Source organism: Hyphomicrobium sp. MC8b (assembly GCF_905067615.1).
Taxonomy (GTDB): Bacteria; Pseudomonadota; Alphaproteobacteria; order Rhizobiales; family Hyphomicrobiaceae; genus Hyphomicrobium_B.
The window spans coordinates 1,639,153-1,750,391 of record NZ_LR898465.1 but is presented as its reverse complement, the minus strand read 5'-3'; the positions used below and the strand labels follow the sequence as shown (position 1 = coordinate 1,750,391).

At 60.4% G+C, this 111,239-nt stretch carries 110 protein-coding genes, 1 tRNA gene and 1 riboswitch (2 of these 112 only partly in view); of the genes, 59 read left to right on the top strand and 52 right to left on the bottom strand.

The window, feature by feature from the left end; genetic code table 11:
- Positions 1-681 carry the 5' portion of a carbohydrate porin gene (locus ACLB1Z_RS08530; protein ID WP_409562918.1) on the bottom strand. It extends 615 nt beyond the left edge of the window, so 681 of the gene's 1,296 nt are visible here — the first part of the coding sequence; the start codon lies at positions 679-681; its stop codon lies off the left edge, out of view.
- 268 nt (positions 682-949) lie between these two features.
- On the bottom strand, positions 950-1,645 hold the full coding sequence (locus ACLB1Z_RS08525; protein ID WP_409562917.1) for a hypothetical protein: 696 nt from the start codon (positions 1,643-1,645) through the stop codon (positions 950-952).
- 254 nt (positions 1,646-1,899) lie between these two features.
- Here ACLB1Z_RS08525 and ACLB1Z_RS08520 point away from each other — a divergent pair, with 254 nt between their 5' ends.
- The 3 genes from ACLB1Z_RS08520 to ACLB1Z_RS08510 all read left to right on the top strand — a co-directional run bounded on the left by ACLB1Z_RS08520 (position 1,900) and on the right by ACLB1Z_RS08510 (position 4,108).
- Positions 1,900-2,352, top strand: a complete 453-nt coding sequence (locus tag ACLB1Z_RS08520) for a pseudoazurin (RefSeq protein WP_409562916.1) — start codon at positions 1,900-1,902, stop codon at positions 2,350-2,352.
- A gap of 193 nt (positions 2,353-2,545) precedes the next feature.
- The gene (locus ACLB1Z_RS08515; protein WP_409562915.1) at positions 2,546-2,731 is read left to right on the top strand and encodes a hypothetical protein; all 186 of its coding nucleotides are present in this window, start codon (positions 2,546-2,548) and stop codon (positions 2,729-2,731) included.
- 153 nt (positions 2,732-2,884) lie between these two features.
- Positions 2,885-4,108: a hypothetical protein gene (locus tag ACLB1Z_RS08510; RefSeq protein ID WP_409562914.1), complete on the top strand. Its 1,224-nt coding sequence runs from the start codon at positions 2,885-2,887 to the stop codon at positions 4,106-4,108.
- Between the two features lie 61 nt (positions 4,109-4,169).
- Here ACLB1Z_RS08510 and ACLB1Z_RS08505 read toward each other — a convergent pair whose 3' ends face one another.
- Positions 4,170-6,125, bottom strand: coding sequence for an ABCB family ABC transporter ATP-binding protein/permease (locus ACLB1Z_RS08505; protein WP_409562913.1), 1,956 nt, complete (start codon positions 6,123-6,125; stop codon positions 4,170-4,172).
- A gap of 36 nt (positions 6,126-6,161) precedes the next feature.
- Entirely contained in the window at positions 6,162-8,003 is a 1,842-nt protein-coding gene (locus tag ACLB1Z_RS08500) for a LysM peptidoglycan-binding domain-containing protein (protein ID WP_409562912.1), read from the bottom strand.
- Between the two features lie 248 nt (positions 8,004-8,251).
- Here ACLB1Z_RS08500 and ACLB1Z_RS08495 point away from each other — a divergent pair, with 248 nt between their 5' ends.
- Positions 8,252-8,929, top strand: a complete 678-nt coding sequence (locus ACLB1Z_RS08495) for a TIGR00730 family Rossman fold protein (protein WP_409562911.1) — start codon at positions 8,252-8,254, stop codon at positions 8,927-8,929.
- A 9-nt stretch (positions 8,930-8,938) separates the two neighbouring features.
- Here the strand turns inward: ACLB1Z_RS08495 and ACLB1Z_RS08490 are convergent, their stop codons facing one another.
- Positions 8,939-10,957 carry an acyltransferase family protein gene (locus ACLB1Z_RS08490; RefSeq protein WP_409562910.1) on the bottom strand — a complete coding sequence of 673 codons (2,019 nt, stop codon included), beginning with the start codon at positions 10,955-10,957 and terminating at the stop codon, positions 8,939-8,941.
- A gap of 137 nt (positions 10,958-11,094) precedes the next feature.
- On the opposite strand from ACLB1Z_RS08490, the gene meaB reads away from it, so the two are divergent.
- Positions 11,095-12,072, top strand: coding sequence for a methylmalonyl Co-A mutase-associated GTPase MeaB (gene meaB / locus ACLB1Z_RS08485; RefSeq protein ID WP_409562909.1), 978 nt, complete (start codon positions 11,095-11,097; stop codon positions 12,070-12,072).
- 265 nt (positions 12,073-12,337) lie between these two features.
- Here meaB and corA read toward each other — a convergent pair whose 3' ends face one another.
- Together corA and ACLB1Z_RS08475 are read right to left on the bottom strand one after the other, a co-directional pair.
- A complete protein-coding gene (gene corA, locus ACLB1Z_RS08480) occupies positions 12,338-13,339 on the bottom strand; it encodes a magnesium/cobalt transporter CorA (protein WP_409562908.1) in 1,002 nt (333 codons plus the stop codon).
- A gap of 265 nt (positions 13,340-13,604) precedes the next feature.
- Positions 13,605-15,002: an APC family permease gene (locus ACLB1Z_RS08475; protein ID WP_409562907.1), complete on the bottom strand. Its 1,398-nt coding sequence runs from the start codon at positions 15,000-15,002 to the stop codon at positions 13,605-13,607.
- A 361-nt stretch (positions 15,003-15,363) separates the two neighbouring features.
- Here ACLB1Z_RS08475 and ACLB1Z_RS08470 point away from each other — a divergent pair, with 361 nt between their 5' ends.
- On the top strand, positions 15,364-15,606 hold the full coding sequence (locus ACLB1Z_RS08470) for a CDGSH iron-sulfur domain-containing protein (protein ID WP_013947083.1): 243 nt from the start codon (positions 15,364-15,366) through the stop codon (positions 15,604-15,606).
- An 81-nt stretch (positions 15,607-15,687) separates the two neighbouring features.
- Complete coding sequence (locus tag ACLB1Z_RS08465) at positions 15,688-16,260, top strand: AAA family ATPase (protein ID WP_409562906.1); 573 nt, start codon at positions 15,688-15,690, stop codon at positions 16,258-16,260.
- 113 nt (positions 16,261-16,373) lie between these two features.
- Here ACLB1Z_RS08465 and ACLB1Z_RS08460 read toward each other — a convergent pair whose 3' ends face one another.
- Entirely contained in the window at positions 16,374-16,577 is a 204-nt protein-coding gene (locus ACLB1Z_RS08460; RefSeq protein ID WP_013947081.1) for a hypothetical protein, read from the bottom strand.
- A gap of 435 nt (positions 16,578-17,012) precedes the next feature.
- Between ACLB1Z_RS08460 and purB the strand changes: the two genes are divergently transcribed.
- The 6 genes from purB to ACLB1Z_RS08430 all read left to right on the top strand — a co-directional run bounded on the left by purB (position 17,013) and on the right by ACLB1Z_RS08430 (position 23,245).
- On the top strand, positions 17,013-18,320 hold the full coding sequence (gene purB, locus ACLB1Z_RS08455; protein WP_409562905.1) for an adenylosuccinate lyase: 1,308 nt from the start codon (positions 17,013-17,015) through the stop codon (positions 18,318-18,320).
- A 163-nt stretch (positions 18,321-18,483) separates the two neighbouring features.
- Positions 18,484-19,257: a phosphatase PAP2 family protein gene (locus ACLB1Z_RS08450; protein ID WP_409562904.1), complete on the top strand. Its 774-nt coding sequence runs from the start codon at positions 18,484-18,486 to the stop codon at positions 19,255-19,257.
- A 93-nt stretch (positions 19,258-19,350) separates the two neighbouring features.
- A complete protein-coding gene (locus ACLB1Z_RS08445; protein ID WP_409562903.1) occupies positions 19,351-20,151 on the top strand; it encodes a phosphatase PAP2 family protein in 801 nt (266 codons plus the stop codon).
- Positions 20,151-21,284, top strand: a complete 1,134-nt coding sequence (locus tag ACLB1Z_RS08440; protein WP_409562902.1) for a glycosyltransferase family 2 protein — start codon at positions 20,151-20,153, stop codon at positions 21,282-21,284. Before ACLB1Z_RS08445 ends, ACLB1Z_RS08440 begins: the two co-directional genes overlap by 1 nt.
- A complete protein-coding gene (locus ACLB1Z_RS08435) occupies positions 21,284-22,801 on the top strand; it encodes an ArnT family glycosyltransferase (RefSeq protein ID WP_409562901.1) in 1,518 nt (505 codons plus the stop codon). The genes ACLB1Z_RS08440 and ACLB1Z_RS08435 overlap by 1 nt, the downstream gene beginning before the upstream one ends.
- A gap of 60 nt (positions 22,802-22,861) precedes the next feature.
- Positions 22,862-23,245, top strand: a complete 384-nt coding sequence (locus ACLB1Z_RS08430) for a nuclear transport factor 2 family protein (RefSeq protein ID WP_409562900.1) — start codon at positions 22,862-22,864, stop codon at positions 23,243-23,245.
- A gap of 101 nt (positions 23,246-23,346) precedes the next feature.
- Here ACLB1Z_RS08430 and ACLB1Z_RS08425 read toward each other — a convergent pair whose 3' ends face one another.
- Positions 23,347-23,835, bottom strand: a complete 489-nt coding sequence (locus ACLB1Z_RS08425; RefSeq protein ID WP_409562899.1) for a ferritin-like domain-containing protein — start codon at positions 23,833-23,835, stop codon at positions 23,347-23,349.
- 198 nt (positions 23,836-24,033) lie between these two features.
- On the opposite strand from ACLB1Z_RS08425, the gene ACLB1Z_RS08420 reads away from it, so the two are divergent.
- Positions 24,034-24,618, top strand: coding sequence for an RBBP9/YdeN family alpha/beta hydrolase (locus ACLB1Z_RS08420; protein ID WP_409562898.1), 585 nt, complete (start codon positions 24,034-24,036; stop codon positions 24,616-24,618).
- A 57-nt stretch (positions 24,619-24,675) separates the two neighbouring features.
- Here ACLB1Z_RS08420 and ACLB1Z_RS08415 read toward each other — a convergent pair whose 3' ends face one another.
- Positions 24,676-25,002, bottom strand: a complete 327-nt coding sequence (locus ACLB1Z_RS08415; protein ID WP_013947072.1) for a DUF1476 domain-containing protein — start codon at positions 25,000-25,002, stop codon at positions 24,676-24,678.
- 386 nt (positions 25,003-25,388) lie between these two features.
- Between ACLB1Z_RS08415 and purC the strand changes: the two genes are divergently transcribed.
- The 4 genes from purC (at position 25,389) to purQ (ending at position 27,833) form a co-directional block, all read left to right on the top strand.
- Positions 25,389-26,204: a phosphoribosylaminoimidazolesuccinocarboxamide synthase gene (gene purC, locus ACLB1Z_RS08410; protein WP_013947070.1), complete on the top strand. Its 816-nt coding sequence runs from the start codon at positions 25,389-25,391 to the stop codon at positions 26,202-26,204.
- A gap of 126 nt (positions 26,205-26,330) precedes the next feature.
- Complete coding sequence (purS, locus tag ACLB1Z_RS08405; protein WP_024275646.1) at positions 26,331-26,570, top strand: phosphoribosylformylglycinamidine synthase subunit PurS; 240 nt, start codon at positions 26,331-26,333, stop codon at positions 26,568-26,570.
- Positions 26,571-26,572: 2 nt separating this feature from the next.
- On the top strand, positions 26,573-27,013 hold the full coding sequence (locus ACLB1Z_RS08400; RefSeq protein WP_409562897.1) for a hypothetical protein: 441 nt from the start codon (positions 26,573-26,575) through the stop codon (positions 27,011-27,013).
- A 118-nt stretch (positions 27,014-27,131) separates the two neighbouring features.
- Entirely contained in the window at positions 27,132-27,833 is a 702-nt protein-coding gene (purQ, locus tag ACLB1Z_RS08395) for a phosphoribosylformylglycinamidine synthase subunit PurQ (protein WP_409562896.1), read from the top strand.
- A gap of 269 nt (positions 27,834-28,102) precedes the next feature.
- Here the strand turns inward: purQ and ACLB1Z_RS08390 are convergent, their stop codons facing one another.
- Positions 28,103-28,390, bottom strand: coding sequence for a hypothetical protein (locus ACLB1Z_RS08390; RefSeq protein WP_409562895.1), 288 nt, complete (start codon positions 28,388-28,390; stop codon positions 28,103-28,105).
- A gap of 156 nt (positions 28,391-28,546) precedes the next feature.
- Positions 28,547-29,482, bottom strand: coding sequence for an AEC family transporter (locus ACLB1Z_RS08385; RefSeq protein WP_409562894.1), 936 nt, complete (start codon positions 29,480-29,482; stop codon positions 28,547-28,549).
- Positions 29,483-29,787: 305 nt separating this feature from the next.
- Here ACLB1Z_RS08385 and ACLB1Z_RS08380 point away from each other — a divergent pair, with 305 nt between their 5' ends.
- The 5 genes from ACLB1Z_RS08380 (at position 29,788) to ACLB1Z_RS08360 (ending at position 35,452) form a co-directional block, all read left to right on the top strand.
- On the top strand, positions 29,788-30,039 hold the full coding sequence (locus tag ACLB1Z_RS08380) for a hypothetical protein (RefSeq protein ID WP_409562893.1): 252 nt from the start codon (positions 29,788-29,790) through the stop codon (positions 30,037-30,039).
- A 1,621-nt stretch (positions 30,040-31,660) separates the two neighbouring features.
- A complete protein-coding gene (locus tag ACLB1Z_RS08375) occupies positions 31,661-32,014 on the top strand; it encodes a DUF305 domain-containing protein (protein ID WP_409563244.1) in 354 nt (117 codons plus the stop codon).
- A 265-nt stretch (positions 32,015-32,279) separates the two neighbouring features.
- Positions 32,280-34,532, top strand: a complete 2,253-nt coding sequence (gene purL, locus ACLB1Z_RS08370; protein ID WP_409562892.1) for a phosphoribosylformylglycinamidine synthase subunit PurL — start codon at positions 32,280-32,282, stop codon at positions 34,530-34,532.
- A 21-nt stretch (positions 34,533-34,553) separates the two neighbouring features.
- Complete coding sequence (locus ACLB1Z_RS08365) at positions 34,554-34,781, top strand: hypothetical protein (protein ID WP_409562891.1); 228 nt, start codon at positions 34,554-34,556, stop codon at positions 34,779-34,781.
- 236 nt (positions 34,782-35,017) lie between these two features.
- A complete protein-coding gene (locus ACLB1Z_RS08360; RefSeq protein WP_409563243.1) occupies positions 35,018-35,452 on the top strand; it encodes an FKBP-type peptidyl-prolyl cis-trans isomerase in 435 nt (144 codons plus the stop codon).
- A 2-nt stretch (positions 35,453-35,454) separates the two neighbouring features.
- Here ACLB1Z_RS08360 and ACLB1Z_RS08355 read toward each other — a convergent pair whose 3' ends face one another.
- From ACLB1Z_RS08355 to ACLB1Z_RS08340, 4 genes are all read right to left on the bottom strand, one after another.
- Complete coding sequence (locus tag ACLB1Z_RS08355) at positions 35,455-36,261, bottom strand: glycosyltransferase family 2 protein (RefSeq protein WP_409562890.1); 807 nt, start codon at positions 36,259-36,261, stop codon at positions 35,455-35,457.
- A gap of 139 nt (positions 36,262-36,400) precedes the next feature.
- A complete protein-coding gene (locus ACLB1Z_RS08350) occupies positions 36,401-36,700 on the bottom strand; it encodes a hypothetical protein (RefSeq protein WP_409562889.1) in 300 nt (99 codons plus the stop codon).
- Positions 36,701-36,717: 17 nt separating this feature from the next.
- On the bottom strand, positions 36,718-36,933 hold the full coding sequence (locus ACLB1Z_RS08345) for a hypothetical protein (RefSeq protein WP_409562888.1): 216 nt from the start codon (positions 36,931-36,933) through the stop codon (positions 36,718-36,720).
- A 451-nt stretch (positions 36,934-37,384) separates the two neighbouring features.
- Positions 37,385-37,678, bottom strand: coding sequence for a hypothetical protein (locus ACLB1Z_RS08340; RefSeq protein WP_409562887.1), 294 nt, complete (start codon positions 37,676-37,678; stop codon positions 37,385-37,387).
- 354 nt (positions 37,679-38,032) lie between these two features.
- Between ACLB1Z_RS08340 and ACLB1Z_RS08335 the strand changes: the two genes are divergently transcribed.
- Positions 38,033-38,833: a DUF2147 domain-containing protein gene (locus ACLB1Z_RS08335; RefSeq protein WP_409562886.1), complete on the top strand. Its 801-nt coding sequence runs from the start codon at positions 38,033-38,035 to the stop codon at positions 38,831-38,833.
- 177 nt (positions 38,834-39,010) lie between these two features.
- On the opposite strand, the gene pqqA is transcribed toward ACLB1Z_RS08335, so the two are convergent.
- The gene (pqqA, locus tag ACLB1Z_RS08330) at positions 39,011-39,100 is read right to left on the bottom strand and encodes a pyrroloquinoline quinone precursor peptide PqqA (protein ID WP_013947273.1); all 90 of its coding nucleotides are present in this window, start codon (positions 39,098-39,100) and stop codon (positions 39,011-39,013) included.
- A gap of 198 nt (positions 39,101-39,298) precedes the next feature.
- Here pqqA and ACLB1Z_RS08325 point away from each other — a divergent pair, with 198 nt between their 5' ends.
- Positions 39,299-39,535, top strand: a complete 237-nt coding sequence (locus tag ACLB1Z_RS08325; RefSeq protein WP_013947050.1) for a BolA family protein — start codon at positions 39,299-39,301, stop codon at positions 39,533-39,535.
- Positions 39,536-39,644: 109 nt separating this feature from the next.
- Positions 39,645-39,995 carry a Grx4 family monothiol glutaredoxin gene (grxD, locus tag ACLB1Z_RS08320; protein WP_013947049.1) on the top strand — a complete coding sequence of 117 codons (351 nt, stop codon included), beginning with the start codon at positions 39,645-39,647 and terminating at the stop codon, positions 39,993-39,995.
- A 261-nt stretch (positions 39,996-40,256) separates the two neighbouring features.
- Here grxD and ACLB1Z_RS08315 read toward each other — a convergent pair whose 3' ends face one another.
- Positions 40,257-40,706, bottom strand: a complete 450-nt coding sequence (locus ACLB1Z_RS08315; protein ID WP_409562885.1) for an MEKHLA domain-containing protein — start codon at positions 40,704-40,706, stop codon at positions 40,257-40,259.
- Positions 40,703-41,800 carry a P1 family peptidase gene (locus ACLB1Z_RS08310; RefSeq protein WP_409562884.1) on the bottom strand — a complete coding sequence of 366 codons (1,098 nt, stop codon included), beginning with the start codon at positions 41,798-41,800 and terminating at the stop codon, positions 40,703-40,705. The genes ACLB1Z_RS08315 and ACLB1Z_RS08310 overlap by 4 nt, the downstream gene beginning before the upstream one ends.
- Positions 41,801-41,901: 101 nt before the next feature.
- Between ACLB1Z_RS08310 and ACLB1Z_RS08305 the strand changes: the two genes are divergently transcribed.
- Positions 41,902-43,053 carry a paraquat-inducible protein A gene (locus ACLB1Z_RS08305; RefSeq protein ID WP_409562883.1) on the top strand — a complete coding sequence of 384 codons (1,152 nt, stop codon included), beginning with the start codon at positions 41,902-41,904 and terminating at the stop codon, positions 43,051-43,053.
- A 239-nt stretch (positions 43,054-43,292) separates the two neighbouring features.
- Here ACLB1Z_RS08305 and rpsD read toward each other — a convergent pair whose 3' ends face one another.
- The 3 genes from rpsD to ACLB1Z_RS08290 form a co-directional block, all read right to left on the bottom strand.
- Positions 43,293-43,910: a 30S ribosomal protein S4 gene (rpsD, locus tag ACLB1Z_RS08300; protein ID WP_409562882.1), complete on the bottom strand. Its 618-nt coding sequence runs from the start codon at positions 43,908-43,910 to the stop codon at positions 43,293-43,295.
- A gap of 214 nt (positions 43,911-44,124) precedes the next feature.
- The gene (locus tag ACLB1Z_RS08295) at positions 44,125-44,778 is read right to left on the bottom strand and encodes a hypothetical protein (protein WP_409562881.1); all 654 of its coding nucleotides are present in this window, start codon (positions 44,776-44,778) and stop codon (positions 44,125-44,127) included.
- A 146-nt stretch (positions 44,779-44,924) separates the two neighbouring features.
- On the bottom strand, positions 44,925-46,202 hold the full coding sequence (locus ACLB1Z_RS08290) for an RNA methyltransferase (protein WP_409562880.1): 1,278 nt from the start codon (positions 46,200-46,202) through the stop codon (positions 44,925-44,927).
- A gap of 325 nt (positions 46,203-46,527) precedes the next feature.
- Between ACLB1Z_RS08290 and ACLB1Z_RS08285 the strand changes: the two genes are divergently transcribed.
- From ACLB1Z_RS08285 to ACLB1Z_RS08275, 3 genes are read left to right on the top strand one after another with little or no spacing between them, the layout of a single operon-like run.
- Complete coding sequence (locus tag ACLB1Z_RS08285; RefSeq protein WP_013947041.1) at positions 46,528-47,748, top strand: NADP-dependent isocitrate dehydrogenase; 1,221 nt, start codon at positions 46,528-46,530, stop codon at positions 47,746-47,748.
- 47 nt (positions 47,749-47,795) lie between these two features.
- Positions 47,796-48,551, top strand: a complete 756-nt coding sequence (locus ACLB1Z_RS08280; protein WP_409562879.1) for a DUF4241 domain-containing protein — start codon at positions 47,796-47,798, stop codon at positions 48,549-48,551.
- Positions 48,552-48,579: 28 nt separating this feature from the next.
- Positions 48,580-49,182: a class I SAM-dependent DNA methyltransferase gene (locus ACLB1Z_RS08275; protein WP_409562878.1), complete on the top strand. Its 603-nt coding sequence runs from the start codon at positions 48,580-48,582 to the stop codon at positions 49,180-49,182.
- Between the two features lie 104 nt (positions 49,183-49,286).
- Here ACLB1Z_RS08275 and ACLB1Z_RS08270 read toward each other — a convergent pair whose 3' ends face one another.
- The 3 genes from ACLB1Z_RS08270 to recA form a co-directional block, all read right to left on the bottom strand.
- A complete protein-coding gene (locus tag ACLB1Z_RS08270) occupies positions 49,287-49,760 on the bottom strand; it encodes a hypothetical protein (RefSeq protein WP_409562877.1) in 474 nt (157 codons plus the stop codon).
- A 239-nt stretch (positions 49,761-49,999) separates the two neighbouring features.
- Positions 50,000-52,693: an alanine--tRNA ligase gene (gene alaS / locus ACLB1Z_RS08265; RefSeq protein WP_409562876.1), complete on the bottom strand. Its 2,694-nt coding sequence runs from the start codon at positions 52,691-52,693 to the stop codon at positions 50,000-50,002.
- A gap of 220 nt (positions 52,694-52,913) precedes the next feature.
- Positions 52,914-54,047 carry a recombinase RecA gene (recA, locus tag ACLB1Z_RS08260; protein ID WP_024275633.1) on the bottom strand — a complete coding sequence of 378 codons (1,134 nt, stop codon included), beginning with the start codon at positions 54,045-54,047 and terminating at the stop codon, positions 52,914-52,916.
- Positions 54,048-54,260: 213 nt separating this feature from the next.
- On the opposite strand from recA, the gene ACLB1Z_RS08255 reads away from it, so the two are divergent.
- From ACLB1Z_RS08255 to ACLB1Z_RS08245, 3 genes are all read left to right on the top strand, one after another.
- Positions 54,261-54,818, top strand: coding sequence for a hypothetical protein (locus ACLB1Z_RS08255; RefSeq protein WP_409562875.1), 558 nt, complete (start codon positions 54,261-54,263; stop codon positions 54,816-54,818).
- Between the two features lie 165 nt (positions 54,819-54,983).
- Positions 54,984-55,493, top strand: coding sequence for a hypothetical protein (locus tag ACLB1Z_RS08250; protein ID WP_409562874.1), 510 nt, complete (start codon positions 54,984-54,986; stop codon positions 55,491-55,493).
- 145 nt (positions 55,494-55,638) lie between these two features.
- The gene (locus ACLB1Z_RS08245) at positions 55,639-56,205 is read left to right on the top strand and encodes a formaldehyde-activating enzyme (RefSeq protein ID WP_013947033.1); all 567 of its coding nucleotides are present in this window, start codon (positions 55,639-55,641) and stop codon (positions 56,203-56,205) included.
- Positions 56,206-56,265: 60 nt separating this feature from the next.
- Here the strand turns inward: ACLB1Z_RS08245 and ACLB1Z_RS08240 are convergent, their stop codons facing one another.
- Entirely contained in the window at positions 56,266-58,824 is a 2,559-nt protein-coding gene (locus ACLB1Z_RS08240; protein WP_409562873.1) for a response regulator, read from the bottom strand.
- Positions 58,825-59,041: 217 nt separating this feature from the next.
- Here ACLB1Z_RS08240 and ACLB1Z_RS08235 point away from each other — a divergent pair, with 217 nt between their 5' ends.
- Complete coding sequence (locus tag ACLB1Z_RS08235; RefSeq protein ID WP_409562872.1) at positions 59,042-59,431, top strand: hypothetical protein; 390 nt, start codon at positions 59,042-59,044, stop codon at positions 59,429-59,431.
- A gap of 73 nt (positions 59,432-59,504) precedes the next feature.
- Here the strand turns inward: ACLB1Z_RS08235 and ACLB1Z_RS08230 are convergent, their stop codons facing one another.
- Positions 59,505-59,768 (bottom strand): hypothetical protein, encoded by a 264-nt coding sequence (locus ACLB1Z_RS08230; protein ID WP_409562871.1) that lies wholly within the window; start codon positions 59,766-59,768, stop codon positions 59,505-59,507.
- Between the two features lie 128 nt (positions 59,769-59,896).
- Positions 59,897-60,334 (bottom strand): RNA polymerase-binding protein DksA, encoded by a 438-nt coding sequence (gene dksA, locus ACLB1Z_RS08225; RefSeq protein ID WP_050976864.1) that lies wholly within the window; start codon positions 60,332-60,334, stop codon positions 59,897-59,899.
- Between the two features lie 637 nt (positions 60,335-60,971).
- On the opposite strand from dksA, the gene ACLB1Z_RS08220 reads away from it, so the two are divergent.
- Positions 60,972-61,817: an AAA family ATPase gene (locus tag ACLB1Z_RS08220; protein ID WP_409562870.1), complete on the top strand. Its 846-nt coding sequence runs from the start codon at positions 60,972-60,974 to the stop codon at positions 61,815-61,817.
- Positions 61,818-62,272: 455 nt separating this feature from the next.
- Positions 62,273-64,315, top strand: coding sequence for an asparagine synthase (glutamine-hydrolyzing) (gene asnB / locus ACLB1Z_RS08215; protein ID WP_409562869.1), 2,043 nt, complete (start codon positions 62,273-62,275; stop codon positions 64,313-64,315).
- A 47-nt stretch (positions 64,316-64,362) separates the two neighbouring features.
- Here asnB and ACLB1Z_RS08210 read toward each other — a convergent pair whose 3' ends face one another.
- Positions 64,363-65,046, bottom strand: coding sequence for a TetR/AcrR family transcriptional regulator (locus tag ACLB1Z_RS08210; protein WP_409562868.1), 684 nt, complete (start codon positions 65,044-65,046; stop codon positions 64,363-64,365).
- A gap of 165 nt (positions 65,047-65,211) precedes the next feature.
- On the opposite strand from ACLB1Z_RS08210, the gene ACLB1Z_RS08205 reads away from it, so the two are divergent.
- The 5 genes from ACLB1Z_RS08205 to ACLB1Z_RS08185 all read left to right on the top strand — a co-directional run bounded on the left by ACLB1Z_RS08205 (position 65,212) and on the right by ACLB1Z_RS08185 (position 71,013).
- On the top strand, positions 65,212-66,513 hold the full coding sequence (locus tag ACLB1Z_RS08205; protein ID WP_409562867.1) for an efflux RND transporter periplasmic adaptor subunit: 1,302 nt from the start codon (positions 65,212-65,214) through the stop codon (positions 66,511-66,513).
- A 42-nt stretch (positions 66,514-66,555) separates the two neighbouring features.
- Positions 66,556-68,142, top strand: coding sequence for a DHA2 family efflux MFS transporter permease subunit (locus tag ACLB1Z_RS08200; protein ID WP_409562866.1), 1,587 nt, complete (start codon positions 66,556-66,558; stop codon positions 68,140-68,142).
- Between the two features lie 180 nt (positions 68,143-68,322).
- Positions 68,323-69,483, top strand: a complete 1,161-nt coding sequence (locus ACLB1Z_RS08195; protein ID WP_409562865.1) for a DUF3734 domain-containing protein — start codon at positions 68,323-68,325, stop codon at positions 69,481-69,483.
- Positions 69,480-70,223 (top strand): acetoacetate decarboxylase, encoded by a 744-nt coding sequence (locus tag ACLB1Z_RS08190; RefSeq protein WP_409562864.1) that lies wholly within the window; start codon positions 69,480-69,482, stop codon positions 70,221-70,223. The genes ACLB1Z_RS08195 and ACLB1Z_RS08190 overlap by 4 nt, the downstream gene beginning before the upstream one ends.
- A 13-nt stretch (positions 70,224-70,236) precedes the next feature.
- Positions 70,237-71,013, top strand: a complete 777-nt coding sequence (locus ACLB1Z_RS08185; protein ID WP_409562863.1) for a 3-hydroxybutyrate dehydrogenase — start codon at positions 70,237-70,239, stop codon at positions 71,011-71,013.
- A gap of 120 nt (positions 71,014-71,133) precedes the next feature.
- On the opposite strand, the gene ACLB1Z_RS08180 is transcribed toward ACLB1Z_RS08185, so the two are convergent.
- On the bottom strand, positions 71,134-72,387 hold the full coding sequence (locus ACLB1Z_RS08180; RefSeq protein ID WP_409562862.1) for an MFS transporter: 1,254 nt from the start codon (positions 72,385-72,387) through the stop codon (positions 71,134-71,136).
- A 316-nt stretch (positions 72,388-72,703) separates the two neighbouring features.
- Here ACLB1Z_RS08180 and ACLB1Z_RS08175 point away from each other — a divergent pair, with 316 nt between their 5' ends.
- The 5 genes from ACLB1Z_RS08175 (at position 72,704) to ACLB1Z_RS08155 (ending at position 79,255) form a co-directional block, all read left to right on the top strand.
- Positions 72,704-72,832 (top strand): hypothetical protein, encoded by a 129-nt coding sequence (locus ACLB1Z_RS08175; protein ID WP_409562861.1) that lies wholly within the window; start codon positions 72,704-72,706, stop codon positions 72,830-72,832.
- 13 nt (positions 72,833-72,845) lie between these two features.
- Positions 72,846-73,970 (top strand): type III polyketide synthase, encoded by a 1,125-nt coding sequence (locus tag ACLB1Z_RS08170; RefSeq protein WP_409562860.1) that lies wholly within the window; start codon positions 72,846-72,848, stop codon positions 73,968-73,970.
- 23 nt (positions 73,971-73,993) lie between these two features.
- Positions 73,994-74,590, top strand: coding sequence for an isoprenylcysteine carboxyl methyltransferase family protein (locus tag ACLB1Z_RS08165; RefSeq protein WP_409562859.1), 597 nt, complete (start codon positions 73,994-73,996; stop codon positions 74,588-74,590).
- 300 nt (positions 74,591-74,890) lie between these two features.
- Positions 74,891-77,896 carry an EAL domain-containing protein gene (locus ACLB1Z_RS08160; protein ID WP_409562858.1) on the top strand — a complete coding sequence of 1,002 codons (3,006 nt, stop codon included), beginning with the start codon at positions 74,891-74,893 and terminating at the stop codon, positions 77,894-77,896.
- A 219-nt stretch (positions 77,897-78,115) separates the two neighbouring features.
- On the top strand, positions 78,116-79,255 hold the full coding sequence (locus ACLB1Z_RS08155) for a hypothetical protein (protein WP_409562857.1): 1,140 nt from the start codon (positions 78,116-78,118) through the stop codon (positions 79,253-79,255).
- Between the two features lie 17 nt (positions 79,256-79,272).
- On the opposite strand, the gene ACLB1Z_RS08150 is transcribed toward ACLB1Z_RS08155, so the two are convergent.
- The 5 genes from ACLB1Z_RS08150 to ACLB1Z_RS08130 form a co-directional block, all read right to left on the bottom strand.
- Positions 79,273-79,626, bottom strand: a complete 354-nt coding sequence (locus ACLB1Z_RS08150; protein ID WP_409562856.1) for a hypothetical protein — start codon at positions 79,624-79,626, stop codon at positions 79,273-79,275.
- 220 nt (positions 79,627-79,846) lie between these two features.
- On the bottom strand, positions 79,847-80,131 hold the full coding sequence (locus tag ACLB1Z_RS08145; protein ID WP_409562855.1) for a hypothetical protein: 285 nt from the start codon (positions 80,129-80,131) through the stop codon (positions 79,847-79,849).
- Between the two features lie 343 nt (positions 80,132-80,474).
- On the bottom strand, positions 80,475-80,900 hold the full coding sequence (locus ACLB1Z_RS08140) for a GFA family protein (RefSeq protein WP_409562854.1): 426 nt from the start codon (positions 80,898-80,900) through the stop codon (positions 80,475-80,477).
- A gap of 213 nt (positions 80,901-81,113) precedes the next feature.
- Positions 81,114-81,323, bottom strand: a complete 210-nt coding sequence (locus tag ACLB1Z_RS08135; RefSeq protein ID WP_409562853.1) for a ChaB family protein — start codon at positions 81,321-81,323, stop codon at positions 81,114-81,116.
- A 173-nt stretch (positions 81,324-81,496) separates the two neighbouring features.
- Positions 81,497-81,742, bottom strand: a complete 246-nt coding sequence (locus ACLB1Z_RS08130) for an EF-hand domain-containing protein (RefSeq protein ID WP_409562852.1) — start codon at positions 81,740-81,742, stop codon at positions 81,497-81,499.
- 260 nt (positions 81,743-82,002) lie between these two features.
- Between ACLB1Z_RS08130 and ACLB1Z_RS08125 the strand changes: the two genes are divergently transcribed.
- The gene (locus ACLB1Z_RS08125; protein WP_409562851.1) at positions 82,003-82,260 is read left to right on the top strand and encodes a hypothetical protein; all 258 of its coding nucleotides are present in this window, start codon (positions 82,003-82,005) and stop codon (positions 82,258-82,260) included.
- Between the two features lie 92 nt (positions 82,261-82,352).
- Here ACLB1Z_RS08125 and ACLB1Z_RS08120 read toward each other — a convergent pair whose 3' ends face one another.
- The gene (locus ACLB1Z_RS08120) at positions 82,353-82,547 is read right to left on the bottom strand and encodes a hypothetical protein (RefSeq protein ID WP_024275625.1); all 195 of its coding nucleotides are present in this window, start codon (positions 82,545-82,547) and stop codon (positions 82,353-82,355) included.
- A gap of 487 nt (positions 82,548-83,034) precedes the next feature.
- Here ACLB1Z_RS08120 and ACLB1Z_RS08115 point away from each other — a divergent pair, with 487 nt between their 5' ends.
- Both ACLB1Z_RS08115 and ACLB1Z_RS08110 read left to right on the top strand, forming a co-directional pair.
- A complete protein-coding gene (locus tag ACLB1Z_RS08115) occupies positions 83,035-83,442 on the top strand; it encodes a hypothetical protein (protein ID WP_013947007.1) in 408 nt (135 codons plus the stop codon).
- 12 nt (positions 83,443-83,454) lie between these two features.
- A complete protein-coding gene (locus ACLB1Z_RS08110; protein ID WP_013947006.1) occupies positions 83,455-83,982 on the top strand; it encodes a hypothetical protein in 528 nt (175 codons plus the stop codon).
- 57 nt (positions 83,983-84,039) lie between these two features.
- On the opposite strand, the gene ACLB1Z_RS08105 is transcribed toward ACLB1Z_RS08110, so the two are convergent.
- The 3 genes from ACLB1Z_RS08105 to ACLB1Z_RS08095 all read right to left on the bottom strand — a co-directional run bounded on the left by ACLB1Z_RS08105 (position 84,040) and on the right by ACLB1Z_RS08095 (position 86,566).
- On the bottom strand, positions 84,040-84,402 hold the full coding sequence (locus ACLB1Z_RS08105; RefSeq protein ID WP_409562850.1) for a hypothetical protein: 363 nt from the start codon (positions 84,400-84,402) through the stop codon (positions 84,040-84,042).
- A 390-nt stretch (positions 84,403-84,792) separates the two neighbouring features.
- Positions 84,793-86,340 (bottom strand): murein biosynthesis integral membrane protein MurJ, encoded by a 1,548-nt coding sequence (gene murJ, locus ACLB1Z_RS08100; RefSeq protein WP_409562849.1) that lies wholly within the window; start codon positions 86,338-86,340, stop codon positions 84,793-84,795.
- A gap of 151 nt (positions 86,341-86,491) precedes the next feature.
- A tRNA-Lys gene (locus ACLB1Z_RS08095) sits at positions 86,492-86,566 on the bottom strand.
- A 279-nt stretch (positions 86,567-86,845) separates the two neighbouring features.
- Between ACLB1Z_RS08095 and ACLB1Z_RS08090 the strand changes: the two genes are divergently transcribed.
- Positions 86,846-87,040, top strand: coding sequence for a hypothetical protein (locus ACLB1Z_RS08090; protein WP_409562848.1), 195 nt, complete (start codon positions 86,846-86,848; stop codon positions 87,038-87,040).
- 140 nt (positions 87,041-87,180) lie between these two features.
- A complete protein-coding gene (locus ACLB1Z_RS08085; protein WP_409562847.1) occupies positions 87,181-88,086 on the top strand; it encodes a DMT family transporter in 906 nt (301 codons plus the stop codon).
- Here ACLB1Z_RS08085 and tgt read toward each other — a convergent pair.
- The 10 genes from tgt to ACLB1Z_RS08035 form a co-directional block, all read right to left on the bottom strand.
- Positions 88,052-89,254, bottom strand: coding sequence for a tRNA guanosine(34) transglycosylase Tgt (tgt, locus tag ACLB1Z_RS08080; RefSeq protein WP_409562846.1), 1,203 nt, complete (start codon positions 89,252-89,254; stop codon positions 88,052-88,054). The two genes, ACLB1Z_RS08085 and tgt, sit on opposite strands and share 35 nt — an antisense overlap.
- Before the next feature lie 38 nt (positions 89,255-89,292).
- Positions 89,293-90,459, bottom strand: coding sequence for an alpha/beta fold hydrolase (locus ACLB1Z_RS08075; protein ID WP_409562845.1), 1,167 nt, complete (start codon positions 90,457-90,459; stop codon positions 89,293-89,295).
- 106 nt (positions 90,460-90,565) lie between these two features.
- The gene (queA, locus tag ACLB1Z_RS08070) at positions 90,566-91,669 is read right to left on the bottom strand and encodes a tRNA preQ1(34) S-adenosylmethionine ribosyltransferase-isomerase QueA (RefSeq protein WP_409562844.1); all 1,104 of its coding nucleotides are present in this window, start codon (positions 91,667-91,669) and stop codon (positions 90,566-90,568) included.
- 318 nt (positions 91,670-91,987) lie between these two features.
- Complete coding sequence (locus ACLB1Z_RS08065) at positions 91,988-92,392, bottom strand: DUF423 domain-containing protein (protein ID WP_409562843.1); 405 nt, start codon at positions 92,390-92,392, stop codon at positions 91,988-91,990.
- On the bottom strand, positions 92,392-92,868 hold the full coding sequence (locus ACLB1Z_RS08060; protein WP_409562842.1) for a peptidylprolyl isomerase: 477 nt from the start codon (positions 92,866-92,868) through the stop codon (positions 92,392-92,394). Before ACLB1Z_RS08060 ends, ACLB1Z_RS08065 begins: the two co-directional genes overlap by 1 nt.
- 134 nt (positions 92,869-93,002) lie before the next feature.
- Positions 93,003-93,542 carry a peptidylprolyl isomerase gene (locus tag ACLB1Z_RS08055; protein WP_409562841.1) on the bottom strand — a complete coding sequence of 180 codons (540 nt, stop codon included), beginning with the start codon at positions 93,540-93,542 and terminating at the stop codon, positions 93,003-93,005.
- Between the two features lie 396 nt (positions 93,543-93,938).
- Positions 93,939-94,328, bottom strand: a complete 390-nt coding sequence (locus ACLB1Z_RS08050) for an MGMT family protein (RefSeq protein WP_409562840.1) — start codon at positions 94,326-94,328, stop codon at positions 93,939-93,941.
- 9 nt (positions 94,329-94,337) lie between these two features.
- Positions 94,338-94,841 carry a pantetheine-phosphate adenylyltransferase gene (gene coaD, locus ACLB1Z_RS08045; protein WP_409563242.1) on the bottom strand — a complete coding sequence of 168 codons (504 nt, stop codon included), beginning with the start codon at positions 94,839-94,841 and terminating at the stop codon, positions 94,338-94,340.
- Positions 94,842-95,081: 240 nt separating this feature from the next.
- Complete coding sequence (locus ACLB1Z_RS08040; protein WP_409562839.1) at positions 95,082-96,902, bottom strand: methanol/ethanol family PQQ-dependent dehydrogenase; 1,821 nt, start codon at positions 96,900-96,902, stop codon at positions 95,082-95,084.
- A 231-nt stretch (positions 96,903-97,133) separates the two neighbouring features.
- Positions 97,134-97,196: riboswitch (Fluoride riboswitch) on the bottom strand.
- Between the two features lie 189 nt (positions 97,197-97,385).
- Entirely contained in the window at positions 97,386-97,760 is a 375-nt protein-coding gene (locus ACLB1Z_RS08035; protein WP_409562838.1) for a c-type cytochrome, read from the bottom strand.
- A 421-nt stretch (positions 97,761-98,181) separates the two neighbouring features.
- Here ACLB1Z_RS08035 and gyrA point away from each other — a divergent pair, with 421 nt between their 5' ends.
- Positions 98,182-100,932 carry a DNA gyrase subunit A gene (gene gyrA / locus ACLB1Z_RS08030; RefSeq protein ID WP_409562837.1) on the top strand — a complete coding sequence of 917 codons (2,751 nt, stop codon included), beginning with the start codon at positions 98,182-98,184 and terminating at the stop codon, positions 100,930-100,932.
- Positions 100,933-101,146: 214 nt separating this feature from the next.
- On the opposite strand, the gene ACLB1Z_RS08025 is transcribed toward gyrA, so the two are convergent.
- The gene (locus tag ACLB1Z_RS08025; RefSeq protein ID WP_409562836.1) at positions 101,147-101,731 is read right to left on the bottom strand and encodes a Crp/Fnr family transcriptional regulator; all 585 of its coding nucleotides are present in this window, start codon (positions 101,729-101,731) and stop codon (positions 101,147-101,149) included.
- 430 nt (positions 101,732-102,161) lie between these two features.
- Here ACLB1Z_RS08025 and ACLB1Z_RS08020 point away from each other — a divergent pair, with 430 nt between their 5' ends.
- The 3 genes from ACLB1Z_RS08020 (at position 102,162) to ACLB1Z_RS08010 (ending at position 105,152) form a co-directional block, all read left to right on the top strand.
- A complete protein-coding gene (locus tag ACLB1Z_RS08020; protein ID WP_409562835.1) occupies positions 102,162-102,854 on the top strand; it encodes an OmpW/AlkL family protein in 693 nt (230 codons plus the stop codon).
- A 158-nt stretch (positions 102,855-103,012) separates the two neighbouring features.
- Positions 103,013-104,056: a phosphatase PAP2 family protein gene (locus ACLB1Z_RS08015; RefSeq protein ID WP_409562834.1), complete on the top strand. Its 1,044-nt coding sequence runs from the start codon at positions 103,013-103,015 to the stop codon at positions 104,054-104,056.
- Between the two features lie 118 nt (positions 104,057-104,174).
- Positions 104,175-105,152, top strand: a complete 978-nt coding sequence (locus tag ACLB1Z_RS08010; protein ID WP_409562833.1) for a cation diffusion facilitator family transporter — start codon at positions 104,175-104,177, stop codon at positions 105,150-105,152.
- A 486-nt stretch (positions 105,153-105,638) separates the two neighbouring features.
- Here ACLB1Z_RS08010 and ACLB1Z_RS08005 read toward each other — a convergent pair whose 3' ends face one another.
- On the bottom strand, positions 105,639-106,160 hold the full coding sequence (locus ACLB1Z_RS08005) for a single-stranded DNA-binding protein (protein WP_409562832.1): 522 nt from the start codon (positions 106,158-106,160) through the stop codon (positions 105,639-105,641).
- A 394-nt stretch (positions 106,161-106,554) separates the two neighbouring features.
- Between ACLB1Z_RS08005 and ACLB1Z_RS08000 the strand changes: the two genes are divergently transcribed.
- The 3 genes from ACLB1Z_RS08000 (at position 106,555) to ACLB1Z_RS07990 (ending at position 108,428) form a co-directional block, all read left to right on the top strand.
- Positions 106,555-106,923, top strand: coding sequence for a YkgJ family cysteine cluster protein (locus tag ACLB1Z_RS08000; protein ID WP_013946982.1), 369 nt, complete (start codon positions 106,555-106,557; stop codon positions 106,921-106,923).
- A gap of 52 nt (positions 106,924-106,975) precedes the next feature.
- Positions 106,976-107,392, top strand: coding sequence for a VOC family protein (locus ACLB1Z_RS07995; RefSeq protein WP_409562831.1), 417 nt, complete (start codon positions 106,976-106,978; stop codon positions 107,390-107,392).
- A 643-nt stretch (positions 107,393-108,035) separates the two neighbouring features.
- Positions 108,036-108,428, top strand: a complete 393-nt coding sequence (locus ACLB1Z_RS07990) for a GFA family protein (protein ID WP_409562830.1) — start codon at positions 108,036-108,038, stop codon at positions 108,426-108,428.
- Between the two features lie 159 nt (positions 108,429-108,587).
- On the opposite strand, the gene ACLB1Z_RS07985 is transcribed toward ACLB1Z_RS07990, so the two are convergent.
- Positions 108,588-109,202: a hypothetical protein gene (locus ACLB1Z_RS07985; protein ID WP_409562829.1), complete on the bottom strand. Its 615-nt coding sequence runs from the start codon at positions 109,200-109,202 to the stop codon at positions 108,588-108,590.
- 472 nt (positions 109,203-109,674) lie between these two features.
- Between ACLB1Z_RS07985 and ACLB1Z_RS07980 the strand changes: the two genes are divergently transcribed.
- Positions 109,675-111,239: the 5' portion of a cation:proton antiporter gene (locus tag ACLB1Z_RS07980; RefSeq protein WP_409562828.1), read on the top strand. Its footprint extends 244 nt past the window's final position; 1,565 of the gene's 1,809 nt are visible here — the first part of the coding sequence; its start codon is at positions 109,675-109,677; its stop codon lies off the right edge, out of view.

The following is a 111,239-nucleotide window of genomic DNA, read 5'->3' as shown; positions in this document are numbered from 1 at the left end:
AAACGGATCCGCCGGGCTGCCGTTGAACACCGCAGCGAGAATGTTGAGATTATCCGTCGGCTGATACTGAACACGCACGCCGAGCGACGCCAGCGGATATCCTGGACCACCGGCAGCCATGTTGTTGGCTGTCGCGGCCGACCAGCCGAACGTGCTGTTGAGAAATACAGCAGCCGTATCGCTGATAAAGAATTCGCTATCGGCTGCCAGCGAACCGATACGCACCTTCACCTTGTCATCCAGCAGCGACTGCTCGAACCACAACTCGAACAAGCGCAACCGCTCGTCGCCTTCGATGTTGCTCGGTGGGAAAATGTTGCCGATGCGCTGCGTCGCCGGACCGACACCGTTCAGGTAATAGGCGCTGGCGTGAATAGCCCCGCCCTTCCAGCCGAACATCTTATCGAGATCGAAATCCGTAAACGCGGAAACCAAGCCGTCGTAGTTCGAGCCCTGCGAGTTGCCGCCCTTGGCGACATTCCAGTACTCGCCGATGTACCCCACACCGTAGAGGATGCCCTGCTTCGCCAATGAGGCCCGCATCGGATCATCCCAATCGCGAGCAATCGAATCCTCCGGCACGCCGTTGGCAGAAGCGTCGTCAGCCTTTGCGGCGACGGTGGACACGAGAGTGCCCAGCGCAAAGACCGGCAAGATGCCGGCCACGAGTTTCGATCCCATCGTCATTCCCCCAAACGCCGGACACCGCACCTCGACGTCCCGGCCATTGAACCCGTTGCCTCCCGGCCCAATGAAATGAACAGAAGATACTTGACGCGACCAGTCAACATTGGAGTTCAAAAACGCTATCCTTCCCCCATTGCCTGCTGGGGGCTGTTGCCATTTTGCAATCATTGGCGACGCCGATCAGGTTCGACATGTCGCAGAGCGGGACCATTTCGATCCGTCAGTGGGCGTTTCATCTCCCGGCGGGCAGGCGAGGCCCGAATCACTTCGAAGAAAGATCAGCGCTCCTGCGCGCCGCATCAGAAAAGGGCAGCTCCCGCCCCGTCCATCGCCGCCAGACTGCCGCAACGCGCGGACGTGCCGCGGCCCAGACCTTCCGAACCTCCGCCATCGTCCGCGCTTTGACGACGCGACCGTAGCGCCAGACCCACGATGCCCGGATCTGCGCATAAAGGGCATCCTTCCACGGCACGAACCAGTTGAAGAGCGCAGCAAACCAGCCGATCCGCATCAGCGCGGGTTTCACCAACAGAAAGACGCGCGCGATAAGCGCCGTCGACGCGATCTTGGCCCCGACCAACAGCAAGGTCGCCGACAGAAAATGCTCATTCGCAAGCAACCAGATCGCCACGAACTTCAGCGGCAGCAACAGCGAGGTTGGCAAGGCCAGCGCAATGAGCGCCGCATAAGGCGGCAGACGTGCCAGCAACCGCTCGATCGCCGCAATCGGCGCGAACGCTGCCAGCCGCCCGAGCAGGTTCGAAAGCGGCCGCCATCCCCACTCTTCGAAAAGGATGATCAGCGCTGCAGTAATATTAAGCGCCGTTATCAGCGGCCCGCGCACGATGCTCCAGGCTGTCCGCAGAAGCTCGCGAAGCGTCCAGATCGCAATGACCGCACCGCGCCAGAGTGCGCCGAGAACCGTTTTAACCGTCTGACGAAATCGATCCGTACTCAACCGCTTCTCGCTCTTTCAAAACCATGCTGCCGACCGAAGCGGATTGTATCATCCGCTGCTGAACCGGGGATAAGTGTTTCCGAACTGCGAGTCCCGCGCGCCGTCTCTTAGACAACACCCAACGCACCTTCCGGCCGGCTCCGCGCCGCGGAGGCGGAAGGCGCAACACAAAAGCGCGGCAAAACGGCGCTTGAGAAGCCGGCGATCCTATTCTATACGTTTTTCGTAAACAAAAAGCCGGGGTGAGGAAACACATGAAGCTGACCCATCAAATTTTGATGGCGGGAGCCATTACCCTGGTTACCGTCTCCGCTCCGCATGTCGCCAGCGCTGCCGAGCACATCATCGAAATGCGCAACAAGGACGACGCCGGCAATCTCATGGTCTTCGTTCCAGGCTTTGTGAAGGCCGAAGTCGGCGACACCATTAAGTTCGTCCCGACCGACAAGGGCCACAACGCTCAGAGCGTGCCGAACATCTGGCCGGCAGACGTACCGGAAGTGAAAGGCCCGTTTAGCAAGGAAGTCGTCTTCAAGGCCGAGAAAGATGGCCTCTACATTTTTAAATGCCTGCCCCACTACGGCATGGGCATGGTCGCCCTCGTCCAGGTCGGCAAGCCCGTCAACCTCGACGCGGTGAAGTCATTCGTCGCAACGGGCAAGGCGAAACAGCGTCTCGACGCCGAAGTCGCGAAGGTAACGCCGTAACGGAATCGAGTAGAGCCCGAGGTTGTCCTGGAAGGGCCGAAGGCTAAGCTCGTGCTAACCCCGAGATGGGTCTCCCGGCCCCAGATCTCGGGGTTAGCTTTTTCATTTCAGGGTCTCGCAATGATCAAACGCAACGCGACTTTTGCAGGCTTTGCGTTATTCTGCCTCTGCTGAAACGCGAGGATGATTGTCCATGGCTTATTTGCTTGAAGAGAAGCGGCGCGACTTGGTCGCGTCGGGCAATCGCCACACCTATCTCGGGAACGGCGACGTCTTCGTTGGCCGCCCGCTCGCCATCCGTTTCGCAACCCGCGACGAAGCCGAAACGAAACGCGCCAAACTCCCCAACCCCGACAACTGGATCATCGTCGAAGACTGATGATGCTTGCGCCGGGATGCCAGTTCGCAGTCCGCAGTATTTAGAACACTGATCAGAATTCATCATGCCGCAAACCGATCGGATTGGATGGTTGCAGATTGCAAACATCTCTGCACAAATTAATTGTGCTCAACCGTGCGTATCGGGGCCGTCGTGAAAATTGTCCTTGGTTTCTTGGCTATTCTCGCTTCCTGCGGCATTTGCGATGCCGGTCCTGTTTGCACGCCCAAAGACAGCAACGCGCGTATTCTTAGTGCGCCATCGCCGATGGCAATCGATCCGCAATGGACAGGGGAAAGCCACATTGGCACCGGCTGGTCTTTTGACGTGACCGAACGAGTTAACTCCGCAACCGGTGCTTTCGCTAAGGGCAATTTGCATGGAACGCGAGGCGGCATCGCACAAAGGGATGTCTACGTTTTACTTTCCGAGTGGGCCTGCAATGAAGCGCACCCTGATTTCGTCGAGCGCGTAGATGGCGATGTTCCGCTCGACCCTCTCCCCAAAACTTTCTGGGTGCGAACGGAGAGCGGAAGGCTTGTCAAGCTCGTCATTACGAGTCACGGGCGGATTGTGCCCATGAGCAAAAATTTCACCGGAGTAAAAACAAAAGACACTGAGAACCAGAACGTTCGCAGCTATCACCTCAACTACAAAATAGTGCCAGTCGATAAAGTTGTGAAAGAAGATGGCCTTATCGTCGGATATGAACTGCTTATTCCGCCGCTGCGGCGAAGGGAGGCTCTCATAGTCACCTACGCGACGCAAAGGCCGTTCGAAGTTGCCGAAGGAGGTACGGGCTACGAAGACATAACATTTACCTGGAAATACAATCACGCCGATTCTGGCCGGACACGCGTGCTCTTTTCCGAGTTCAACGGTCCGCAGGAGATGAATCACCTGGGCACATGGCAGACGGATCTAGTGGTGAACGGCAATGTTCTCGTTTCTCGCCACTTCACACTGCTCGACGCTACTGGCAAAGACCATTCGAAGGACGGGCTGGAGAACACCTCCGCAAACGCAAATCCCTTCGAAGATTTTATCGGCACCTGGGCGCACACAGTCGACGATTGCAAAATTCAGTCTGCTGAAGGTCTAGATAATGTCACACGGCGCCAATCCGGAATGGTCGGAATTTGTGGCAACGAGGTCGACCTGCTTTACGAGGCCTTTCGCTGTACGGCTGAAAATATCAATAACAATGGACAGCTCATGGATGTGGACTTCTCCTGCCAAACCAAGGACTACGATCCAGAGAAACAGCACGTTCAGCTGAAGGCCAGCAACACAAACGCGCTACAATTCATGACCGCAAATTTCGGCATTGTTGGCAATTATGTGCGTTGCGCGCAGACTTACTCATGCGATCGGTGAAGGTACCTGAACTTCCAGCGCCCGGCATCGACTTGAAGGCGGCCATCCAAGGAACGAGCGACTACTCCTGCTCGGCGCGCTCCAGCAGCGACGCGTCGCTCGAGCCAATCCGCGGCGGCAGCTCGCCGGCTTCTTCCAGCGCATGCGCGAGATCCTCGCGCGCCTTCTCCGCTTGCCGCTGACGCGCCCAGAGGCTCGCGTAAAGCCCATTCTTCGCAATCAGCTCAGCGTGCGTCCCCTGCTCGGCGACGCGCCCATCTTCGAACACCAAAATCATGTCCGCATGCACGATGGTCGATAGCCGGTGCGCGATGACGACCGTCGTCCGATCCTTCGACACACGGTCGAGCGCGTCCTGAATTTCCTTTTCCGTATGACTATCGAGCGCGCTCGTTGCCTCGTCCAGCAGCAGGATCGGCGGCGACTTCAGAATCGTCCGCGCAATCGCAACGCGCTGCTTCTCGCCGCCCGAGAGCTTCAGCCCGCGCTCGCCGACCATCGTGTCGTAGCCGTCGGGAAGCGCCCGCACGAAATCGTCGATCTGCGCTAGCTTCGCCGCTGCGTAAACTCCTTCGTCCGTGGCGTCGGCACGGCCATACTTGATGTTGTAGAAAATCGTATCGTTGAACAACACCGTATCCTGCGGCACGACGCCGATGGCCGATCGCAGCGAGGCTTGCGTAACGTCGCGCAAATCCTGCCCGTCGATCAGAATGCGACCACTCGTGACATCATAAAATCGCAGCAAGAGGCGCCCGACCGTCGACTTGCCCGCACCCGACGGTCCGACGATAGCGACCATCTTTCCCGCCGGCACTTCGAACGACACGTCCTTCAGAATAACGCGCTCAGGATCGTAGCCGAAGCGAACGTGATCGAACCGGATGGCACCGCCCGAGACATCGAGCCGCTTCGCGCCCGGTCGATCCGCGACTTCCGGATTCTGTTCCAGCACCTCCATCATGCGCTCGATGTCGGTCAGACCCTGCTTGATCTCGCGATAGACCATGCCCATGAAGTTCAGCGGCATGAAGAGCTGCAGCATCAGCAGGTTCACCATCGCGAAATGCCCGACGGTGTCTTTGCCCGCCACGACATCATTCGCCGCCATCACGAGACAGATCGTCAGCGCAATCGTGAAGATGACCGCCTGCCCCGAGTTCAAGACCGCAAGCGACGTATAGGTCTTGATGCTCGCCTTCTCGTAAGACGCCATCGACTTATCGTAGCGCGCGGCTTCCCGGCCCTCGGCGCCGAAATATTTGACGGTCTCATAATTCAGCAGACTGTCGATCGCCTTGGTGTTGGCATCGGTGTCGCTTTCGTTCATCGCGCGCCGGATCGACAGCCGCCAGTCGGTCGCCCGGATCGTGAACCAGAGATACGCCGCGATCATGCCGACGATGGTCACGATGTAGCGCCAGTCGAACTCGTAGGCGCACACGGCGATGATCATGAGAAACTCGACAATGGTCGGGATCAGCGTCATCAGCGCCATGCGGCTGATGTTCTCGATGCCCGTCCGCCCGCGTTCCAGAACGCGCGTCAGTCCGCCGGTCTTGCGTTCGAGATGAAACCGCAGCGACAGCCGGTGCATGTGCTCGAATGTCGACAAGGCGAGCTTGCGTACCGCGTGCATTGCGACGCGCGCGAACATGCCTTCACGGACCTGCACCAACAGCGCCATCACGATACGGGCGATGCCGTAGAACAGCACAGCCAGCACCGGCGCGCCGACGAGCCACGGCAGCGTCTGGCTCGATGCGACATGGCCGCCGGACGCAGCGACCAGAGCGTCCGTCGCCCATTTCAACGTAAACGGTACGCCGACCGTCACCGCTTTTGCGATAACGACGATGACGAACGACCACACCACCGTGCGCCGCAGATCCGGGCGGTCCTGCGGCCAGACATAGGGCCACAAGGCCCTCAAAACCCGAGATGTTTCGGTGGACGGAATAAGGCGCGCCAAAAGCCCGCTTCTGGGCGCGCGCATGCTGACGGAAGTTCTTTGCATTCGGCCTGAAATAGGATCAACCGGCCGGAAAGTCCATCACCCCCGCTTTCGCGGCAGATAAATGGTCTGGCACGGATAGATCCGGTTCGGATTGCGAATCGTGTCGCGATTGGCGCGATAGACGCGGATGTAATAGAGGCCGTTGCGGTAATGGCGGAGCGCGATCCGCCACAGCGTATCGCCGCGCGCGACGACGTAACGGCCCGGCACGAACGCCTTGCGCCCGGCATATCGGCATTGGCCCGGCGCTGCACGGCGGACGTGCGCACGACGCACCCAGCGCTTGACGACCGGACCATGCGCAACGTGCGTATTGCGGGCCTCGCGAATGACATGCGCCTTGGACGTCTTCGTCTGGACGGCCGGTTTTTGACGATCAGCAACCGGCGGCTCCGCCACAGCGGCCTTCTGCTCGGCAGCTTTTGCTGCGGCCACTTTCGCGGCCTCCTCTTCAGCGATGCGCTGACGGTCCGCCGCTTCCTTTGCCGCAGTCTCTTGCTCGGCCTTGTCCTCGGCACCCTTGGCAGCAGCAGCTTTTGCAGCCTCTTCCTCAGCGAGACGCTGCTGTTCCGCAGCCGCTTTGGCAGCAGCCGCCTTGGCCGCTTCTTCGTCAGCGAGCCGTTGCTTTTCCATCTCGGCTTCCTGCCGAGCCTTGTCTTCAGCCGCTTTTGCTGCGGCCTCCTGTTGAGCCTTTTCTTCTGCCGCTTTTGCGGCAGCAGCTTTGGCCGCAGCTTCTTCTTGGGCGAGGCGCTGCTTCTCGGCGGCTTCCTTTGCGGCAGCTTCCGCCTGAGCTTTTTCCTCGGCCTCTTTCGCGATGCGCGCTTTCTGCGCTTCCTCTTCCGCAACGCGCTGCCTTTCGGCGGCGGCACGGGCGGCGGCTTCCTGCTTGGCTTTCTCCTCCGCAGCCTTCGCAGACGCGGCCTCGGCCAAAGCACGCTGATGCTCTTCTTCCTCACGACGGCGCTGCTCGTCGGCGAGTTCGCGGGCTTTCGCTTCCTGAGCCTGACGCTCAGCTTCGGCTTTCGCAGCCGCCTCGCGCGCCGCAGCTTCGTCGGCGGCCTTCTTCTCGGCGGCCTTCTTCTCGGCGGCGGCTTTTTCCTCGGCGTCATGCTGCGCCTGCGCCGCCAGACGCGCCGCTTCGAGACGCTTCTGCTCGTCGGCCTTGCGCTGCTCTTCCGCCTGTCGCTGTTGGTCCTCGATACGTTTTGCTTCGGCCTCGAGACGCTCGCTCTCGCGACGCCGCTCCTCGGCCTGCGCCGCCGCTTTGCGTTTCGCTGCCTCGTCCTCGGCCTTCAGTTCAGCCTCGGCTGCGTCAGCCTTGCGTTTCGCTTCGTCCGCCAGCTCCTGGCTATGCTTGATGTCGGCTGCCCGCTTCGCCTGTGCCGCGAGGATGGCCTCCTCTGCATGCTGCCGCGCCGTTTCGGCGTCTTCCTCTTTTACCTGTTCCAGCTTGCGCGCGATGTCGTCGCCGCCCCCGCCCGGAGGCGCGACCGACAATCGCCGGATGATGACGCCCTGAAACTCACGATTGGCACGCGCCAGCCAATCCTGCAGGCGATCGACCAATCCTAGCTCGCGCGTTTGCCACGGCGTTTGCTTGTCGCTCGGATCAGGCTGCGCCGGAGTGTCCGCCTGGGCCTGAGCCTCATCCGGAGCATCCTGCGACACCACGCGCTGCGCGGCCTGCGCCGCCTCCAGCGTGTCCTCGTCATTAAGAGCGACCACAGCGCGAAAATTTCGGTCGATAATCGGCAGCGATAGCCCCCGCTCCGCGTCGGGCCGGTCACTGGCAGCATCGAGCGGCAACGCCAGCAGCGCCGCCGAGACGAGAAGGCCCGCAGCAGCGCCAGTTCGAGCGTAACGAAACGCCGTTTTCACTGCCGTTTCTGAAGGTTCCCCGTCCTTCATAACATCGCCTTGTAGCCCCTATATTAAGGGACCTAAGCACACGTCTTGTAGCGGCGCCATGCTTCCCGGCTTAAAGACCGTGGATTGATTCGGAAGCGTGACCGGATGCTCACAACGGTCACATGAGACATCTGAGGGTGACACCTTCCGGCGCACCTGGGCAGGGCCGTGCGGCGACACTAAATAATGCAGACAGATCGTCTGAGATCGGAATACTTATGAACGAAATGACAAAAATGCCGGTCACGAAACCGGCCGGCGGCAAGACCAACCAAAATTCAACTCTGAAATCTGAAACGCCCGCCAGGATTGAAGGCGTTTGCGTCTACTGCGGCTCGGGCAAGGGCCTCGATCCCGCCTACACCATCGCAGCGCGAAAGCTCGGCAAGACGCTCGCCGATAACGGCATCCGCTTGATCTATGGCGGCGGCAGTCTCGGCCTGATGGGCGAAGTCGCGCGCGCCGCGCTCGGAGCGGGCGGCAAGGTGACGGGCATCATCCCGGAATTTCTCGGCAACCGCGAACACATGCTGAAGGACATCGACGAATTGATAGTCGTCGAAAACATGCACGTCCGTAAGCAGCTGATGTTCGACCGCGCCGACGCGTTCGTCGCGCTCCCCGGCGGCGTCGGCACGCTTGAAGAACTCGTCGAGCAATTGACCTGGTCGCAGCTCGGACGCCATTCCAAGCCCATCGTCGTTGCCAACATCAACGGCTTCTGGAACCCATTCCTAAACCTGCTCGATCACATGAAGGCCGAAACCTTCATTCGCGCCGGATTGGATGTCCATTTCTCCGTCGTCGATACGGCGGAAGAGATCTTGCCCACCATCTTCGGCAAGGCCGCCCCGACGTCCGAGAGCAAAGAGCAGGAGGTGATCCATAGGTTTTGAATACGCACTCTACGAGTGAGCACCATCCGAGAATATTTCATTGAATAGAGGTGCCAGCTCCGCCACTCCAGTGGGCGAAAGATGCGCGTCGTCGGAGTACATCGGTTTGCCATCAACGCGATACGGGCAGGTCGTGCCGTGACACAAAATCGTATGGGGATAGACGACCCGGACTTTCGGAATAGCGTCCAAGCGTGAGAGCAGCGATAAGACCTGTCGCTGCTCCTCCGTGAAATCGTGAAACGTCAGTGGAGAGGGCAGCGGTACGCCCCACGCGATGTGTTTTGCAACCGCGGGCGCGACCTCGAATGATTGGGCTGGTATCGGCCCGATGATGACGACTTCCCGGCCCTGCGTCACCAATTGATGCACGACAGCGTCGAGAGCTGATTCCAGACCGGAGCCATCGCCGCCCTCGCTATTACCGTAAACGGTGGGACGTCCATGGGCATCCCGGACAACAGTCTTCGCGAAAACGGACCAGCGAGCGACAAGAACGACACGACGAATTTTCGACTCGCCAATGTGTTTCAGAATATTCGTGTTACGTGACGTACAGACTTCGCCGCCGCCGCGCTCATGGAACGTCACCCCGGCGAGCGGCGGACAGCCGGCCAGTGCCGATATAATCACGTCATGCCCCGTCTTTTGGTCGTAATCGACGAAGCCTGGAGCCAGCGCTTCGGCAAAACTATCTCCCCACAGGATCGTATCCGGAACACCGCCCGACTGCCCCGTTGAATACGTCCCGGATGCCCATCCTGCAGCGCGCGAGAGCCCGAGAGCTTTCACGGGGATCGCCCGCTTGAATTGCATGGCGTCGATCTCCGGCGCCCAGTTCTGCAACCAACTCGGACGGACAATCGAGACGGAAGCCACCGCGGCGATTGCCAGGGTTACGGTCGCTCCCGCCGCAAACACGGTTTTCTGGCTTACGGCCTTCGCACGGCGGAAAGGCCTCTCGATGAAAGCCCATGATAACGCGCCGATGCACAGGCTCGCGGCTGCGAGCAAAATGTGCGCTGTCTTCGCGTGGGCAGCACCCGCTCCGAAAATATCCGTAAAGCGATAAACGCTGAGCACAAGCAGCGGCCAGTGCCAAAGGTAGACGGAATACGAGATCAGTCCGACGGCTACCATCGGCGAGACCGATAAAACACGCGCTACGATCGTCCGGTCAGGCCCCGTTCCGGAATGAATAATCATTGCGGCCCCAAGGCAGAGGGGCAACGCGGCAAGTCCCGGAAATGGCGTTGCATCGCTATAGAATGCATAAGCGTATGCAATTAGCAGAAGGCCTATTGCCGCTTCGATCTCACGGCCCCAACGTTTCGAAATGGTTGGCAAGATTCCGAACGCAACCAACACGCCGATGCCAAGTTCCCACGCCCGGCCGATCGTCGAGAAGAACGCTTTTTCCGGCGCATGATTGACGGAATAGCAACCGTAGACAAATGACAGGATCGCGACCGCTCCCAACACATAGAGCACGCTTCCCCGCCAGAACCGGAACAAAAGCATCAGTGTTAGCGGGAAGACGACGTAGAACTGCTCCTCGACGCCTAACGACCATGTGTGCAGCAGCGGCTTCTCTATCGCTGCATCGTCAAAGTACCCGGTTCGGTGCATGAAAAAGAAATTCGACGTCGATGTTGCCGCGGCGAGGACCGTCCGTCCGAAATTCTGGAAGTCGCGTGGAAACAAAATAACCGACGCCGCTGCCGTCGTGACCAACAGACACGCCGCCAGCGCCGGCAAGATCCTGCGGATCCGCCGGACATAAAAATTCGCGAGCGAAAAAGTGCCGGCCTCAAGCTCGGCTTTGATGATGCCTGCGATCAGAAAGCCCGAGATTACGAAGAAGACGTCGACGCCACCGTAGCCGCCAGGAACACCCAGGCCGAAATGGTAGGCAAGCACGCCCAAGACGGCGACAGCGCGCAATCCGTCGATATCGGCACGATACTGAGATGCCGACCCCGCATGTGCCGGTGCGGCTGCCCGGCTGACGTTTAACACCCGTCTCACTCCCCCATTCCCCGTTGGAAGCGAACGTTGCATAGGACGTCCGGGAATGCACGCCCCGGCCTGTGGAGGAAGCGCACTACCGCCCGCCAAAACATCCTAACCGTTGCCTTCCGGCCGCTTCCCTCTTATCAGCGCTTATGGCCAAGACGACCGCAGAACCACCTCCCCCAGCCGCCCGCATCAGCGACGCCGATATCGCCGGTTACGTTAACCGCATGCGGGCCGGCGAGCGTCGCGCCATTGCGACCGTAATCACCGAGCTCGAACGCCTGTCGGCAGCCGCGCCGGGCCTGCTTCAGGCTTTGCAGCCGCACCTCGGCCACGCCCTCGTCGTCGGCTTCACCGGACCGCCGGGCGCCGGCAAATCGACCCTGGTCAACGCCGTCATCGCCCACCTGAGACAGCAGGGCCGCAGCGTCGGCGTCATCGCCGTCGATCCGTCGAGCCCGATCTCGGGTGGCGCCATTCTCGGCGACCGCATCCGCATGACCGCTGCGCTCGACGACGACGGCGTCTTCGTGCGCTCGCTCGCCTCACGCGGCTATCTCGGCGGCCTGTCGCCGGCCGCGGTCCGTATCGTCGACGCCCTCGACGGCGCTGGCTTCGACATCGTACTTCTTGAAACCGTCGGCACCGGCCAGAACGAAATCGACGTCGCGGAGGTCGCCGACATTCGCGTCGTCATCGCAGCGCCAGGCCTGGGCGACGATATCCAGGCGATGAAGTCGGGCCTGCTCGAAATCGCCGACATCATCGTCGTCAACAAGGCCGACCGCCCAGGCGCCGAACAGACGATGCAGCAGTTGATCGGCGCGTTGTCGATCCGCGCGATGCCAAACGAGAAGGTGCCGGTGCTGAAAACGAGCGCCATCAACGGCGACGGAGTCGGCCAGCTTGTCGACGCCTTCGATACCATCGGCAAGCGCGTCGTTGCGGGTGGCGCGCTGCATCGCCGCCGCCGCCGCGCGCGTTACCTCATCGCCCGCGCCGCTGCCGACATCGTCGCGGCCCGTATCAAGTCCGGCGGCAAGGACGGCCTAGACCCGCTCGCTGATGCCGTACTCTCCGGCACCATGTCCCCCGACAAAGCCGCTCGGCGCTTGCTCGAGTCCTAGCTCACGCTGCCAGCACACCTGTTGCTCACAAGTCTACAAACACTCCGTCATCCCGGCGCAGTCCTGGATCCAGCCAACTCTCGACAATGAAAATTTGGATGCTTGTCTGGTGCCGACCTGCGTCGGCATGACGGTGTTGATAATGCTGTGCCCCGATAGGCGGCTCGCGCGCGGACGCGTATCGCCGCTGTCCATGCTTAAGGACGACGCAACACACCCGGCGCTTCCGGCCGGCTCCGCGAAGCGTACTGGGAAGCGCCAATCATTAAAGCCACCTGCGCCGCTTGAAGTAGAGGTACGGCAGGATCGCTGAGACGACCATCATCGCCAGCGCCCACGGATACCCGAACAGCCACTTCAATTCCGGCATATCCTCGAAGTTCATGCCGTAGATTGACGCGACGAGCGTCGGCGGCAGGAACACGACAGCCGCGACCGAGAAAATCTTGATAATCTGGTTCTGCTGCAGGTTGATCAGCCCGAGCGTCGCATCGAGCAGGAAGTTCACCTTGCTCGACAGAAACGTGGCCTGATCGGTCAACGCGACGACGTCGCGATACAGCACTTTAGTGCGTGCCTTCGCTTCCTTCGTCACCTTCTTGTCGACCTGCTGATCGACATTGGTGTGATACGTCAGCACGCGGTTGATGCTGACGAGACTTTCGCGAACCTTCGTCAGCAGGTCGCCGTCCTGGCCGATGCGCTCGATCGCGAGCTGCAGATCGTCGCTCGACGGCGCCGCCTTCATCTTGCCTTTGCGGAAGACCTGCCGCGAAACCTGATCGATATTCGTGCCGACCCGTTCCAGCGCGTCGGCCATGCGGTCGAGCAGCGCCTCAATCAGGCCCATCATGATCTGCTCACCGCTGGCAACCGGCACGTTGTTGGGACGCTGTGCGCGCGTCACGAAATTGGCGAACGCCTTGGGCTCGGCGTAGCGCATCGTCACCAGCGTGCTGCCCTTCAGCACGAACGTGATCGGCGACGTCATCGGCTCGTCGGTTTCGAGCTGCGACGCGGCCGTCAGCGTCATGAACTCCGCGCCGTCCTCCTGATAGAGACGCGCCGAAACCTCGATCTCCTGCATCTCCTCGCGCGTCGGCAGATCGATCGACAAAAGCTGCTCGACGAAGCGATTGTCCTGCGGTGCGGGATTGTAAAGATCGATCCAGACCGCTTGCCCTGGAATAGGAGCCACGTCATCGGCCGGAATACCTTCGTGCTGCAGGACGATGTGTGAGTTTTCGCGGCGATAGCTGCGCAGCATCGGGCTCTCTTTCGGTTGACGGCCACCGCGCAGCCGACCGAGCCACCTATGCCATCAGGTGCGCCTGGAGGATGCTGGCGAAAGCGAAGCGTCACTGCGACTGTCGCAGTCCATTGTCGATTGTCCTTGATATCGGCCCGGGCGGCACGAAACGGCCTCCCGGCAGCCGAGTCGGCGCGACCCTAACCCCGGCGCCGACGTTTTTCCAGTCGGCGCCGCCTGCGGCGGAAGGGTTTTTATATGACTATTCGATGACGCCTTAACCCTATGCTGCCGCGAGGCGGCTGTGCTTGATCGAATAGACGAAGTAGATGATCAGACCCAGCGCCAGCCAAACGATAAAGCGTAGGTGCGTTTCAAATGGCAGGAACGCGATCAGCGCTCCGCATGACAGCACGCCCATGACCGGCAGAATAATGCCGCCCGGCATCTTGAACGGACGATGCAAATCCGGATGCGTCTTTCGCAGCGCGATCACGCCGGCGCATACCAGTACGAAGGCCGCGAGTGTGCCGATATTTACAAGTTCGGCCAAGACACCGAGCGGAATGAAGCCCGACATGATGGCCATGCCCAAGCCTGTAATGACCGTCGTCCGCACGGGCGTGTGGGTCTTCTCGTTGACGACCGAAAAATACGGCGGCAGTAGACCGTCACGCGACACCCCCACAATGATGCGGGTCAGCGCGTAGTAGAGCACCAGCATCACCGTCGTCAGGCCCGCGATCACACCGGCCGCGACCAGCGCCGACGCCCAGTTGAAACCGATCTTCTGCAGCGCGAACGCCACCGGCGAAGACACATTGAGCTCAGTATAGTTGACGATGCCCGTCAGCACGCCCGACACCACGATGTAGATGATGGTGCAGAAGATCAGCGATCCAATCAGCCCGCGTGGGACGTCGCGTTGCGGGTCTCGCGCTTCTTCCACCGCTGTCGATACGGCGTCGAAGCCGACGTAAGCGAAAAACACGAGCGACGCGCCCGCGAGAATGCCGACCGGCTTGCCATCCACATGCTCAAACCAGCCGAACGGCGCAAACGGCGTCCAGTTCGCAGGGTGAATGTTGAACAGCCCAACGGCTAGAAAAATCGCGATCGTCGCGAGCTTCACTGCCACCATGGCGGCGTTGATACGCGCCGTCTCCCGCACGCCCATGATCAGCAGCAGCATCAGAATGATGACGATCCCGAATGCCGGCAGATTGACGATCCCGCCCGCGAATGGCCCCTTCGTTAATTCTTCCGGCAGCCCCAGCCCGATCGCCGTCAGCGCGTTGTTGAAATAGCCCGACCAGCCGTTGGCGACTGCCGCGACCGAGACGCCGTATTCCAGGATCAGGTCCCAGGCGATGATCCAGGCAATCAATTCGCCGAACGCCGCATAGCTGTAGCCGTATGCGCTACCGCAGCCGCCGACGCTCGAGGCCAGCTCGGCATAGGACAGCGCCGCAAACCCGCATGCAAAACCCGCGACGACGAAGGACAGAACGACCGCAGGCCCCGATTGAGTTGCCGCAGCAACGCCCGTCAGCACGAAAATACCGGTGCCGATGATCGCACCAATGCCGAGCAGCGTCAGATCGAGCGCGCTCAAGACGCGCTTCAGGCCGAACTCGGCGTCGTCGTAGCCGACAGCTTTCTTCCGGAAGAGATCGGACATGCGAAATGGTCCCCTCATGTGAACGTCCCCCGCGCCAGTCGAGGTCCGGGCTGCAATTGCGTTGCTCCCATCGTGAAAACCCCTCGCCGCCCGCCAAGCTGCCAAGCCGCCCCGCTTGTCCGGTCGAATGAGATCTCCCCGCCGGCGCCGAGCTTCGCCCAGCCATTGACTGTTGTCCACCGCCGGGCTGCCGAATAATTTTGCCCGCCCAGATGATAGGCAGCGCCGACGACCGATGTCAGAAATTCAGCCTATTCCGCGTCCAGCTGTAGCCTTGCCCCGCACGCCCAAACCTTATAGCGAGTCTAAACTTCGAACGAGCCAGGGGGCTTGAGCCCCCGAGCCAATAATGGAGCATGCCATGTCCGACGAGGCCGTCGTCGCCCAAACGAGTCCTTTCCAAGTCGAGCTGACGGAAGGGCAGGAATATTGGTATTGCCGTTGCGGCCGCTCGAAGACGCAGCCGTTCTGCGACGGCTCGCACGAGGGGACGTCTTTCGAGCCCTTGCGTTTCGTCCCGGACCGGACCGGCACATTCAATCTCTGCGGCTGCAAGGCCACCGACGACGAACCCTATTGCGACGGCACGCATAACGTCCTGTGATCTCAGCATCTTTTAGCTGACGGGCCGTCTTCTTGCAGGCGCAGACCGCTGCGGTATCACCGCAATCACGGAGGCCTGGTAGTGACGCTCGACGATCTCGGACCCCGCATCTGCATCATGGGTCCGTCCAACAGCGGCAAGTCCTCCCTCACGGCCGCGATCGCGCGAGCGCGCGGCCTTGTCCCCGTCCATCTGGATCAGCTTCGCCATCTGCCCCAAACGGATTGGCAGGAGCGGCCCGACGAGGAATTCAAAGTCCTGCATGACGCCGCCATCCTGCAGGAGCGTTGGGTCGTCGATGGCAACTATTCCCGCTTGCTGCCGCAGCGCCTCGCGCGGGCGACAGGCGTCATCCAGCTCGACGCCTCCACCCTCACGAGCCTGTTTCGCTACTTGCGCCGCTCATGGTTCGAGCGCGAACGCGTGGGAGCGCTGGAGGGCAGCCAGGACAGCGTGAAATGGGAGATGATCCGCCATATCGCGGTCACCACCCGAAAGAACCGCCAACGCAACCGCGCGACGTTCGATGCTATCGACCTGCCGAAGATCAGGCTGGCATCGCCCGAGGGCCTTGCCCACTTTTATCGAACGGAAGGGCTCGGCCACCGTCGGGACCGCGCCGCGGCCAAGGTCAGCCCGCAAAAGGAGCCATAAGAAAAGAGGCCGCCTCACGCGAACACTCGCGCCAGTCAGCCTCGATCATTTCCAAATGTATTGACCAAATGAAATTGAGAGCAGGTTCTCTCGGACCTGCGATGCGACGTCCCTCACCGGCCTTGCGAGGCCAGCATGCATTCCGTCATGAAGCGCCTTTCGAGCTTCTTCAATTCGTCCGGAACGGCACGACCTGAATCCCGGAATTCGCTAATTCTCTCTTTGACAAGCGCATAGCACTGGCGCGGATCGTCTTCCGATTGCTCCATCTGATGGACCAATTCAGCAAGATCCCCGCTGCCCATCTGTTCCGACATATCCGTTTAGTCTCCCGCTTTTGATTCTTTCCGAAGCGCATGGGGCTTTTCCAATCCGCCTGAAAACGCCTCGACTCATTACTTCCTTGGGCCTTCGAATGTAGGCGCACCCATCTGCGAAAAGAACGGCAGATTCGAACGTGCACCGACGATTTCAGCGAGTGTGACTAATCTGCCCTGAATACAGCCTGAACAAGAAACAGAATTGCCACCCTCGTAATCCGTCGATTAGCCCAGCAATTCGTGGCGGCACGCAGGCGACTTTTGGATAACTCTTCACGAATTGTTGCAAAGCGTTAGCTGCGAAGCAGCACGCGAGATCTCAGCATGAATCGCGCGGCCCTCACCCCCAGACGGGGGCATTGGGCAGCCTTGAGATTGATGCGCCGTTGCACGTCTGCTACGCCTCCCGCGTTGCATCAAGGATTTAGCTCAATGATTCCCCGCTACTCCCGCCCCGAGATGACCCGCATCTGGGAGCCCGAAACCCGTTTCCGTATCTGGTTCGAAATCGAGGCCCACGCCGCGACCGCCAGCGCCAAGCTCGGCATCATTCCCGAGGCCGCGGCAAAAAAAATCTGGGAAAAAGGTTCGGCCGCCGTCTTCGACGTGAAGCGCATCGACGAAATCGAAGCGGTCACGAAACATGACGTGATCGCCTTCCTGACCCATCTCGCCGAGCACGTCGGCCCGGAAGCCCGGTTTGTGCACCAGGGCATGACGTCGTCGGACGTCCTCGACACCTGCCTCAACGTGCAATTGGTCCGCGCCGCCGATCTGCTGCTCGCCGATCTCGACCGGCTGCTCGCTGCGCTGAAGACCCGCGCCTTCGAACACAAGAACACGATCACGATCGGCCGCAGCCACGGCATCCACGCCGAGCCGACCACATTCGGCATCAAGCTCGCCTTCGCCTATGCGGAATTTCAGCGCGCGCGCGAACGCCTCGTCGGCGCCCGGAAGGAAGTCGCGACCTGCGCCATCTCCGGCGCCGTCGGTACCTTCGCCAACGTCGATCCGCGCATCGAGGAATACGTGGCCGAGCAGATGGGCCTCGTTCCAGAGCCCGTCTCGACGCAGATCATCCCGCGCGACCGCCACGCGATGTATTTCGCCACCCTCGGCGTCATTGCCTCCAGCATGGAGCGCCTCGCTATCGAAATCCGGCATCTGCAGCGCACCGAGGTGCTGGAAGCCGAAGAATATTTCTCGCCGGGCCAGAAGGGCTCGTCGGCCATGCCCCACAAGCGCAATCCGGTGTTGTCGGAAAATCTGACGGGTCTTGCCCGCATGGTCCGCGCCTACGCCATTCCGGCAATGGAGAACGTCGCCCTCTGGCACGAGCGCGACATCTCGCATTCGAGCGTCGAACGTATGATTGGCCCCGACGCAACGGTGACGCTCGACTTCGCGCTCGCCCGTTTGGCCGGCGTCATCGAGAAGCTCGTCGTCTATCCCGAGAACATGAAGAAGAATCTCGACAAGCTCGGCGGCCTACACAATTCGCAGCGCGTGCTGCTGGCCCTGACGCAGGCTGGCCTCAGCCGAGAAGACTCCTACGCCCTCGTTCAGCGCAACGCCATGAAGACCTGGGAGCAGGGCAAGGACTTCCTGGCCGAGTTGAAGGCGGACAAGGACGTGACGGCGAAAATCCCGCCCGCCGACCTCGATGCCATGTTCGACCTCGACTACCACACCGCCCACGTCGACACGATCTTCAAGCGCGTGTTCGGATCGGCTTGAAGTGGCAAGAAAAGCACCTCTCCCTAATAGGGGAGAGGTGATCTGAGATACGGCGAGCCGCGCATTTGCCATTGTCACCAATCCGTAATCAAACCGACATGCCTCTGACACGCCGACTGATAACGGTACCCGCAGTTTTGGGGGAACGTCAGGACCGTCGGGGATGTGGGCGCCAAATTTTGCGTTCGATTGGCATGAGCGTGGCGATGATAGTGACGAAACCGTTGCCCGGCCGCCCGTAACGGCAACGGCTATGCTCCGCGGCGCGCTGACGATCGGCGCACTCGCGATGATACTGTTCGTATTCGCACCCGATATCGATCTCGTCGTCGCTCGCTTATTCTACGTCGGCGATCGCCACTTCATCGGCAATGAGCTCGACGTGTTTCTGCTACTCCGCATGGGGTTTCAGATCTTCTTCTATCTGGTTTGCACACTGACGGTCGTCGGCCTGGTGATGGCCGCTCGCTATGCCAGACCGTGGCTTGACCTTTCAATGCGGAACTGGCTGTTCGTCGCGCTCTGCCTGGTCACCGGACCGCTTGTCGTCACCAATCTGGGCTTCAAGGATCATTGGGGCCGCGCCCGCCCGCGCCAGATCATTGAGTTTGCCGGCTCGAAGGCCTTCACGCCGCCGTTCCCGTCCTCTGGTCAATGTGACTATAACTGCTCGTTCGTCTCGGGAGAGGCCTCCGCGATCTACATCGTCATGTTCGCTGCCGCCCTTCTGTTCAAATCGCGTTCGCGAAAATTTGTCACGTTGGGCATCGTCTTTGGCAGTCTCTCCGGCCTGACGCGAATGGCACAAGGCGGCCATTTCCTGTCCGACGTCGTCTTCGCCGGCGTTCTAATGGCGATCACAGCCGCCTGTGTTCAAATCGTTTTCGAGGCGCTCGACGCTGAACGCCTACGACCGATCGAGCAAGGCACGGCCTAGGCCAATTCGCCTTTGAAACGCTTCTGCGTGACATCTTGAGACCGAAAGTCTAAGCGAACCTCTGACGGAGGGGCGGGGAACCCGATGAGGACCATGACAGCACAATCCGGATTAGGACGACAGGAGCGAGACGCCCACGGCAATATCGTCTCCATCCTGTTCTGGGGTGCGCTGATCGTCGCCACCGTAGCGGGTCTGCTGTTTTGCCTGTACCCGCAGCTCGATCTCGCGACATCCGGATATTTTTACCTCGGCAACGGCGTCTTTTCCGGCAAGGGCGGCGGTGTCTTCGCCGGTGGCGCACCCAGGACTTTGGCCGACTACGTCCGCCTCACCCTCTATTTTTCCTTTATCGCCGTCTGCGTCGTGAACGTGATCGGCTTGATCGCCTCCTCCGTTCTGAAGTCTGACGTGTTTGGCCTCGGCTTCGTGCGATGGCTTTTCCTCGCCGCCTGCCTCGCGCTCGGACCGGGCCTCGTCGGCAATGTAATGCTGAAGGATGGCTGGGGCCGCGCTCGCCCCGTTCAAATCAAAGAGTTCGGCGGCTCGAAAAAGTATTCCCTGCCGATCGTTCGGTCGGATCAATGCCGCCGCAATTGCTCGTTCGTCGCGGGCGAAGCATCGATGATGTACGCAACATTCTTCGCTTCCGCCTTTCTTTTTCCTGCTATCGGCGGTGCCCTCGTCGCAGCCGGCGTCGGTTTCGGACTGCTTGCGGGCTTCATTCGCATCTCGCAAGGCGCACATTTTCTGTCCGACGTGATCTTCGCCGGCGTAACGATGGCGCTGACGGTAGCAGCCATTTATCTTGTCTTTCGGACGATCGCACGAAAGCGCGACGCCCGGCGCGGCGAGAAAATACCAGATCCTTTGACGGGACAGCGCCTGTGGTGATGACTGAAGCGCAGACAGAACGCCCACTCCGCGCAGCGAATTTGCCCGCGCGCCTACAGCTGTCGGTCGTTGTGCCGACATACTGCGAAGCCGGCAATATCGCGTCGATGATTTCGGCGCTCGATGCCGCGCTCGCCGGCATCAACTGGGAAGTCATCTTCGTCGACGATGACAGTCCCGACGGTACGATGAGCACCATCCGCTCAATCGGCGCCCACGATGGCCGCGTCCGCGCGCTGCGTCGCGTCGGCCGCCGAGGACTGGCGGGTGCGGTGATCGAAGGCATGCTGGCGTCCGGCGCCGACATCGTAGCCGTGGTCGATGCCGACCTTCAACATGACGAAAAGCTCCTGCCTGAGATGCTGCGCGATATCGAGACGGGCAAATCCGACATCGTCATCGGCACACGCTATGATCAGACCGGCGATGCCAGCGAAGGCTTCTCGGCGACGCGTCGCGTATCGAGCATGCTCGCGACGACGCTGACAAACATGCTGCTCAAGACCAACGTCAGCGACCCGATGAGCGGCTTCTTCATGTTGAAGCGGAGCCTTATCGATACCATCGCCCCTAAACTCTCTCCCGGCGGCTTCAAGCTGCTGCTCGATATTCTGGCGTCCGCTCCCTCAGGCGTGCGCGTCTCCGAAAAGCCCTACGTGTTCCGTCCGCGCAAGGTCGGCCAGTCGAAGCTCGATGGTCTCGTCATCGCCGACTTCCTTGGTCTTCTGCTCACGAAAACGACCGGCAACCTCGTTCCCCCGCGCTTCTTCCTGTTCGCGCTGGTCGGCGCAACGGGCCTCATCATTCATCTCGCGGCGCTGCGCAGCGCTATCGTCTTGGCCCATGCCTCATTCAATGAGGCGCAGATCTTCGCCGCGTTCGTTGCCATGACCTTCAACTTCTTCTTGAACAATGCCCTGACGTTCCGTGATCGCCGCCTTTCAGGTGTCGACATAATAAGCGGCCTGCTGACGTTCTATGTCGTTTGCAGCGTCGGCACGCTGGCGAACATTGGCGTCGCCGATCTCGTCTACAATCACGATCCGAACTGGTGGCGCGCAGGCATCGCCGGTGCACTGATGGCCGCCGTCTTCAATTACGCAGCAAGCTCAGCGCTTACGTGGCGGCGCTGATGGACGTCGCGGCCTCGCCAGCGCCGAGCAGAATTCATCCGGCCGCAGGACCGCGCAACGGTCTCGCCGCGAACAATGTCCTGCTGGCCGTCCTGCTCAGCTTGACGGCGGTGCGCTTCGCTATCGCAAGCTTCACGGGCCTCGTCGACGATGAGGCCTACTATCGGATCTGGTCGCTCGCCCCGTCGCTCTCTTATCTCGATCACCCGCCGATGATCGCCTGGGTCATCGGGGCAGGACGCGCCATCGCAGGCGACAGCACGTTGGGTGTCCGCCTGCTCGCACCGATCATCCTGCTTCTGGGCACCGCGGTTCTCTGGCGAACGGCCTATCTTCTCTACGGCCCCGACATCGCCCGCCGCGCCGTCTGGTTCCTGCTCGCGATGCCCCTGCTCGCCGTCGGCGGCATCATCGTCACGCCGGATTTGCCCAGCGTCCTTTTCGCCGGTCTCGTCGTCTGGGGGTTAGCCGAACTCGACCGCAGTCGTAACGCCAGGTGGTGGCTTGCCATCGGCCTGTTCGCCGGACTTGGCCTTGTCTCGAAATACACCAACCTCTTTCTCGGCGCGACGATCCTGCTCTGGCTTCTCGTTACGCCCGACAATCGGAAATGGTTTCGTGCGCCCGAACTTTGGATCGGCGGCATCATCGCGGCACTGATCGCGAGCCCGGTCGTGGTCTGGAACGCCGAGCACGGCTGGGTCTCCTTCATCAAGCAGTTCGGCCGCGTCGGCCGCGAAGGTAAAGCGGGTGTCGGCTACCTCGTCGAACTGATCGGCGGATTCGCGCTGCTGGAAAGCCCGCTGATCGCTCTCCTCGCTCTCGTCGGCTTCGTCGGCGTCATGCGCCGAGCGATATCGGAACGCGGCCGAAGCGATGTTCTGCTGGCCGCGGCCATCGTGCCGATGCTCCTTTATTTTTGCATTCACGCGCTGCACGACCGTGTGCAGGGCAATTGGCCCGGACCGCTCTATCCATCATTCGCCATCTGCGCGGCGCTCGGTGTGGCGGCGCTTCCCGTCGCGTGGCGCCGCACCGCGTTTGTCTCAGCACTCGCGCTCGGTTTTGCGATGACCGCCGTGATCTACGTGCACGCGCTGCACCCGTTATTCAGTTCTCCGAAAGACCCGACGGAACAGATGCGCGGCTGGCCCGCGCTCGCTGAAGCCATCGAAAAGAAACGCGAGGAAACCGGCGCAGCGTGGCTGGCAACATCCAGCTACGCCACGACAGGCCAACTCATGTCCGCCATCAAGAGCCGCAGTCCCGTCGCGCAGCTCGACGAGCGCATCCGCTACGCCTTTCTACCTTCGCTACCCGAAACCGTCGTCAACCGGCCCGCGCTCTACGTCGAGCTTGAACGCCGCGTCGATCTTCCGCTGCTCAAGAGCAAGTTCGGTAAGATCGAGAAGATCGGCACGCTGACCCGCCACAACGGCAGCGGCGGCGCGACCTACGTTCTCTATCTCGTCTCCGACCCCATCGCGCCGCCGCTCGCCATGGACGATAAGTTCTGACCTCTCGCGTTCCATCGCGGTTGGGGTAACGCTATCGCTCCCGTCACGTCAGGAGCACAAATGACCGATCCCCGACAAAACAAGGCAACCGCGATTGCGTTCTATGAATTGATGTTCAACGCGTGCGAGCCGCGCGAAGCGATCGCGCGTTTTTCCGGCGCCGAATACATCCAGCACAATCCGCATGTGACTACGGGCAAGCAGGGCTTCATTGATTATTTCGAACGCATGGCGCACGAATGGCCCGGGAAGCACGTTGAGATAAAACGCGCCGTGGCTGAAGGTGATCTCGTCGTCTTGCATTGCTTCCAGCACTGGCCAGGAAGCGCCGACTACGCGGGCATCGACATCTTCCGCTTCGACGCCGACGGTAAAATCGTCGAGCACTGGGACGTGCTCCAGGTCATGCCCGAATTGTCCGCCAATTCCAACGGCATGTTTTGAACTTCGACATCAGCGCCTACGCTTTCGTCTCCGCTCGGGGAACATAAGAAAAGCCTCTCCCCGAAGAGAGAGGCTGATCCAGTACGACGTCGGAAAAGAATTTACGCCGCTTCCTTGTTGAGTTTGCTTTCGGCAAGCTTCGTCAGCTTGTCGTCGGCTGCATATTCTTCCTTCAGCGTTTTTTCGAGAATGGTTGCGAGATCTTTGTGGCCGAGCAGCTTCGCCCACGACACGAGCGTGCCATAGCGCGTGATCTCGTAATGCTCCGCCGCCTGCCCCGCCGCGATCATCGCCGCGTCGCGCGTATCGGCATCCTTGATCTCCGACATCAGCTCCTCGCCCTCCGCCAGAATACCCTTGATCGCCGGACACTCCGTCGCCTTCGGCTTGCGGCCGAGCTTCGTGAACACCTCTTCCAGACGCGTGACATGCTCTTTCGTCTCTTCGAGATGTCCCATGAAGGCTTTGGCAAGCTGCGCCGAATCCGCTGCCTTGGCCATCTTCGGCAGCGCCTTCACCAGCTTCGTTTCGGCGAAGTAAATGTCTTCGAGCGTATGATTGAATAGGTCTTCGAGGTTTTCGACTTTCATGGGGGCGTCTCCTCACGGTACGGATTATGTGTCCCCGGGCAACGTCATGCCTGCCGTCCGGTTCCCAGCGCGAGTGCCTTCCGATTGCCCGATCACGCGGAAAAAATTCCGCGCATTCCCGCTGCACCGCGGGAACCCGTTTTCGGCCTCTCCGCCACTCTTCCCTCCGGCGGCGCTCTCGGTTAATCAGAGCCGCCCATGAAAACATCAGAAATCGACATTCTCATCGTACCCGGCTGGCAGGATTCCGGCCCCGATCACTGGCAAAGCCGTTGGGAGCGCAATCTCAAGACGGCGCGACGCGTCATCCAACATGACTGGGAGAACCCGGACGTCGAAAGCTGGGGTGACAGGATCGCGAAATTCGCTGGCGGCGCCACGCAGCCGGTTGTCGTTGTTGCCCATTCCGTGGGTGTGCCGGCCGTCGTCTTTGCAGCCGACAAGCTCAGAAAGAACGGCGTCATCGGCGCCTTTCTGGTGGCGCCCGCCGACATCGATCACGCCGATTTCTGGCCCGACACCGGCGGCAAGCGCTGGCCGCCGGAAAAAGGCACGCGCGGCTTCGAGACGATGCCCGAACGGAAATTACCGTTTCCCGCGCACGTCGTCGTTGCCAACAACGATCTCTATTGCAGCTACGCCCGCGCCGAGTACCTCGCGAACAAATGGGGCGCAACCATCAGCGATGCGGGCGAAAGCGGTCACATCAACATCGCCTCCGGCCATGGCCCCTGGCCGGAAGGTCTTTTGCAGTTCGGACAATTCTTGAAAAAGCTAGGCTAGCATCCGCGCCCGGCGGCCGGCTTACGGAACGGGAGTCGCCGGGCGCAAACTAAGACTTCAACCCTTCGCCGACTCGAGATCGGAAACAGCTTTCGCCAAAGCCTCCGACATCATCGAGCGAAGCTCTGTGTCGTCGACCGCGATGCCCTTCGCCGTAAGGTCAGCCTTGACCTTGCGGAAGACATCGTCGTCGCCTTTCTCGAGAAGGTCGGCCTTGCGCACTTCTTTGACGTACGCGTCGAGCGCATCACCGGTCAGACCGAGCTTCGCGCCCGCCCATTCAGCGACGGCGCGATTGCGGCGCGCTTCCGCCTTGAAGCGCAGCTCTTCGTCGTAAGCGAATTTGTTCTCGAAGCCCTTTTCGCGCTCGTTGAAGGTCGTCATGTCCGTTTGCTCCCTGATCTCCCGAGCGCCCCGCGGCGCCTGACCCTTGGTTGTATTAACTCTATTTCCACAAGCACTACGAGCATTTCTGCTGCCCGCAAAACGCATATCTACGGCAGCGTTACCGTGCGCCCTGAGCTAAATCAACGGCTTGGCGTTTAGTCACCATAAGCACCGCTGCGGCTCATGGTCTACATTGTGTCGCCCCCCTCGTTCGGCTAGTGTCCGCCCAAGACATCCGAGCGCGAAAAAGGTTCGCCCTTCCTTTCCCGACATGAAGAAAACACGTTGGAAAATCAAGGCGTCAGCGTCAGCGTACGAACTCGTGAGAAGATCTGTATACCGCAATGAGTGAGAGCAATCTGTTGATCCTCAGAGGTCCAGGAATGAACAAGCGTCGGCGCATCTACGAGGGCAAGGCGAAGGTCCTTTACGAAGGTCCGGAGCCCGGCACCCTTATTCAACATTTCAAGGACGACGCAACGGCCTTCAATGCGAAGAAGCACGCATTGATCGAAGGCAAAGGCGTACTCAACAATCGTATCTCCGAATACATCTTCATGAAGCTCGGTGAGATCGGCGTGCCGACGCATTTCATCAAGCGCCTCAACATGCGCGAGCAGTTGATCCGCGAAGTTGAAATCGTGCCGCTCGAAGTTGTCGTGCGCAACGTTGCAGCCGGTTCGCTGGCAACGCGCCTCGGTCTCGAAGAAGGCACGCAGCTGCCGCGCTCGATCATCGAGTTCTACTTCAAAAAGGACGAATTGAACGACCCGATGGTCTCGGAAGAGCACATCACGGCGTTCGGGTGGGCGACGCCGCAGGAAATCGACGAGATCATGCAGCTCGCGCTGCGCATCAATGATTTCCTCGTCGGCCTCTTCCTCGGCATCGGCATCCGCCTCGTCGACTTCAAGGTTGAGTTCGGCCGCTTCTACGACAACGAGCAGGTGCGGATCGTTCTTGCCGACGAGATCAGTCCCGATTGCTGCCGCCTCTGGGATGCCCAGTCGGGCGACAAGCTCGACAAGGATCGCTTCCGTCGCGATCTCGGCGGCGTTCTCGAAGCCTATCAGGAAGTTGCCCGCCGCCTCGGCGTTCTGACCGAAACGCCACGTCCGCGTGGTGCAGGCCCCGTGCTTGTCGCCTCGAACGCAACGTCGAACGGCCCGGTCGCGCCCATCAACGGCAAGCCGAACTAAACACCTGTCATCCCGGACGGCCGAAAGGCCGATCCGGGAGCCACGCTCACTCAAAATGTGCGAGAGTTCATCGTCTGGGTCCCGGCTCTTCGCTACGCTCGGCCGGGATGACAATTTGGAACAACGATGAAAGCCAAAATCAAAATCACACTGAAGAACGGCGTGCTCGATCCCCAGGGCAAAGCCATCGAAGGCGCCATCAAGGGCCTCGGCATCTCCGGCGTCGGCGACGTGCGCCAGGGCAAGTATATCGAAGTCGATCTGTCCGAGACCGACCCTGCCAAGGCGAAAGCCCTCGTCGAGCAGATGTGCAAGGACCTGCTCGCCAACACGGTCATCGAAAACTACAGCTACGAAATCGGCTGACGATGCGGGCAACGCTCGGGATCGCGCTGGCCATCGCAGCGCTCGGGTCCAGCCCGGCGCTCTCTCAGCCTGCGGCCGCACCCGATCTCGATTGCCAAACGGGCTTCAAGGCGCTGCGCAACTGGTCAGCATGGCTGCCGGGCGCCAAACAGGAAGCCGCCAATCCGAATGTCGTCACGGTCGAGAACCCGGACGTCTGGCGTGTCGAAATCACCTTCACAGAACCCGGCCAGCCCGCGCACCCCGCCATCGTCCTGCGCAAGTTCGTAAAACAGGTCACCGGCGTCTGGACGGCGCAAAGCAAGGAATGCGGCTACGGCAATCAGGTCGAGTTCATGGCCCTTGTCGATGCGATGAAAGCCGAAGACACGCGGCTGACCAACGCTTCCCGCGCCGAAGTCGAAAAGCAAAAGCGTGAGCAGTCGCCGCTCGGCGGCCCTTAAGCGCCTTAAGGGCTGTGACAGCCCCGCAAGTGGACTTGCGGCCGGAGTCGCATTACTTCACTGCTGTCAATCATTGACACCTATCAGCGATCGAAATCGCCAACCGAGGCTATCCAGGATGCTCCGCGCTTCCGTCATCGTCTTTCCCGGCTCCAACTGCGACCGCGACGTCGAAACCGCGATCACGCGGGTTACGGGCTTTGCGCCGAAGATGGTCTGGCATGGCGACGCCAGCGTGCCCTCATCGGACGTCATCGTGCTGCCGGGCGGCTTCTCTTACGGCGACTACCTACGCTGCGGCGCGATGGCGGCCCACTCTCCAATCATGAAGGACGTCGTCGCGAAAGCGAACGCCGGAACGCCCGTCATCGGCATCTGCAACGGCTTCCAGATCCTGTGCGAGTCGGGCCTGCTTCCTGGCGCCCTCCTGCGCAACGCATCGTTGCACTTCATCTGCCGCGACGTGTTCCTGAAGGTCGAGAACGACACCTCGTTTTTCACCAAGTGCTACCGCGAGGGCGAAGTCATCAAGGTTCCGGTCGCGCACGGCGAGGGCAACTATTTCGCCGACAGCGAGACGCTGGACCGCCTCGAAGGCGAAGGCCGCGTCGCTTTCCGCTATTCCGATGGCGAAGGAACCGTCAGCGCCGAGACCTGCCCGAACGGCGCCCAGCGCAACATCGCCGGCATCACCAACGAAACCGGCCGCGTGCTCGGCATGATGCCCCACCCGGAGCGTCTTTACGAAAGCGCTCTCGGCGGCACCGATGGCCGCCGCGTGTTCGAAAGCATCCTGCTCTCGACCCTCGAAGCCGCGTAATTTTCTGGGTATCATGCTCGGGCTTGTCCCGAGCGTCCACCAATGCACAGAGCTAACTGATGGAGAAGCGCACTCTCCATCCCAAACGTCATCCCGGCGCAGGCCGGGATCCAGCCAAGCTGCAGCACAGAAAATTTTGGACGATGCCGCAGAGGCCGGACAAACTTGAACCGCAGACCTGCGGATTATGAGATCGCAGCTCTAACGGCGCCGACGGAACTGGTAGCCGCGCTACCTTGAGGTGGTAGCGCGGCTACCGTGCGAGCCAACTAATCGCAGACGCGGACGCGCGACCAGCGCCACCTGCCCTCATAGTCATCCCAGTAGCGGCGACCACGTTCCCAATGGCACGGACCGCCATAACCACCGCCGTAGTAATATGCTGGCGGCGGAGGCGGCGGATCGTAGTAATAGGGCCGCGCCGTCGAGCCGATGATGGCCCCGGCTGCGAGACCACCAAAAAGCCCGGCAGCAAAGTCACCACCACCGGCGTGTGCGGGAGCCACCAGCCCCGTCATCGCGACCGCGGCAACAGCCGCGCCAAAAAAGCGTTTCATGATCGAAGTTCCCCTTCGTCCCTCGAAGCGCAATTCTGATCTTCGATCAATGAACCGCGCTTGAACGGCTTGTAAGCCAGCTTCGGGGTAATTCTGTGATCCTAAACAATTTGCGAATAAGTTAAAAACTCAACGATTTCTGGCAGCGGGCGAGCTTCAGGCCGACATCGCAAGATATGCTGAAACAGTTAGAACAGAGATCAGGGTCGAAACGAGAATCACGCGCGACGTAACGGCTGCCTCGCGCGCATAAAATTCTGCGAGCATGAAAGGCCCGGTTCCCGTCGGCAGCGCAGCGAGCAAAACGACGGTTCGCGTCAGCGTCGGTGACAGATGAAAGACCATGCTCGCCAAGACCCACGCAATGATCGGATGCAGCACAAGCTTCAATCCGACGAGCATTGCGGTCGAGCGCGTTACGTCGGCTTCCTGCTCGGTCTTGGCGGCGAGGAACAAGCCGAGCGCCACCAGCGCACACGGCGACGCCGCGCCTCCGAGCATCTTCAGGAACGTTTCGACGGGCACCGGCACCGTCAATCCGCTCGCGGGAAAAAGCGCGCCGAGCGCCGGCGCCACCAGCAGCGGATTGCGCATCAACGACAGGCCGACCTTGCGCGCGAGATGCAGAGCCCGCGCCTCACTCTGCAGCCCGACCTCGATCAGCACGATCGCAATGGCGAACACCACGCAGACCGTAATGATCGACGCAATCGTCGTCGGCGCCAGCGCCTGCTGGCCGAGCACTGCAAGCGTGATCGGAAAGCCCATGTAGGCCGTATTCGCATATCCGGCATTGAGCCCATCGATCGCGGCGTCGGCCAGATGCCGCGGCGAGCGCAGACGCGCGGCAACCGTCACGGTAAAGATCAGCAGCGTGCTGATCCCGAACACTGCGATGAAGCCAGGCTGCCAGAGATCGCTCCAATGGGCGTGGCTCGTGATGTCGAACAGCAGTGCAGGCAACGCCAGATAGACGACAAACCTATTGAGCTCCGTCGTCGCGTTGGGCCCGAGCACGCCGATCCGCCGCGCGAGCCACCCGGCGAACACGAGCGCAAAAATCGGCAGCACGACAAGAAGCGTAGACAACATGAAACGCTCGCCAAGAAGGGGTAGGTCGCCATTCCTATGGTTGCGCCAGGACCTAATCCAATGCGGTTTATTGGACCTGTTCCAAGATTTCGGCGCCTAGCGCAGGCCGATTGTGATCTTTCGGTGGCATTTAAAGGCGGCCACTTGCGCCGCGTACAAGCGCACCTAGATCATTAGAGATTGCGGGGCCGGGCCCCTCTGGCATGCACCAAAATGGTGCTGCGATGTCGGACCGCATCGGGTGTGCCCGGTGCTTCGACTTTTTCACCGGACATACCTCCAACATTCCGAACCGGAGGAAAATTATGTCCCGTCGCTTCTTGGTCCTTCTCGAACGTGCCGCCCGCATTCGCGAGCTGATCGACCGAGAGCAGCAGTCGACGTCACCAAACGCCATTCGACTGATGCGCATGAAGCAGGTCTATCTGACAATCTCACGCCGGCTCAGGAGCCTGACGGAAAAACGGATCGTCGCGATGGCCTCGGCCCCTCGCCTGCACCCCGACGTGGTCTTCCGCAACGTCCGCTCCGCACCCGCACTCTCGGGCCACTGGTGAGATACCGAGCCCGTGCTCGGCGGCCGGTGCGGAACGCGTGTCGCCGAGCACCTCCGAAAAACTTCGGCCGGCTCCCCGCAGGGGAGTCGCCTGGGCTCAGCAACGGCTTTCGCAACATCCCCGTGCGCGACGGCCGGCTCGCGGAACGCGAGTCGTTGCGCACAAACAAAAAAGGGGCCCTCTGGCCCCTTTTCCGTGCAGTCAAACAGTCCGCTCGATTAGCGGCTGTTCCCGCGCCGCTGGTTTTTGCGCGTCGGCTGAGAGCCGAACGACAGCGAGTTGAACACAGCGAACACGATGGCCTTCATAGTATCACCTGTTTTGAGCTAGCCGGCGGGAGAACCCCGCCTAACTCCCGGGATTAGCCCCCGGGTCGCTTTCTTCTACAGTGTAGATAGGTGATCCGTGTGCGTTGCGCCAGGGGGGCGCCGAGCAGCTCTATCATGCGCGCCCAGCAGCGCGGCTCTGTCGCGGGGGGGTGTCGAAAAAACTCAACGATTACAGTAACTAAAGTGCGAATAAAAAAAGGGAGAGAGTTGTAACTCCCTCCCTTCGCTCGAACGACTTGCAAGCGTGGACTTGGAAGCGTCGAAGCAAACCCGCTGCCGGATTTCGCAACCGCGAAGGCGCTACTCTGCGAACGAACCCTCAATTCCTTCCGACGACCCTGAACTGCGAGTTCGCGGGCCGTCGGCATTGATCGATGTTCAAGTCCGCACTACGGCTGATGGACGTAGCGCCACGTTTCACGGAATTACATAACCATCTGAGCTGATTAGAAAAATACCCCATACCCGCAAGTCCGTGTTGCGCCTTTTGCAGCGCGAAACGGTCACAGTACGAACGGGTAGGACGGAAAGTGCCAACCTGCACCATAACTGGGCAACGGACCTTCGCCGAAGGCTGATTTGCGACGCAAAACCGTCCGCCAGCCCACAAATGCCCCGAGCCGGCAAAAACGCCGCACGATTCCACGTGACGAAATCGCTCAAGCGGCCTGACGATAACGCCGGATGTCGGCTGCCCGTCCGGGCTCACCAGCAACACTTGCCTCAGAGGCAAAAGGCTGCCCCGGCGCCGCAAAGCGTGATGCGTGCGCGATTTCGAGCGCCGACGGATGCTCCCCATGACCGCCGAGTTGGTGATACCTGGCAGCGCGCCAAACATCCGCGAACGAAACACCCGCGAGCAACGATGCGCGCCTCTCGAACTTCCCCGACGACATGAGTGTAGACCTTCTGACCCATCATATGCGCAGCTGAGGGAGATCCAGTCGCTCCCTGCACTGCCGATTTGACGAGCATATAGGATGCAGAATCTGCCAAATAAAATGGCATCTCGCCGCAATACTGAAATGCGCCGTCAGCAGCGCTGAGCCGCCGCGGCATAGGGTGCAGCCGGTTCATATCGCATTCAGAAATTTTGAAGCGATCCGCACGGAGCATTTCTCGAAGCCGGCGGCCGCGACAACACCGCGATGCGCCGCTATAGAGTGCGTCCGACTACGACAGTTATTTTATCGCCGGGCACGCCCATATTCGGCTCGACCGTCAATCCAAACGAGGAGGACACTTACCCCGTGAAAACCATTGCCGGACTGCTATGCCTCGGTTTCTTCCTCATGACGCCTGCCATGGCGGAAGACATGGACATGAAGTCCATGGATCACATGAACACGGGCGGCCAAATGAAGATGGACATGGGCACGTCCGCCGACGCTGCGCCGTCGTCCAAGGCTTTCGAGGCTGCAATGCAGAAGATGCATCAGGGTATGATGGTCGGCTACACCGGCAACGCCGATGTTGACTTTGTGAAGGGCATGATCCCGCACCACCAGGGTGCCGTCGACATGGCCAAGATTGAGCTTCAGTACGGCAAGGACCCCGAGCTTCGAAAGCTGGCAGGGGACATCATCAAAGCCCAGGAAACCGAAATCGCGTTCATGAAAACCTGGCTCGCCAAGAACGCGAAGTGAACCCTATGGCAATTGTCATACCGGCCGGGGCGTAGCGAAGAGCTGGCCCCAGGGCCATACCGAGGCCAAACATTCTAAGTCTCGGGTCGTGCTCCAGGGCTCGCAACCGCCCGCCAGCGAAGAAAGAAGCCACAAACCCGCGACTTGTGGCGGGCTCCGCGAAGCGGAGTCGCAAGGCGCCAACCAAAGGGCGACAAACCGGCCTCGACCCCATATAAGCGGTCGCAAATCAAGCGCGCCCCAAGAGATTTGCCCGAGATCCTGAATGACCGAGACGACCACCATCCGCAAGATCACCCCGCAAATCGTTGCCGAGCACGGCCTGAAGCCCGACGAATACGAGCGGCTACTGGAAATCCTCGGCCGCGAGCCGTCGATCTGTGAACTCGGCATCTTCTCGGTCATGTGGAGCGAGCACTGCTCGTACAAATCTTCCCGCGTGTGGCTGAAAACGCTGCCGACGTCCGGCCCCCAGGTCATCCAGGGACCGGGCGAGAACGCGGGCGTGGTTGACCTCGGAGACGGCGACGCCGTCGTCTTCAAGATGGAGAGCCACAACCACCCCTCCTACATCGAGCCATTCCAGGGCGCGGCGACCGGCGTCGGCGGCATCATGCGCGACGTCTTCACGATGGGCGCACGCCCCGTCGCCAACATGAACGCGCTGCGCTTCGGCGCCCCCGATCATGCCAAGACCCGCCACCTGGTTTCAGGCGTCGTCGCCGGCATCGCGCATTACGGGAACTGCACCGGCGTGCCGACCATCGGCGGCGAAACGAATTTTGACGAAGGCTACAACAACAACATCCTCGTTAACGCCATGTGCGTCGGCCTCGCGAGGACGGACAAGATTTTCTATTCCGCCGCCAAGGGCGTCGGCCTCCCCGTCGTCTATGTCGGATCGAAAACGGGCCGCGACGGCATCCACGGCGCAACGATGGCGTCGGCCGAGTTCGACGAGAAGTCCGATGAGAAACGCCCGACCGTGCAGGTCGGCGATCCTTTCACCGAAAAGCTCCTGATCGAAGCCTGCCTCGAACTGATGGCGACGGACTCGATCATCGCCATTCAGGACATGGGCGCGGCGGGCCTCACCTCATCGACCTCGGAAATGGCCGACAAGGGCGGCGTCGGCATCGAACTGAACCTCGACCTCGTGCCCCAGCGCGAAACCGGCATGACCGCTTACGAGATGATGCTCTCGGAAAGCCAGGAACGCATGCTGATGATCCTGAAGCCCGAGCGCGAGGCCGACGCGAAAGCGATCTTCGAGAAATGGGGCCTCGACTTCGCCGTCATCGGTCACACGACCGATACCCAGCGCATGATCATCAAGCACAAGGGTGAGGTCGAAGCCGATCTGCCCGTGCCGGTGCTCGCCAACTCCGCGCCGATGTACACGCGCCCGCATGTCGAGCCGAAGAAGCCCGCGAAGATTTTGCCCGAATGGGTGCCCGCGCCGAACGCAATCCTCGGCACGCTGAAGGATCTGATGGCAGGCCATCACCTCGCGTCGCGCCGCTGGATCTGGGAACAATACGATCACATGGTCATGGGCGACACCGTCGGTCGCCCCGGTGGCGACGCGGGCGTCGTGCGCGTCCACGGCACGAAGAAAGCCATTGCGGTTGCCTGCGATGTGACGCCCCGCTACGTCACCGCCGATCCGGAAGAAGGCACCAAGCAGGCCGTCGTCGAAACCTGGCGCAATCTGACCGCCGTCGGCGCCGATCCGCTCGCCATCACTGACAATATGAACTTCGCCAATCCCGAACGCCCCGAGATCATGGGGCAGTTCGTTGCAAGCTGCCGCGGCATGGCGGAAGCCTGCAACGCGCTCAGCTATCCGGTCGTCTCCGGTAACGTCTCGCTTTACAATGAGACGAACGGCGTCGGCATTCCGCCCACGCCTGCTATCGGCGGCGTCGGCCTCGTGCCCGATTCAGCGAAGCTCGCCGATCTTCGCCTCAAGAACGAAGGCAACGTGCTGATCGTCATCGGCCGGGAGGAAGGCCACCTCGGTCAGTCGCTCTATCAGCAATACGCGTCTGGGAAGTTCGAAGGCGCGCCCCCGCCGGTCAACCTCGAAGATGAGATTAAGGCCGGACGTTTGATCCGCTCGCTGATCCGCGAAGGCCGCGCACTCGCGGTGCACGACTGCGCCGACGGCGGACTGCTCGTCGCCATCGCCGAAATGGCGCTTGCGGGCGGCAAGAACGGTCTGTCGCGCGAAGCATCAGGCCTCGGCGTCGAACTGTTCGCCTATGAGGGCAAACTTCCCGCGCACGCCGTCTGGTTCGGCGAGGATCAGGGCCGCTACGTTGTCGAGGTTACGCCGCAGAAGGCCGAGGAAGTTCTGGAACGCGCGCGCCTGCTCGAATTGCCGGCCCGCATCATCGGCCGCGTCGGCGGCAACGCCATTGCGCTGAAGGGTGAAGGCGCATTGCCGCTGTCCGAACTCCGCACCGCCAACGAAGGCTTCCTGCCGAAGCTAATGCAGGGTGAGTTGGCTAGCTGACACGGTAGGAAAGTACGGACCATGGCGACCGGCGATAACCCGCAATCCCAGCAGGAACTCAGCGAAATCAAGGGCGCCCTCGACGTACTCTTTACGCTGCGCGAAGAGTTCGCAACATGGGTCGAGGAAGCCCAGGACGGCGTGCGCAAAGAAGAACTCGACAACGTCTATCAGCACGTCCTCGCCATGGAGGAAGAATACCAGCGGCGCCTCGCCGAACTGCAGAAAAAAGTCGCACCATCACCCTGAACGCCGAACGCCGAACGCCATCATTTCGGTGCAGGCATCCGTCTGAGACACGAGAGCAAAAATCACCGTCATGCCGGCGAAGGCCGGCACCCAGACAAACAGCAGCGTTTCGGATGTCGAGGCTCTGCTGGATTCCGCCCTCGCGCCGAGATGACGAAAAAACCAAAGACGAGCGCCAGCAAAAAGGGCGCCGCACCCATAGAGGAACCAACATGCGCTACGCCCGCTTCCCCACCATGATGGCCATCGCCGCAACGCTCGCTATCGTGAGCGCCATCCTTCCCAACAACCATGCAATCGCACAAACGCAAGGATCGAAAATGACCACCACACCTTCCGGCCTTCAGTACGAAGACACCGTCGTCGGCACCGGCGCGACGCCCGAGACCGGGCAGATCTGCGTCATGCACTACACCGGCTGGCTCTATGTCGACGGCAAGAAAGGCTCGAAGTTCGACTCGTCTGTCGATCGCGGCCAGCCGTTCGAATTCCCGATCGGAACCGGCCGTGTCATCAAGGGCTGGGACGAAGGCGTTGCCGGAATGAAAGTCGGCGGCAAGCGCACGCTCATCATTCCGCCGCAGCTCGGCTACGGCGCACGCGGCGCTGGCGGTGTCATCCCTCCGAACGCCACGCTGATCTTCGACGTCGAATTGCTCGGCGTGAAATAACCTTATGCGGCGGAGGTCGCCAACACCGGGGCCTCCGCCGGATATTGATGCCGGGCCACCCGCGAAACGACGCCGGAAAGGTCCGAGCAGCGCGGCCGGTGGAAGCGTTCGATGTTGGTCAGAAAGCGCTCCTGCGTGACCATATTCGGATGCTCTGATCCACGCGCCTGCCGTTCTTCCGGGCTCATCTTGGTCTTGATCTGCATCTTGCGGGAAATGCCCTTCTCGTTGAGCACTGCATAGCCGTAATAGAAGATCGCCAGATCGCCGAGCGTCGGCATCTGATACCAATGCCGCCCGCCCTCGCGCGCATACGCGACGGGGTAATTGTGGATGCTGCGGCTGGCCCGCAGTCCGAAATTCAGCTTATCGCACGGACGCGGATCCGTTTCGTAATAGCCAAAGCGCACCTGCTCGTGCAGCGGCCTGCTGTGATCGAGCGGCGCCGGATAGCCGCCCTGCGGTTGGACGAAAACATAGTTGCCGATGAAGTGCTGCGCCGGCACCGTGATTTTATCGAGCTGCGCCACGTTGCCATAGAGGAATTCGGTTACGTTCAGCGCCATCCGCCAACCGCTGCAGGTCCGCTCGTAGTCTTCCACTTCGCGGTCAATGCAGGCGCTGTCGAAGTAAGCATTCCGCGTCGGATAAATCTCCCACTCCGGACACATCTTCTTGATGATGTCTCGGCTCGCATCTGTCGAATTGTAGTCGATCATGATGCCGTGATCGAAAATCCGCCGATGGTGGGCGAGCCACCAAGGCAGCAGATATTCCTCGTTGAAGAAGTGGCAAACAACCGTCCGCATCTCAGCCCCCAAGCGAACAAGCACCGCCCGCGCTGCGGCATCCACAGCCATCAGGCGCCATGCGTTTGATCCCGGTGGAAAGATATGCTGCGATTCGATCAATCGCTGAAGCAGACAGACTGGCTCACGTTCACTTGATCTAGGCCAACGTCGTCGTCGCAAAGCCCAGCAGGCGCCGTCTCTTGTCGGCGTAGCCGCGATACTTGTAGATCAGCCCCGGCGGGACGATGAATTCGCCGTCCTTCAGGGCCGCATCGTCGAATTGACCGTTGCTGAGGCGCGGCGCAACGCCCGAATAGGCAAAACGCCGCCCGAACTCATCCAACACGAATTCCGAAAAATCGCGCCCATCGAGCCGGCCGATCACCGGACCTTCCGGTGTCGTGTTGTGAAGCACGGAATATTCCAGGATATGCGCGTGATGCCTCATCGCGTGCATGGAACAAGGCCTTCCTGCTAATAGCGAATGCCATCGAGCTGTTGCGTCGGCGCGGCGTTGGAAACGGTCTCGTCAGGTTCGCTGTTGGCAGCGATGATAATTCCGAGCGCCGCACAAGCGCCGATCAGAAGCGCAAGAATAAGCGGTCCTTCGCTTTTTTCGCGCTTCTTGGCCGGGACCGTCTGTACCGCTTGCCCGATGCGCTGTTTGGATTTGAGTAAATCGCTGGACATGGTTCTAACCGTTTCTGTGTGCGTTATCGGCACACAACAGAAACGTAAGCACCTACCCATAAAGTTTCGACGGGAGACCCGGCGCAAAGATATAGCCGTCCCATAAGGACTGCATGGCGCGACGGAAGCTTAAGGTTGTCGCAATCGGCATTCTGCTTTCTGCCGCTTCCGCTTAGCAACCTCAGGCGGTATGCGGCCGAGCCGGTTTACGTATCGCCACCTCCCCCAAAAAAATATTTCGCCCTGCGGGTGGAACATTCAAGATTGCGCGCAATCGTCATGAAACACGCCCGCGCGAAGGCAACCGGAGGTGCACATCAGCGTTTAAAATTTGAGATTACGCTCGCGAACGCGTGAAGACGTTCCCAAACAACCCCGTAAACGGGAACGACGACCGTCAGCACGCAGCTGGGGTCGTCGCTCCCATGGAAATTTGAATGTAGACCGAACGTTATTTATGAGCGCCGGCGTTCTGCTCCATTTCAGCGCCAGCAAGAGAGCCGTCATCGGGCTTGGCATTCGGCGTCGCCGTCTTGCCGGTTCTATCGCTGTTGACGCCTGGCTGGCGCTGCATCTGGGCTTCGGACAGGCTGCCGGAATTCGGCTTGGCCGTCGGCGAAGAAGTCGAACCGCCATGCGTGCCGGGAAGATCTTTCATCGCTTTAGTGGTGATATTGCCGTCCTCTGCGAGCGCAACCGAACCGGAAAGGGCCAACAGCAAAGCTGCAAAAATCGTCGTTTTCATCGTACAAGCTCCTGATCTAAAAAGTTAAAAATTGTTCAGTCCAGAGCGCGACCGGAACGCAGTACGGTGTAACGCTCGACCGCCGCATCGAGCTGCGACTGTTTCTCGCTCTTGCATGAACGGTACGTCGGGCTTTTGAGGTTCGTTTCAGGCGCTGGCGGAGAAAGTTTCAGCGAAAGTCTGGGCGAAAGTTTCCGCGGCGGACATTAAGGAATGTGAGGAGCCCACGACCGTGCCGATAGCCGTTTCGATCATTGTGTTCCGGGAGGAACTTCCGGTTCGGATGATCCAGGGCACAACGGCAGCAACATCGCTTATCCAGAGCAAACCTGATCTTACGAAAAGGATCTTGTCATGCGGATCATAAAATTGATTGCCCCTGCCGCGATCGCCCTGTCGCTGGCGCCGGCGACGTTCGTCAACGCATTTGCCGGCTCCGATCCGGTCGGCGTCTGGATGGACGACACCGGCCGCGGCGCCGTCGAGATCAAGCCGTGCGGCAACGCGCTGTGCGGCAACGTTGTTTGGGTGAAATCGTCGACGGATAATGATGGCTGCGGCAAGCAGATCATCGGCAACGTCACGCCCGCGGGCAGCGGCCACTGGGACAACGGCTGGATCTACTCGCCGGAAAAGGGCCGCAAGTACGATGTCGAGCTGACGCCGCTTTCCAACGGCAATCTCAAAGTTGTCGGCTATGCCGGCCTCAAATTCCTGTCGCGGACGATGATCTGGACGCCAGCGCCGACCGACCTTCAGCTTTGCACCGACACATCGCCGAACAATGCCGACAACAGCGGCGCGAACAACGCATCCGTCCCACCTACGATCACCCCGAACGCCAATACTTCAGGCAAGAACGCGGTGCCGTCACCAGGCGCAGGCAACGACGCCAACGCCGCTGCTCCGGCGACCAACGCAACAGCCAAGGCAAAAGAACCTTCGGCAACACCCGATCAGGGAAAGACACCGCCCAAGGAAACTGCCAAGGCTGACGAGCCGCCGCCCGCCAAAGACAGCGACGGAAGCGGCAACGACCTCGGCAAAATGAAGATCGGCGGCACGGAACTGGACAAGGTCTTCACGAAGACGAAGGACGGCAAATGCAAGCTCGACCTTCCGTGGGTGAAGGTCACGCTCGACTGCGATCGCTGATCGAAGAAAGTTCGCTTGCGCCGAGGCCTCCCCCCGTTCTCGGCGTTTCAGAGACGCTCGCTGCACCTGCAGGTGGCGAGCGTCTCACCCCTTTTGAAAGCCCCGAGAAGCCAACAAAAGAAAACGCGGCGGCAGGGTTTCTGCCACCGCGTCCGAATTCAAATCGCGTCAATCGACTTAGATGAGGTCGATCTCAGCCGGAAGGTACGACGTCACTTCGAGGCCGACTTCCTGCTCGCGAACTTCAGGCTTTGTCCAGGTCTTCATGGTGTCCTCCATTAGACTTTTAGGGAGTTTCTCACTCCACGTAACGTATGAGATAGGCCCGATCTCCGATAACGTCCAATCGCAATCACGTGAGAATTCCATAAGATTGCCTGATCGAAGGCCTTGCCGGAGCTGATCGGAAGCGCCATAGATCAGAAAACCCTCCAGATCATGATCAAAACCGGGAGTTCACCACCAATGCCGATGGCCGCGGCCGATATCGAGAAGATGATCAAAGCCCGTTTTCCCGACGCCGAAATCCACTTGAAGGATCTCGCGGGCGACAACGACCACTGGGCGGCGCACGTCGTCTCGGCGGCCTTTAAGGGCAAGAGTCGCGTCCAGCAGCATCAGATGGTCTACGACGCGCTTGGCGGCCGCATGGGTGGCGTTCTGCATGCCCTGCAGCTGACAACCGCCCTGCCGGCCGAATGACCGTCGCGCCCGCTAAAGCGCCCGATTGACTATCGGACAACTCTCGCCCACATCTCAACCTTTCACGGGTGCGCCGCTACGGCCGCCCCGGCACGATAGGAGCCCCGGAATGGCCTCTGACACCACCACCGCCAATGACGTGATTGCCAAGACGATCGCCGACAACGACGTCGTTCTGTTTATGAAGGGAACGAAGCAGTTCCCGCAGTGCGGTTTCTCCGCCACCGCCGTGAAGATCCTTGAGCACCTCGGCGTGCCGTTCAAAGATGTGAACGTGCTCGAAGACCAAGGCATCCGCGAAGGCATCAAGACGTTTTCGAACTGGCCGACGATCCCGCAGCTTTACGTCAAAGGCGAATTCGTCGGCGGTTGCGATATCATGCGCGAGATGTATTCCGCAGGCGAACTGCACGACCTCATCTGCGAAAAAGGCATCGCCCACAGCCACCACCACGGCTGAGTTTCGCAATCAGATATGAAATTCCAAGCGGGGCTGTTTCAGCTCTGCTTTTGTTTTTTACGGTCCCGACATCCTCGTCGAACGTCTCCAAAAACAAAACACACACTCCATCATGCCGGCGGAGGCCGGCACCCAGACAAGCATCGGTACAGAAACTGTTTCTGTCTGACTGGATCCCGGCCTGCGCCGGGATGACGATGCGAGACGAATGGACACTCGCTCCCCTTACCGCGGCGGGAAGGACTGGGGCTGCGAACAAATTCAAACATCCGTCCACGATGCAAACGTCGCCGCCTGCCCGCGATTTGCCCCGTCGGCGTCGATCAACTGCCACACGATCCCGTCGTCGATCCAGAACCGGCGCCCCGACTTTGAAATCCGCACGCCGCGATAGCCGCGCACGAACCCGTCGCGCGCAACAGCTTCCAAAATCCGCGCGCGCTCCTCGCGATTCGGCGCTTCCGCCGACAGCCGCGACGGCAACGTGATGAACTCGTCCCACGGATATTCGAAACACGCCTGCGCCCGCTTGTTTGCATAGACGAAGCGCGGATCGGCATCCGTGTTATGCGCCACGACGACGAATGGCGCGTCCTCGTAAAGCCATTGCGCGTTTGCGCCCTCCGGCACCAGCGGCGCGCCGACGAGCCGCGCATAACTGCCCGTCAGCAGTTCGAAGAACGCTGGATCGCTCCGCAAATCCGAACTCATCCGACGACCAGCGTCTTCAGCTTCTCGGTGTCGATCGCCTTGACGACGCGACCGTGCTTGCCCGTCGTCGTCTCGGCCGCGAGCATCGCATTCAACACCGCTTCCTCCACGCTTTCGACCACGGCCAAATAAACCGCATCGAGATCGTCGTTGCTGACGGCCGTGAACGTCAACGCGGCAGGTTCCGGCAATTGCCCCGGATCGTTCGCCGTCGAAAATGCCATGAAGATATCGCCCGACGAATTGCCCGACGGCGTGCCGCCGCGTCCGATGCCGATCGACGCCCGCCGCGCCAGGCGTTCGAGTTGCCCCGGCAGCAGCGGCGCATCCGTCGCGATGATGACGATGATCGAGCCCCGCTCGTTTTCATAAACGCGCTCGCCCGGCAGCAGATCGCCGACCGGCTTCCCGCACACCGTCAGCCACGGTTTGATGCCGTGGTTCGCCTGCACCAGCACGCCGATGGTGTGTTCGCCGAGCCGCGTCTTCGCGATCCGCGACGCCGTCCCCGTCCCGCCCTTGAATTCGTAGGCAATCATGCCCGTGCCGCCGCCGACGCAGCCTTCTGCCACCGGCCCTGGCTGCGCGCCATCAATCGCCGCCATCACATGCGCTTCGGTGACATGAAACCCCGAGATGTCGCTCAGAAATCCGTCGTAGGTTTCGGCTGCGACCGGCAACGCCCAAAGATCCTCCCCCAGCGCCGAGAAGCGCTTGGCCATCCACTTCAGCGTCGCGTGATGCGCAAGCCCGACCGAGAATGTATTCGTGATCGTGATCGGCCCGGTAAACCAGCCCGCATCGCGGATCCAGTGCGCGCCCGTCATCTCGCCGTTGCCATTCATCGAAAACACGCCCGACCACAGCGGATGCGCCAGGTTTTCCGGCGCGCGCGGCAGGATCGCCGTCACACCCGTGTGCACGTTTCCGCCGTCATTGCGGAGCGTCGTGAAGCCGACAGTCACGCCGCCGACGTCTGTGATCGCGTTCAACGGCCCCGTTACACCCGGCATCGGCAATCCGAGCCCCCGCGCCCGCGGCTTGCCTGTGGAACCGAATTTCGCGGGATCGCTCGTCGTGCTGCTGTCCGTCATGCTCTCACCTGTTCTGCTCTCCCCTCCCTAGCCTCCAAATGCGCTTGCGACTTGACCCGCAGTGTCTCAATTTTGCCCTAACCGGATGGTGCCTCGATGGCATGGCAGAGCATGGCCCGCTTCGCCGCGAAAGGAGACCGATCGTGCAGGTCATGTGGCTGAGCGGCAGGCGCTTCTTTCTTTCGCTGACCATCCTGACAGCCAGCGTCTGCCTCGCGCTCGGCATCACGCTGCCGATCCTGAAACTGACAAGCTTCGGCATCTGGACGACCGAGCATTCGCTGCTCTCGACCGTCGACGTGTTGCTGAAGGACAACCAGACCTTCCTCGGCCTCATCGTACTCGTCTTCTCGATCCTCCTGCCCGTCACCAAGCTGCTTTACCTGCTGCTCGTCTCGACATTGCCGCCCGCCGAAATCGTCCGCCACCAGACACGGCTGCGCGCCCTCGAATGGCTCGGCAAATGGTCGATGCATGACGTACTCGTGCTGGCGCTGACGATCTTCTTCATCAAGAGCCAGGAGGTCTACGACGCATCGAGCCTCAACGGCGTCTATTTCTTCACCGCCGCCGTCGTGCTGATGATCCTCGCCTATGCCTGGATTAGAACAGACGGCATGGCCGCCGCGCCCGAGCTTGTCCCCGTGCTGCCGCAGCCCGACGTCGGCCAGAAGGAAACGCGGCCCGCGTGGCGCAACTTCGCGCTGAGCTTCTTGATTATTCTCGCAACGGTGTTCTTCGCGCTCGGCCTGATCATGCCGTCGATCCGCTTCACGACCGTCTACGTCTGGACCAACGAGCACTCAATCCTGACGATCATCTACGCGCTGTTCGAGAACAACGAATACTTCCTCTGCTCGGTCGTGTTTGCGGTGTCGGTGTTCTTCCCATTCCTGAAGCTCTTCTATCTGTTGACGCTCATCACCGCGCACGACATGCCGCAGGAGTTTCGGCGCAAATCGTTCGCGACGATGGAATGGATCGGCCGCTATTCGATGACCGACGTCATGGTGCTGGCGCTGATGATCTTCTACGTGAACTCATCGGGCTACACCGAAGCCCGCGTGCTGCCGGGCGTCTATTTCTTCGCCGCGTCCGCGCTGATGACGATGCTCGCCTACGCCTGGGCCAACGCTGAAACACCGTCACGACGCCGAAGCAAACGCGGCGACGGCGGCGGCCCGGCCATCACGCCCAACCCCGGCATCTCGATTTCCCCAAGCCCTAAAACTCGACGCCGCAGAGCCGCCTAACGCAACCTGCCGTCATCCCGGCGCAGGCCGGGATCCAGACAATCGGCAACCGAGAGTTTGCTAAAGCTTGACGGGGCCGACCTCCGTCGGCATGACGGAACTATGAGCAGCAAAAAAGGCCGCCTCGGAGCAGCCTTTTCGAAATCCAAAATCCACTTCGCCCAAAGACCGACGTCGTGCAGCAAGTCCGGCGCTGGCGGCCGGCTCCCCGCAGGGGAGTCGCCAGCGCCAAACAAAAACTACCGCGAATAGAATTCGACGACGAGGTTCGGTTCCATCTGAACCGGATACGGTACGTCGGACAGCGCCGGAACGCGCGTCAAAGACGCCGTCAACTTGCCATGGTCGGCGTTGACGTAATCGGGAACATCACGCTCAGCGCTCTTGATCGCTTCGAGCACGAGCGTCATCTGCTTCGCCTTCTCGCGAACTTCGATGACGTCGCCAACCTTCAGGCGGTAGCTCGGAACGGTGACGCGCTGGCCGTTGACCGAAACATGGCCGTGGCTCACGAACTGGCGCGCAGCAAACACGGTCGGCACGAACTTCGCGCGATAGACGAGCGCATCGAGACGGCGCTCCAGGAGGCCGATCAGGTGCTCGGACGTCGAGCCCTTGAGGCGCGAAGCCTCATCGTAAGCGGCGCGGAACTGGCGCTCGGAGATCGAAGCGTAATAACCTTTGAGCTTCTGCTTGGCTTTGAGCTGCTGGCCGAAGTCGGACAGCTTGCCCGAACGGCGCTCGCCGTGCTGGCCCGGACGGCTCTCGCGGCGGTTGAGCGGGCTCTTCGGACGGCCCCAGATGTTCTCTCCAAGGCGGCGGTCGATCTTATGCTTGGCGCGAATGCGCTTCGTCATCTTCTAGCACTCCATGAGTTATGGCCCGGCCGAAGGAGCCGGAGCCGATTGGAGCGCCCCCTCCTCTAACCCCTCTCGGGTTTGACAGGCATGGACCTTCGACAGTCCCGCCACGGGTGCGCAGAAATCAAACGCGGGCCCGAAGGCCCGCGAAGGTTGTGCTTGATAACGGTCATCGAGAGCCGCGTCAACCGCCCCGAACCGCCTCGAAAGCCTATTTCTTCTCGACCGTCGTCTCGCTGACGGACGTCGACCCGGTCGAAACGGGCGCACCGGCTGCAGGAGGAGCCCCGGCCGGCGGCTTCTGGCCCGCCTGAGCAAAATTCGGCGGCGGACTGCTGGCGACGTACGCCTCGATCAGCTCCTTAACCTTTTCCTTTTGCTCGGGCGTACACGTCTGCGGCGGCGATTTCTTTTCGTCGACAACGACTTGCTTGTCGCCTTCCTGCTCGACCAGCTTGATACGGCCGGTCATCAGCATCAGCGTCGTCAGATGTAACTGGCTGATGTAAACGAGTTGCTGCTGCGTCCACTTCCGTGTCGCCTCTTCCCGGCGCATCAGCGCACGGTGGTTCTGAACCTGCTCGTCGCGCAAGTCGCAAATCTGAGCATGGGCCGAAAGGCGGCCAGCCATAATCACCCGGCGCGCAACATCGAGCGGGACCTCGACCTGCGCCTTCTTGTTCTTGTCGATAACGATGACCGACCCATCCGGCTTGGAGAACTGCTGCGGGGTAAGCGACCACGCATACTCCATGAACGATCTTACGGCATGCTCACTGAGTTCCTGCGCGCCAGCCGACACTGTGGATCCCCACAGCGACAGCGCTGCCACGCCCGCCAACACAACCCCCGCCCTCGTGTTCATCCACATCTCCAGTTGAGCCTCTGCGTTTTTTATCTCGTTGCAAAAATACGTTTCGGGCGCGACCCAATGGGCAGCCGCGTTGCATATCGCGAGTATGCCTCTCGGCTTGGCATCGCTCGGCCCAAAACTTGGCCATATGAAGGCGCTTAATCCCCCCCTTTTCGGGCCTTTCCTTTGCCCTGTGCGAGCGTTGCAACTATGCCACGAAGGGTGCGGACTTCTTGCTCCGTCGCGTTCATTCTGGTCAGCAGTGTGCGAAGATTTTGCGACACGACCGTCTTGCGGTGGGCTGGATTGAAAAAACCGTTCGCTTCCAGCTCCCGTTCTAAATGTTCAAATAGGCCAATGAGTTCCTCTTTCGTCGCCGGCCTGTCCCGGCCCATGTAGAGGCCCTCGGTAAGAGGCTTCTCGTACGTTGTGACACGGCCGAGACTTCGCCCAGAATCCCCCCGCATCCACTCGTATCCCGTTAGCAGCACAGCCTGGGCAAGGTTAAGGGACGCAAACCGGGAATTGACAGGAATCATGATCAGAGCGTCTGCATGGGCAACTTCGCTGGTCTCCAGCCCATTACGCTCACGCCCGAACAAAATCCCGCACCGCTCCCCTCGGCCGATCCGGGTGCGCATCTCGGCGATCGCCTGCTCCGGCGTCAGGACCGGCTTGCGCAGATCCCGTTGCCGCGCCGTCGTCGCCGCGATCCAGTTGAGATCCGAAATGCTCTCGTCGAGATTGGAATAGGCGCGCGCATCGTCAATGATGTAATTGGCGCCCGAGGCCGCAATGCGTGCTTTCTCGTTCGGCCAGCCGTCGCGCGGACTGACGAGCCGGAGATCGTCGAGACCGAAATTCGCGCAGGCGCGCGCCACCATCCCGATGTTGTCGGCAAGCTGCGGCTCCATGAGAATGACCGATGGCGTCTCGCCCTCGCCCGCCACCGGCTCGCCGCGCATATTTGCCCGCCGCAAACCGTGACGCAGCTTGCGAATGACACGCCGCGCCCAGAACCAATAATTCTCACCTGACCATTGCTTGGCGAGCGTTTCGAGACAAGGCGTCGAGACGGTTTCCGTCCCCTCGCCCTTCAGGCGCACGCGCCCATCTCCGACGATCACTTCTTTCTTGCTGAGAACGAATTGATCGAGCGTCTCGATGCCCTGAACTTCCGTGCGCCGCTTGCAGCCCGGACACGTCACCTCGTCCGAGATGCACGTGAGGCTGGCGCAGTATTGCAAGATGGGTTCGAGCGTATCGCGCGTCAGCCCTGGAATGGCGAGCTTTTCAAGCCCTTGATCGATCGAGCCGGCGTGACAGGCGTGAACGACTTCGCAAACGCGCGTCGCCCGCGGTCCGAGCACAGGCTCGCCGCTGCCGACCATGATGCGGAGCGCATCGCCTGCCGAAGTCTCAGTCTCGACGTTCAATCGTTTCCTCCAGGTGGGTCTCGGTACCTCGACCGGCGTCCCATCGTCCATATGCCAGGACAGGGTGTCATTACGGAGCGCACGTCAAGGGCCCAGCGCGACACGCCTGCGGACAGGCAAGAACGCTCCGGCGTCCTCCGGCACAAACCACGCCGCGCAGGTGGAACGACCTTGGCGCCGCCGAGCAAGACTTGAAACGCGTCTTGATCTGACGCACCACTTCGCCGAAGGTTCTCTTCGCAAGTGCGTGATGAGCGATTAAGCTTTGCGCACCTGCGTCATAGAACAAGATCCACCGTCCTCAAATCGCTCCGCGAGACATCCAATGCAGAAAATCAAAGTTGAAGGCACCGTCGTTGAACTCGACGGCGACGAGATGACCCGCATCATCTGGAAGCTGATCAAGGACAAGCTGATTCATCCCTACCTCGACGTTAACCTGGAATACTACGACCTGAGCGTCGAAAATCGCGACAAGACCGCGGACCAAGTGACGATCGACGCCGGCAACGCCATCAAGAAGCATGGCGTCGGCATCAAGTGCGCAACGATCACGCCCGACGAAGCGCGCGTCAAAGAATTCAATTTGAAGGAAATGTGGAAAAGCCCGAACGGCACCATCCGCAACATCCTCGGCGGCGTCATCTTCCGCGAACCGATCATTTGCAAAAACGTCCCCCGCCTCGTCCCTGGCTGGACGCAGCCCATCATCGTCGGTCGCCATGCCTTCGGCGACCAGTATAAGGCGACCGATTTCAAGTTCCCCGGCAAGGGCGTGCTGACGATCAAGTTCGTCGGTGAAGACGGCAATGTCATCGAGAAGGAAGTGTACAAAGCCCCCGGCGCCGGTGTCGCGATGGCGATGTATAACCTCGATGAATCAATCCGCGAATTCGCACGCGCCTCGCTGAACTACGGCCTTTCGCGCAATTATCCCGTTTATCTCTCCACCAAGAACACGATCCTGAAGGCCTATGACGGCCGCTTTAAGGATCTTTTTCAGGAAGTTTACGACGCTGAGTTCAAGGAAGAATTTCAGAAGCGCAAGCTGACCTACGAGCACCGCTTGATCGACGACATGGTCGCTTCCGCACTCAAATGGTCGGGCGGTTACGTTTGGGCCTGCAAGAATTACGACGGCGACGTTCAGTCGGATACGGTTGCGCAGGGCTTCGGCTCGCTTGGCCTGATGACCAGCGTTCTAATGACGCCGGACGGCAAGACGGTTGAAGCCGAAGCCGCGCACGGAACGGTCACGCGCCATTACCGCGAACATCAGAAGGGTAAGGAGACATCGACGAACTCGATCGCGTCGATCTTTGCGTGGACGCGCGGCCTCGGCCATCGCGCCAAGCTTGACGACAACGATGCTCTTCTGAAATTCTGTCAGACGCTCGAGAAGGTCTGCATCGCAACGGTCGAAGCAGGCTACATGACGAAAGACCTGGCGCTTCTCGTCGGACCGGAGCAGAAATGGTTGTCGACGACGGGCTTCCTCGACAAGGTCGATGAAAACCTGAAGGCAGCGATGGCAAAGTCAACATAATGGTAACGCGCGAGATACGATGATGCGTCGAAAAGGAGGAGAGCAAAGTGGCCGGCGTCCGCTCGTTTCTCTCGTCCGTGTTCACGCTGCTCGCCGGACATGGAGCTTCCGCGGCTGTTCCCGACTACGCAGAGGCCTTCACCCGCGCCTTCGACGCGACGTACCGCTTGACGGTCGACGAGGCCGATGAAGGTAAGCCGCCACGTCTTCATCCGACGTCCTTTCGCACCCTCGAACTCGGCAATCTAAAGATCGTGAGCGGCCGGATCGCCGCTTGCGATCCGTTCGTTTCGATCGACGCGCGGCTGCCGTTTTCCGAGCTGGTGCCGAACGGGTCGTTTCCGGTCCGCCTCGCGATCGCGGTCGGCGGCATTAACGATGGCCGCATCGCATTCGCTCGCATCGACTTCGCAGACACTCCGGCAGTGAAATGGAAAATGGCCGTGACCGACGGCCAAGACGCGTCCACGCTCGCTGGCGGCGAAATCTTCGGCTATCCGGTCGATGCCGGAACCGGCGCCTTCTACGATCCAAAAGCCGCCGAGACGCTGACATCCGTCCTTAAAGCGAACCCCGACGCCTGGGAGGAGTGGCAGGAGAAGGGCGAGGCCAACGGTAAGGCCGCGCACCTCAAACCGAACTTCTTCCTGATGCTCCCGGCCGGCGAGACGAACGTTGCGATGTTCGCCAGCGGCTGGGGCGACGGCTTTTACGCGTCCTATTTCGGCTACGACAAAGACGGGCGCGTCGTCGCCCTCATCACCGACTTCGCCATTATCGACTGGGAAAAGGTGAAACGCTGACGACGCCATTGGAGAAACATCCAACGCCATGACGTCAGACGCGGCGAACATCATCGCTCTTTACGAAAGACACGCCCACACCTGGGACGAGGTCCGATCGCGAAGCCTGCTCGAAAGGGAATGGCTCGACCGCTTCCTTGCGTCGATCGCTGCCGGCGGCTCCATTCTCGACATCGGCTGCGGATCAGGCGAACCGATCGCAGGCTTCTTCGTTCGCGCAGGCTATCGCGTTCACGGCGTCGACAGTTCGCAGGCGATGATCGCGCGCTGCAAAGCCCGCTTTCCGCAAAGCGACTGGCTCGTTGCGGACATGCGCACCCTCGCGCTCGGCCAAACGTTCGACGGTATTCTTGCTTGGGACAGTTTTTTCCATCTGACCCAGGACGATCAACGCCGCATGTTCGCGATTTTCCGCGCGCACGCAGCACCGGGTGCGGCTCTGATGTTCACGAGCGGAACGGAGAACGGCGTGGCGATGGGCACCTTCGGCGGTGAACCGCTCTATCACGCGAGCCTCGCGCCGGAGGAATACCGTGCTTTACTCGTTGCACAGGGGTTCGAGGTCGTCACTTACGTTGAGAAAGACCCGACTGCCGGCGGCCACACGATCTGGCTCGCCCGCAGCAAGTAAACACTCACCGCGCTCGGCGGCCGGCTCCCCGCTGGGGAGTCGCCGAGTGCAAACGTAAAAATTTAGCGCGCGCGGAACGCGTGTCGCCAAGCAGAAACGTAAAACTATTTCTTCTGCCCGGCGATCTGCTGATCGACCTGCGCCTGCATCTGCGCGTTCATCACGTTGAAGTCGTTCTGAAGTTTCGCGCAGGCATCACCGTTCCCATCGCAGACGACTTTCATCGCGATCACGAGGTTGTCGCCCTTGTGTTCGACCTTGCGGCAGACGGCGGCGGGATAAGCCGGATTCTTCTTGGTCGTAAACGTGTACATCACCGTGGCGTTCTTCGGATCGTCCGAATACGCGAGATACTGATCGCTCTCGTACACTTTCTGCAGGCCAGCCTTCGACGTGTAGCGCGAAATCAGCTCTTCCGCCTTGCCTGACGCGTCGCCGCAGAATTCCTGCGCGGCCGTCATCGTCGGTCCGGCCGAAGGCGCTGGCGTTGCCGGAAGCTTTACGATGGAATCGTCGGCTAAGACCGGAGAAGCAGCGATGAAAAGAGCGGCGAAAGCCAGCGAACCCATGCGAAACATTTCAAAATTCCTCGTTGGCGAAAGCGGGCCGTATATACCCAATTTTCCCGACGGTCATTAGTGAATTGCCTGCAAGGTAACGGGAAAAAGCTTCCGCACCGCAACATGGGCCGACACCGTCATCCCGGCGCAGGCTGGGACCCAGACAAATTTCAACACCTAGAAGTATGGGTGCTCGTCTGAGTGCCGAGCTGCGTCGCCATCGTGGACTTAGGAACGGCCAGAGTAGTTCGCAGTCGTCAGCTCGCGAGCCGTTCTTCGATGGCCTTCAGCGCATCGCCCGCTTTGGCGCCGTCCGGTCCGCCCGCCTGCGCCATGTCGGGACGCCCGCCGCCGCCCTTGCCGCCGAGCGCTTCCGCACCGGCCTTGACGAGATCGACCGCGCTCCACGTCTTGACGAGATCGTCCGTGACGCCGACCGCGAGGCCCGCCTTGCCGTCCTCCGTCACGCCAACGACGGCAACGATGCCCGAGCCGACCTGCTTCTTGCCGTCATCAATGAGGCCGCGCAGGTCCTTCGGATTGAGCCCCTGCACCGTACGCGCGAGCAGCTTGACGTTGCCGACGTTGCGGATCGCTTCGCCATTCGTTGCCGCGCCATCCGCACCCGCACCGCCGCCAAGCGCGATCTGGCGCTTCGCATCGGCAAGCTGCTTTTCGAGACTGCGGCGCTCTTCCACGAGATGCTTCAAGCGATCGACGAGATCTTCCGGTCGCGTCTTGAGCACGCTCGCCGCTTCCTTTACGCGTGCATCCTGCTCGTCGAGATAGGCGCGCGCACCCTCACCCGTCAGCGCTTCAAGACGGCGGACGCCCGCCGAGCTGCCGCTTTCGGCGACGACGCGAATGAGACCGATATCGCCCGTGCGCGACACATGCGTGCCGCCGCACAATTCGACCGACCACGCCTTGTTGGCGCCGGGCCGCGTCGACCCCATCGACACGACGCGCACTTCATCGCCATACTTCTCGCCGAACAGCGCCATCGCGCCCGTCGCGCGCGCATCGTCAAGCGCCATCAGCCGCGTGACGACCGGCGTGTTTTCGAGCAGCACGGCGTTCGCTATGTCCTCGACCTGCTTGATCTCGTCCGCCGACATCGGCTTCGTATGTGAGAAGTCGAAGCGCAGACGATCGGGCGAAACGAGCGAGCCCTTCTGCGCGACGTGTGTGCCGAGCACCTGCCGCAGCGCCTCATGCAGAAGATGCGTCGCGGAATGGTTGGCGCGCGTCGCCGAGCGCCGCCCATGATCGACTTCGAGCTCGACCGCTTCGCCGACCTTGAACGCTCCGCTCTCGACCTTGCCGAAATGCACGAACAGATCGCCGAGCTTCTTCTGCGTATCGGTCACGCGGAACAGCGTGCCTTTCGGACCTTTGATGACGCCCTGGTCCCCGACCTGACCGCCGCTCTCGCCGTAAAACGGCGTTTGGTTGACGATTATCGCGCCTTCCTCACCGGCTTTGAGTTCGGAGGCCTCTCTGCCACCCGCCACGACGGCCGTGACGATGCCTTCCGCACTCTCTGTGTCATAGCCGAGGAACTCGGTCGCGCCGGTCTTGTCCTTGATTTCGAACCAGAGGCCTTCTGTCGCCGCTTCACCCGAACCCTTCCAGGCGGCCTTGGCGGCATCCTTCTGCTTCTTCATCGCCGCATCGAACGCACCGGTATCGACGGCAATGCCGCGCGGCTTCAGCGCGTCTTCCGTGAGATCGAGCGGGAAGCCGTACGTGTCGTAGAGCTTGAACGCGACGTCGCCGGGGAATACCGCGCCATTCGTGAGACCAGCCGAGCTTTCGCCCAACAGCTTTAGGCCGTTGTCGAGCGTGCGCTTGAACTTCGTCTCTTCGAGCTTCAGCGTCTCGGTGATGAGCGGCTGCGCGCGCACGAGTTCCGGATAGGCGTCACCCATCTCGCGCACGAGCGACGGGACGAGCAGATACATCAGCGGATCGGTGCAGCCCATCTGGTGCGCATAGCGCATGGCGCGGCGCATGATGCGGCGAAGCACGTAGCCGCGGCCTTCGTTCGACGGCAGCACGCCGTCGGCGATCAGGAAGCTCGTCGAGCGCAAATGATCAGCGATGACGCGCCGCGCGACGTGATCGAAATCCTTCGTCGCCGCGCTTTCCTTCGCGCCGACTTTCCCCGCCTCCTGGCGGATCGCCTGGATGAGATGCTGAAACAGATCGATGTCGTAGTTGTCGTGCTTGCCCTGCAGCACCGCCGCGATGCGCTCAAGCCCCATGCCGGTGTCGATCGACGGCCGCGGCAGGTCAACGCGATCCCCCGGAGCGCGTTGCTCGAACTGCATGAACACGAGGTTCCAGATTTCGATGAAGCGGTCGCCGTCCGCATCCGCCGAGCCCGGAGGGCCGCCCGGAATCTTGTCGCCATGATCGTAGAAAATCTCCGAGCATGGACCGCACGGCCCCGTGTCGCCCATCTGCCAGAAGTTATCCGACGTCGCGATGCGAATGATCTTGTCGTCGGAGAAGCCGGAGATCTTCTTCCAGATGCGATAGGCTTCGTCGTCGGTGTGATAGATCGTGACGAGCAGCTTGTCTTGTCTGAGCCCGAAGTCCTTCGTCAGCAGGTTCCAGGCCAGCTCAATCGCGCGCTCTTTGAAGTAGTCGCCGAACGAGAAGTTGCCGAGCATCTCAAAGAACGTATGGTGGCGCGCCGTATAGCCGACGTTATCGAGGTCGTTGTGCTTACCGCCCGCGCGGACGCACTTCTGCGACGTCGTCGCCCGCGGAATAGCCCGCGTCTCCTGCCCCGTGAAAACGTTCTTGAACTGCACCATTCCCGCGTTCGTGAACATCAGCGTCGGGTCGTTGCGCGGAACGAGCGACGACGACGGCACGATCTCGTGTCCGTTCTTGCCAAAGAAATCGAGAAACGAAGCGCGGATTTCGCTGACGCCAGCCATGTGGTGCTTTCGGCCTGATCTGGATAAAAAACATGTTCCGGGACACAGCCCCGAAACGGGTTAAGGCCGCCGTTGTAGCGGCGGCCCTGAGGCATGTCTAGGAAGGGGCGGTCCTTGCGGCAGGCCGTCCGCCTGCGGCGGAACGACAGGCGCTGGCGGCCTCCATCTGCACCATCCGGCCGGCTTCCCGAAGGGAAGTCGGATGGCGCCACTCAAAGCCCTACCGCTTCGCCTTGGCGACTTTCTTCCCCGATTCGTCGGGGAGAACCCCGTCCTCGTCGGGTTCTTCGCCATCATCCTCGCCGGCTTCCGGATTGGCCAGCATCTTCTCGACGATGAGGCCGGCATTGGCCCGGATCGCCCGCTCGATCTCCGCCGCGACGCGGGGATTTTCCTTCAGGTACGTCTTAGCGTTTTCCCGGCCCTGGCCGATGCGGTCGCCATTATAGGACAGCCACGCACCCGACTTCTCGACCAGCCCTGCCTTGACGCCGAGATCGATCAGCTCACCGACCTTCGAGATGCCTTCGCCGTACATAATATCGAATTCGACCTGCTTGAAGGGCGGCGCCACCTTGTTCTTGACGACCTTGACGCGGGTCTGGTTGCCGACCGTCTCTTCGCGCTCCTTGATCTGGCCGATGCGGCGAATATCGAGGCGAACGGAGGCATAGAACTTCAGCGCGTTGCCGCCCGTCGTCGTCTCAGGGTTGCCGAACATGATGCCGATCTTCATGCGGATCTGGTTGATGAAGATCACCATCGTATTGGACTTCGAGATCGAGCCCGTGAGCTTCCGGAGTGCCTGGCTCATCAAGCGGGCCTGCAGGCCCGGCAGACTGTCGCCCATCTCGCCTTCGAGTTCGGCCTTCGGCGTCAGTGCGGCGACCGAGTCAACCACGAGCACATCGACGGCGCCCGAACGCACCAGCGTGTCAGCGATTTCCAGTGCCTGTTCGCCGGTATCCGGCTGCGAAATCAGGAGATCCTCGACCTTGACGCCAAGCTTCTTGGCGTAGCCCGGATCAATCGCATGCTCGGCATCGACGAACGCACACGTGCCGCCCTTCTTCTGCGCTTCCGCCACAACTTGTAGCGCCAACGTCGTCTTGCCCGAGGATTCAGGTCCATAGACTTCGATGATGCGTCCCTTCGGCAATCCCCCGATGCCGAGCGCAATATCGAGTCCGAGCGATCCCGTGGAGATCGCTTCGATATCCAGCTTTTCGTTGGCGCCGAGCCGCATGATCGACCCCTTGCCAAAGGTCTTGTCGATCTGCGCGAGTGCCTGCTCCAGCGCCTGCTTCTTGTCCATCTTGCCCCCTTCGAGCACAGTCAAGTCCGGCCGTTCCATGTCGTCACCCTCAATCCCTTATGGCAAGCGCCGCGCGCCATCAATTAAGGATAAACGTACACTTTTTGTTCCGCTTCTGTCAATCACGTTTTGTTCTCGTTGTGGAGTCCCCGCGCCGAATTTTCTCACTCTTGCGCACATGTTTCCTTAGGGACAGCGCGTCGCGGCCTCTCGCGGCACTCTCCTGGCAACCCAAGCCGAAGGAGACAGCCCGTGTCCAAGTTGCTCGCAGTTCTGATTTCCATCGCCGTCGTCGCCGCGTCGTTCACATCAGCCGCCGAAGCCGGCCCCGGCCGCCGCCTCGGATTCTTTCTTGGCGGCATGGCGGCCGCCAGCATGCTCGCGCACGCCGCCGAAGAGCGCCGTCGTGAGGAAGCCTACGAGAGAATGCGCGCCCGCCGGGAAATCGCCGCCCGCGAACGAGCCCGCCAGCGCGCCATCGCCGCCGCGGCCGCCAAACGCGAACGCGCCCGCCAGATCGCGCTGCAGAAGCAGAAAGCGGCCCAGATCGCCGCTGCCGAGACTGCATCCCAATCCACGACGAGCGACGACAAGCCCGCGCTCAAAAAGGGCGACCGGCTGACCTCGGGCGACAGTACGCCTGCATCCACAACGGCCGACAGCTCAGCGCAGACGACGACGGTTGAAAAGACACCGTCGAACGCTATCGAAACGTCATCGACGACACCGAGCGCTCCGGCCGCCACGACCGTCACCTGCCGCAAATATTCGGCAGCTGCCGATAGTGTGATCGAGGCGCCCTGCCAGTAATTCTCATTCGCCCTTCACTCAAAAAACGCGGCTCGCCGTCCTTCGGCCGGGCCGCGTTTTTATGTTCAACACCCCAGCACGATTTGCAGACGTGTTCCGTCCGAAACAGCGGGAAAAATCGCGCTACTCCAAGATGCCTCCATCGCAAATTCGTGGGAGGCACCCATGCTCAAGATCTCGACCCTCATCGCCGTTCTGGTCGTCGCCAGCACCGTCGCATCGAACGCGGAAGCACACGGCATGGGCTCGTTCTACGCCAGCCCGTTCTTCCGCAACCAGGGCCGCCAGCCGGCCCAGCCCTGCGAGAAGGACAAGCGCCGCAATCTCGAAGAAGCCTTTGCGAGAGCGCGTGAAAAGCGGCTCGCCGAATTACGCGCCGAACGCGCACAGGCTGCGGCCCTTGCCTCAAAACGCGCCCGTCTCGCAGCGCTCGCCAAAAAGAAAGCTGCAGCCGCAAAGCAGGCTCAGACGCTTGCAGCCACACGAACGAAAACGATCGCGCAGCAAACGGCATCGACGGGCACCACAAACATCGCCAAGAAAAGCGATCTGCTGCCTGTCTCGACGGCCTCAAACGCAACCGCGACCGCAACGAAAACAGCAGCAGCCGCACCGCAAGTCTGCCGCCGCTATTCCGCCGCCACCGACAGCGTCATTGAAATTCCCTGCGACTAGCGCGTGCGATTGCCCCCCATCGCATCGCGACCGTGAGACGCGCCATAACCAGAACTTATGGCGCGTCTCTGGCCACTCTGGTTTAAGCCCACCCCGTGCGTCGGCTTCGGCGCTCAATTGATAACCGAGCACAAGGTGGTGACATATGAGCATTGCATCGCGCCCGTCGGGGCGTTTTGGCATTCGCGTCGGCGAAGCCCTCGTCGCAGGCGGCCCTCCGGGAACGGCAGCGGAACCCGAAGTCGCGATCGGCGAAATGGACGGCCCCTTCGGCACCGCCTTCGCGACGCTTCTCGGCGACCAGGTAAAGGGCCACAGCCGCGTGCTGTCGCTTCTGAACACCGACGTGATGGTGCGTCCGCCAACGCTGTGCGTCAGCAAGGTGACGGTCGACAACGAGCGCTACACCAACATTCTGATGGGCACAGTGCAATATGCGACCGCGATGGGCGTCCTCGACGCCGTACGCGCCGGCGACCTGCCGAAAGACAAAGTCGATGATCTCGGCATCATCGTTTCGGTGTGGCTGAACCCCGTCGTCTCGACGATCGACAAGCTCGATCACAAGATCCTATTCGACATCCATCGCAAGGCGACCGCGCTCGCCATTCACAAGGCGATGAACTTCAAGCCCGACATCGACTGGCTGCTCGAAAACCAGGACAAGATCATTCACAAATACTTCGAGAAGGGCCTCAAGGGCGAGGTGTGATCCAAGCCTCGCGCCGGGCGGCCGGCTCTCCGGAGGCGAGTCGCCCGGCGCAATCAAAACCTACTTCGCGAGTTCTTCCTTCACCTTCGCGGCGAGCTGCGGCAGCGAGAATGGCTTCGGCAGGAACGCGAAGTCGTCCGAGCCCATCGACTCGCGGAACGCTTCGTTTGGATAGCCGGAAACGAAGATCACCTTGATCGACGGATTGCGCTTGCGCAGCTCCTTGAAGAGCGACGGCCCATCCATCTCCGGCATGACAACGTCGGACACCACGATGTCGATCATGCCTTCGTTCTCGGCCATGATCTCCAGCGCCTCGACGCCATCGGTCGCTTCCAGCACCTGATAGCCCTGGCGCCTCAGTGCGCGAACGGCAAACTGGCGAACTTCGACTTCGTCCTCGACGAGCAGCACGCGTCCGGTGCCGGTCAGGTCGGTTGCCTTGAGCTGCTTCTTCGCGGCAGCAATCGACTCCGGCATCGCGTTCGCGACTTCCTCGCCTTCTTCCACGAAATGCCGCGGCAGGAAAATTTTGAAGGCCGTGCCTTTGCCGATCTCGCTTTCCGGTTGGATGAAGCCGCCCGACTGCTTGACGATACCGTAGACAGACGCGAGACCAAGACCCGTGCCCTTGCCGACGCCCTTCGTCGTGAAGAACGGTTCGAAGATCTTGGCCATAACTTCCGGGCTCATGCCGGTGCCGGTATCGGCCACTTCGACCAACACGTATTCGCCCGGCGTAAAGCCGACGACGTCGCGCATCTTCTGGCTTTCGCGTTCCGTGACGTTGCGCGTGTTGATCGTCAGCTTGCCGCCGTTCGGCATGGCGTCGCGCGCGTTGCGGACCAGATTGAGAATGACCTGGTAAAGCTGGTCGCTGTCGGCCCGCACGTACCACAGGTCGCGCTCGGAATGCGTCTTGAGCTCGATCTTCTCGCCGCACTGCGTTTTCAGCACCGGCAGCATGTCGGACGTCAATTCGCCGACATTGAAGACCGAGACCCGCTGCGTCTGCTTGCGCGAGAAACCGAGCAGCCCCTTGACCAGACCAGCCGCGCGATTGGCCGCCGACTGAATGTTCTTGATGTCGCGATAAGCCGGATCGCTCGGGCGATGCGTCTGCAGCAGCAAATCCGAGAACCCGATGATCGCCGTCAGCACGTTGTTGAAGTCGTGCGCGATGCCGCCCGCAAGGTTGCCGACCGCTTCCATCTTCTGCGCTTGCGCCACGCGGCTTTCGAGCGTCTTCTGCTCGGTCGCGTCCATCACATAGAGCGCAGCAGCGGCACCGCCTTGCACCGCTGCCAGCGGCGACATGTAAAGGCGGCGCGTGAACTGTTTGTTGTCGCCCGCCGTGATCTCGATCGGCTGAATGTTGCCGCGTCCGGCGAGAACCTCCGCGAGACCCGCTTCGATCTTGTAGCGCTCATCCGCCTCCGCCGTGCGGCTCAAGGCTTCCGATGCCAGCACGTCCTGCGCTGGCTTGCCGTCGAGCACCATCTGCATGAAGGCGGTGTTGCAGTTGGCGATGCGGCCCTCCGCGTCGAGCGCTGCAATGCCGAACGGAGCCGACTGGAAGAATTGCGATGCTCTGACGTCCTGGTGACCACGCTCGACGAGCCCGGTCGTCTGCCGATTGATCGCCGTGATCGTAAAGCCCTGCTCAGCGTTTCCAGCGACGGGCTCGACGAGGAGTGTCAGCGCCACAATGCGGCTGTCCTTGCGAGTCAAATCGAGATCGATGATGCGCTGATCGGCTTCAGGAATAGCCGCCATATGCTTCAACAGGCGCAGGCCTTCCGCGCCGGCGAGTTCGGCAAGCCCGAGCGACCGCGCTCTCAACGCGCCGGCCGGATAGCCAAGCCACTGCTCAAACGCGGCGTTGACGTGCACGATCGCGCCCTCGCCCGAGACCCACATGAAACCGGCGGGCATGGCGTCGAATGCGGCAAGCGATGCTTCGAGCCGGCCGATGCGTTCGGCCTCCTGGCTCTTCTCATTCGTAACGTCGACGATCTGCCACGAGACGAGCCGCGATTGCCGCAAGCCACCTTCCAGCAAGCCTTCCGGACCAGCGAACGGCCGCACCGTGATCCGCGCCCAGGAAACGTTGCGATCCGACCCGAGCCGCAACCGCACATCTTCCGATCTCGGCTCGCCGCGCTCGGCCGCCTTCGTCAGGCGGAAGAACGCTTGCGTGCCCTCCGAGTCGCCTGCAAGCGACGCTTCGAGAGCTGAGAATGGCCCCGCCTCGTGCTGGCCCAGAACTTTATCCACAGCCGCGTTGGCGTACAAAATCGTGCCGTCATCCTCGGCGATGATCTGCGGCTCATCGTCGGAATCCAGAGACGCCTTGAGAAGATCCCCCGGCACGACGCGAGCACCAAAGCGCAGATGCCCGGCAGCAATCGCAAAGAGCATAAAGGCGCCGAACATGGCGAGCAGCGCGATAACGGTCAAAAGCAAAGGCTCGCCGGATCCGCTCGCGAGCAGCCCGAACAAAACTGCGCCGCCCGCAGCCGCGATTATGATCATGGGGAGGAGGCCGCCGAACCCTTCCGCTGAGTTCAGCGGATCGATCGGGGCGGCATCGATCCTCAACGCCTCGCGATCCTTCATGGGCCGAGAATCTAGCTGATTCTCGAAAATCGAAGCGGGGGATTGGGGCATGGATGTGGAACTCAAACGCAACTGCAACTGTGCCGCAACGGTGCGGCGAGACTCGATTGGATAAGACTTCGCTTAAGAGAGTTAACATGCAGTCAACTCGAAGCTATCGATTGGTTGACGTGCGAGAGTTATCGGCACAGCCGGCAAGTCCGGCCGCGGGGAAAACATGGAAAGCTATTTCTTCTGGACCTTCATGCTGGCCGTACTGGCAGTCCTGAGTGCCGGCGCCGTCGTATTCGTGCGGGCCTATTTGACCGGCACGTCGCCGTCCGCCCTTCTTTTTAAGCCCAAGGGCGAGCGTCGCCTCGAAGTCATCGACCACGCCAGCATCGATAGCCGCCGAAAACTGATCCTCATCAGACGCGACGACGTCGAGCACCTGCTGCTGACGGGCGGCCCGGTCGATGTCGTGGTCGAAACGGGAATAAAGGCGACCGCCGCGCGCCCAGTCCCTGTAGTGCAGAACGAAGTCCCGCCGCCCGTCCGCCGCGCGCCGGTGTTCGGTCACGGCCCCGAGGTAGCGCCTGCCCTCGTCCCGCGCGAGCGTAACGTTTAAAAGCGCTGCGTTCAGCTCACGCACAAAAACAAATTGGGAAGCTTGCGAGGCTGACCGAGCAAGGCCGCAATGCCTAGCGTTCGACGTCGCCGAAATCGGCCAATGTCAGCTTGCTGAGATCGAGTTGCCGCGTCGCGCTGGCAACCTCAGCCGAAGGCCGTAGCAAACGGCGGCGTTGCGCCGCCGCGGCAGAAGCCGGTTTCGCCTGATTATACGTGAAGCCGGTGTGCACGAAGCCCGCGCGGTTGAGCATCTCGGAGCTGCTCTCGCGGCTGCCAAATCCGACGGCAGCGACGGCAATACATGCCAATCCGAAAAAATGTGCTCCAACTCTCACGACGGGACCCTCGTCAGCGACGCCGATAGGCGAACGCACGAGAGTGTCGGAGCAAAATCTTAAGAAGCAATGAAGGGCTGTCCCGGAACGCGCCTAAGGCAACGCATCCCGGAAAGCCAAAGCGTGTCTTACTCCTCGCGATAGACGCGTTCGCGACGCTCGTGACGCTCCTGCGCTTCGACCGACAGGGTTGCGATGGGTCGGGCATCGAGCCGCTTCAGACCGATCGGCTCGCCGGTGTCTTCGCAGTATCCGTAGGAGCCGTCTTCGATCCGGCCCAGCGCCGCGTCGATCTTGGCAATCAACTTGCGCTGACGGTCACGCGTTCTCAGCTCCGTCGCGCGGTCAGTTTCGGACGTCGCACGATCGGCGAGATCGGCATGTTGCGCAGAATCTTCGTGCAGGATCGCCAGCGTCTCACGCGTCTGGCGCAGGATCTCATCCTTCCAATCCAGAAGACGCTTGCGGAAATAAGCCTTGTGCATGTCGTTCATGAAAGGCTCGTTTTCCGAAGGCTTATAATCCGGCGGAAGAACGATATCTGCAATCTTTACGCGGGCAGCCATCTTCTTAATCGTACCCTCTGACTTTTTCGACGCTGTCGACTTTGCAACAGCCAATGTTCGCGCCGGTACTTTCGCCGGAGTAGCTTTCTGCGGCAGTACCTTGCCAACGGCCGCCTTATGAACGATCTGGCCGATCTTCCCCGTCGCGGCTTTCGTCGGCGTACCCTTTGTAGCGGTCTTTGCCACCTTAATTTTTGCTGCAGCCGGCTTTGCGGCCTTGGCAGGCGTGGACACGCCGGCTGGAGAAGCCTTGTTCTTGGCCCCATTCTTGGGCGGCCCGCTGCTCTTGGCGGCGGATTTCTTTGCGGCCGCTTTCGACTTCGCGGCCCTCGTTCCGATTGCCTTGCTCATCGTCCGCCTCTCCAGAGGCTGCGTTCGCTCGAGCCGATCATCCTCCGCCGAAGGTCTGACCTGAGTCGGCCTCATCCGGCCGACCCTTATCTATGCGCGAAGGCCTCCGAGTCAAGCACGAGACGAAGCCTTGATAAATTTTGATATGTCCGACTTTTTCAAGTAAAAACATATTGTTACGTCACATCAGTAGACGCCCGACTGTCACCCGCTCCCCACAGTCCGATGCCGAGGAGTGCGCTTCGGTCACCTTGCCCGCGCGCCCGAACCCCGCCAAGACAGGATCATGAACTTCGAAGGCACCTCCGCATACGTCGCAACGCCCGACCTCAAGGTCGCCGTCAACGCCGCCATCCGTCTCGAACGGCCCCTCCTCATCAAGGGCGAACCGGGGACGGGCAAATCGGTGCTCGCCGCCGAAGTCGCGCAGGCGCTCGATGCGCCGCTGATCGAGTGGCACATCAAATCGACAACGAAAGCCCAGCAGGGCCTTTACGAATACGACGCTGTTTCGCGCCTGCGCGATGGTCAGCTCGGTGACGAACGCGTCAAGGACATCGCCAACTACATCAAGCGCGGCAAGCTCTGGGACGCGTTCGCTGCGCCGAAGCGGTCCGTGCTGCTGATTGATGAAATCGACAAGGCCGATATCGAGTTCCCTAACGATCTCCTGCAGGAACTCGATCGCATGGAGTTCTTCGTCTACGAGACGGGCCAAACGGTGAAGGCTGAAACCCGCCCGGTCGTGCTCATCACGTCGAACAACGAGAAAGAGCTTCCCGACGCCTTCCTGCGCCGCTGCTTCTTCCACTTCATCAAATTCCCCGACGCCGATACCATGCGCCAGATCGTGGAGGTGCATTTTCCGGGGCTGAAAAACCAACTCGTCAACGATGCGCTACGCGTTTTCTACGAACTGCGCGACGTCCCGGGCCTGAAGAAAAAGCCGTCGACGTCGGAGCTTCTCGACTGGCTGAAGTTGCTTCTGCACGAGGACATTGACCCGTCCCTGCTGCGCGAAAGCGATCCTAGAAAGCTCGTGCCGCCTCTGGCCGGAGCGCTGATAAAGAACGAGCAAGACGCGCACCTGCTCGAACGTCTGGCGTTCATGCCCCGCCGCCGCGGCGAATAACTCCCAATGATCAGAAATTTTTCGGCCATCGCAGCGGTGAACACATAGCGGACAGTGTTTCGTGCAACCCTGACGCGCTCCGGCTAACCATGAACCACGATCACGGAGCAACATGAACGGACGATAGTTGGAAAAAGCAGTGTATCTGCTGCACAAATCGCGCGGGACAAATTGCAACCGCCGCTTTCTTTCACCCCACGGCCTGTATGCTAACACTTCGCATTAGGCCGCCTAGCCTAGGAAAGTCTCGCGACGCGCGTATTTGTCGCGAATGGTAACCACCATTGAGCACCGGACTGGCAATATAGCTTCCGGCGCGGCAACTGATTAACGTCGGCGCCTTAGAATTGCAGCGCGTCTTCCGATCCGGCGGTTTGGGATAACGCGAAGATCCCTATATCTGCCCGACGGCAGCAGCAAGCCGCCAGACCATCTGCAGGACCTTGGACCATCCCATGTGTGGCATTTTCGGAATTATCGACCTCAAGAGCCGACGCTCGGTACCGCTATCGGTATTGAAGCGCGCCGCCGATGCCATGCTGCATCGTGGCCCGGACGAAGACGGTTATCTTCAGCGCCCCGGCTTCGGGTTCGCCTCGCGCCGCTTGAGCATCGTCGGCCTCGCCGACGGCCAGCAGCCTGTCTTCAACGAAGACAAATCCATCGCTGCCGTCTTCAACGGCGAAATCTTCGACCATGATGATTGGCGCCAGCAGCTTCGCAGTCTCGGCCACACGCTGACGACCCACTGCGATACCGAACTCTTCCCGCACATGTGGGAGCAGTACGGTGAGGACATGTTCGAGAAGTTCAACGGACAGTTCGCCGTCGCGCTGTTCGACGAGCGAAAGCAGAAGTTTATTCTCGCCCGCGATCGTTTCGGTATTTGCCCCCTCTATTGGACACGCACGACGCGCTTCGGCACCGATTGGCTTGTCTTCGGTTCCGAAATCAAAACAATTCTTGCCACCGGCCTCGTCGAGCCGAAGCCCGACCCGCGCGGGATCGATGCCCTTTTCAACTATCTCGCCATCCCGGGACCGGCGAGCTGCTTCGAAGGCATCAACATACTGCCGCCGGGAAAGTTCCTGACAATTTCGCGCGGCCGCGTCGGCGAAGAGTCGACGATTGATGAGCGCACCTACTGGCGGATGGACTTCCCCGACATGGGGAAAGAAACGCGTTTTGCCGATGAGGAAAAGCTCGTCAACGATTTCGAACGCGTCCTCTACGATGCGGTCAAGCGCCGTCTCCGTGCCGATGTTCCGGTCGCCTCGTATCTTTCAGGCGGCGTCGACTCGAGCACTGTCGTCGCGATGGCGAAAGACATTCTCGGCGCCGCACCTACGACGTTCACCGTCAAGATCCGCGACCCGAAGCTCGACGAAACCGAACAAGCCGCCATCATCTCGAAACATCTCTCCGCCGATCCTTACGTCGTCGCCTGCGGATCGGAAGAGATCGTTTCGAACTATCAGCGCCTGCTCGTCGCGACCGAAGCACCGGTCACCGATACGTCGTGCACCGCCCTGATGATGCTCGCAGCGAAAGTGAAAGACACCGGCTTCAAGGTCGCGCTGACGGGCGAAGGCTCCGACGAATGGCTCGCGGGTTACCCATGGTATAAATTCCAGCGCATCATCGAGATGATGGGCAGCGTTTCGGGTGGCAAACTTCCTCCGAAGATGACGCGTTATTTTCATCGTTGGCTCGGCTGCGACGACGATGCTGTCGCCTACCTCGACAAGTGCGCCGAGAGCGCAGGCGGCATGCACGCCTTCCAGCGCTTCTACGATCTTCTCGGAGCATCGCGTTTCCGCTTCTACAGCCCCGGAATGATGTCCGGTCTCAGCAGCCACGACCCGTATTTGTCGATTGATCCGGACGCCGGCCGCTCGGCCAAATGGCACCCCGTTAATCGCAGTGTGTACTGGGCGGGTAAGATCCATCTTCCCGGCCAGCTCCTGAGCCTCAAGGGCGACCGCATCGCGATGAGCCAGTCGGTCGAAATGCGCTATCCGTTCCTCGACAACAACGTCTTCGACTTCCTTGCGGGCATCGATCCGAAATGGAAGCTCAAAGGCCTGACGGAGAAATATCTGCTCCGCCGCGTCGCCGAGAAGTGGTTGCCGAAGTCCGTCGCATGGCGGCCGAAGGGCATGTTCCGCGCCCCGCTCGATGGCTTCTTCCTCGAACAGCGCCTGCCCTACGTCGATGAGCTGCTCAGCGATGAGTCGATCAAGAAGGCCGGATACTTCGATCCGAAAGCCGTCGCGAAGTGGCGCAACGAATACAAGGATCTCTCCTGGTGGGGCTACCAGCGTCAGTCAGGTGAGCTCGGGCTCGTCGCCGTTCTCGCGACTCAGCTTTGGCATCACACCTATATCGACCCGACGCTCGCCAACCTTCCCGACTGGCGCTCGATCGCGGGCGTACCGTCGGAATGGAGCGATCTGGATTTCGCCGAGATGAGCGGAGTTGAAGAAAGCGTCGCGTGAAGCGGCGGTCGCTCCGCCTCTTCCACCGTGGGCCTCAGTCAAATTAGTTACGCGGCGTTGTTTGCCGCGTAACCCTTCATAAACAGTGCCACGCCAGACGCGACGTTCTTCTCGACTTCCTCGATCGCCGGCGGTTCTTTCAGCACGCCGTACAGCCGCGCCTTGAACAGCGAACCTGGGATCACTTCAAGAAGCTGCGCCGCAGCAAGCCGCGTGTCAGGAATGTCCAGATGACCGGCTTTGACGTGATGATCGAAGTAATCTGCCAACGCTCCGATGACGCGCACCGGACCGGCCTCATAGAATTCCGATCCAATTTCCGGCATCCGTTCCGCCACGCCGATCACGATACGGTGTGCGGCGACGACAAACGGCTGGGACATCGTCGTCAGAATTTCCACGCCAAATCGGTGCAGCACGGCGACGATCGGTAGATTGACGTCAAGCAGAGCAATCTTCTCCGCGATCTTGCGATCACGTTGCTCCGCGCAAATCGCGGTGAAGAGGTGTTCCTTGTCCTGGAAATAGACGTACAGCGTCGCCTTTGACACCTTCGCCTCGCGCGCAACGTCGCTCATGCTCGTCGCATCGAACCCGAGTTCCGAAAAGATCCGCCCCGCGCCCTCCAGAATCTGCCGACGCTTCGCCGGATCGGTTCCCGCTGCAGGACGGCCGCCGCGCCGTTCCTCTTTCCGTTCTGACCCTGTGAACTGAGAGCCTTCCATCGCCATCACCCCTGCTCAAACCGAACCGCAAGTTCAGTAAATTTATATTAACAAACGAACCAAACGGTTCGGTTTGTCCTTGCTATCCACTTTTGAACGCTGTATGTCAAGTGCAAAGTGAACCATACGGTTCAGTATAATAGCAATTGCTCCTGGAACGAGGCGGGCGTTATGGGCAGGAATAATTTGAACAGCGTTTTGACCATTCAGCGTGAGTTTCCCGAACACGCGGAGTCCACGACAACCGTTGACGAGCAGAGTCAAACACCAGTGCCTAGCGTTCAGAACCGGACCGCGCCGAAACCGGCGATCGCAGAAAAATCCGAGCAGACGCCATTCGAGCGTTCCGCCGAAGCACCTGCCGCTCGCGAGAAAGGCTCTGAGGCCCCGGCCAAAGGTGCAGCACCGACCAAAAGCTCGCGCCGCAAGCCAATCTTCATGGGGCTAGGCGCGGTTGCTCTGCTGGCCGCTGCCTACTTCGCATATCAATACATCACCGTCGGTCGTTTCATGATCTCGACCGACGACGCCTACGTCGGCGCCTACATGTCGATCATCTCGCCGAAGGTCTCCGCCATCGTTACCGAGGTCCCCGTCGTCGACAATGAGGCGGTGAAGGAAGGCCAAGTGCTCGTCCACCTCGATGAAGGTGACTATCAGCTTGCCCTCGATCAGGCGCAATCGAAGCTCGCCACACAGATGGCTGTCATTAAGACTTTCGACGCACAGATCAAAGCAGCCGAAGCCAACGCCGCGCAAGAGCGCGCCCAGCTCGACGCCGCGAAAGCCAACGTCATCAAGACCAAGGCAGACTATGAGCGCACTCAGGCCCTGACCGCCAAGGACTACGCAACGCAAGCCGCACTCGACGCCGCTATCGCATCGCGCGATTCGGCTATCGCACAGGTGAAGGCGAACGAAGCTGCGATCCAGTCGGCGGATGCCAACGTGGCTCTGCTGCACGCCCAGCGCATACAAGCAGAAAAGACGGCGAAAGAACTTCAGGTCGCAGTCGATCAGGCCAAGCGCGATCTCTCGTTCACCACCATCCGCGCCCCGTTTGACGGCGTCATCGGCAATCGCGGCGGCGTACAGGTCGGCGACTACGTCACGCCCGGCAAGCGGCTGATGGCCGTCGTGCCTCTCGACAAGGTCTTCGTTGACGCGAACTACAAAGAAACCCAGTTGCCGCCGATCGCAGCCGGCCAGACGGCGACGATCTCCGTTGATGCGCTCGATGGCGAAGACTTGAAGGGCACGGTGCAAAGCGTGTCGCCCGCATCAGGATCACAGTTCTCTCTGCTCCCCCCGGAGAACGCCACGGGCAACTTCACGAAGATCGTGCAGCGCGTGCCGGTCCGCATCGCGATCCCTGCCTCCGAAGCAAGAGGCAGATTGCGCCCCGGCCTCTCGGTCGTCGTCAGCATCGATGCGCGCACGACACCCAAGACCGAGAAGACGGCGCAGAAATAGCGCCGTCCGCAAACCTATTCGGAAGCAATCCGGCAATCGCTCATGACCGACGCAACCACATTTGCGGATGAACCGCAGAAGCTCGAATGGATCGGCGTTACGCCGCGCCAACTCGCGGGCTTCATCGCCATGGTCTTCGGCATGTTCATGGCGATTCTCGACATTCAGATCGTGTCGGCATCGCTGCAGGAAATCCAGGCCGGCATCTCTGCGAGTTCCGACGAAATCCCGTGGGTTCAGACGTCTTATCTAATCGCCGAAGTCGTGATGATCCCGCTGTCGGGCTTCCTCGGCCGGGTGTTCTCGACGCGTGCGTTGTTTTTCTCAGCAGCCGTCGGCTTCACGGCCGCAAGCGCGCTGTGTGCCACCGCGACGACCATCAACGAGATGATCGTCTACCGCGCCATTCAAGGCTTCATCGGTGGCGGCATGATCCCCAGCGTCTTCGCAGTCGCGTTCTCGCTCTTTCCGCGCTCGAAGCAGAACATCGTCTCGCCGATCATCGGCCTTGTCGCCACGCTCGCGCCGACCATCGGCCCGACCGTGGGCGGGTACCTGACGGACACCTATTCCTGGCACTGGCTGTTCCTGATCAACGTCGTGCCCGGCATCATGGTCGCGACGGCGGTGTTCTTCCTCGTCGATTTCGACAAGCCGAATTACGCCCTGCTCAATCACTTCGATTTCATGGGTCTGTTCGGCATGGCTATGTTCTTGGGCTCGCTCGAATACGTGCTCGAAGAAGGCCCGCGCTACGATTGGCTCGACGACCAGACCATCGCGACGTTCGCCGTGCTGACTGTCGTCGGCGCCGTCATCTTCTTTCTGCGCGCCGCCTTCGCGAAAGAACCAATCGTCCAGCTCCGCGCATTCAAAGACCGGAACTTCGCATTCGGCTCGGCCTTCAGCTTCACGATGGGCATCGGCCTCTACGGTTTGACCTACGTCTATCCGGTCTACCTCGGACAGGTGCGCGGCTACGACTCCTTGATGATCGGCCAGACGATGTTCGTCACCGGCGTCGCGATGTTCTTGACCGCGCCGATCAGTGGCCGTCTCGCCGGCATTCTCGATCCGCGCGTCATGATGTTCACCGGCTTCATGGGTTTCGCGCTCGGCACCTATATCGCGTCCTACATCACCCCAGATTGGGATTTCTGGGAGCTTCTCGTTCCGCAGATCCTGCGCGGTTCGTCGCTGATGCTGTGCATGATTCCGATTACGAACCTGTCGCTCGGAACGCTCCCCCCGGAGCAGATCAAGAATGCTTCCGGCCTTTTCAATCTCACGCGCAACCTCGGCGGTGCTGTCGGCCTCGCGATGATCAACACGCTGCTGAACAAGCGGCTCGACTTGCATCTCGCACGTTTGCACGAACAGGTCGCCTGGGGGCATCAGGCCGCCGAAGAACAATTGGCGATGATGCAGCAGAGCTTTTCACAGGCCATGCATTCGGACGGCGACATGGCAGCATTGAAAAAGCTGGCGATGATCGTCCGCAATCAAGCGAACGTGCTGTCGTTCGCCGATCTCTTCCTCGCACTGACGGTGCTGTTCGTCACCGCCGGGTTCTTCACGCTTCTGATGCGCAAGCCCGCTCCCGTTCCTGCTGGTGCCGGCGGCCACTAAACGGCGACGCAAATCGTTCATAAATTTCGCGTCGCAAGTTACGAGACGTTTAGCAAGATCGAACATTCGCCCCCTTGCCTTTGGGGCCAATCTACTGCATTGCAACAGGGCCTGAAGAATACTCGAGGTCTCAGAACCTCTCCGTCTCCATAGCCACCCCAAGCTTGGTAGATAGAAGACATGGCCCAGCCCAACGGTAGCGCGGCAAAGAGCACTGAAAAGACCGTGCTCGTATTACAAGGCGGCGGCGCCCTCGGCGCTTATCAGGGCGGAGCATTCGAAGCGCTGTGTGCCGCCGGACTCGAGCCCGACTGGGTCGCTGGCATTTCGATCGGCGCCATCAACTCTGCGATTATCGCAGGAAATCCTCCTGAACGCCGCGTGAAGCGGCTTCGCGAATTCTGGGACCGGGTTTCGAGCCATCTTCTGCTGCCACCCCTCGCAACGGACAACGCCTCGCGCAAGATCTTCAACGAGACCGCCGCCGCGCTCGTTGCATCGACCGGCGCGCCGGGCTTCTTTGATCCGCGCTATCCGCCCGCTGTCATCATGCCGCCCGGCACGGTGCAGGCGATCAGCATCTACGACACCAGCCCGCTGAAGAAAACGCTTCTCGAACTTGTCGACTTCGACCTGCTGAACTCAGGAAAAATGCGCATCAGCGTCGGTGCGGTCGAGGTCGCAACCGGAAATCAGGTCTATTTCGACAGCGCCACCACGAAAATCATTCCCGAGCACATCATGGCAAGCGGCGCGCTGCCGCCAGGATTCCCGCCCGTCTCTATTGACGGCACGCTCTATTGGGACGGCGGCATCGTCTCGAACACGCCTCTGCAATACGTTCTCGACGGCAGCCTCCCGCGCTCCGACATGTGCATTTTCCAGGTCGATCTATTCAGCGCCCAGGGTACCGTCCCCGATACGCTCTTTGACGTTCAGACCCGCGAAAAGGAAATCCGCTATTCGAGCCGGACACGTTTGAACACTGACTATTCGAAGCTTCTGCAAGAGCTGCGACGCGCCGTACGGCGTCTCGATGGCGTTCTGCCAGACGACATCAAATCGACGTTCGACTGGAAGCTTTTGACGCGCCACAGCTGCAACGCCGCGATCACCATCGTCCATCTCATTCATCGCCGCGCCGTCTATTCCACGCAGTCGAACGACTACGAGTTCTCGCGCTACACCGTGAACGAGCATTGGCGCGCCGGCATCGACGACGTCGAGCGCACGCTCAGCAACCCCGCTTGGATCAATCGGGAAAAACCCGAAGACGGCGTGATGGTGCTCGATCTTACGAAAGAACTCAGCCCGCCACCGCCTTCGGAGACACACAGATGAAAATTGCGGACGTCAAGAAACGCGCCTTTGCGATGCCTTTGACAAGTCCTGCCTTCCCTCCCGGCCCCTATCGTTTCATCAATCGCGAATATCTCATCATCACCTACCGCACCGACCGCGAAGCCCTCGAAAAGGTCGTACCCGAGCCCCTGACCTTCGACGAACCCATCGTTAAATACGAATTCATCCGCATGCCGGACTCGACCGGCTTCGGCGACTACACCGAATCCGGCCAGGTCATTCCGGTCAAATTCAACGGCGTCGAAGGCGGTTATACGCACGCCATGTTCCTGAACGACGGCCCCCCGATCTATGGCGGCCGCGAGCTGTGGGGCTTCCCGAAGAAATTCGCCAAGCCCACGCTCGGTCCCGACATCGACACGCTCGTCGGCACGCTCGACTACGGCAGCGTTCGCATCGCGACGGGTACGATGGGCTTCAAGCACAAAGCGCTCGATCCCGCCGCCGTCGCGAAATCGCTCGCCGTGCCGAACTATCTTTTGAAAATCATTCCGCACGTCGACGGCAGCCCTCGCATTCTCGAACTCGTCGATTACCGCCTCGAAGACGTGACCATCAAAGGCGCATGGAGCGGCCCCGGCGCGCTCGATCTGCGCCCCCACGCCCTCGCGCCGATTGCGGACCTGCCTGTGCGCGAAATCATATCCGCGACACACATCCTCGCCGACCTGACCCTCGGCCTTGGCAAGGTCGTCTACGACTACCTCGAAGAGAAATAAGGAGACGCCCCCAATGAAACTTGACGGCAAAGTCGCGCTCATCACGGGCGCCGCAAGCGGCATCGGCCATCAGATCGCCCGGCGTTACGTCGAAGCGGGCGGCCGCGTCGCCATCGCTGACTTGAACCTCGATGCTGCCACTGCCGCCGCGAAGGAACTCGGCGGCGAGAAGGAAGCCATCGCAGTCGCCATGGACGTCTCGAACGAAGATCAGGTGAACGCCGGCGCCGAGAAAACGGCGAAAGCCTTCGGCACTATCGACATTCTCGTCTCCAACGCCGGCATCCAGATCGTGCACCCGATCGAGGAATTCCCGTTCGCCGATTGGAAGAAGATCATGGCCATCCACGTCGATGGCGCGTTCCTCACGACTAAAGCCTGTGTGAAATACATGTATCCGCAGAAGTCCGGCGCGCTGATCTACATGGGCTCGGTCCACAGTCACGAGGCCTCGCCCCTGAAGTCGGCCTACGTTGCGGCCAAGCACGCCATCCTCGGCCTCGGCCGCGTCATGGCAAAAGAAGGCGCGCAGCACGGCGTCCGCTCGAACGTCATCTGCCCCGGCTTCGTGCGCACGCCGCTCGTCGACAAGCAGATCCCGCAGCAGGCGCATGAGCTTGGCATCACGGAAGAACGTGTCATCAAGGAAGTGATGCTCGGCGAAACCGTCGACAAGGAATTCACGATGGTGACCGACATCGCCGAGGTCGCCCTCTTCCTCGCCGCCTTCAAGACCAACGCCATGACCGGCGAAAGCATCATCGTCAGCCACGGCTGGCACATGAACTGATCCGACGAAAAAACGCACAATGACGTCATCCCGGCGCAGGCCGGGATCCAGACATTCCGCAACATTGCATGTGTGGATTGTTGTCTGGGTGCCGACCTCCGTCGGCATGACTGTCTTGTGCTACTCCCCTGGCGCGGCCTGTGGTAGATGACGCCGGACGTGCTGACCGTGTTTGGGGTCGGTTACCACCGAAATCACCCAGAACACCATCCCGCCGACGGCAAGCACCGCGCCGACCCAGCCGGTCGAACTCCAGCCGTACCCGTACGAGATCGCCAACCCTCCAAGCCACGGCCCGATCGCATTCGCCGTGTTGAACGCACTGTGATTGAGCGATGCCGCAAGCGTCTGAGCATCGTCGGCGACATCCATCAGCCGCGTCTGCAGCGGAACGCCGAGCGCACCGCCGCAGCCGATCATAAACACGACGAACGAAACGGCGTAGATATTCCCCGTGGCGAACGGAAAGACCGCCAGCCAGAACGCACTCCACACCAGCAGGCCACCCGCCGTCGCCATCAGCGCTCTGTCTGCGAGCCACGCGGCGACGAACGTCCCGATCGTCATACCAAGCCCGAAGACCATCAGCACGATCGGCACGACGCCGGGCTCGACGTGCGTCACGTCAACCAGCGTGGTTGCCAGATACGAGTAGACTGCGAACATGCCGCCAAAGCCAATCGCACCGATCCCGAGCGTCAGCCAGACCTGCGGCCGTTTCAGCGCGCCGAGTTCTCGCATCATGCTCGCGCCCACGATCGGCTCATCGCGCGGTACGAAGATTGAGACGAGCAGCACCGTCAGCAGCGCCAACACACCGACGATCCCGAAGCCGACGCGCCATCCGAGTGCCTGCCCCATCCAGGTCGCAACCGGCACGCCGATGATCGTCGCAATCGTCAGGCCTATCAGCACGCGTGACGCCGCCTGCGCCCGCGCATTGGGCGGCACGAGCGAAGCAGCAACCAGCATCGCCACGCCGAAATAAGCGCCGTGCGGCAGGCCGCTCAGAAAGCGGAACACGACCATCATTCCGTAGTTCGGCGAAAGCGCCGTCATGACATTGAAGACGGCAAAGCAAGCCATCAGCGCCAGCAACAGTTTCCGCCGCGGCCACTTCGCCGCCAGCACCGCGATCACCGGCGCCCCGACGACAACCCCGAGCGCATAGGAACTGATCGCATGCCCAGCCATCGGCTCGGTAATGCCGAACGTGGCGGCGAAATACGGCAATAGGCTCATCGCCGCGAATTCGGTCGTCCCGATCGCAAAGCCGCCCATCGCCAGCGCGAACAGCACGAGGCGCACCTGTCCGCGCGTCAACGTCGCCGGAGCGGCATTCAAATTGTCGAATCCGTTGGCGTTTGCCTCCACGCGGAAGCCTCCCGTCTCGCTTCGCTGCATCGCGCAACGTGCGCTGCAGCAACTGGAGTAACCGCGTATCTTACGGAAATCGTTCCAAGTCGAGATGTCACGCGCCCCGATTTTGCAAGTGCGAACTGTCTCACGCACATAGCTCGCGGCTCAGCGCCGATACTTCGGGCTTTTTGCGCGTGCTGCGGCCGAACGCCCCCCTTCGAGCACGCCAGGCTGTTCCCCAGGGAACAGCCGCGATGGACGGCCGGATCGACAAACGCTCACGAACCCGCCGCCGGCCCGGGCTTCTCCTGCCAAAGAGATGGAGACGGTCATGCAAACGAAGCGACCGACGGTTCTCATCCTTCTTTTCGCAATTCTATCGACGGCCGCAATCGTTCAGCCCGCGTGGGCCGATTGCCCGCCGCCGGACATTCAGCGCTCGGCCCTAGCGCCGGCATAGAAAAAGTCTGCTCATGACACTTCTACCAATCAACAAGCCTGAACTCCGCCTCGGCCTCCCGCGCTCTTCCCCAGCCCTGCCCGTCGAGATCCTGTCGATTGCCACGGCCAATCCGTCGCGGCGCTACGCTCAGGAGGATGTACTCGCCAACGCCGCCGAGGTCTTTCCGCAGTTCGCGCGCCTGAACAGCCTCTTCGCTCATACCGGCGTCGCATACCGCTACATGTGCCAGCCGATGTCCTGGTATCGCGAGCGGCATTCGTGGGAAGAACGCACCGCTGCTTATCAACGCAGTGCACTCGACCTCATGGAGCGCGTGGCTCTCGAAGCGATTTCTCGCGCCGGTCTGAAGCTTTCCGACATCGACGCCCTTGTGACCAACACGATCACGGGCCTGGCGATCCCGAGCCTCGACGCATTGCTGATGAACCGGCTGGACTTTTCTCCCGCGGTCGAACGTTTGCCGATCTTCGGTCTTGGCTGCGGCGGCGGCGTTGCCGGACTTTCGCGCGCGGCCCGCCTCGCGCAAGCTCAACCCGGCCGCAACGTCCTTTTCATCACTGTCGATCTCTGCAGCCTGTGCATCCGCCCGAACGACGCCAGCGCGACGATGTTCGTTGCCTCAGCGCTATTCGGCGATGGCGCCGCAGCGGTCGTTTTGCGCGCATCCGCCGACGGAAGTTGCGCACCCTCGGCTCGAACAGGTATGCAGCGACCCACGCTCATTGCATCCGGCGAACATCTCTGGCGCGGCACGCGCCACATCATGGGCTGGGACGTGAAAGAGGATGGTTTTGGCGTGGTGCTGAGCCCCGAACTGCCCGCGCTGATGCGCGCGAACCTCGCGCTCGTCGCGAACGCCTTCCTTGAACGCCACGACCTGAAACTCTCCGATCTCAAAGGCTATCTGTTTCATCCCGGCGGCCGGAAGGTTCTCGAAACGGCGGAAGACGTGCTGAACCTCGACCGATCCGATCTTGCTCATTCCTGGGCCGTGCTCCGCGACTTCGGCAATATGTCGTCGGCAACCGCGCTCTTCATTCTCGCTCGCGCGATCCGCCAGAACGACAAAGGCTTGCATCTTCTCGCCGCGTTCGGACCCGGCTTCTCCGCTTATTTCGCAGCGCTTGACCTCTAGCTTTTCGTTCGGAGAATTTCGTCATGATCATCGACACTCTCGGCTGGCCGCAGATCGCTGCGCTGCTTCTGCTCGCCCAGCGCGGTCTGGAAGAACTTTATTCGCAGCGAAACACCAGCCGATTACTCTCCGCCGGTGCACGCGAAATCGGCCGATCCTATTATCCCGTCGTGGCGACGACGCATTTGGCCTGGATTGCAGCTATATTCTTCCTGATTGCGCCGAACGCGGAAATCCATATCTCGCTCGCAATTCTCTACGGCATTCTGCAAATTATCCGATATTGGGTCATCGGCTCGCTTGGCCGATATTGGACCCACCGAATCATCACGCTCGACAATGCCCCCGTCATCGACCGCGGACCCTACCGGCTGATCCGGCACCCGAATTACGCCGTGACGATCGCCGAGACGTTCCTTTTGCCGATCGTGTTCGACCAATTGGCCTTGGGCGTCATTATCGGCGCGATCTGGTATTCTGTGCTGATTTACAAGATCGAGCTTGAGGAACAGGGCCTGGTCGATCGACGTCGGCAGTCCCGGATGGGTGGCGGCCAAACCCCTATCGCCCGGCTTAGCGCCCCGGTCCGCAGCCATCCCCGCACCGTCCGACTTTCGTGAATCAATTCTTTACTTTTGTCCTGCCGCCGGCACTAACAACTTCTGAATCTGGTAATTTGCGTAAGAACTTTATCCGCACGCGGAATTACAATCCCGCCCTTGACCTAAAATTAATCAAAAAGCCTCAGCCTGACCGCAAGTCGGGTGATAAGGGACGGGATTGTCTTTGTTTTACAGTTGACAACTCTGTCTCCAATGCAATTCCGGAAAAATTGGAAAAACTGGAATAGGCGGACCTTGGTCCGTTGGGGAACGAAAGCATTTCTGATGTCGGTTAGCGGGGTCCGGACATTCTCTCCATTGAGAACTCTGCGTATCGAAGACAGCGAAGGCCTCGTCAACGCCGCTGCCGTAGCTGTCATCTTCGGAATCGTCGCTTATCTTTCGGCTGCCTTCACCCAGGATAGCAATGGCGTCGCCACCATCTGGCCTGCGAACGGCATCGTACTTGCCGCGCTCATTCTTGCGAAACGTCCATGGCGACGCCGCCAGATTTTATCGGCCGTCCTTGTCGCAAATATCATCGCGAACTACTTCGCTCAACGCGGACTCGCGGCCAATATCGGCTTTGCACTGACGAATACCATCGAACTCTGTACGGCTTTCTACGTTCTGCGGCTGCGAGAGGCAGAACCCTTTGAGTTCCGCAGCGTCCGCTTCCTGATCTCCTTCTCGATCGCCACCGCTACAGGCGCGCTGATTTCATCAACCGCAGCCTCAATCGTCGCGACGTTGACGACGGGAACCATAAGCTGGCGCGTCTTCAGCTCCTGGCTGTTTGCCGACCTTCTTGGCCTGCTGCTGGTCACCCCGGCCCTGGTCCGCATGCACCAGAAAAACCACGCGCCTCCGTCTTCCAAAGCCGCATGGGAAACTTACGCTCTGTTTACTGCGCTTGCCGTGGCAACGATTATCGTCATTGCGGTGAGGCCACTCAGCTTTGTGGTCCTACCCATACTGGTCCTAATCGCCTGCCGACTGGGTGCGAGTGCGACCTCAGCGGCTGCACTGATAATGTCGGCGATACTCTTCGTCGCCACGGCGTCCGGATTTCACGTCGGGATCCGTTTCGAAGGCGTGCCGTGGCTGACCGATGTTCAGCTTATGCAGCTCAGAATGTTGACGGTCTTCATGATCGTGATGCTGCTTTCAGAAGCAATTGAGTCTCATTCGCGCCTGCAGGAACGGCTTTCCGCGGAAATCGCCCTGCGCGACGAACTGAACGACCACCTGCGAGCCCAGGAGCACGCGATGTCGGCCCAAAAGGCCGAACTCGAGAAGGCACACCACCGGCTTAAGGAAGCAATTGATATCCTCCCCGAAGGCATCGTCATCCTGGACGCCGAGAACCGCTACGTCGCCTGGAATAAGCGCTACGCGGAAATTTACCAACGAGCTCGCGACACCATTGCCGTCGGCCGCAGCCTGGAGGAAGCGCTGCGGATCGGCATGGAACGGCAAATGTATCCAGAAGCCTTCGGTCGCGAGGAAGCTTGGCTCGCCGAGCGCATTAAAAATCTCGAAACGCCCGCCGCCTCGCACGAACAGCTGCTGGACAACGGCCGCTGTTATCTGATCGAAGAATGCCGCACGAGCGAAGGCGGCTTAATCAGCTTGCGCATCGACATCACGGAGATGAAGCAGCGCGAGGCCTCGATCCGCCTGTTGTTCGAAAACAACCCGCTCCCGATGTTCGTCGTCAGCCGCGATACCCGGGCGATCCTCGCTGTCAACACCGCCGCCATTGCCCACTACGGATATTCTCGCAAGGATTTCTCGCTGCTATCGCTGCGAGACATCCAAAACGGAGATCTGAACCTGCCGTTTGACCACGGCGACCAGCAAATTTTACCGACAAATGAAGCGCAGCTTTTCAAACACTATCGCCGTGACGGCCGCTCAATCGAAGTTGAGGTCTACGTCCGCCCGCTTATTCACGAAGGCGAAGACGCGCTCCTGATCGCCGCCATCGACGTCACGGAGCGACGCAAAGCCGACCGAAAGGCCGCCTACATGGCGCGCCACGACGCGCTGACGTCGCTTCCCAATCGCCACCTGCTCGCTGAACGCATGCAGCTTGCAATGGCGCGTGCAAAACGCGGCGATCGGATGGCGCTTCTGCTTCTCGATCTTGACAACTTCAAGGTCGTCAACGACACGCTGGGCCACGCGGCGGGTGACGAACTCTTGCAGGTCGTCGCCGACCGCTTGACCGGCGCATTGCGCGAAAGCGATACCGTGGCCCGCCTCGGCGGCGATGAATTTGCCGTCCTCGTTACGGATCTCGACCATCCCGCGAGCGCAACCAAGCTCGCGCAACGCCTGATCTCCATTCTAAACGAACCGGTCAGGCTGGGTCGCAAGGACGTTATCTGCGGCGGCAGCATCGGCATCGCGACGGCTCCCGATGATAGCTGCGATCCCAACGAACTTTTCCGGCTCGCCGACCTTGCGCTCTATGCCGCCAAGGAAGATCAGCGCGGAACTTTTCGCCTGTTCGAGCGAGAACTCGATGCCAAGGTGAAGGCGCGTACGTTGCTGGAGGCCGAGATCCGCGAGGCCATCACCAACGACGAATTCGAGCTGCACTATCAGCCGATCTACGGCTTAGATACGATGACACCAATCGGGGCCGAAGCGCTGCTTCGCTGGCAGCACCCGCGTCTTGGGCTCGCCTCGCCCGCCGACTTCATCCCGATTGCCGAGGAAATCGGCATGATCGCCGATCTCGGCGCGAAAGTGCTACGCCAAGCGTGCATCGAAGCCATGTCCTGGCCCGAGCATATGAGCGTGTCCATCAACATCAGCGCGGTCGAACTCGAAGCCGTAAGCTTCGTCGACACCGTCAAGGCCGCGCTGGCGGAATCCGGGCTGCCCAGCCACCGCCTGACCATCGAAGTCACGGAATCGATGATCATGAAGGATATCCAGCTCGCAACTCACGTCCTCCATCAGGTCTGCGATCTCGGCGTCGAAATCGCGATGGACGATTTCGGCACGGGCTATTCATCTCTCAGTTCGCTAACGAAAGTGCCGTTCCATAAAATTAAGATCGACCGTTCGTTCGTGCGCGACCTCGCCGTCTCGATGGAGGCCCGAGCCATCTTGAGTACGATCGTCGATCTCGCCCGAACGCTCGGCATGCTCACCACCGCCGAAGGCGTCGAAACCAACGAGCAGCTAGACATCGTCAAAGAATACGGCTGCACGTCCGTGCAGGGTTTCCTCTTCAATCGCCCCGAACCTGCCGACGTCATTCGCAAAATCCTGAACGGTCCAGACCACGCCAGCCGTACGGCCGCCTGACCTCCAAGGACGTCACTAAACGGCGATCAAATTCGCACTGCGCACAAAATAAAGACTGCACACTGATTAATTGGTGGACTTCCGGTAACGATCAGACAAAAGTTTCTTTCTCATTATTCAAACGGGTGATGCAGGCCAGCGCAGCACCGTTTGAGAATTGCTGCATTGCAGCCACCTATTGATTTCTAGCGTTTATGTTTTCATTACGGGGGGGGGCCTTTGGTAGAGGTCGATTGCGCTACTACTCGCGCCCCCCTCAATTTCCTCAACAACATCTACGATTGTTCGATGGACCCGAGCCGCTGGGCCACCGCCCTCGGCAGCGCCGCGCGATTGATCCGCGGCTGCGCGGCCGCAATCGTCGCCCAAACCCCAGGCGAGAGTGCGCGCGTGGAAGCGAGCTGGAAGGTCAGCACAAGTCTTGAACGGGCAATAGTCGCCACGGCACCCTTGAGCCCTGGGCTTCCCGCCGTCTGGCTGCTTGGCGTCGCCAGGGCATTTACGACGAACGCGCTCTTCGGCAGCAAGGAGGTGCGCAACTCGCTCTGGCACAAAAGAGTCCTTCGACCCGAAGGCCTCGATGACGTCGCTATCGTCACGATCTCGAAGTCCGCCAGATCGTTCTCCATGCTGATGATTGCGCGTCCGCACACCGCCGGCCCCTACGTCCCGCAGGACATCGCAAAACTGTCCGCCCTCGCGCCGTACATTCGCCGCGCAACCGCAATCGCACAGCTTCTCGATTACATGCCGCTCGCGCACCATTGTACGTCGGCGGCATTCGACCCGATGCGCGTCGGCATCATCCTCACAAACCCCTCCGGCAAAATCCTGCACGCGAACACCGCGGGAGAGAAATTACTCGACGGCTGCGCCCTGCTTTGTCTCGAAGACGAACTCGCCGCCCGCGAAAATCACGGCAACAGCCTGCTGCGCCAAGCCATAGCCGATGCCGGCCGCGGCCGCTCGACCTGTTCGCGCCGCGGGCCTCCGATCATCATCAAGGGGTGCGGAACGAAATCTTTGGCCGTGTGGGTTGCGCATATCGACGAGCGCGTAAGGCTGCCGGTCGGCCTCTCCCGTTGCGCGCGCGTTGCAGTCTTCGTCAAAGCGTTCGATACAGCGGAACGCTCACCAGCCGAAACGCTCCTGCGTCATCATCCGGTGAGCATAGCCGAGAGTTGGCTGCTCTCGTTGCTGGCGCAAGGTCTCTCGCTTGACCGCGCAGCCCAAGCGCTTGCCATCTCGATGCCGGCTGCGCGCGTCGGTCTAGCTCGCATCCTGCGGCGGACGGATATTCACGACGAAGCCGAACTCATTGCGCGCCTAACCGGCAGGCCGGCTTTGATCGCTGCATGAAGCCGACGATCGAGCTCTCATTGCTTGATTGGAGACGCGCTGCTGAGCGTGACGGCGGCAGGATCGACCTCGATCCGGCGCGTGCTGCAGTTGGCCTTCGCGATGTAGACGCTCACACCGTCGGGTCTGATACCGGCTACAGCGTCTCCGGACGCCACCGCCGCCTCGACCTGCTCGCACGCGTTGCGCGACATCCAATGCGTCTGGATTTCGCCGTTCGCCAGCGTCGCGACAAGCAAGGAATTGTTGTCGAGTGCTATCGGGATGTTTTGAGGCTTGAGCGCGTCCGGCGCGGACGTGCTGACTCCCGCGATACCGCTGGCGGACGCCAGAACAACGAACGCGGACGCGACCAACTTCGTGCTAAACATAACGCAACCTCCCACAACTGCGGGCAACCCAGCATAAGGCGGGACCTTAGGCCAACGTCGACAGCCACGAAGTCCACATAAATCGAGTATTGCACAGCCAGGCTGTGCAAAACCCGGCGTCAAGAAGCTGGCTAAAGCGCCTGATGGCAGCAGTCGGGCAAAAAGAAGCCCCGGCCTTGGACGGTCCGGGGCATTACGTCTGAGCGGCAATACCGAGACTTTAGTAGCAGTAGCGGCGGCCGTGACGCCAATAGCAGTCATCATAAGCACTTGCCGCAGCAGCACCGGCAATCGCCGCACCGACGCCGAGTGCAATCCAGCGCCCGTTATGCCAATACCCGCGTCCGCGATGCCAATGGCGGCCATAGCCACGTCCGTAGCGGCCATGCCAGCCGTGGTGATAGCCGCCATGATAATGACGGCCGCCTGCGTCAGCGCTGGTCGCGAACGTCATGAGCGGCAGAGCCGAAACCAACGCGGCGGCAAGCCCGATATATTTTCTCATTTCTTCCTCCTTCGGCGGGTGGCCCGCCGTCTTCTGAACGCAGAACGCAGACACCCCGGAATTTGTTTCACTCGGGCGCCGCGGCGCTTTCATTTCGTAAATTGTGCGGTGTGAATGAAATGCTATGAGACCGTGCGCCGCCGCGGCACGAACCAGTTTCGCTGCCTTACATTCATCGCATGTTCATCGCGGCCGTATTGCGGATTGCCACCTCTCTCGACTTGCCGACACACCGCTTCGAACGTCATCGCGACGCGCAGCTTGCAGCCGACATCCACAAAGGAAAAAGCGCCCGCCGAAGCGAGCGCTCATCATCGAAAGTGCGAGCCGCAAAGGCCAAGCCTCACTCAGCGATAACCTCGCCCGAGCCGCCGAACTCCTTCGGGAAATCCTTGAGCTTGGGAAGCCCGTCCTTCATCGGCAAAACCGTCTCAGCATAGTTCACATGAACTTCGGGTTTGAAAGCCAACGTCGGCAGTATCGCCGCGTAAACGTCGACAAGCCCAAGCGGGGGATGATTAGTCATCACGTGCCCGCCGCATTTCGTACAGTACTGCCGCTGGCTCACCGGTGTCTTCTGATACATGCCGATGAATTCGGCGCCTTCCGTCACCTGGACCGCATCCGGCTTCCACAGCGTGAATGCATTGACGGGCCCCGCCGACCACGCGCGGCACGAATTGCAATGGCAATAGCCCATCGCATCAGGCGCGCCTGTCGCCTCTACCTTTACAGCTCCGCAAAAACACTCACCTTTGTATGTTGGCATTTCCTCAACCTCATTTCCGCTTGGGCAGGACAATGCCGGACATATATCTCAGCGAGGAAAATTCAGTTCGGCTTTTTTGTAGTCCCTAGTTTGCAAGAAGCTGAAGTGCCGCTGCGCCGAAATCGGATTTTAAATCCGCGCCCCTTGCGAGCAAAACCGGCAGCCCCCGTAAGGTCGCGGCGCCTCAGCTCGATTGCCCATTACAAAGCCCTATCATCCGGGGACTCCGCGTGGCACCCACTGCCCACCTTCCTTGACGTACATGCGCTTCACCGCCGCCCAAGCTACGCGGAAAGCCCGCTCCTCATCGCCGCCGTATTCGTCGAAAGCCGAATTGAAAGCGGCGCGAAAAATGTCTTGCGCATGGTCCGGTAGATGATCGCGCACCGACGGCGGCAGATCGTCATTCACGGCATAGGGCATGGGTGCCTCATAAAAATGAAACCGCACCAGAAAGCCTTGCTGGCAGGAAAAGCTTCCCCAGCAAGGCTGACGTCCATTGACGCCTTTCACGCCGTCGGCGCAAGGCGTTCGTGCCGAGTAAGGGCTATGAGAAAATCAAAAAGCCATTAGGCCAACGTATTGCACGTCGCCGGTCACTTCGTGACTAATCCTTTCGCGCAACCCGCCTTGAACTCTTCCCAGTTGATCGCGCCGTTGTGGTCAACGTCAACCTGATCGAAACTTGCGATAAAAGGTTTCGCAGTGTCTGCCGTGAGATCAACTCCGCCTGCTGCCTTCCAAGTCGCTTCGCAATCGGCGTCGCTCAATGGCGTTTGCGCCTGCGCTGAAGCTGCAACGAACAAAGTGGCGAATGACAAAATGAAAATGCTACGACGCATGAAACTCTCTCCCTAGTAAGAAACAAACGCACAGCATGTATATCGACGCACCATTCTTGAGTGGATGTCGTCGATGAATGATCGTGCATTTCGTATGGCAGGGCGCAATCAAGTTTTCGTCGAATACCAGACATTATGCCGGTTCAGCGCAATTTCCTTCGCAAATTTCGATTTTGCATTGCACACAGAGCAAGGGCTGGAACCCCGCCAGCGACGACACGTTGATCCTCCGTATCCAAATAAAAACGATGGAGGAAAACATGGCTCTGTGGTCAGACCCGCGCTTTTCCGACACTGAGAAGCGCAATCAGCAACAGCGAATAGAAGATCCGTTCGATAAAGCCGGTATCGGTCCGGGCTTCATGATGTTCGCAGGTGCCGCATTCGGCGTCGTCCTTTTGGCAACCCTCATCAGCCTGGGACATCCCGAACGCCCGACGACGCTGGCCGACCGTTCGCTGGATCAGCCGATACAATCGCAACCGGCGCATCAAGGCCCGCAGGCGCCCCGCGAATGACGGCGTTTGAGCCGGGCGACGATCGCGTCGTCCGGCTGCTTTAATCTACAAGTTGAAAATTCGATTTGCGCCGCAGCGCCATCACTAGCGATTTAGGCGGCCTTGCGAAGCACCGACGCCCGCAGCTTTTCCGGATCGCGCTCGCCGTGATCGGCCAAGTCGAACAGGCGCTCGATGATTTCTTCGACATCAGGGCTGTCCGGCGACGCCTGAGCCTCAGCGATGATCTCCTGGAGGATGCGCTGAACCTCGGCAAGTTCATCGGAACTGTACGTGCAAAGTGCCATAACGCTATACGCGCATCTCGCGCGGCCTCATGAAATTTAAGCGGCGGGTCATGCAGCGCGGCCCGCAAGTTGTCCATGCACGCGATTGCATGGCTGATCTCACGGGAATGCGGCCCAAGACAGGACTGCCGGTAAACGTTCGTCGGCCCAGCCGACCAACTCAGACGACAAGCCGAGCGTCGCTTTTCGCCACCCGCAGATGCTAATTGACTGGTCCACATTGCATTTGTCGGTTGGTCCGAACCTTACCGAACTGACGACAACTGATTAAAATTGTGCGCTAACCGCTCGCAAACGCGCATGCTCAAACAGGCAGTTTGTCGACTATCGCTGAGCACGCGTGTGCTTTCGCCGCGATGAGAAACTTGCTTCCTTTTCCTTTACCAACGCTCTGAATGGAGCACGTCCGCTGGCGCGCGGCTTCCTTGACTGGCCTGGAAAACCAATCAGACTGCGTCTTTTCAAATAAAAAATATTGGGAGCGATCATGCCAGTACGAAAACCCGGTACAATCTCCGCCAGCCTCATAATTGTTATCCTCGTCGCGACGGCTATCGGCGCGCTCATAGGTTTGGTGCTGAGCGGCACAGAATTGAGTTCACGCACAATCGCGATCATTGCCGGCTTGGTTGCAACCACCGTGGCCAGCATCATCCGCTATAAAGTGATTTTTCTTGGCGCCGGATTTGGTGCTGACGACACGCGCGTGCCGGGTCTTGTCGTCACGTATTCGGCCATAGCGTCAATTGCCGGAAGCCTGGCGGCACACGACCTTTATGGCGACGTTCTTGGCCAAATGCCCGTTTTGCTCGGCGCGCTGGCGGGACTCTTTTCGGCCATCATCATGGCCATGCTGATGATCACCTATCATACGAACACGCATTATAACCAATAGGGTGTGAGCGTCATGTCATTCTCAAACAAGGACGAAAGAAGCCTTCTGAGCCACGACGAATATGAAGTCGTTAAGTCGTCACATCACCCGGCAATTTATGATCTCGACAAAGACGGGCTTCGGAACTTGGCCCAGCGACTTGAAGGATTTCGCGACAAAGAAAAAACTTTCACGCGCCAAAAGCGTCGCGAGACAAAGGGTACCGCGGATAAGCGCGGCAAGAGCTTTCCAGGTACCGCGGAACATCCCGCAAGACGAAAGCAGGTCTTCGCCCATGCTCTGAAGCGCGTGAAAAAAGAGCGCGCCCTTATCTATGCGCTAGAAGTCAAAGCCGACCACGTCGAAGCGGCACATCGGGCGCTGGCGCTTCACCGGGAAAACAAATTTGCTCACCATCCCTCTGGCGGACAAACGGCGGGTGCCGGTCAAAAGGACAAGGGCGGCGCGCCAAAACGTGTTCGCACGCCCGGCGCCAAGATCGGCAGCATCCTCAAAGCGAATGCCAGAGCGCAGGCCAAACGCGATCAACGGCCAAACTAGCCAAACGAATGAAGAGCGTCGGCCATTGGTCCGGTCGGCCGACGCCTCAACACGTCCTCACCATCCCACATATAGCGAGTCATACGGACGCCCATACCTGACGGCGCCATAGGGTGGGTAGACGGCAGGGCCAGGATAGTAGCGAGGGCCAGGGTAATAGACGACGGGAGGCGCATACGCGACCGGCGGCGGCGGCGCGTAATAGTAGGGCCCGTAAGCAGGATAAGCCGGATAAGATGGATAGTATGCGTAATAGCCGGGATACCAGTAGCGGCGATGGGTGACCTTCATCGCGACACTCTGATGTTTAGGCATCGGCGCCACGAAATCCGCAGCCGCAACAGAACTGACCGAAGCGAAACTTCCAAGAGCAGTAAGGACGCCAGCAAACACACTTGCTGCCAAGATCACTTTACGCATGGAACACTCCCAGACGTTATGGGTCCCCGTCCAGCGCGCACTAACAATCTGCCACTCGCGATTTTCTGTCAAAGGGTTTGCGCGCCGCAAATAGACGAGCGGCGCCTAGGGGCAAAGTGATTGTAATACCGGGGGACTTGGGGGCGTCGGCCTTCGGGGGGGACGGCCGACGCCTGAGCTGGTGGCACGGGGGGAGTGCGAAACCAGCTTTCGCGTCTGAGGGAATGGACGAGACGCGCCATCCTATTAATCTTTATACTGAAGACTTCCCTAAAAATTGTCCGATTGCGTCACGCAACATTCCAGCCGCGCCTTCCGCGCAGGCAATTCAGCCACCGGACTGCGCTGAGATCGATCAGCACGAACGAGGCCGCGCGTAATGGTGTTCGATCATTCGGATCGACCGGCAGCCGGCACTTCTCCGGCAAATTTTCCGAGCGGAAGACGCGTCCGAAACATCACGACCGCGATGACGTATGCGAGCCCCGAGCAACCGATAGCAGCAGCCAGCGCGGCGATGTCCGCGAAATGCCCCGGAACAAGGGTGGCACCAATTCGAGCGCCTAACCACGCGCCTCCTCCGGCCGCCACAGCCGCTAACAGTGCAGGCCCCAGCGCTCTGACGAAAATCTCTTCGATCGCTAACAATGCGCGGCTCCGGCCAAGCCATGTGAGTATGGCGACATTCATCCAAGCGCCTAACGCGGTTCCAAGCGCGACGCCTGCCACGCCGAGATCGAAGCCCCAGACAAACACGACCTTGAGGATGATATTGAGCACGATCGACGTCACGGTTGCTCGCGCAGGCGTAAGCGTGTCGTGCCGCGCATAAAAAGTCGAAGACACGATGCGCACGAGTGCCATTGCCGGAAGCCCGGCGCCGTATGCGGCGAGCGCGGATCCCGCAAGCTCCGCCGACCGCGTGTCGAACGCCCCATGCGCGAACACCGCTCGCATGATGGTATCGGGGATCGCGATGAACACAAATGCGAACGGCAAGGTCAGCAGCAACGTTAGCGCGGCAGAACGATTTTGAGCATTGTCGGATCCGGCACGGTCGTTTCGCGCCAATCGCACCGACATTTCGGGCAGCAGGACGGTCCCGAGAGCGATGCCGAGAACACCGAGCGGCAACTGATTGATACGATCCGCATAATAAAGGGCAGTCCGGCTTCCTGTCGCGAGATAGCTGGCGATGACGAAGTCGATAAGCGGCGCCACAACCACGCTGGCCGCCCCGACCGTGACGATCCCGAGAGCCTTGAAGAATTCAGCGACCTCCGGCGTCCATCGCGGTATCGCGAGCCTGACGGAAAGCCCGTCCCGTCTCGCCGCCCAGAGAATGAACACGAGCTGGCAAAGCCCGCCGATCAGAACGCCCCACGCTGCAGCGTACGCGGCATTAGGAAACCAGCTCGATGCGAGCAGTGTCGCGATCATCGATAGGTTCAGGAAGTTCGACCATGCTGCAGCCGCCCAGAACTTTCCGATCGCGTTGAGCATCGCCGATAGCTGAATCGCGACGACCGTCAGAATGAGGTATGGAAAGGTGATGCGCGCGAGACTGGCCGTCAGCGCAAGCTGTTCGGTTGTATAACCAGGCACAAGGAAGTGCACGAGCAGTGGCATGGCAACGAGCGCGCCTACCAGCAGCACCGCCTGAGCAGCGATCTGCCACGTGAAGACTTGATTTGCGAAACGCTGAGCCGCGTTCAAGTCGCCTTTTGCGTGAAGCGCTGCATAGCGCGGAAGGAAAGCAGGATTGAGCGTCCCTTCTCCAAAAATGGCGCGGAAATAATTCGGAAAAAGAAACGCGAACAGGAACGCATCCGAGAGCATGCCTTTGCCCAGGATCCACGCCATGAGCACGTCGCGCGCGAACCCGGTCATGCGCGACAGAAGCGTAAACCCGCTGACCGAAAGCAGCTTTCTCAGCATTGTAGCCCGACATGCTGCGAGGCTAGGTTGGGCACAGCCCCGGATTTGCGAAACAAGCGATTACTGTCGCTGTAGCACTCTTGATACGGCGGCCCCTCGGATCTGCCCCTGGATCGCACTCGCCTCGAAAAGACTAACCCATTGATTCTGGTGGTGAGCCCGGTTGGGATCGAACCAACGACCCTCTGATTAAAAGTCAGATGCTCTACCGCTGAGCTACGGGCCCTTTATCACACCAAACCAATGACTTAGACAGAATGCACTGCCAAGCTTGATCCCGGCCCTAAGCCACACCGCATCCACCGCATGGGGATGGGCACGTCGCGCGCCGAAGCGTGCTTATAGAAACGACCTTCGGAACCCGCAACCCTCATTCTATCAGCCCTTCTGGCGGATGGTCGCAGCCCCGCAAGAAACGCGGGTGGCTCCCGCAGTTGCGGCGCGCTATATCACCGACGAACTGGGCGCCTGAGATGCGCGCCACCTCTAACGATTGGAAATGACTATGGCAGACACCAAGACCCTTGCCGAAATTGAGCAGCGCATCGCCATCCTCCGCGACAACCTTCGCGAACTCGTCGAGCAGGCTGCCGGATTCTCTGGAGCGGCCAACGAAGAACTGACTGCCGACCGCATCAATGAGCAGCAAGCCGAACTCGACGAACTGCTCAAAAAACGCGATGCAATGACCAAGTCCTAACGGGCATCGCATAAGCCACGCTTTCCCTGCGTCCGCCAACGCGCTGACGCAGGGCCTCGAACACGGAACCGAATGATGGCGCTCGCCGGTTGCCCGGCGTGGCTGAGCCGCGCACACTTTATCGCAGAAGCAATCTTCCGATGCCCGATCGCCTGAAGGCCATCCTCCTCGTCTGCGCCGGGGTCATCCTGTTCTCGGTTCTCGATACGACCGCGAAGTACCTCGGCACGCGGCTCGGCGTCCCGGTTTCGCAGATCGTATGGATGCGCTTCTTCAGCCAGATCTTCTGGATCACCGCTCTGCTCGGCCCCGCGGGAATGCTGAGCCTCTTCAAAACAGCGAGTGTAAAGCTTCAGCTCACCCGTTCGACCTTGATGGTGCTGACGACGCTTTTGAACTTCGTGGCCGTGAAATACCTGCGCCTCGACCAGACGCTGTCGATCACGTTCCTGACGCCGCTCGTCGTTGCGGCATTGGCGGTGCCGTTGCTCGGCGAGCATGTCGGCTGGCGCCGCATGATGGCGATTGCGGTCGGCTTCATCGGCATCCTGATCGTCGTGCGTCCCGGCTTCACCACGATCCAGCCGGCATTCGCTTTCGCGTTCGGGTCGATGTTTGCCTATTCGCTGCTTTTGATCGTCACGCGCAAGCTTTCGATGTTCGACCCGCCTCTGGTCACGCTCAACTACGGCTCGATCGTCGGCCTCGTGGCCGCAGCTCCGTTCGCCTTTCACGACTGGATCTGGTTCCCGAGTATCGAGATATGGACGATGCTGCTCCTGCTCGGCGCACTTGGCGGCGGCGGTCACTTCCTGCTGATCCAAGCCTACCGGTTCGCGCCGGTCTCGGCGGTGACGCCCTTCATCTACGTCGAGCTCATCAGCATGATCGCACTGAGTTACCTCGTGTTCGGCGATAAGCCCGACCAATGGAGTTTCATCGGCTCGCTCGTCATTGTCGGCTCAGGGCTTTACCTGATCCATCGCGAGCGCATCGCGCATAAGGAAAACCTCATGGCGCTGGAGCCGATTGAGGAGAGGCGATGATCCGCGCCTTCGTCTCTGTCGCCCAGTCATCGAAGCGCCCTTCGGCGATTGCCGCGCGCATCGCGGCCATCAGGTCCTGATAGAACACTGTGTTGACCCATGACAGGATCATCGCGCCAAGAAATTCGCCCGACTTGATCAGATGGTGGACATAGGCACGCGAAAAATCCTTCGCTGCCGGACACGAACTGAACTCATCGAGCGGCGCCATATCCTCCGCAAACTTCGCATTCCGAAGGTTAAGCGGACCGCCCCAGGTGAAGGCGTAGCCGTGCCGCCCGTTCCGCGTCGGCATCACGCAATCGAACATATCAACGCCGAGCCGCACGCTTTCGATCAGATCGAGGGGCGTGCCGACGCCCATCAGGTAGCGCGGCTTCTCAGACGGCAGATGCGGCAGCGTTTCGCCGAGCGTCGCAATCATCGCCTCATGCCCCTCGCCGACCGCGAGACCACCGACTGCGTAACCCGGAAAATCCATCGCGACGAGCGCATCCGCCGAGCGATGGCGAAGCGGAATATCGGTGCCGCCCTGCACGATCGCGAACAGCGCCTGCCCCGGCCCCGCACCGCCCGACGAAAGTTGCATCTCGAAGGCGCGCTTTGAGCGCTCGGCCCAGCGCAGCGACAGTTCCATCGCGCGCTCGACTTCTTTGCGCTCGGCCGGAAGCTCGATGCATTCGTCGAACTGCATCTGAATGTCGGAACCGAGCAGACACTGGATCTCGATCGAACGCTCCGGCGACAGCATGTGCCGCGAGCCGTCGATATGCGATTGGAACGCCACGCCCTCTTCCGTGATCTTGCGGATCTTGCCGAGGCTCATCACCTGGAAACCACCCGAGTCCGTCAGGATCGGCTTCTCCCAGCGCATGAACTTGTGCAGTCCGCCGAGCTTCGCCACGCGCTCCGCGCCCGGCCGCAGCATCAGGTGATACGTGTTGCCGAGCAGAATGTCGGCGCCCGCATCGCGCACCTGCTCGGGGTACAGCGCCTTCACAGTCGCGACCGTGCCCACCGGCATGAACGCCGGTGTGCGGATCACACCCCGCGGCGTATGGATCTCACCGAGCCGCGCCTTGCCGTCTTGCGCCAGCTTCCGGAATTCGAAAGCCGAAGGGCCTTCCGACACCTTGGAAGATGGCGTATCAACTTTAGTCGTTTGCATTCAAATCTCTTCATGCGCCGGCTCTCGTCCGGCCGCTTTTATTTTCCGATTTTTTCGACGACGGCCTTGCCCGGCTCAACGACGATAGTGCTGATATTCGGAGCCGCATCGCTGTGTGCAAGGTCCGATGTCGGCGCGCCGGTCTTGATGAAAGAATCGATATCCTTCGCCACCGTCTCCGAAGCCGACCATTGAATGTTGTGACCGATGTCGCTCTCCTGCGCCCCTGAAGCAGGCAGCGGCAGCTTACCGTATTCCTTCCAATAGAAGGTCAAACCGGTCTTCGCAGCGGCATCCTTGAGCGACGCTTTGATCTCGTCCTGGTCTTTCGCAAGGTAGATGCTGTCTTGCGTCGCCCACAACACGAGTGTCGGCACCGACATGCTCTTCAGGCGCTCGGTATTATCCTGCGCCAGTAGCCCGCGCGTTGCACCAATCCACGTCCCCAGACGGGTCTTCGCCGTCTCTGGCGTATAGGGTTTAAGAAACGCGGGCTGAGCCGCCGGATCGAGCGTCCAGTTGGCCGCGATCCATTCCATGGCTTTGGGATCGGCGTCGAGCGGCGTCAACTCGTAGACGCCGGCGGGAAATGCCAATCCTTTCGCTTCCAGAGCTTTTTTCCACGCGCCTTCGACCGTCTGCTTCAGCACGAAATCGCTGAGCGCCGCATTGCCGACGCTCTTCGCTCCGGTCGCGACAAGAATGGCATGCCCCACCATCTCCGGATGGCTGAGCGCGATTTCCTGGACGACGAACGATCCCATCGAATGCCCGGCCATATCGGCCTTGGCAATTCCCTTCGCCTTCATGAAAGCAACGACATCGCCTGCCAGATCCGATATGCGATAGCATTTTTCAGGATCGGGCGCGCACGCTTTGGCGTCCGGCATGCTGCTTTGGCCATGCCCGCGCAAATCAACGGCGATGATGTGAAAGCTAGGGTCGATCTTGTGAAGATCATCCATCGACAGTGACCACGAACGGACACTATCGGTCAGTCCGTGAATGAGAAGAACAGGTTTGCCATCCGCGGGGCCGACTTCGATGTAGGCCATGTCGATCCCCGTCGGCAGCTTCTCGACGCAGCGCGGCGTATCGACGGACGTACATGCCGCGCTTTCCGCCCGAGCGTTTTCGCCGGCGCACGGGAACATGCCCGTCGTCAGAATTGCGATCGCGCTAAGTCGGAGCAGAAGGGCACGCATATGAGATGTCATCGAGGCTCACAGGAACGAGGCGGATTGCCGGGATTAGCACTCCCAAGTTTAGCAATGCGATTTGTGCAAGAGAAGTAGCGCCGACGATGCAATATTAACCGCCCGTGTCGCGAAACAGCAGGCTCGCGTCGCCGTAGGAATAGAACCGGTAGCCAGACTGGATCGCGTGTCCGTAGGCTGCGCGCATCGTGCCGAGGCCGGAGAATGCTGAGACCAGCATGAACAACGTCGAACGCGGCAGATGGAAGTTCGTCATCAGCACGTCAATCGCCTTGAAGCGATAGCCGGGCGTAATGAAGATCGCGGTCTCGCCCGACCACGGCATGATCGTGCCATCCTCGCGCGCCGCGCTCTCGAGCAACCGAAGCGATGTCGTGCCGACCGCCACGATTCGCCCGCCCCGCGCACGCACTTCATTCAACGCAGCCGCAGTCTCAGGCGAAACCTCGCCCCACTCCGAATGCATCTTATGGCCATCGGTATCGTCCGCCTTCACCGGCAGGAACGTGCCCGCGCCGACATGCAGCGTCACGAAATGGCGCGAGACGCCACGCGCATCGAGTGCTGCAAAAAGCTCCGGCGTGAAATGCAGACCGGCGGTCGGCGCCGCGACCGCGCCGTCCTTGTCAGCATAGATCGTCTGATAGGTGTCGCGATCGCGCGCATCGGGCTCACGCTTCAGCGCAATGTAGGGCGGCAACGGCATCGCACCGATGGCCGCAATCGCCTCATCGAGTACCGCGCCGGACAGATCGAACGCCAGCTCGACTTCGCCCGCATCGCCTTTCGCTGCAACCGTGGCATCTAACGCACCGAGCATGCACGTATCTTCGCCATGCCCGAAGCGAACCCGGTCGCCGGCTTCGAGACGTTTCGCCGGCCGCGCAAACGCACGCCACGTGTTGTCGCTCACACGCTTCGTCAGATTGAAATCGACCTTGGCGCGAACATCGCCGCGCACCCGCACCCCTGACAGCGCCGCCGGGATGACCTTCGTATCGTTGAAGACGAGCGCATCGCCCGGCTGCAACAGGCTCGGCAGATCGCGAATGGTTTTGTCTTCGAGGTTGGCGTCGTCGCGCGCGCAACTGCCCTTCACCGGATGCACGACGAGCAGCCGCGCGCTATCCCGCGGCTCGGCCGGATACAGCGCGATTGAGCTGTCTGGTAAGACGAAATCGAAAAGATCGGTACGCATGCGCGGGACTTACCCGATCATCGGCCCTGGCGGAAGGCGCGAAACACTCCACCATTAATATCGGGTCCACGAAGGTCGCGGGCGACCATTATCCCTGCAACGTCATCCCGGCGCAGGCCGGGATCCAGCCAAACAGAAACAGGTCATTGGCTGACCATTGCCTCGATGCCGACCTTCGTCGGCATGACGGTGTTGAAGGCGACAGCCTATCCTTGCGTGGCATCCTCGGGCTTGTCCCGAGGATCCATCAGGCAGCGACACCTGAGGGAACAAGTTATTTGCTCTCTCAGTCTCTCCCTTGAGGAGAGCACGCGCGCATCAATTCCGCCCGCGGCTGCAAAAGCCCGCAACGGCGACGAGCACCCAGCTCAGGATCATTCCCGAGCCGCCGATTGGCGCCAGGAACCGGAACGACGCGTTGTCTGTAAACGTGTGAAACGCGATCTCGCCGGTAAACACCGAGGCCGCAAGTAGCATCAGCAGCGCCGCCGCCGACCAAAGCTTCGGACATGCGCTACGAATGGCGACCGCAAAAATCCCGACTGCCGCCGCCGCGTGAAGCGTCAGAACCGTCGCGGCCGTCGCCAGCGCAGGGCTATCGACCTTATGCGCCGCCGCGGCCGAAAGCGCGACGCCCGCAGCGCCCGCGAGCCCGGCCCATACCGGAATGAGAAAAGGCGCACCCGCTGGCGCGCCTTTGCCGTTATCGCCGGGCGCCGCCATCAGGCAGCATCCGCCGCGACGCGGACCTTAATCATCTTGTCCGGGCTCTTGGGCGGCTCGCCCTTGTTGATCTGATCGACATTATCCATGCCCTCGATCACCTTGCCCCAGACGGTGTACTGCTTGTCGAGGAAGCGCGCGTCATCGAAGCAGATGAAGAACTGGCTGTTGGCCGAATTCGGGTTCGAAGCCCGCGCCATCGAGCAGACGCCACGCACATGCGGCTCAGCATTGAACTCTGCGGGCAGGTTCTCATACGACGATCCGCCGGTGCCGCGACCCTGCGGGCAACCCGTCTGCGCCATGAACCCATCGATCACGCGATGAAACACGATCCCGTCATAGAACCCCTCACGCGCCAGAGTCTTGATGCGCTCGACGTGCTTCGGCGCCAAGTCCGGACGAAGCTCGATGACGACAGGCCCCTTGCTCGTCTCGATCAGAAGCGTGTTTTCGGGATCTTTGTATTCGGCCATTTCGGAAAGTTCCTTTCTTTTCTTCCCCTCTCCCGTCCAAGGCGAGAGGGCTAAGCTGAGGGGTGGCAGCGACACGAAATAACGAGCCGCCCCTCGTCAATCTGCCAAGTGGCAATAGGGAGAAGGCGATTCAACTACTGAACGTAGACCTTCTGCATCACGTCGGGATTGGTCACTGTGCCCGAGCCAGGCTCACCGCGCTTGATCATGTCGACATACTGCATGCCCTCGATGACCTGCCCGAAGATCGTATACTGGCCCTTCAGACCCGCGCAGCCAATGCTGTTGAAGCAGATGAAAAACTGACTGTTTGCAGAGTTCGGATCCGACGACCGGGCCATCGCAACCGTGCCGCGCTTGAATTCCTCATCGGAAAATTCCGCCGGAAGATCGGGAAGCTTCGAGCCGCCCATGCCCGTGCCGGTCGGATCGCCGGTCTGCGCCATGAAGTCGTCGATGACGCGATGCCATTTGATGCCGTTATAGAAGCCCTGGTTGGCGAGCGTCTTGATCTGTTCGACCGTCTTGGGCGCAAGATCCGGCCGAAGCTGAATGACCACCTTGCCGTTCTTGAGCTCGATGACGAGCTTGTCGCCGTCGGCGCGTGCCGTCGAGCCTGTAAACACGCTCGCCATCAGCAGCGAAGCGAGAACGAACGATAAAAACCGAACCATGGCGTTCCTCGTGGATGAATGATTTCGCCAGGCTTTTTCCGGGCCAATCCCGGCCGCCTAGCGCCGCGGCGGGCAGTGTTGCCGCCCTTATGGCGATTTGACGGCTAAGCCGCAACCCACAAGGCGGAATTACGTATTCGACGCCTCTCCAACAAGGCGAAGGCCGGGATGCTGGTAAACCGAAATATCGGTCATGTTGGCCGTTGTCTGGGTGCCGACCTCCGTCGGCATGACGGTGGTTGGGAGCAACCGCGCTTTTCCCGTCATCCTCGGGACGAGCCCGAGAACGATAAATTTGCGCAATACACCAAACGTCATCCCGGCGCAGGCCGGGATCCAGACAAGCTTCCGCAGAGCATTCTTACGCTGCTTGGGTGCCGGCGCCGGTGCCTAGCCTTAAGGCCGATCTTTCATGCCGCGCGAACGCCCGCCCATCTTCGACGGCTCTTCAGGTGCCTTTGCAAGCAAAGACTCGTCGTCGAACCCCGAGATCATGTGCCGTTCGAGATCCTGGACTATTCCGGCCGGCGAAACCGTCACGCCCTCTCGCACCAGCCGCGCAAACTGCTGATCGCGATGCGGTCCGCGCCCGATGGCGCCGCCTTTGGCGACCACGCGATGCCAAGGCACAAGATCGCGTTCGTCTTCGGAAAGCTGCCCCATGAGCGTGACGACGAGTGGTGCGGGAACTCCGAGTTCACTCGCAAGCCTGTCGGATGAGGCAACTCGGCCAAGCGGAATTTTTCGCAACAATTTCAAAAGTTCGGCTTTAACGGGGAGCACCATATGAGTGCCTTAGCGAGGTTTGGCGGCCTTCGCCTTGAGGCGCTTCAGCACGCCTTTCGAAACGAACGGCGAGGGATCGCCGCCCATCGTCGCCACAGCCCGCACGAGGTTCGCCGCGATGTGCCGCACGGCAGGAGACGCCGCAACATAGACCGTCTGGATTTCCGGCGCCATTTCGCCGTTCATCCCAGCCATCTGCATTTCATAATCGAAGTCGGTGCCGTCGCGCAGACCGCGAATGATGATCGACGCCTTGTGCGTCCGCGCCGCATCGACCGCCAGCCCCGAAAACGTCACGACCACAATCTCGGTCTTAGTCGCCTCGACGATTGGCTGCACTTCTTCTTCCAGCATCGCAACGCGTTCGCTGTCGTCAAACATCGGCGCTTTGCCCGGATTGACGCCGATGCCGATGACGAGCCTGTCGAGCAACCCCGCGGCCCGCCGGATGACGTCAGTATGCCCAAGCGTCACGGGATCAAACGAGCCGGAATAAAAACCAATGCGAGCCATATGCGCCTTCACCATTCAGGAATGTCCTGAATAGCCTCTGCCCCTCCCCTTGCCCAGAGGGCCAGACGACGTTTCACCAATAGGATGAATAAATCCGCGTGGCATTTCGCAGGACTTAAACGGCGGAGGTGGCCCCGCGATCACATTCGCGCGGAGCCACATCGCCAAAGGACCGGCACGTTCGAAAACGCGCCGGCCAAGTTGCTCGCAGCCTATGACGTTTCTGTCACGGAGGAAGCGCTAAGGCAGCGAGAAGACAGTCAGAGAACCGCCGAGGTTGGTGTAGTCCGACAGGCCCGAGTAGCCACCGACGGCACCGAGCCCATCGGTCGGGTTCGTCAAGCCGGCAGCGAGACCGATACCGGCCCAGCCACCAACGCCCGAAAGCACAGCAACGTACTGCTTGCCATCGTGCATGTAGGTCATCGCGTTACCGATAATGCCCGACGGCGTCTTGAACTTGTAAAGCAGCTTGCCGGTCTTCTGGTCGACGGCCTTGAAGTAGCCTTCGAGCGTGCCGTAGAAGGCAACGCCGCCGGCCGTCGTCAGAGCACCTGACCACACCGAGAACTGCTCCGGATCCGACCAGACGATCTTACCCTTAGCGCCATCCCACGCGATGAAGTTACCCATGCGCTCCGGCTTATCCGGGCCAGGGAACATCGAAAGCGTGGCGCCGACGTAAGGCTGACCGGCCGTGTACGAAACCTTGAACGGTTCGTAGTCCATGCAGACGTGGTTCGTCGGCACATAGAACAGGTGAGTCAGCTCCGAATAGGAAGCCGGCTGCTGATCTTTCGTTCCGAGAGCCGCAGGGCAGATGCCCTTCGTGTTAAAATCCGTACCGTTCGCGAACGTCGAGTACTTCTTCACGCGGATCGGACGGCCGTAGTTCGGGCTCGACTTGTCGAGATCGATGCCGGTCGCCCAGTTGACGATCGGATCATACTTCTCGGCAACGAGCGGCTCACCCGTGACGCGATCGATCGTATAAGCAAAGCCGTTACGGTCGAAGTGCGTCAGCGTCTTGTGCTCCTTGCCCTTGATGTTCATCGTCGCGAGCAGAGACTCGTTGATACCGTCATAGTCCCACTCGTCGAACGGCGTCATCTGGTAGGCCCACTTGGCGATACCGGTGTCGACGTCGCGCGCGAAGTAGGTCATCGACCACTTCTGATCGATCGGCTTGCCATCCGGTCCCGCACGCTGAGCCGCGTTCCAGGTCGAAGGGTTACCCGTGCCGTAGTAGATCAGGTTTAGTGCCGGATCGTAGGACATGTAGCCCCAGGTCGAACCGCCACCGATCTTCCACTCATCGCCGTTCCAGGTCTTGAGCGAGGAGTCTTTGCCGACCGGCTTGCCGAGCGACATGGTCTTCTCCGGATCGACGAGGATGTCGGAGTCGGGACCCATCGAGTAGGCGCGCCACACCTTCTTACCGGTGTTGATGTCGTAAGCGGTCAGATGGCAGCGAACGCCGAATTCGGCGCCCGAGATGCCGATGATGACCTTATCCTTGACGACAAGCGGAGCACCCGTGCCCGTCTCGCCCTTCTTCGGATCGCCGTCGACGACCTTCCACAGTTCCTTACCCGTCTTCGCGTCGAGAGCGACGAGGGCGGTGTCGGCCTGATGGAGGAAGATCTTGCCTTCAGCGTATTGCACGCCACGGTTGACCGTGTCGCAGCACATGACCGGAATAACCGACGGGTCCTGCTTCGGCACGTACTTCCAGATGATCTTCTGTTCGTGCGCGAGATCCAAGGCATAGACGATGTTCGGAAATGCCGTGTGAACGTACATGACATCGCCGACGACGAGCGGACCGCCTTCATGGCCGCGAAGCACACCGGTCGAGAACGTCCAAGCCACTTTGAGTTGGCCGACGTTTCCGGTGTTGATCTGGTCGAGCTTGGAATAGCGATGACCGCTGTAATCGCCCGACTGAATGGCCCAATTGTTGGGGTCTTGCGAGAGTTTAATCACGTCCTCGTTGGCCCAGGCCGGCGACGAAATTGCCAGCAGAGCAACGGCGGCCGTGGAGCTAGCCCACTTCCTCATTACTTCCTCCATGTGCTAGCGTCGCTTATCGCGACGCAGCTGAGCCCACTCGGCCGTCGCCGGGAGGATGAAGGAGTTTCAGAAGAGAGGGGTTGCAAGCGTGGAAAGCTCAACCACTCGACTGTCTCCTCCATCCCCCCGACTTCTGAGTTGATGAAAGAGACACGCCTCTCCCGTGGCAGGAAAATAGAAACGATCCTACCGCGGCCTCACTCAAAGAATGAGGACATCAACGCAGTAGGAATCATCAGCCATCGGGGCGGTTTTACGGGAGATTCCATTCCCAGGCCGGGAACATTGAGCAATGCAATCACGAAGTCAATGCAAATTGTCACGTCTGCGCGAACATTCGTGATTGACAGTGAGGCCGGCTGGGCCACAGCGCAAATACGACTGGGCGCAAATCAGATGCTGCGGACCGCAAGAATTAAGCAGGCCGAATTCACCGCCAACGGATTAAATTCATTCTCACCGCGCGCAAGTTCACTTCGGATTGCTCTTCAGAAAATCGATGATCTGCTTGCGCGTCGCCGCGTCGCCGACGCCGCTGAACGGCTTCATGTTGTTATTGGGAACGACCGCATTCGGGTTGGTGATGAACTTATCGAGCGTCGCCTCATCCCATGTGATGCCTGACGACTTCATCGCATTCGAATAATTGAACCCCTCAGCCGTTCCTGCTTTGCGACCGATAATGCCGTGCAAGGTCGGGCCGAGGCGATTGTCGCCCTCCTTCCACGAATGGCAGGTCCGGCAATTGTTATTGAACGCTTCCGGCCCAACCTCTTCCGCCGCAAACGTCGTCTCGATCAGCATCGGCGACAATGCAATTGCACAGCCAGCGAATATCGCGCGCATCACAGTCCTCCCTCCGGCGCTGCGCCGGATGTTTTGCTTTTTGCAACTTGTTCCTGCTTCGCCAACGCAGTGAACGAAATGCCGTTCCGCGTGAAAAGCCGAGGCCTTCAGCCGTCGCGAAAAACGCCCGCAGGCGGCCTGTGGAGGCGTGGGCCGCGTAGTCTTCAGCGCACCGATTCTGCCACCATTCCACGCCGTTCGCCGCGATCTCGCCAGCGCTTCACGGCGGCAATCGCAACACGCCCAAACATGACTCCATAACCATTTGATATGAAAGAGATTTTCTAAATTCTGTGGAGCCGTGGCACGACGCCGCGCAGGTGGCATTCGGTTTCCGTTTCGGCTACAGTATAAGCACTGGTTTCCCGTCGGCCGCTGGTGCGTATCACCCCCGCCGATCTCATCCCGGAAAGAGCTGACTTTGACCGACAATAACGACGAAGAAAATCCGTCCGGCCGCGAGCCGAGCGACATCCGCCCGATCTCCATCTCGGACGAGATGAAACGCTCCTATCTCGACTACGCGATGAGCGTCATCATTTCCCGCGCGCTCCCTGACGTGCGCGATGGCTTAAAGCCCGTCCACCGCCGCATTCTCTTCGCGATGAACGAACTCGGGCTCGACTGGAACAAAAAATACGTCAAGTCGGCGCGCATCGTCGGCGAAGTGATGGGCAAATATCACCCGCACGGCAACCTTGCGATCTACGACGCGCTCGTGCGCCTCGCGCAGGATTTCTCTATGCGCGTGCCCCTCGTCGACGGCCAAGGCAACTTCGGCTCCATCGACGGCGATCCGCCTGCAGCCGAACGCTACACGGAATCGCGTCTCGCCAAAGTCGCGGGCTTCATGCTCGATGACCTCGACAACGACACCGTCGATTATCGCGACAACTACGACGGTACGATTCAAGAGCCAACCGTCCTGCCCTCGAAATTCCCGAACCTGCTCGTCAACGGCGCAGGCGGCATCGCGGTCGGCATGGCAACCAACATCCCGCCGCACAACCTGGGCGAAGTCATCGATGCCTGCATCGCCGACCTCGACAATCCCGAGGTCAGTCTCGAAGACCTGACCCAGATCATCCAGGGCCCGGACTTCCCGACGGCTGGCATCATCCTCGGCCGCGGCGGCATTCTCAATGCCTACCACAAGGGCCGCGGCTCGATCATCATGCGCGCCCGCGTCAAGGTCGAGAACATCCGCAAGGATCGTGAGGCGCTCGTCGTCACCGAGATTCCGTATCAGGTCAACAAGCGCACGCTGATCGAAAAGATCGCCGATCTCGTGCGCGACAAGAAGATCGAAGGCATCTCCGATCTTTGGGATGAATCAAACCGCGAAGGTATCCGCATCGTCATCGAATTGAAGCGCGATGCCGTCGCCGACGTGGTGCTCAACAACCTCTACAAATATTCCGACCTGCAGACGACGTTCGGCGCCAACATGCTGGCGATCAACGGGGGCCGCCCGGAAAGCCTGAACCTCAAGGACTTCATCTCGGCCTTCACGAGCTTCCGCCAGGAAGTCGTGACGCGCCGCATCAAGCACTTGTTGAACAAGGCCCGCGCCCGCGCTCACGTCCTCGTCGGCCTGGCCATCGCCGTCGCCAACATCGACGAAGTCATCAAGCTCATCCGTTATTCGGCATCTCCCGCCGAAGCCAAAGAGCAGTTGATGGCGCGCGACTGGCCCGCGAAAGATATGACGCCGCTGATCGAGTTGATCGCTGATCCGCGCCACAAGGTTTCGGCCGAAGGCACGTATCGCCTCTCGGAAGAGCAGGCCAAGTCGATCCTCGAACTGCGCCTCGCCCGCCTCACCGCCCTCGGCAGAGACGAAATTTCCGACGAGTTGAACAAGATCGCGATCGAGATCAAAGAATACCTCGCGATCCTCGCTTCGCGCGCCCGCGTCGTCGACATCGTCAAGGGCGAGCTGCAGTCGATCAAGGACGAATTCGCGACACCGCGCAAAACCGAGATCATGGATTTCGACGGCGACGTCGAAGACGAAGACCTCATTCAGCGCGAAGACTGCGTCGTGACTGTCAGCCACAAGGGCTACATCAAGCGCGTGCCGCTCGCCGCCTATCGCGCCCAGCGCCGCGGCGGCAAAGGCCGCTCCGGCATGTCGACGCGCGACGAGGATTTCGTCACGCAGTTGTTCGTTACCTCGACGCACACGCCCGTGCTGTTCTTCTCCTCGCGCGGCATGTGCTATCGCATGAAGGTTTGGCGCCTGCCGGCTGCATCGCCGCAATCTCCGGGCAAGGCGCTCGTCAACCTGCTGCCGCTGGAAGAAGGCGAAGCCATCACCTCGATCCTGCCGCTGCCGGAGGATTCCTCCACCTGGGGCGACCTTGAGCTGATCTTCGCCACCCGCTCCGGCAACGTCCGCCGCAACGCTCTGGCCGACTTCGAGAACATCAATCGAAACGGCAAGATCGCGATGAAGCTCGACGAGGGCGACCGCATCGTGCAGGTCGCCATCTCGACACCGAACCAGGACGTGCTGCTGACCAGCGCGGAAGGCCAGTGCATCCGCTTCCTGATCTCGGACGAGATCCGCCTCTTCAAAGGGCGTGACTCGACCGGCGTTCGCGGCATCAGGCTCGACGACGGCGACGAAGTGATCTCGATGGCGATCCTCAATCATTTTGAGGCGCCCGCCGAAGAACGCGCCGCCTATCTGAAGCAGGCGAACGCACTTCGCCGATCGGAAGATGCCGAGGACGCCGAAACCGTTCCGGCAGAGAGCGACGGCGAGGAAGCCAGCGGCGACGCCATCACACTCACGCCGGAGCGCTTCGCAGAAATGCAGGCTGCCGAGCAGTTCGTGTTGACGGTGTCGAACAGGGGCTTCGGCAAGCGCTCGTCGTCATACGAGTTCCGCACCTCGGGCCGCGGCGGCAAAGGCATCGTCGCGATGGTCGCGAACGAGCGCAACGGCCGCCTGCTGGCCTCGTTCCCGATCGGTGAAAACGACCAGATCATGCTGGTGACGGACGGCGGCCAGCTGATCCGCTGCCCGGTGCACGACATCCGCATCGCCGGCCGCAACACGCAGGGCGTCCGCATCTTCAAGACCGACGCGGATGAAAAGGTCGTCTCGGTCGAGCGCATCACCGAGGAAGAGGCCGAAGAATCGCAGGAAGCCGTCAGCGAGTAATCGCTTCACGCCACAAATGTCATGCTCGGGCTTGTCCCGAGCATGACTGAGCGGAAGCGCAACGACACCTCAGGCACGACGTCGCCCCGGCGAAGTCCGTCGTAGACGGCCGCCTCCGCGGCCATGACGATTTTGGAAGTGGAACGCCTTCCACATCGGTCATCTCAGCCAGCAACCAAAGACGACAATCATCGCGTTGCTGAAAGAAAGCTCGTCAGCGGATAACCGGCAACCGCCCATTGCCATGAGCGGCGACGATGGCTTCGCTCATCGGGCAGCGGTCCATCAGCGCCCGCCAGTCGCGCACGACGATCTGGAAGCGTCCACGGCGCTCGATGATCCGCGCCGTGTTGAAAGCCGAGAACGTCCGCGAAATCGTATCGGCATTGAGCGACAGGTAGTCGGCGATGCTATAACGCGACAGCGGCAGCTCATACGCGATCATACCACCCGACGAAATACCCAGCCGCGTCCCCGCCTCGATCAGAAACGCCGCGACGCGCTCTTCTGAATTGAGAATAGACATCTCCGCAGCGTGCATCTGCGCCCGCGCATTCTGATCGTTGATGCGCGCAAAGATCGTCTGCCAAAGCTGACTGTCGCGCGCCGCCTCCTCGGCGAATGCTGAAGCCGTCAGCTTCCAGAACTCCGCCGGCCGCTGCGAGACCAGCGCCAAATTCGACAATGGCGGCTGCATCTCGGGAACGAGAACGTCCCCCGGATAGAGTAACGCGGTAATGACGCGTACATCCGATCCTGGCGCACCGCCTTCCATGCCGGCAACACCTTTCGCCGCCACGTAGACATTTCCCGATCCGAGAGAGGAAAGCGCATATCGATTGCCAAGGCGAACGAACTGCGCGCGGCTTCGAAGCCTGCCAATCCCCGCTAATCCCGGTTCCAACTGCACGCGGTCTTCACTGCGTGGCGTCAATCGTGAGGCAACGTCATATGTCATGGGAGCATGTGGCCCGACTCGCGCCGGCATATCCGGCCATTCGGTTAGTGTTATCCAACCGTCACGAGACGTAGCATTTGATGTGAATCAATAAATGCCGTGTCGCTCGTGTCACAGCGAACCCAATCACGCCGCCGCTCTGACTCCCATCAGGAGAGAGGCTTAGAGCGCTCTGTGCCTTCCTCCGCAACGCAACGATAACTCGAAAGGGAGCCATCGAGTCGAACGCGACTTTGCGATGGCAGGAAAATTTGAAGAAGGGGAATTGAGAATGCGGCGGCTTGGGATAGGGACGTTGACGGTGCTTGCGTTGATATCGGCGTCGGCATCGGCGCGGGCTGGCGACTACAGCGGCGACACTTTGGTTCGTGTCGAGGGCTCTGTTGTCGTTCCGGACTCCGGCGCGCACGTCTATAGCGGCGGCACCACATTGTCGGGCGCCGACGCCGAGATCAGCACGGAAACGATCCCGTCACTCACGATCACCCATTTCTTTACCAAGAACATCGCGGCTGAACTTTTCTGTTGCTTCGCCAAGTTCAGCGCCGAGGGCAAGGGCGCCATCAACGGCACCAACCTCGGAAACTTCTGGGCTTTCCCGCCAGTGGTCACGCTGCAATACCATATGGACCCGATCATGGGCTTCAAGCCATATGGTGGCGTTGGTTTTCAATACATCCATTACTTCAATACCAATAGTGGCGAGCTCGGCGGCAATCTACACCTGAGCGACTCCTTCGGCTTCGCCCTCCAGGGCGGCGTCGACTATGAAATCGGAAACGGCTGGTATTTAAACGCCGACGTCAAAAAGATCTGGCTGGATACCGATGCAAATTGGCGCGGAACGGGCATCACCGCCAAGGTCGACGTCGATCCCCTCATCGTCTCGGCCGGCGTTGGCTATCGCTTCAACCTTGCCGATCTCCTCAGCGGCCGCAGCAGCGAATCCGTGCCGCTGAAATAAACGCCCGACCAGAACCGGCAGCGAGACCAATAAAGGCCCGGAGTTTTCCGGGCCTTTATGCTTAAATCCTAACGTATCTTAAGGGATATTCCGCACCGGCTTAATGCGCCTTTCAGCATTTTCGGCCTATCCCTCAATCCCATCTTTGGGATTGCAGAATGTCGAACTTACCCTGGGATTTGGTCTTTCAGGCAAATGAGCCGGATCGGTCCGCACAGGATCGGCCGACACTCCGAATTTTCTGGGCCCGTGCTGCCAGACCGTCTTGGTGGCTCATCGGACTGACAACAATCATCCTCGTCGCCGGCTGTACGATCGGACCGTTCAAATACGGCGACTGGGTCGTGACACTCAATCGCCTGGCATTTGTCGTCGTCTTCCTTGGAGGGGCCATTTCGCTCAGCAACCGCGGATATCTGCGGTCTGCCCTCGCTTTTGAAAGCGTGGCGGTCACTCTTGCCGTGGCGTTCACCATCCCTGGGCTTTCGACAATGGCTGCATCGCTCGACATGCCCTATCAGGATGCTGCCCTTCTGGCCGCGGACCGAACGTTGGGCTTCGATTGGCGCGCGATCGTGGAATGGACGCGCGACCGGCCGGATCTGTCTGTCACCTTGTCCTACGTTTATAAAAGCTTGCTGTGGCAGCCGCTGATCCTTTTTCCGCTGCTAGCCCGCTATAACCCTGAACGCCTGCGGCGCGTTCTCGGCACGTCGACCGTCGCGCTGCTCATCACGATCGCGGTCTTCACGTTCGTTCCGGCGCAAACGGGATATGTGTATCTCGGTTATACGCATGCCGATTTTCCGGACATGCGAACGAATACGGCATGGGGCGTGGCGCACATTCTCAACGCCATCCGCGCCGGAGAGCGCCAACTGTCGCTAAATGGCTTGGTCACCTTCCCAAGCTATCACGCGGTCGGCGCAATGCTGCTCGCTTACGGCTGGTTGGCCATACCAGCGCTTCGCTGGATTTTTGTTCCGGTCAATATCCTGATGCTCTTTTCGTGTGTGCCCATCGGATCGCATTACGTGGTCGACGTGTTTGGCGGGATGGCGCTCGCGCTGGTGTGTTACCCGGCAGTCAGCCGATATTTCGCAACCACCGACGCCGGCACAACGTCCTGGCCATCGCGGCATCTAACTGCGACCGCCAATACGCCCCTCCCTGCCGAAAGGTCCCTGCCTCAAGTCGTCTAGTTCCGGCCATCGCTGCTAACGCTACGCTCAATCATCGAGACGCTGGCCTAGAGCGGGTGGACGCGCTCCCTGTCGATCGGGTACGCATAGCCGAACATCATCGAGGGAGACCAGAAGCGTGGACACCGGCGGATCGAAAGCCGTTATCGTCGTTGCATTTGCCTGTAACCTAGGCATTGCCGCCGCAAAATTCGTGGCGGCGGCGTGGACGCAATCTTCTGCGATGCTCTCAGAAGCCATTCACTCGCTCGTCGATACGTCCAACCAGCTTCTGCTGTTTCTAGGGATCAAGCGCGCCGCAATGCCTGCCGACGCTCAACATCCATTCGGTTACGGCAAGGAAATCTATTTCTGGAGCTTCATCGTCGCGATGGTGCTGTTCGCGCTCGGCGCCGGCGTTGCGATCTACGAAGGCATCGAAAAGATGCTCCATCCGCACCCGATACACGACGTCTACGTCGTCTACATCGTGCTGCTCGTCGCGATGGCCCTCGAAGGTTTTTCGACGTGGAAGGCCGTCGGAGAATTCAATACGCGACGCGGCCCGTCGGGCCTCGGGTTCATCGCAGCGCTCAGGGCATCGAAAGACCCTTCGCTGTTTGCGATCGTGCTTGAAGATAGCGCCGCGATGGTCGGCCTGACGATTGCGTTGATCGGCACATTCGCGGCTGACTTCGGCGGCTACGAGCAGGCTGACGGCATCGCCTCGATTTTGATCGGCTGCGTGCTGGGCTTCGTTGCCATTTTCATGTCGGGCGAAATTCGCTCGTTAATCGTCGGCGAGTCGGCGTCGCGCGCAGTCCAAGCCGGGTTGAATGAAATCATCGCCAAGGAAATCGGACGTGACAAACCGATCCGCACCATCAACGAAATCCGCACGATGCATCTGGGACCGCAAGACGTGCTGGTCACGGCCAGCGTCGACTTCGAAGACTGGGTGAGTGCCCGAACCGTCGAAGACGTGACCGGCCGTTTGCAGACCGCGATCAAGGCTCGTTACCCGGAAGTGCAGCACCTCTTCATCGAGGTGCAGTCGGAGAAAGCCTTCCAGTTCAACAAGACCAAGGCGCCAATCGCAGCGGGCGTTGCTCATTAGGCGCTTTCTGCTTTCTGGGGGCTTAGCAGTTCCGCGCCATCCGGTCGGCTCCCTGGAGAGAGTTGGCAGACGCGTCGAACGAGGGTCATCCTCGGGCCGGGGCCGTGGATGACCGTGTTTGGCGCGATACCATCCCCAAACGTCATCCCGGCGAAGGCCGGGATCCAGCCATGCCTCGACACCGAACATATTGATATCTGCCTGGGTGCCGACCTCCGTCGGCATGACGGTGGTGATGGGACCGCGCGACCACAACGGAAAAGCTATCAGTCTTCTTCAGAAAACGCGGGCCGGTGTTCTCACCTCCGACGTCATCCCGGCGCCCTTGCGCGGCCAGCGGCGCGAAGGCGTCGGAAACGACAACTCAGGAACTTCCGTGCGAGACGGCCGGCTCGCGGAACGCGTGGCGCCACGCGAAGCTAGAAGACTGCCTCACCAAGCCCATTGCTTCCGGCCGGCTCCGCCAAGCGGAGTCGGAAGCGACCATCAGAAGGGTATCTCATCGTCGAGCGCTTTGTCGAAGCTCGGCTTCGAACCGCCGCTCCTGGAACCCGACGCGCGCCGGGGTTCACCACCCGAACTCGAACCGAAACCGCCGTCTGACGCGTAATCCGGACCGCTCTCTTGCATACCAATCGACGCGCCGCGTCCGCCGCCTGCGCCATCAAGCATCGTCAGCGTGCCGTTGTAGCCCTGGATGACGACCTCGGTCGAATACTTCTCCGCGCCAGACTGATCCGTCCACTTACGCGTCTGCAGTGCGCCTTCGATGTAGAGCTTCGCGCCCTTCTTCACGTACTGCTCGATGATCTTGCACAACGGCTCACTGAAGACGACGACGCGATGCCACTCGGTCTTTTCCTTGCGCTCACCCGTCTGCTTGTCGCGCCAGGTATCGCTCGTCGCGATGCTCAAGTTGGCGATCGGGCGGCCATCCTGCGTGCGGCGGATCTCCGGATCCTTGCCGACATTGCCGACCAGAATAACTTTGTTGACCGACCCTGCCATTTCACTCGTCTCCTTGACTGAACGTGACTGAACGCGAGGAACGCAACCGCGTTCCCTCGCGACGACCGGCGGCATGCTCGCCAGCCGGCATGAATAGTTGCATAGACGCGCCATTCGGATAGCGCGGAATCGTTCTGACTTTAAAGGCTCTCCCCGCCACCTTCTTCACTTCATTTATCGTTCTCCACGGCCTAATCGACCGGGCGGGGACAGCAATGTTCTCTCATTGTTCTATATAGCGCCCGCCCCACTAGGCGCAAGCAAATTAACTCATCGCGCCACGGTCTCACCGGAATGTCGCGTTCGCCGCGAATGCCGTCTTGACTGCCGCGCCGCATGATCTAAGGCCGTTACCCAGAGGATGGCGTGCGCACGCGGGAGCACCAAAGCCGCAATGGCTCAGTACAATTGTTTGAATTGCCCAGGATACTGCTGTTCGTATCCGGTCATTGCGCTGAACAAGCGCGACGTGGAACGCCTCGCCAAGCATTTCGACCTGAAATACGAAACCGCGAAGCGGCGCTTTACGCGCGAAGCCCACGGCCACAAGTACATCATGCGCCGCCAGCGCGATAAGCACTACGGCCGCATCTGCCAGTTCTTCGACACCAAGAAGCGCTGCTGCACGATCTATAAGGCGCGCCCCGCCGCCTGCCGCGCATACCCGGGCTCCGGTCGCTGCGGCTACTACGACTTCCTGATGCACGAACGCCGTGCCCAGAACGACGACAAATTCGTCGCGATCACGAACCACAAGGATTAGGGTTTCGACATCGCTGCCGCTTCGGCATTCTCAATCTTGATGCGGGATGACGATGAGCTCTCCGACTGACGGTCCCGCCGTAGTTCCGGGCGCCTATTATGCCGATCTTGGATCGGCGATTGATTGGCTGGTATCGGCGCTCGGCTTTCGCGTCGTCGCATCCTACGATGGTCCCAACGGTAAAGTCGTGTTCGCAGAACTTGCCTGGCGGAACGGAATGATTTTCGTCTCCACGATTCCAGCCGACGGGGCATGGTCGAGGGTCGGGAAAACCTGCATCTGCCTCGTTGCGGAAAACGTCGACGCGGTCGAAAATTATCATCGCTTGGCGTTAAAAGCCGAAGCGAAGCTCCTTCGCCCTCTTCGCAGGACGAGTTCGCCGGCATTTCCCGACGGAGTGATGGGGTTCGATCTTGAAGATCCCGAAGGAAATCTTTGGACAGTCAGCGAATACCAACCGGCACCCTAGCGGCCCGTCGCTTTCGGCCGGCTCCGCGAAGCGGAGTCGGAAGCGACAACAAAAAACTTCGCCAACAATAAAAAACTAACCCCGCCGAATCCTCGGATTCGCGCGGGGCTGTGTTTTTTACCTTCGATGGTTCGCCCAGACTAAAACCGGGCCTTTGAATGCGAGGCTCTAGCGGCCGCACGGACCGCCTCCCTCGTGTGAGATATCCAAATTGTAGCAGCGAGTGCAGCTGAGCCAAGCGTGGCCACAATCTCGAGAGCGCTTGTCAAGCTGCTGACCCCGTGAACAAGTCTCGAGGTCCTGATTGATAACCCGGTGGAGTCATCTCCTCTCCTCGATCTGTTTCAACGTCACGCCTACCACGTTCCACATGCGCCTCACGGGACCCATACGCACCACGTGAAGCCCTTGCGGCTCGCGTCTCCATTCCGCAGCTCATCGACCCCTCGGCCGAGACGCAATTACCGGAACAGCTAGCGAGAGCGGCACCGTCACAAAAAGAAATGTGTGCCTCAAAACCCCGGTCGTCAAGTTGTCATCAGGGAGAAAGCGATCACAATTCTCATCGGTAATGTTTGAAATTCGCGCAATATCAGTGATTTTACTGCGAGCCGCATCGCCGTTCGAAGGATATTCGTTGCTAATGACCGTTCACGCCACAGGAAGCTGCCATTGCCGAGGTGTCCGCTATGAAATCGGCGGCGAACTCAACCCGATCCTCGCGTGTCACTGTTCGATATGCGCGAAGACGAGTGGAAATTACGCTGCGATGACGAGCTGCGCCGCCGCAGACATAAAATTGCTGAACGACGAGACGCTGCGCTGGTACCCGTCGTCGGATGCCGGCAACCGCGGCTTCTGCATGCGCTGCGGTAGCAATCTCTTTTGGCAGTCCCCCGGCAGCGAAGAAATCTATGTCACCGCCGGAACGCTCGACAGACCGACGGGCCTCAAGATCAAGGAGCACATCTTTGTCGGCTCGAAGTCCGATTACTACGACATCGCCGACGGCCTGCCGCAGAAGGACGAATGGTGAAACATCCGTCGCTTCCGGCCGGCTCCGCGAAGCGGAGTTCGAAGCGACAATCAAAAACTGCCGTGCTCGGCGGTCAGCGCGCGGAACGCGTGTCGCCGAGCACTATCAAAAAACTCTCCGCGCCTTCCTGCCGGCTCCCCGGAGGGGAGTCGGAAGTCGCTACTTTATAGGACACGCCTTATCGCAAGGCACACTCGCGCTTTTCTCGACGGAGCCGCGGAAAATCGAAACGGTTTCGCGCGTGCACTGTCCGCCGGATTGCACGACGCGAATGATGTTGTCGCCCGACTTCGCCTGGCACAGCACCGTCACATCCTGCGCAACATTGAACGGCACGTCCCGCCGTGCGGCTTCATCCGCCATCGCGCGCGATACGATCAAGTCCCACAAGCTTGCCGTTTTCGAAACAGGCTTCGGCAACTGATCGAATGCAATCCATTCGTAGTTGACCTGACCGTCCGCGCTCTTCACGCGGATCGAGATGTCACCGGTCTTCGCACACGATCCGACCTCAACCTGCGCATTGCCCTGCGTCGTCAGCGAACGATACGCGATCCGGCAGTCGAAATTCTTCTCCAGCAACGCTGCCTGCGCCAGGCGATGATCGACCTGACTGAACGGCACGTCGTTCTTCCAGGAGAAATACAAGTTGCGCGCGGTCGGCACGGCCGCGGCGACGGATACCGCAAGCACCAGCAGCTTGACCACCGTCAGCGTCCGGTTCACCGGATGAGCCGGATGTGAAAAGTTGAGAAGAGACGGCGCGTCGCTCACGTGATGCCCCCATCGATAACGATCCGCGGTTCATTTCCGCGACGCTTACCCTGCCGTCAAGGCTGAATGCTGACGGCATCCTGACAACCACGTGAATATCACCGCATGAACACCGTTCCCCGCGGGGCGGGTGTCCTCATTGTAATCGCGCGGGCTGATCAACCACCGTCATGCCGACGAAGGTCGGCACCCAGGCAAGTATCCGTATCTTCGGTGTCGAGGTTTGACTGGATCCCGGCCTGCGCCGGGATGACGTTTGGGGGGACGGGCGTCGCGGAAACACCGTCCTCCCCGAGGCAAAGCCAAGATGAACAGGGGAACCCACGAAGCCGCACCCTTGGCATCAGAACCTGGTCCCTAAAACCAACTCCCTCATCTTTGAAATCTCCCGCCTAAATTCCCGCGGGGCTTGATTGTTTCGCCTTGAGCCGGGCAAACTGAGGAACGGCCTTCAGGAGGTGCCGCATCTGGAATGGCCCACGATACCCCGCTCATCGCTACGATCGTCGTCGGCCTATCGCTGGCCTTCATTTTCGGAGCCATCGCCCAGAGATTTCGCATCTCTCCTATCGTCGGCTACCTGCTTGCCGGCGTCGCCGTCGGCCCCTTCACGCCGGGTTTCGTTGCCGACCAGGGCCTCGCTAACGAACTCGCGGAAATCGGCATCATCCTTTTGATGTTCGGCGTCGGGCTGCATTTCTCCATGTCGGAGCTGCTGGCGGTGCGCGCCATCGCCGTGCCCGGCGCCCTCGTCCAGATCGCCGTCGCGACCGCGATGGGCGTCGGCCTCGCGACGACATTCGGATGGTCGTTGGGTGCAGGCCTCGTCTTCGGTCTCGCACTCTCTGTCGCCAGCACGGTCGTGCTGCTGCGTGCGCTCCAGGAACGACGTCTCGTCAAATCCGATCAGGGCCGCATCGCGGTCGGCTGGCTGATCGTCGAGGACCTCGTCATGGTCCTGACACTCGTGATCCTGCCCGCCATTGCCCCGCTGCTGAGCACCGAGAGCGCCAACGCGGCGGGAGCTCACTCGCCGAACGAATTGGCGATGACGCTCGCCGTCACGCTTTTGAAAGTCGCCGCATTCGTCGCCGTCATGCTGCTCGGCGGCCGCAGGCTCATTCCGGCGATCCTGCACCACATTGCGCACACAGGTTCGCGCGAACTGTTCCGCCTCGGCGTGCTGACGATCGCGCTCGGCGTCGCTTTTGCAGCGGCCAAGCTGTTCGGAGTCTCGCTGGCGCTCGGCGCCTTCTTCGCCGGCATGATCTTGAGTGAATCTGAATTGAGTCAGCGCGCAGCCAATGAAACGCTGCCGCTGCGCGACGCCTTCGCGGTCCTGTTCTTCGTGTCGGTCGGGATGCTGTTTTATCCCAATATCATCGTCGAAAATCCGCTGCGCGTCGTGGCCGTCATCGCGATTATCATTGTCGGCAAATCACTTGCCGCATGGCTGATCGTCCTCGCCTTCGGCCACGGCATGCGCACTGCGCTGCTGATTGCCGCCAGCCTCGCCCAGATCGGCGAATTCTCGTTCATTCTCGCCGGACTCGGCGTGACGCTGAAGTTGCTCCCTGTCGAGGGGCGTGAACTGATCCTGGCGGGCGCGCTGCTCTCGATCATGCTCAACCCGCTGCTGTTCCTCGCCGTCGAACGCTACGGCCCGGCTCTGTCGGCCGAACCTCCGAAGCCGAAAGAACCGGCGCCCGCGGGGCAAGTCCCAGGACAAGTCGCAGGGCAAGCTCCCGGTCAGGCGCCCAGCGCCGCTGAGCCCCAGACAGCCAAACCGGCATCAGAGCTGGCCCATGTCACGTCGAAAACCGGCCACACCGTCCTGGTCGGCTTCGGCCGGGTCGGAAGCGTGATCGGCGAGAAACTGATCGAACGCGGCATCCCGCTGTTCGTCATGGACGACCGGGACGACACCGCCCAAACGCTGAAAGCTCGCGGTCTTGACGCCGTGGCCGCCAACGCCGTCACCGATCTGGCGTCGGCCAATCTGAAGGACGCCCGCGCGCTGATCGTCGCCATTCCCGA

Excerpts from the sequence above, each read along its gene's own strand:
- ACLB1Z_RS08520 (WP_409562916.1), top strand. The coding sequence starts at position 1,900 with ATGAAGCTGACCCATCAAATTTTGATGGCGGGAGCCATTACCCTGGTT.
- ACLB1Z_RS08515 (WP_409562915.1), top strand. The coding sequence starts at position 2,546 with ATGGCTTATTTGCTTGAAGAGAAGCGGCGCGACTTGGTCGCGTCGGGC.
- ACLB1Z_RS08505 (WP_409562913.1), bottom strand. The coding sequence starts at position 6,125 with ATGCAAAGAACTTCCGTCAGCATGCGCGCGCCCAGAAGCGGGCTTTTG.
- ACLB1Z_RS08495 (WP_409562911.1), top strand. The coding sequence starts at position 8,252 with ATGAACGAAATGACAAAAATGCCGGTCACGAAACCGGCCGGCGGCAAG.
- meaB (WP_409562909.1), top strand. The coding sequence starts at position 11,095 with ATGGCCAAGACGACCGCAGAACCACCTCCCCCAGCCGCCCGCATCAGC.
- corA (WP_409562908.1), bottom strand. The coding sequence starts at position 13,339 with ATGCTGCGCAGCTATCGCCGCGAAAACTCACACATCGTCCTGCAGCAC.
- ACLB1Z_RS08475 (WP_409562907.1), bottom strand. The coding sequence starts at position 15,002 with ATGTCCGATCTCTTCCGGAAGAAAGCTGTCGGCTACGACGACGCCGAG.
- ACLB1Z_RS08470 (WP_013947083.1), top strand. The coding sequence starts at position 15,364 with ATGTCCGACGAGGCCGTCGTCGCCCAAACGAGTCCTTTCCAAGTCGAG.
- ACLB1Z_RS08460 (WP_013947081.1), bottom strand. The coding sequence starts at position 16,577 with ATGTCGGAACAGATGGGCAGCGGGGATCTTGCTGAATTGGTCCATCAG.
- purB (WP_409562905.1), top strand. The coding sequence starts at position 17,013 with ATGATTCCCCGCTACTCCCGCCCCGAGATGACCCGCATCTGGGAGCCC.
- ACLB1Z_RS08450 (WP_409562904.1), top strand. The coding sequence starts at position 18,484 with ATGTGGGCGCCAAATTTTGCGTTCGATTGGCATGAGCGTGGCGATGAT.
- ACLB1Z_RS08445 (WP_409562903.1), top strand. The coding sequence starts at position 19,351 with ATGACAGCACAATCCGGATTAGGACGACAGGAGCGAGACGCCCACGGC.
- ACLB1Z_RS08440 (WP_409562902.1), top strand. The coding sequence starts at position 20,151 with ATGACTGAAGCGCAGACAGAACGCCCACTCCGCGCAGCGAATTTGCCC.
- ACLB1Z_RS08435 (WP_409562901.1), top strand. The coding sequence starts at position 21,284 with ATGGACGTCGCGGCCTCGCCAGCGCCGAGCAGAATTCATCCGGCCGCA.
- ACLB1Z_RS08430 (WP_409562900.1), top strand. The coding sequence starts at position 22,862 with ATGACCGATCCCCGACAAAACAAGGCAACCGCGATTGCGTTCTATGAA.
- ACLB1Z_RS08425 (WP_409562899.1), bottom strand. The coding sequence starts at position 23,835 with ATGAAAGTCGAAAACCTCGAAGACCTATTCAATCATACGCTCGAAGAC.
- ACLB1Z_RS08420 (WP_409562898.1), top strand. The coding sequence starts at position 24,034 with ATGAAAACATCAGAAATCGACATTCTCATCGTACCCGGCTGGCAGGAT.
- ACLB1Z_RS08415 (WP_013947072.1), bottom strand. The coding sequence starts at position 25,002 with ATGACGACCTTCAACGAGCGCGAAAAGGGCTTCGAGAACAAATTCGCT.
- purC (WP_013947070.1), top strand. The coding sequence starts at position 25,389 with ATGAACAAGCGTCGGCGCATCTACGAGGGCAAGGCGAAGGTCCTTTAC.
- purS (WP_024275646.1), top strand. The coding sequence starts at position 26,331 with ATGAAAGCCAAAATCAAAATCACACTGAAGAACGGCGTGCTCGATCCC.
- ACLB1Z_RS08400 (WP_409562897.1), top strand. The coding sequence starts at position 26,573 with ATGCGGGCAACGCTCGGGATCGCGCTGGCCATCGCAGCGCTCGGGTCC.
- purQ (WP_409562896.1), top strand. The coding sequence starts at position 27,132 with ATGCTCCGCGCTTCCGTCATCGTCTTTCCCGGCTCCAACTGCGACCGC.
- ACLB1Z_RS08390 (WP_409562895.1), bottom strand. The coding sequence starts at position 28,390 with ATGAAACGCTTTTTTGGCGCGGCTGTTGCCGCGGTCGCGATGACGGGG.
- ACLB1Z_RS08385 (WP_409562894.1), bottom strand. The coding sequence starts at position 29,482 with ATGTTGTCTACGCTTCTTGTCGTGCTGCCGATTTTTGCGCTCGTGTTC.
- ACLB1Z_RS08380 (WP_409562893.1), top strand. The coding sequence starts at position 29,788 with ATGTCCCGTCGCTTCTTGGTCCTTCTCGAACGTGCCGCCCGCATTCGC.
- ACLB1Z_RS08375 (WP_409563244.1), top strand. The coding sequence starts at position 31,661 with ATGACGCCTGCCATGGCGGAAGACATGGACATGAAGTCCATGGATCAC.
- purL (WP_409562892.1), top strand. The coding sequence starts at position 32,280 with ATGACCGAGACGACCACCATCCGCAAGATCACCCCGCAAATCGTTGCC.
- ACLB1Z_RS08365 (WP_409562891.1), top strand. The coding sequence starts at position 34,554 with ATGGCGACCGGCGATAACCCGCAATCCCAGCAGGAACTCAGCGAAATC.
- ACLB1Z_RS08360 (WP_409563243.1), top strand. The coding sequence starts at position 35,018 with ATGATGGCCATCGCCGCAACGCTCGCTATCGTGAGCGCCATCCTTCCC.
- ACLB1Z_RS08355 (WP_409562890.1), bottom strand. The coding sequence starts at position 36,261 with ATGCGGACGGTTGTTTGCCACTTCTTCAACGAGGAATATCTGCTGCCT.
- ACLB1Z_RS08350 (WP_409562889.1), bottom strand. The coding sequence starts at position 36,700 with ATGCACGCGATGAGGCATCACGCGCATATCCTGGAATATTCCGTGCTT.
- ACLB1Z_RS08345 (WP_409562888.1), bottom strand. The coding sequence starts at position 36,933 with ATGTCCAGCGATTTACTCAAATCCAAACAGCGCATCGGGCAAGCGGTA.
- ACLB1Z_RS08340 (WP_409562887.1), bottom strand. The coding sequence starts at position 37,678 with ATGAAAACGACGATTTTTGCAGCTTTGCTGTTGGCCCTTTCCGGTTCG.
- ACLB1Z_RS08335 (WP_409562886.1), top strand. The coding sequence starts at position 38,033 with ATGCGGATCATAAAATTGATTGCCCCTGCCGCGATCGCCCTGTCGCTG.
- pqqA (WP_013947273.1), bottom strand. The coding sequence starts at position 39,100 with ATGAAGACCTGGACAAAGCCTGAAGTTCGCGAGCAGGAAGTCGGCCTC.
- ACLB1Z_RS08325 (WP_013947050.1), top strand. The coding sequence starts at position 39,299 with ATGCCGATGGCCGCGGCCGATATCGAGAAGATGATCAAAGCCCGTTTT.
- grxD (WP_013947049.1), top strand. The coding sequence starts at position 39,645 with ATGGCCTCTGACACCACCACCGCCAATGACGTGATTGCCAAGACGATC.
- ACLB1Z_RS08315 (WP_409562885.1), bottom strand. The coding sequence starts at position 40,706 with ATGAGTTCGGATTTGCGGAGCGATCCAGCGTTCTTCGAACTGCTGACG.
- ACLB1Z_RS08310 (WP_409562884.1), bottom strand. The coding sequence starts at position 41,800 with ATGACGGACAGCAGCACGACGAGCGATCCCGCGAAATTCGGTTCCACA.
- ACLB1Z_RS08305 (WP_409562883.1), top strand. The coding sequence starts at position 41,902 with ATGGCAGAGCATGGCCCGCTTCGCCGCGAAAGGAGACCGATCGTGCAG.
- rpsD (WP_409562882.1), bottom strand. The coding sequence starts at position 43,910 with ATGACGAAGCGCATTCGCGCCAAGCATAAGATCGACCGCCGCCTTGGA.
- ACLB1Z_RS08295 (WP_409562881.1), bottom strand. The coding sequence starts at position 44,778 with ATGAACACGAGGGCGGGGGTTGTGTTGGCGGGCGTGGCAGCGCTGTCG.
- ACLB1Z_RS08285 (WP_013947041.1), top strand. The coding sequence starts at position 46,528 with ATGCAGAAAATCAAAGTTGAAGGCACCGTCGTTGAACTCGACGGCGAC.
- ACLB1Z_RS08275 (WP_409562878.1), top strand. The coding sequence starts at position 48,580 with ATGACGTCAGACGCGGCGAACATCATCGCTCTTTACGAAAGACACGCC.
- ACLB1Z_RS08270 (WP_409562877.1), bottom strand. The coding sequence starts at position 49,760 with ATGTTTCGCATGGGTTCGCTGGCTTTCGCCGCTCTTTTCATCGCTGCT.
- alaS (WP_409562876.1), bottom strand. The coding sequence starts at position 52,693 with ATGGCTGGCGTCAGCGAAATCCGCGCTTCGTTTCTCGATTTCTTTGGC.
- recA (WP_024275633.1), bottom strand. The coding sequence starts at position 54,047 with ATGGAACGGCCGGACTTGACTGTGCTCGAAGGGGGCAAGATGGACAAG.
- ACLB1Z_RS08250 (WP_409562874.1), top strand. The coding sequence starts at position 54,984 with ATGCTCAAGATCTCGACCCTCATCGCCGTTCTGGTCGTCGCCAGCACC.
- ACLB1Z_RS08245 (WP_013947033.1), top strand. The coding sequence starts at position 55,639 with ATGAGCATTGCATCGCGCCCGTCGGGGCGTTTTGGCATTCGCGTCGGC.
- ACLB1Z_RS08240 (WP_409562873.1), bottom strand. The coding sequence starts at position 58,824 with ATGAAGGATCGCGAGGCGTTGAGGATCGATGCCGCCCCGATCGATCCG.
- ACLB1Z_RS08235 (WP_409562872.1), top strand. The coding sequence starts at position 59,042 with ATGGAAAGCTATTTCTTCTGGACCTTCATGCTGGCCGTACTGGCAGTC.
- dksA (WP_050976864.1), bottom strand. The coding sequence starts at position 60,334 with ATGGCTGCCCGCGTAAAGATTGCAGATATCGTTCTTCCGCCGGATTAT.
- ACLB1Z_RS08220 (WP_409562870.1), top strand. The coding sequence starts at position 60,972 with ATGAACTTCGAAGGCACCTCCGCATACGTCGCAACGCCCGACCTCAAG.
- asnB (WP_409562869.1), top strand. The coding sequence starts at position 62,273 with ATGTGTGGCATTTTCGGAATTATCGACCTCAAGAGCCGACGCTCGGTA.
- ACLB1Z_RS08210 (WP_409562868.1), bottom strand. The coding sequence starts at position 65,046 with ATGGCGATGGAAGGCTCTCAGTTCACAGGGTCAGAACGGAAAGAGGAA.
- ACLB1Z_RS08205 (WP_409562867.1), top strand. The coding sequence starts at position 65,212 with ATGGGCAGGAATAATTTGAACAGCGTTTTGACCATTCAGCGTGAGTTT.
- ACLB1Z_RS08200 (WP_409562866.1), top strand. The coding sequence starts at position 66,556 with ATGACCGACGCAACCACATTTGCGGATGAACCGCAGAAGCTCGAATGG.
- ACLB1Z_RS08195 (WP_409562865.1), top strand. The coding sequence starts at position 68,323 with ATGGCCCAGCCCAACGGTAGCGCGGCAAAGAGCACTGAAAAGACCGTG.
- ACLB1Z_RS08190 (WP_409562864.1), top strand. The coding sequence starts at position 69,480 with ATGAAAATTGCGGACGTCAAGAAACGCGCCTTTGCGATGCCTTTGACA.
- ACLB1Z_RS08185 (WP_409562863.1), top strand. The coding sequence starts at position 70,237 with ATGAAACTTGACGGCAAAGTCGCGCTCATCACGGGCGCCGCAAGCGGC.
- ACLB1Z_RS08175 (WP_409562861.1), top strand. The coding sequence starts at position 72,704 with ATGCAAACGAAGCGACCGACGGTTCTCATCCTTCTTTTCGCAATTCTA.
- ACLB1Z_RS08170 (WP_409562860.1), top strand. The coding sequence starts at position 72,846 with ATGACACTTCTACCAATCAACAAGCCTGAACTCCGCCTCGGCCTCCCG.
- ACLB1Z_RS08165 (WP_409562859.1), top strand. The coding sequence starts at position 73,994 with ATGATCATCGACACTCTCGGCTGGCCGCAGATCGCTGCGCTGCTTCTG.
- ACLB1Z_RS08150 (WP_409562856.1), bottom strand. The coding sequence starts at position 79,626 with ATGTTTAGCACGAAGTTGGTCGCGTCCGCGTTCGTTGTTCTGGCGTCC.
- ACLB1Z_RS08145 (WP_409562855.1), bottom strand. The coding sequence starts at position 80,131 with ATGAGAAAATATATCGGGCTTGCCGCCGCGTTGGTTTCGGCTCTGCCG.
- ACLB1Z_RS08140 (WP_409562854.1), bottom strand. The coding sequence starts at position 80,900 with ATGCCAACATACAAAGGTGAGTGTTTTTGCGGAGCTGTAAAGGTAGAG.
- ACLB1Z_RS08135 (WP_409562853.1), bottom strand. The coding sequence starts at position 81,323 with ATGCCCTATGCCGTGAATGACGATCTGCCGCCGTCGGTGCGCGATCAT.
- ACLB1Z_RS08130 (WP_409562852.1), bottom strand. The coding sequence starts at position 81,742 with ATGCGTCGTAGCATTTTCATTTTGTCATTCGCCACTTTGTTCGTTGCA.
- ACLB1Z_RS08125 (WP_409562851.1), top strand. The coding sequence starts at position 82,003 with ATGGCTCTGTGGTCAGACCCGCGCTTTTCCGACACTGAGAAGCGCAAT.
- ACLB1Z_RS08120 (WP_024275625.1), bottom strand. The coding sequence starts at position 82,547 with ATGGCACTTTGCACGTACAGTTCCGATGAACTTGCCGAGGTTCAGCGC.
- ACLB1Z_RS08115 (WP_013947007.1), top strand. The coding sequence starts at position 83,035 with ATGCCAGTACGAAAACCCGGTACAATCTCCGCCAGCCTCATAATTGTT.
- ACLB1Z_RS08110 (WP_013947006.1), top strand. The coding sequence starts at position 83,455 with ATGTCATTCTCAAACAAGGACGAAAGAAGCCTTCTGAGCCACGACGAA.
- ACLB1Z_RS08105 (WP_409562850.1), bottom strand. The coding sequence starts at position 84,402 with ATGCGTAAAGTGATCTTGGCAGCAAGTGTGTTTGCTGGCGTCCTTACT.
- murJ (WP_409562849.1), bottom strand. The coding sequence starts at position 86,340 with ATGCTGAGAAAGCTGCTTTCGGTCAGCGGGTTTACGCTTCTGTCGCGC.
- ACLB1Z_RS08090 (WP_409562848.1), top strand. The coding sequence starts at position 86,846 with ATGGCAGACACCAAGACCCTTGCCGAAATTGAGCAGCGCATCGCCATC.
- ACLB1Z_RS08085 (WP_409562847.1), top strand. The coding sequence starts at position 87,181 with ATGCCCGATCGCCTGAAGGCCATCCTCCTCGTCTGCGCCGGGGTCATC.
- tgt (WP_409562846.1), bottom strand. The coding sequence starts at position 89,254 with ATGCAAACGACTAAAGTTGATACGCCATCTTCCAAGGTGTCGGAAGGC.
- ACLB1Z_RS08075 (WP_409562845.1), bottom strand. The coding sequence starts at position 90,459 with ATGCGTGCCCTTCTGCTCCGACTTAGCGCGATCGCAATTCTGACGACG.
- queA (WP_409562844.1), bottom strand. The coding sequence starts at position 91,669 with ATGCGTACCGATCTTTTCGATTTCGTCTTACCAGACAGCTCAATCGCG.
- ACLB1Z_RS08065 (WP_409562843.1), bottom strand. The coding sequence starts at position 92,392 with ATGGCGGCGCCCGGCGATAACGGCAAAGGCGCGCCAGCGGGTGCGCCT.
- ACLB1Z_RS08060 (WP_409562842.1), bottom strand. The coding sequence starts at position 92,868 with ATGGCCGAATACAAAGATCCCGAAAACACGCTTCTGATCGAGACGAGC.
- ACLB1Z_RS08055 (WP_409562841.1), bottom strand. The coding sequence starts at position 93,542 with ATGGTTCGGTTTTTATCGTTCGTTCTCGCTTCGCTGCTGATGGCGAGC.
- ACLB1Z_RS08050 (WP_409562840.1), bottom strand. The coding sequence starts at position 94,328 with ATGGTGCTCCCCGTTAAAGCCGAACTTTTGAAATTGTTGCGAAAAATT.
- coaD (WP_409563242.1), bottom strand. The coding sequence starts at position 94,841 with ATGGCTCGCATTGGTTTTTATTCCGGCTCGTTTGATCCCGTGACGCTT.
- ACLB1Z_RS08040 (WP_409562839.1), bottom strand. The coding sequence starts at position 96,902 with ATGAGGAAGTGGGCTAGCTCCACGGCCGCCGTTGCTCTGCTGGCAATT.
- ACLB1Z_RS08035 (WP_409562838.1), bottom strand. The coding sequence starts at position 97,760 with ATGCGCGCGATATTCGCTGGCTGTGCAATTGCATTGTCGCCGATGCTG.
- ACLB1Z_RS08020 (WP_409562835.1), top strand. The coding sequence starts at position 102,162 with ATGCGGCGGCTTGGGATAGGGACGTTGACGGTGCTTGCGTTGATATCG.
- ACLB1Z_RS08015 (WP_409562834.1), top strand. The coding sequence starts at position 103,013 with ATGTCGAACTTACCCTGGGATTTGGTCTTTCAGGCAAATGAGCCGGAT.
- ACLB1Z_RS08005 (WP_409562832.1), bottom strand. The coding sequence starts at position 106,160 with ATGGCAGGGTCGGTCAACAAAGTTATTCTGGTCGGCAATGTCGGCAAG.
- ACLB1Z_RS08000 (WP_013946982.1), top strand. The coding sequence starts at position 106,555 with ATGGCTCAGTACAATTGTTTGAATTGCCCAGGATACTGCTGTTCGTAT.
- ACLB1Z_RS07995 (WP_409562831.1), top strand. The coding sequence starts at position 106,976 with ATGAGCTCTCCGACTGACGGTCCCGCCGTAGTTCCGGGCGCCTATTAT.
- ACLB1Z_RS07990 (WP_409562830.1), top strand. The coding sequence starts at position 108,036 with ATGACCGTTCACGCCACAGGAAGCTGCCATTGCCGAGGTGTCCGCTAT.